94 protein-coding genes, 2 tRNA genes, 3 rRNA genes, 5 pseudogenes and 2 other annotated features (1 of these 106 running past the window's edge) are annotated in these 115,343 nt (G+C 41.2%); of the genes and pseudogenes, 44 read left to right on the plus strand and 60 right to left on the minus strand.

Annotated features, from left to right (window positions below):
• Positions 1–3: 3 nt before the first annotated feature.
• From rrf to NQU59_RS00025, 5 genes are all read right to left on the minus strand, one after another.
• A 5S ribosomal RNA gene (rrf, locus tag NQU59_RS00005) occupies positions 4–118 on the minus strand.
• 175 nt (positions 119–293) lie between these two features.
• Positions 294–3,181 (minus strand): 23S ribosomal RNA (locus tag NQU59_RS00010).
• Between the two features lie 408 nt (positions 3,182–3,589).
• A tRNA-Ala gene (locus NQU59_RS00015) sits at positions 3,590–3,665 on the minus strand.
• A gap of 55 nt (positions 3,666–3,720) precedes the next feature.
• Positions 3,721–3,797 (minus strand) — tRNA-Ile (locus NQU59_RS00020).
• Between the two features lie 59 nt (positions 3,798–3,856).
• Positions 3,857–5,395 (minus strand): 16S ribosomal RNA (locus NQU59_RS00025).
• Together the 16S, 23S and 5S rRNA genes with 2 tRNA genes alongside form the textbook arrangement of a ribosomal RNA operon.
• 562 nt (positions 5,396–5,957) lie before the next feature.
• Between NQU59_RS00025 and NQU59_RS00030 the strand changes: the two genes are divergently transcribed.
• The 6 genes from NQU59_RS00030 to NQU59_RS00055 all read left to right on the plus strand — a co-directional run bounded on the left by NQU59_RS00030 (position 5,958) and on the right by NQU59_RS00055 (position 10,767).
• Entirely contained in the window at positions 5,958–6,845 is an 888-nt protein-coding gene (locus tag NQU59_RS00030) for an MlaA family lipoprotein (RefSeq protein ID WP_257064425.1), read from the plus strand.
• A gap of 133 nt (positions 6,846–6,978) precedes the next feature.
• A complete protein-coding gene (gigA, locus tag NQU59_RS00035) occupies positions 6,979–7,947 on the plus strand; it encodes an RsbU family protein phosphatase GigA (protein WP_005239578.1) in 969 nt (322 codons plus the stop codon).
• A gap of 102 nt (positions 7,948–8,049) precedes the next feature.
• Positions 8,050–8,571 (plus strand): anti-anti-sigma factor GigB, encoded by a 522-nt coding sequence (gigB, locus tag NQU59_RS00040; RefSeq protein ID WP_005239579.1) that lies wholly within the window; start codon positions 8,050–8,052, stop codon positions 8,569–8,571.
• Positions 8,572–8,599: 28 nt separating this feature from the next.
• Complete coding sequence (locus NQU59_RS00045; RefSeq protein WP_257064428.1) at positions 8,600–9,424, plus strand: carbon-nitrogen hydrolase family protein; 825 nt, start codon at positions 8,600–8,602, stop codon at positions 9,422–9,424.
• A gap of 210 nt (positions 9,425–9,634) precedes the next feature.
• A complete protein-coding gene (locus tag NQU59_RS00050) occupies positions 9,635–9,997 on the plus strand; it encodes a DUF4951 domain-containing protein (protein WP_005239581.1) in 363 nt (120 codons plus the stop codon).
• A 335-nt stretch (positions 9,998–10,332) separates the two neighbouring features.
• Positions 10,333–10,767, plus strand: a complete 435-nt coding sequence (locus NQU59_RS00055; RefSeq protein ID WP_005239582.1) for an organic hydroperoxide resistance protein — start codon at positions 10,333–10,335, stop codon at positions 10,765–10,767.
• 67 nt (positions 10,768–10,834) lie between these two features.
• Here NQU59_RS00055 and gspE read toward each other — a convergent pair whose 3' ends face one another.
• A complete protein-coding gene (gene gspE / locus NQU59_RS00060) occupies positions 10,835–12,325 on the minus strand; it encodes a type II secretion system ATPase GspE (RefSeq protein ID WP_043971210.1) in 1,491 nt (496 codons plus the stop codon).
• A 93-nt stretch (positions 12,326–12,418) separates the two neighbouring features.
• Between gspE and NQU59_RS00065 the strand changes: the two genes are divergently transcribed.
• Both NQU59_RS00065 and NQU59_RS00070 read left to right on the plus strand, forming a co-directional pair.
• Positions 12,419–13,240, plus strand: coding sequence for a hypothetical protein (locus NQU59_RS00065; protein ID WP_005239584.1), 822 nt, complete (start codon positions 12,419–12,421; stop codon positions 13,238–13,240).
• 9 nt (positions 13,241–13,249) lie between these two features.
• Positions 13,250–14,167 carry a mechanosensitive ion channel family protein gene (locus tag NQU59_RS00070; protein WP_005239586.1) on the plus strand — a complete coding sequence of 306 codons (918 nt, stop codon included), beginning with the start codon at positions 13,250–13,252 and terminating at the stop codon, positions 14,165–14,167.
• On the opposite strand, the gene NQU59_RS00075 is transcribed toward NQU59_RS00070, so the two are convergent.
• Positions 14,168–17,035, minus strand: coding sequence for a DUF2339 domain-containing protein (locus NQU59_RS00075; protein WP_257064430.1), 2,868 nt, complete (start codon positions 17,033–17,035; stop codon positions 14,168–14,170). It lies immediately after the preceding gene.
• 188 nt (positions 17,036–17,223) lie between these two features.
• Here NQU59_RS00075 and polA point away from each other — a divergent pair, with 188 nt between their 5' ends.
• From polA to NQU59_RS00095, 4 genes and pseudogenes are all read left to right on the plus strand, one after another.
• Entirely contained in the window at positions 17,224–19,989 is a 2,766-nt protein-coding gene (gene polA, locus NQU59_RS00080) for a DNA polymerase I (protein ID WP_257064431.1), read from the plus strand.
• A gap of 217 nt (positions 19,990–20,206) precedes the next feature.
• A pseudogene (locus NQU59_RS00085) lies at positions 20,207–21,390 on the plus strand (IS256-like element ISAba26 family transposase).
• Positions 21,391–21,402: 12 nt separating this feature from the next.
• Positions 21,403–22,622, plus strand: a protein-coding gene (locus NQU59_RS00090) for an IS3 family transposase (protein ID WP_107114716.1) whose coding sequence is annotated in 2 segments (ribosomal slippage) — positions 21,403–21,679 and positions 21,679–22,622 — 1,221 coding nt in all. Because the reading frame shifts where the segments join, the coding sequence is not laid out codon by codon here.
• Positions 21,678–21,794: a sequence feature (AL1L pseudoknot), on the plus strand. (Overlaps the previous gene by 117 nt.)
• A gap of 166 nt (positions 22,623–22,788) precedes the next feature.
• Positions 22,789–23,880 (plus strand): acyltransferase family protein, encoded by a 1,092-nt coding sequence (locus tag NQU59_RS00095; protein ID WP_257066066.1) that lies wholly within the window; start codon positions 22,789–22,791, stop codon positions 23,878–23,880.
• 41 nt (positions 23,881–23,921) lie between these two features.
• On the opposite strand, the gene NQU59_RS00100 is transcribed toward NQU59_RS00095, so the two are convergent.
• The 5 genes from NQU59_RS00100 to ppx are packed head-to-tail and all read right to left on the minus strand — an operon-like array spanning position 23,922 to position 29,057.
• Entirely contained in the window at positions 23,922–24,491 is a 570-nt protein-coding gene (locus tag NQU59_RS00100) for a YggT family protein (protein WP_257064433.1), read from the minus strand.
• Positions 24,492–24,507: 16 nt separating this feature from the next.
• A complete protein-coding gene (gene proC / locus NQU59_RS00105; RefSeq protein WP_005239592.1) occupies positions 24,508–25,347 on the minus strand; it encodes a pyrroline-5-carboxylate reductase in 840 nt (279 codons plus the stop codon).
• A 3-nt stretch (positions 25,348–25,350) separates the two neighbouring features.
• On the minus strand, positions 25,351–26,742 hold the full coding sequence (tilS, locus tag NQU59_RS00110) for a tRNA lysidine(34) synthetase TilS (RefSeq protein ID WP_257064434.1): 1,392 nt from the start codon (positions 26,740–26,742) through the stop codon (positions 25,351–25,353).
• On the minus strand, positions 26,679–27,503 hold the full coding sequence (locus tag NQU59_RS00115) for an acetyl-CoA carboxylase carboxyltransferase subunit alpha (protein ID WP_005239596.1): 825 nt from the start codon (positions 27,501–27,503) through the stop codon (positions 26,679–26,681). Before NQU59_RS00115 ends, tilS begins: the two co-directional genes overlap by 64 nt.
• A gap of 33 nt (positions 27,504–27,536) precedes the next feature.
• A complete protein-coding gene (gene ppx, locus NQU59_RS00120) occupies positions 27,537–29,057 on the minus strand; it encodes an exopolyphosphatase (protein WP_005239597.1) in 1,521 nt (506 codons plus the stop codon).
• Positions 29,058–29,330: 273 nt separating this feature from the next.
• On the opposite strand from ppx, the gene trxA reads away from it, so the two are divergent.
• The 3 genes from trxA to NQU59_RS00135 all read left to right on the plus strand — a co-directional run bounded on the left by trxA (position 29,331) and on the right by NQU59_RS00135 (position 31,900).
• On the plus strand, positions 29,331–29,657 hold the full coding sequence (gene trxA, locus NQU59_RS00125) for a thioredoxin (RefSeq protein WP_005239599.1): 327 nt from the start codon (positions 29,331–29,333) through the stop codon (positions 29,655–29,657).
• Positions 29,658–29,985: 328 nt separating this feature from the next.
• Positions 29,986–31,254: a transcription termination factor Rho gene (gene rho, locus NQU59_RS00130; RefSeq protein ID WP_004881796.1), complete on the plus strand. Its 1,269-nt coding sequence runs from the start codon at positions 29,986–29,988 to the stop codon at positions 31,252–31,254.
• Between the two features lie 388 nt (positions 31,255–31,642).
• The gene (locus NQU59_RS00135; RefSeq protein WP_005239601.1) at positions 31,643–31,900 is read left to right on the plus strand and encodes a hypothetical protein; all 258 of its coding nucleotides are present in this window, start codon (positions 31,643–31,645) and stop codon (positions 31,898–31,900) included.
• 98 nt (positions 31,901–31,998) lie between these two features.
• Here the strand turns inward: NQU59_RS00135 and NQU59_RS00140 are convergent, their stop codons facing one another.
• Genes NQU59_RS00140 through pheS form a run of 3 tightly spaced genes read right to left on the minus strand, consistent with a single transcriptional unit; the run spans position 31,999 to position 35,687 of the window.
• Positions 31,999–32,295 (minus strand): integration host factor subunit alpha, encoded by a 297-nt coding sequence (locus NQU59_RS00140; RefSeq protein WP_000126166.1) that lies wholly within the window; start codon positions 32,293–32,295, stop codon positions 31,999–32,001.
• Positions 32,292–34,673, minus strand: a complete 2,382-nt coding sequence (gene pheT / locus NQU59_RS00145) for a phenylalanine--tRNA ligase subunit beta (protein ID WP_005239604.1) — start codon at positions 34,671–34,673, stop codon at positions 32,292–32,294. Before pheT ends, NQU59_RS00140 begins: the two co-directional genes overlap by 4 nt.
• A gap of 33 nt (positions 34,674–34,706) precedes the next feature.
• A complete protein-coding gene (gene pheS, locus NQU59_RS00150) occupies positions 34,707–35,687 on the minus strand; it encodes a phenylalanine--tRNA ligase subunit alpha (RefSeq protein ID WP_005239606.1) in 981 nt (326 codons plus the stop codon).
• 232 nt (positions 35,688–35,919) lie between these two features.
• Between pheS and NQU59_RS00155 the strand changes: the two genes are divergently transcribed.
• Positions 35,920–36,921 (plus strand): hypothetical protein, encoded by a 1,002-nt coding sequence (locus NQU59_RS00155; RefSeq protein ID WP_257064440.1) that lies wholly within the window; start codon positions 35,920–35,922, stop codon positions 36,919–36,921.
• A 57-nt stretch (positions 36,922–36,978) separates the two neighbouring features.
• Here the strand turns inward: NQU59_RS00155 and NQU59_RS00160 are convergent, their stop codons facing one another.
• The 5 genes from NQU59_RS00160 to rpmI all read right to left on the minus strand — a co-directional run bounded on the left by NQU59_RS00160 (position 36,979) and on the right by rpmI (position 38,899).
• Entirely contained in the window at positions 36,979–37,176 is a 198-nt protein-coding gene (locus NQU59_RS00160) for a hypothetical protein (RefSeq protein ID WP_005239609.1), read from the minus strand.
• Between the two features lie 105 nt (positions 37,177–37,281).
• On the minus strand, positions 37,282–37,659 hold the full coding sequence (locus tag NQU59_RS00165; protein WP_257064441.1) for a hypothetical protein: 378 nt from the start codon (positions 37,657–37,659) through the stop codon (positions 37,282–37,284).
• A gap of 24 nt (positions 37,660–37,683) precedes the next feature.
• Positions 37,684–38,241 (minus strand): NADAR family protein, encoded by a 558-nt coding sequence (locus tag NQU59_RS00170; RefSeq protein WP_257064442.1) that lies wholly within the window; start codon positions 38,239–38,241, stop codon positions 37,684–37,686.
• Positions 38,242–38,333: 92 nt separating this feature from the next.
• Positions 38,334–38,693, minus strand: coding sequence for a 50S ribosomal protein L20 (gene rplT / locus NQU59_RS00175; RefSeq protein ID WP_000124858.1), 360 nt, complete (start codon positions 38,691–38,693; stop codon positions 38,334–38,336).
• Positions 38,694–38,704: 11 nt separating this feature from the next.
• A complete protein-coding gene (rpmI, locus tag NQU59_RS00180; RefSeq protein WP_004637967.1) occupies positions 38,705–38,899 on the minus strand; it encodes a 50S ribosomal protein L35 in 195 nt (64 codons plus the stop codon).
• Positions 38,900–39,135: 236 nt separating this feature from the next.
• Between rpmI and NQU59_RS00185 the strand changes: the two are divergent.
• Together NQU59_RS00185 and NQU59_RS00190 are read left to right on the plus strand one after the other, a co-directional pair.
• Positions 39,136–40,314, plus strand: a pseudogene (locus NQU59_RS00185) (MFS transporter); the annotation flags it as partial.
• A 50-nt stretch (positions 40,315–40,364) separates the two neighbouring features.
• Positions 40,365–41,584, plus strand: a protein-coding gene (locus NQU59_RS00190) for an IS3 family transposase (protein WP_107114716.1) whose coding sequence is annotated in 2 segments (ribosomal slippage) — positions 40,365–40,641 and positions 40,641–41,584 — 1,221 coding nt in all. Because the reading frame shifts where the segments join, the coding sequence is not laid out codon by codon here.
• Positions 40,640–40,756: a sequence feature (AL1L pseudoknot), on the plus strand. Its footprint overlaps the gene before it by 117 nt.
• 150 nt (positions 41,585–41,734) lie before the next feature.
• Here NQU59_RS00190 and NQU59_RS00195 read toward each other — a convergent pair.
• From NQU59_RS00195 to thrS, 7 genes are all read right to left on the minus strand, one after another.
• On the minus strand, positions 41,735–42,160 hold the full coding sequence (locus NQU59_RS00195; protein WP_257064445.1) for a YqaA family protein: 426 nt from the start codon (positions 42,158–42,160) through the stop codon (positions 41,735–41,737).
• A gap of 63 nt (positions 42,161–42,223) precedes the next feature.
• Entirely contained in the window at positions 42,224–43,075 is an 852-nt protein-coding gene (locus tag NQU59_RS00200) for an arylamine N-acetyltransferase family protein (protein ID WP_257064448.1), read from the minus strand.
• A gap of 120 nt (positions 43,076–43,195) precedes the next feature.
• Positions 43,196–43,621, minus strand: coding sequence for a hypothetical protein (locus NQU59_RS00205; RefSeq protein ID WP_257064457.1), 426 nt, complete (start codon positions 43,619–43,621; stop codon positions 43,196–43,198).
• A 19-nt stretch (positions 43,622–43,640) separates the two neighbouring features.
• Positions 43,641–44,261, minus strand: a complete 621-nt coding sequence (locus NQU59_RS00210; protein ID WP_257064459.1) for a glutathione S-transferase N-terminal domain-containing protein — start codon at positions 44,259–44,261, stop codon at positions 43,641–43,643.
• A 127-nt stretch (positions 44,262–44,388) separates the two neighbouring features.
• Positions 44,389–44,709, minus strand: a complete 321-nt coding sequence (locus NQU59_RS00215) for a DUF7709 family protein (protein ID WP_257064461.1) — start codon at positions 44,707–44,709, stop codon at positions 44,389–44,391.
• Between the two features lie 157 nt (positions 44,710–44,866).
• Positions 44,867–45,418 carry a translation initiation factor IF-3 gene (gene infC, locus NQU59_RS00220; protein ID WP_079281829.1) on the minus strand — a complete coding sequence of 184 codons (552 nt, stop codon included), beginning with the start codon at positions 45,416–45,418 and terminating at the stop codon, positions 44,867–44,869.
• 5 nt (positions 45,419–45,423) lie between these two features.
• The gene (gene thrS, locus NQU59_RS00225) at positions 45,424–47,346 is read right to left on the minus strand and encodes a threonine--tRNA ligase (protein WP_005239645.1); all 1,923 of its coding nucleotides are present in this window, start codon (positions 47,344–47,346) and stop codon (positions 45,424–45,426) included.
• A 262-nt stretch (positions 47,347–47,608) separates the two neighbouring features.
• Here thrS and NQU59_RS00230 point away from each other — a divergent pair, with 262 nt between their 5' ends.
• A complete protein-coding gene (locus NQU59_RS00230; RefSeq protein WP_257064470.1) occupies positions 47,609–49,258 on the plus strand; it encodes an acyl-CoA synthetase in 1,650 nt (549 codons plus the stop codon).
• 47 nt (positions 49,259–49,305) lie between these two features.
• Here NQU59_RS00230 and yjgA read toward each other — a convergent pair whose 3' ends face one another.
• From yjgA to mazG, 9 genes are all read right to left on the minus strand, one after another.
• Positions 49,306–49,839, minus strand: coding sequence for a ribosome biogenesis factor YjgA (gene yjgA, locus NQU59_RS00235; protein WP_005239647.1), 534 nt, complete (start codon positions 49,837–49,839; stop codon positions 49,306–49,308).
• Between the two features lie 2 nt (positions 49,840–49,841).
• On the minus strand, positions 49,842–50,111 hold the full coding sequence (locus tag NQU59_RS00240; protein WP_004655677.1) for an HPr family phosphocarrier protein: 270 nt from the start codon (positions 50,109–50,111) through the stop codon (positions 49,842–49,844).
• Positions 50,108–50,959 carry an RNase adapter RapZ gene (rapZ, locus tag NQU59_RS00245; RefSeq protein WP_005239648.1) on the minus strand — a complete coding sequence of 284 codons (852 nt, stop codon included), beginning with the start codon at positions 50,957–50,959 and terminating at the stop codon, positions 50,108–50,110. Before rapZ ends, NQU59_RS00240 begins: the two co-directional genes overlap by 4 nt.
• 19 nt (positions 50,960–50,978) lie before the next feature.
• Complete coding sequence (gene panC / locus NQU59_RS00250) at positions 50,979–51,824, minus strand: pantoate--beta-alanine ligase (protein WP_005239649.1); 846 nt, start codon at positions 51,822–51,824, stop codon at positions 50,979–50,981.
• A gap of 3 nt (positions 51,825–51,827) precedes the next feature.
• A complete protein-coding gene (gene panB, locus NQU59_RS00255; RefSeq protein ID WP_004655682.1) occupies positions 51,828–52,637 on the minus strand; it encodes a 3-methyl-2-oxobutanoate hydroxymethyltransferase in 810 nt (269 codons plus the stop codon).
• Positions 52,638–52,676: 39 nt separating this feature from the next.
• Entirely contained in the window at positions 52,677–53,165 is a 489-nt protein-coding gene (gene folK, locus NQU59_RS00260; protein WP_043971180.1) for a 2-amino-4-hydroxy-6-hydroxymethyldihydropteridine diphosphokinase, read from the minus strand.
• The gene (gene pcnB, locus NQU59_RS00265; protein WP_005239651.1) at positions 53,162–54,616 is read right to left on the minus strand and encodes a polynucleotide adenylyltransferase PcnB; all 1,455 of its coding nucleotides are present in this window, start codon (positions 54,614–54,616) and stop codon (positions 53,162–53,164) included. Before pcnB ends, folK begins: the two co-directional genes overlap by 4 nt.
• Positions 54,617–54,756: 140 nt before the next feature.
• On the minus strand, positions 54,757–55,182 hold the full coding sequence (locus NQU59_RS00270; protein ID WP_005239652.1) for a ComEA family DNA-binding protein: 426 nt from the start codon (positions 55,180–55,182) through the stop codon (positions 54,757–54,759).
• Complete coding sequence (gene mazG / locus NQU59_RS00275; RefSeq protein ID WP_005239653.1) at positions 55,151–55,957, minus strand: nucleoside triphosphate pyrophosphohydrolase; 807 nt, start codon at positions 55,955–55,957, stop codon at positions 55,151–55,153. Before mazG ends, NQU59_RS00270 begins: the two co-directional genes overlap by 32 nt.
• A 102-nt stretch (positions 55,958–56,059) precedes the next feature.
• On the opposite strand from mazG, the gene NQU59_RS00280 reads away from it, so the two are divergent.
• Positions 56,060–56,833, plus strand: a complete 774-nt coding sequence (locus NQU59_RS00280) for an SDR family oxidoreductase (protein ID WP_257064474.1) — start codon at positions 56,060–56,062, stop codon at positions 56,831–56,833.
• A 45-nt stretch (positions 56,834–56,878) separates the two neighbouring features.
• On the opposite strand, the gene NQU59_RS00285 is transcribed toward NQU59_RS00280, so the two are convergent.
• The 4 genes from NQU59_RS00285 to cysM all read right to left on the minus strand — a co-directional run bounded on the left by NQU59_RS00285 (position 56,879) and on the right by cysM (position 62,470).
• Positions 56,879–59,185 carry a RelA/SpoT family protein gene (locus tag NQU59_RS00285; RefSeq protein ID WP_005239655.1) on the minus strand — a complete coding sequence of 769 codons (2,307 nt, stop codon included), beginning with the start codon at positions 59,183–59,185 and terminating at the stop codon, positions 56,879–56,881.
• A 31-nt stretch (positions 59,186–59,216) separates the two neighbouring features.
• Entirely contained in the window at positions 59,217–60,626 is a 1,410-nt protein-coding gene (gene rlmD, locus NQU59_RS00290) for a 23S rRNA (uracil(1939)-C(5))-methyltransferase RlmD (protein ID WP_005239656.1), read from the minus strand.
• Positions 60,627–60,635: 9 nt separating this feature from the next.
• A complete protein-coding gene (locus tag NQU59_RS00295) occupies positions 60,636–61,457 on the minus strand; it encodes a 3'-5' exonuclease (RefSeq protein ID WP_257064477.1) in 822 nt (273 codons plus the stop codon).
• An 89-nt stretch (positions 61,458–61,546) separates the two neighbouring features.
• Entirely contained in the window at positions 61,547–62,470 is a 924-nt protein-coding gene (cysM, locus tag NQU59_RS00300) for a cysteine synthase CysM (RefSeq protein WP_257064478.1), read from the minus strand.
• A 149-nt stretch (positions 62,471–62,619) separates the two neighbouring features.
• On the opposite strand from cysM, the gene NQU59_RS00305 reads away from it, so the two are divergent.
• The 7 genes from NQU59_RS00305 (at position 62,620) to NQU59_RS00335 (ending at position 70,259) form a co-directional block, all read left to right on the plus strand.
• A complete protein-coding gene (locus tag NQU59_RS00305; RefSeq protein ID WP_257064480.1) occupies positions 62,620–65,430 on the plus strand; it encodes a GacS-like sensor histidine kinase in 2,811 nt (936 codons plus the stop codon).
• 75 nt (positions 65,431–65,505) lie between these two features.
• Positions 65,506–66,294, plus strand: coding sequence for a crotonase/enoyl-CoA hydratase family protein (locus NQU59_RS00310; RefSeq protein WP_257064481.1), 789 nt, complete (start codon positions 65,506–65,508; stop codon positions 66,292–66,294).
• 21 nt (positions 66,295–66,315) lie between these two features.
• Positions 66,316–67,182, plus strand: a complete 867-nt coding sequence (locus NQU59_RS00315) for an NAD(P)-dependent oxidoreductase (protein WP_005239666.1) — start codon at positions 66,316–66,318, stop codon at positions 67,180–67,182.
• Positions 67,183–67,212: 30 nt separating this feature from the next.
• Positions 67,213–68,007, plus strand: a complete 795-nt coding sequence (locus tag NQU59_RS00320; RefSeq protein ID WP_005239669.1) for a hydroxypyruvate isomerase family protein — start codon at positions 67,213–67,215, stop codon at positions 68,005–68,007.
• An 81-nt stretch (positions 68,008–68,088) separates the two neighbouring features.
• The gene (rsfS, locus tag NQU59_RS00325) at positions 68,089–68,487 is read left to right on the plus strand and encodes a ribosome silencing factor (RefSeq protein ID WP_004655709.1); all 399 of its coding nucleotides are present in this window, start codon (positions 68,089–68,091) and stop codon (positions 68,485–68,487) included.
• Between the two features lie 174 nt (positions 68,488–68,661).
• Positions 68,662–69,282, plus strand: coding sequence for an NUDIX hydrolase (locus tag NQU59_RS00330; protein ID WP_151837827.1), 621 nt, complete (start codon positions 68,662–68,664; stop codon positions 69,280–69,282).
• Between the two features lie 152 nt (positions 69,283–69,434).
• On the plus strand, positions 69,435–70,259 hold the full coding sequence (locus tag NQU59_RS00335) for an SDR family NAD(P)-dependent oxidoreductase (RefSeq protein WP_257064486.1): 825 nt from the start codon (positions 69,435–69,437) through the stop codon (positions 70,257–70,259).
• Between the two features lie 93 nt (positions 70,260–70,352).
• Here the strand turns inward: NQU59_RS00335 and NQU59_RS00340 are convergent, their stop codons facing one another.
• From NQU59_RS00340 to NQU59_RS00355, 4 genes are all read right to left on the minus strand, one after another.
• Positions 70,353–70,871 (minus strand): hypothetical protein, encoded by a 519-nt coding sequence (locus NQU59_RS00340; protein ID WP_257064487.1) that lies wholly within the window; start codon positions 70,869–70,871, stop codon positions 70,353–70,355.
• Positions 70,872–71,144: 273 nt separating this feature from the next.
• Positions 71,145–72,599, minus strand: a complete 1,455-nt coding sequence (locus tag NQU59_RS00345) for an NAD(P)(+) transhydrogenase (Re/Si-specific) subunit beta (RefSeq protein ID WP_005239674.1) — start codon at positions 72,597–72,599, stop codon at positions 71,145–71,147.
• A gap of 3 nt (positions 72,600–72,602) precedes the next feature.
• A complete protein-coding gene (locus NQU59_RS00350) occupies positions 72,603–72,926 on the minus strand; it encodes a proton-translocating transhydrogenase family protein (protein ID WP_004655717.1) in 324 nt (107 codons plus the stop codon).
• 11 nt (positions 72,927–72,937) lie between these two features.
• Positions 72,938–74,065 carry a Re/Si-specific NAD(P)(+) transhydrogenase subunit alpha gene (locus NQU59_RS00355; protein WP_005239676.1) on the minus strand — a complete coding sequence of 376 codons (1,128 nt, stop codon included), beginning with the start codon at positions 74,063–74,065 and terminating at the stop codon, positions 72,938–72,940.
• A gap of 868 nt (positions 74,066–74,933) precedes the next feature.
• Between NQU59_RS00355 and NQU59_RS00360 the strand changes: the two genes are divergently transcribed.
• The 7 genes from NQU59_RS00360 (at position 74,934) to NQU59_RS00390 (ending at position 84,118) form a co-directional block, all read left to right on the plus strand.
• Positions 74,934–75,353, plus strand: coding sequence for a RidA family protein (locus tag NQU59_RS00360; protein WP_005239678.1), 420 nt, complete (start codon positions 74,934–74,936; stop codon positions 75,351–75,353).
• Positions 75,354–75,372: 19 nt separating this feature from the next.
• Positions 75,373–76,566, plus strand: a complete 1,194-nt coding sequence (locus NQU59_RS00365) for an MFS transporter (protein WP_257064488.1) — start codon at positions 75,373–75,375, stop codon at positions 76,564–76,566.
• Positions 76,567–77,661: 1,095 nt separating this feature from the next.
• The gene (locus NQU59_RS00370; RefSeq protein WP_257064490.1) at positions 77,662–79,488 is read left to right on the plus strand and encodes a BREX-1 system adenine-specific DNA-methyltransferase PglX; all 1,827 of its coding nucleotides are present in this window, start codon (positions 77,662–77,664) and stop codon (positions 79,486–79,488) included.
• Between the two features lie 35 nt (positions 79,489–79,523).
• Positions 79,524–80,408 (plus strand): type IIL restriction-modification enzyme MmeI, encoded by an 885-nt coding sequence (locus NQU59_RS00375; RefSeq protein WP_257064491.1) that lies wholly within the window; start codon positions 79,524–79,526, stop codon positions 80,406–80,408.
• A 2-nt stretch (positions 80,409–80,410) separates the two neighbouring features.
• On the plus strand, positions 80,411–82,555 hold the full coding sequence (locus tag NQU59_RS00380) for a DEAD/DEAH box helicase (RefSeq protein ID WP_257064492.1): 2,145 nt from the start codon (positions 80,411–80,413) through the stop codon (positions 82,553–82,555).
• 16 nt (positions 82,556–82,571) lie between these two features.
• Complete coding sequence (locus NQU59_RS00385; protein ID WP_257064493.1) at positions 82,572–82,844, plus strand: hypothetical protein; 273 nt, start codon at positions 82,572–82,574, stop codon at positions 82,842–82,844.
• Between the two features lie 14 nt (positions 82,845–82,858).
• The gene (locus NQU59_RS00390; protein ID WP_257064494.1) at positions 82,859–84,118 is read left to right on the plus strand and encodes a GIY-YIG nuclease family protein; all 1,260 of its coding nucleotides are present in this window, start codon (positions 82,859–82,861) and stop codon (positions 84,116–84,118) included.
• Here NQU59_RS00390 and NQU59_RS00395 read toward each other — a convergent pair.
• Together NQU59_RS00395 and NQU59_RS00400 are read right to left on the minus strand one after the other, a co-directional pair.
• The gene (locus tag NQU59_RS00395; protein WP_257064495.1) at positions 84,065–84,463 is read right to left on the minus strand and encodes a hypothetical protein; all 399 of its coding nucleotides are present in this window, start codon (positions 84,461–84,463) and stop codon (positions 84,065–84,067) included. The genes NQU59_RS00390 and NQU59_RS00395 overlap by 54 nt on opposite strands.
• 518 nt (positions 84,464–84,981) lie before the next feature.
• Positions 84,982–85,229 (minus strand): annotated as a pseudogene (locus NQU59_RS00400) (recombination directionality factor); the annotation flags it as partial.
• 261 nt (positions 85,230–85,490) lie between these two features.
• Here NQU59_RS00400 and NQU59_RS00405 point away from each other — a divergent pair.
• The 4 genes and pseudogenes from NQU59_RS00405 to NQU59_RS00420 form a co-directional block, all read left to right on the plus strand.
• Positions 85,491–86,147, plus strand: coding sequence for a dynamin family protein (locus NQU59_RS00405; RefSeq protein ID WP_257064496.1), 657 nt, complete (start codon positions 85,491–85,493; stop codon positions 86,145–86,147).
• Complete coding sequence (locus NQU59_RS00410) at positions 86,137–87,579, plus strand: hypothetical protein (protein WP_257064503.1); 1,443 nt, start codon at positions 86,137–86,139, stop codon at positions 87,577–87,579. The genes NQU59_RS00405 and NQU59_RS00410 overlap by 11 nt, the downstream gene beginning before the upstream one ends.
• A gap of 372 nt (positions 87,580–87,951) precedes the next feature.
• Positions 87,952–89,158, plus strand: a pseudogene (locus tag NQU59_RS00415) (IS256-like element ISAba26 family transposase).
• A gap of 33 nt (positions 89,159–89,191) precedes the next feature.
• Positions 89,192–89,488 (plus strand): annotated as a pseudogene (locus NQU59_RS00420) (hypothetical protein); the annotation flags it as partial.
• A gap of 441 nt (positions 89,489–89,929) precedes the next feature.
• Here the strand turns inward: NQU59_RS00420 and NQU59_RS00425 are convergent.
• From NQU59_RS00425 to NQU59_RS00440, 4 genes are all read right to left on the minus strand, one after another.
• Positions 89,930–92,434 (minus strand): DUF262 domain-containing protein, encoded by a 2,505-nt coding sequence (locus NQU59_RS00425; RefSeq protein WP_257064505.1) that lies wholly within the window; start codon positions 92,432–92,434, stop codon positions 89,930–89,932.
• Positions 92,431–94,314 (minus strand): DUF262 domain-containing HNH endonuclease family protein, encoded by a 1,884-nt coding sequence (locus tag NQU59_RS00430; protein WP_257064506.1) that lies wholly within the window; start codon positions 94,312–94,314, stop codon positions 92,431–92,433. The genes NQU59_RS00425 and NQU59_RS00430 overlap by 4 nt, the downstream gene beginning before the upstream one ends.
• A gap of 289 nt (positions 94,315–94,603) precedes the next feature.
• Positions 94,604–95,527: an inovirus Gp2 family protein gene (locus NQU59_RS00435; RefSeq protein WP_257064508.1), complete on the minus strand. Its 924-nt coding sequence runs from the start codon at positions 95,525–95,527 to the stop codon at positions 94,604–94,606.
• 1,414 nt (positions 95,528–96,941) lie between these two features.
• The gene (locus NQU59_RS00440; RefSeq protein WP_005051550.1) at positions 96,942–97,868 is read right to left on the minus strand and encodes a hypothetical protein; all 927 of its coding nucleotides are present in this window, start codon (positions 97,866–97,868) and stop codon (positions 96,942–96,944) included.
• Positions 97,869–98,020: 152 nt separating this feature from the next.
• Here NQU59_RS00440 and NQU59_RS00445 point away from each other — a divergent pair, with 152 nt between their 5' ends.
• Positions 98,021–98,293, plus strand: a complete 273-nt coding sequence (locus tag NQU59_RS00445) for a pyocin activator PrtN family protein (protein ID WP_005051547.1) — start codon at positions 98,021–98,023, stop codon at positions 98,291–98,293.
• Here the strand turns inward: NQU59_RS00445 and NQU59_RS00450 are convergent.
• Positions 98,277–99,425, minus strand: coding sequence for a site-specific integrase (locus tag NQU59_RS00450; RefSeq protein WP_257064511.1), 1,149 nt, complete (start codon positions 99,423–99,425; stop codon positions 98,277–98,279). The genes NQU59_RS00445 and NQU59_RS00450 overlap by 17 nt on opposite strands.
• Positions 99,426–99,558: 133 nt before the next feature.
• Here NQU59_RS00450 and dusA point away from each other — a divergent pair, with 133 nt between their 5' ends.
• A complete protein-coding gene (gene dusA, locus NQU59_RS00455; RefSeq protein WP_257064512.1) occupies positions 99,559–100,575 on the plus strand; it encodes a tRNA dihydrouridine(20/20a) synthase DusA in 1,017 nt (338 codons plus the stop codon).
• Between the two features lie 9 nt (positions 100,576–100,584).
• Here the strand turns inward: dusA and NQU59_RS00460 are convergent, their stop codons facing one another.
• Complete coding sequence (locus tag NQU59_RS00460) at positions 100,585–101,016, minus strand: GNAT family N-acetyltransferase (RefSeq protein ID WP_043973247.1); 432 nt, start codon at positions 101,014–101,016, stop codon at positions 100,585–100,587.
• Between the two features lie 335 nt (positions 101,017–101,351).
• On the opposite strand from NQU59_RS00460, the gene NQU59_RS00465 reads away from it, so the two are divergent.
• Positions 101,352–101,831, plus strand: a complete 480-nt coding sequence (locus NQU59_RS00465; protein ID WP_005239689.1) for a CHAP domain-containing protein — start codon at positions 101,352–101,354, stop codon at positions 101,829–101,831.
• Between the two features lie 160 nt (positions 101,832–101,991).
• Here the strand turns inward: NQU59_RS00465 and NQU59_RS00470 are convergent, their stop codons facing one another.
• The 8 genes from NQU59_RS00470 to NQU59_RS00505 form a co-directional block, all read right to left on the minus strand.
• Positions 101,992–103,101: a DUF695 domain-containing protein gene (locus tag NQU59_RS00470; RefSeq protein WP_005239694.1), complete on the minus strand. Its 1,110-nt coding sequence runs from the start codon at positions 103,099–103,101 to the stop codon at positions 101,992–101,994.
• Between the two features lie 99 nt (positions 103,102–103,200).
• Positions 103,201–103,962 (minus strand): tRNA threonylcarbamoyladenosine dehydratase, encoded by a 762-nt coding sequence (locus NQU59_RS00475; protein WP_005239697.1) that lies wholly within the window; start codon positions 103,960–103,962, stop codon positions 103,201–103,203.
• A gap of 46 nt (positions 103,963–104,008) precedes the next feature.
• On the minus strand, positions 104,009–105,214 hold the full coding sequence (locus tag NQU59_RS00480; protein ID WP_257064516.1) for an MFS transporter: 1,206 nt from the start codon (positions 105,212–105,214) through the stop codon (positions 104,009–104,011).
• Between the two features lie 113 nt (positions 105,215–105,327).
• On the minus strand, positions 105,328–108,072 hold the full coding sequence (acnA, locus tag NQU59_RS00485; protein WP_257064517.1) for an aconitate hydratase AcnA: 2,745 nt from the start codon (positions 108,070–108,072) through the stop codon (positions 105,328–105,330).
• A 126-nt stretch (positions 108,073–108,198) separates the two neighbouring features.
• Positions 108,199–109,014, minus strand: coding sequence for a TatD family hydrolase (locus NQU59_RS00490; RefSeq protein ID WP_043973238.1), 816 nt, complete (start codon positions 109,012–109,014; stop codon positions 108,199–108,201).
• Positions 109,014–109,928, minus strand: a complete 915-nt coding sequence (locus tag NQU59_RS00495; protein ID WP_257064518.1) for an RsiV family protein — start codon at positions 109,926–109,928, stop codon at positions 109,014–109,016. Before NQU59_RS00495 ends, NQU59_RS00490 begins: the two co-directional genes overlap by 1 nt.
• A gap of 108 nt (positions 109,929–110,036) precedes the next feature.
• Positions 110,037–110,861, minus strand: a complete 825-nt coding sequence (locus NQU59_RS00500) for a hypothetical protein (protein ID WP_257064519.1) — start codon at positions 110,859–110,861, stop codon at positions 110,037–110,039.
• Positions 110,862–110,985: 124 nt separating this feature from the next.
• Positions 110,986–112,575, minus strand: coding sequence for a peptide chain release factor 3 (locus NQU59_RS00505; protein WP_004655793.1), 1,590 nt, complete (start codon positions 112,573–112,575; stop codon positions 110,986–110,988).
• A gap of 448 nt (positions 112,576–113,023) precedes the next feature.
• Here NQU59_RS00505 and NQU59_RS00510 point away from each other — a divergent pair, with 448 nt between their 5' ends.
• The 3 genes from NQU59_RS00510 to NQU59_RS00520 all read left to right on the plus strand — a co-directional run.
• Positions 113,024–114,037: a DUF1852 domain-containing protein gene (locus NQU59_RS00510; protein WP_257064520.1), complete on the plus strand. Its 1,014-nt coding sequence runs from the start codon at positions 113,024–113,026 to the stop codon at positions 114,035–114,037.
• A 27-nt stretch (positions 114,038–114,064) separates the two neighbouring features.
• Positions 114,065–115,087, plus strand: a complete 1,023-nt coding sequence (locus NQU59_RS00515) for a methionine synthase (protein ID WP_257064521.1) — start codon at positions 114,065–114,067, stop codon at positions 115,085–115,087.
• 91 nt (positions 115,088–115,178) lie between these two features.
• On the plus strand, positions 115,179–115,343 hold the start of the coding sequence (locus NQU59_RS00520) for a flavin reductase (protein WP_257064522.1). Its footprint extends 327 nt past the window's final position; the window shows 165 of its 492 coding nt (coding positions 1–165); the start codon lies at positions 115,179–115,181; its stop codon lies off the right edge, out of view.

Genomic DNA, 115,343 nt, shown 5'->3' on the forward strand with positions numbered 1-115,343 from the left:
AAAAGCTGGCGATGACTTACTCTCACATGGCAAGTGCCACACTACCATCAGCGCTAAGAGGTTTCACTTCTGAGTTCGGGAAGGGATCAGGTGGTTCACTCTTGCTATTGTCGCCAGCAAACTGTTGTGGTGCTTTCGGGTCTTAATCACGATGTATTCATCGTATGCCTTACTTACGGTCCAAAGAGTTATTAACGGATTAGTTTAATCGAGTCGGTATTGTAACTAGTTTTCACACTAAATCAAGTTATGTATTGAATTTATCTTGAATACAACAACTGTTTGGGTGTTGTATAGTCAAGCCTCACGAGCAATTAGTATTGGTCAGCTTCACACGTCACCGTGCTTCCACACCCAACCTATCAACGTCCTAGTCTCGAACGGCTCTTTAGAGGAATAAATTCCTAGGGAAATCTTATCTTGAGGTAGGCTTCCCGCTTAGATGCTTTCAGCGGTTATCCCTTCCGAACATAGCTACCCGGCGATGCGACTGGCGTCACAACCGGTACACCAGAGGTTCGTCCACTCTGGTCCTCTCGTACTAGGAGCAGATCCTCTCAAATTTCCAGCGCCCACGGTAGATAGGGACCGAACTGTCTCACGACGTTCTAAACCCAGCTCGCGTACCTCTTTAAATGGCGAACAGCCATACCCTTGGGACCTGCTTCAGCCCCAGGATGAGATGAGCCGACATCGAGGTGCCAAACACCGCCGTCGATATGAACTCTTGGGCGGTATCAGCCTGTTATCCCCAGAGTACCTTTTATCCGTTGAGCGATGGCCCTTCCATACAGAACCACCGGATCACTAAGACCTACTTTCGTACCTGCTCGACTTGTGGGTCTCGCAGTTAAGCGCGCTTTTGCCTTTATACTCTACGCGTGATTTCCGACCACGCTGAGCGCACCTTCGTACTCCTCCGTTACTCTTTAGGAGGAGACCGCCCCAGTCAAACTACCCACCAGACATGGTCCTCGCCCCGGATTACGGGGCAGAGTTAGAACCTCAACATTACCAGGGTGGTATTTCAAGGACGGCTCCATTAGAACTAGCGTTCTAACTTCAAAGCCTCCCACCTATCCTACACAAGTAAGGTCAAAGTTCAATGTCAAGCTGCAGTAAAGGTTCACGGGGTCTTTCCGTCTAGCCGCGGGTACACTGCATCTTCACAGCGATTTCGATTTCACTGAGCCTCTGCTGGAGACAGCGCCGCCATCATTATGCCATTCGTGCAGGTCGGAACTTACCCGACAAGGAATTTCGCTACCTTAGGACCGTTATAGTTACGGCCGCCGTTTACTGGGGCTTCGATCAAGAGCTTCGCTTACGCTAACCCCATCAATTAACCTTCCAGCACCGGGCAGGCATCACACCCTATACGTCCACTTTCGTGTTTGCAGAGTGCTATGTTTTTAATAAACAGTTGCAGCGGCCTGGTTTCTGTGGCTGCCAATAGCTCAGGGAGCAAGTCCCATCACCGTCAGCAGCGTACCTTCTCCCGAAGTTACGGTACCATTTTGCCTAGTTCCTTCAGCAGAGTTCTCTCAAGCGCTTTGGTCTACTCGACCTGACCACCTGTGTCGGTTTCGGGTACGATTCCTGTGTAACTGAAGCTTAGAGACTTTTCCTGGAAGCATGGTATCAGCCACTTCACTGTACAAGTACAGCTTGCTATCAGCTCTCAGCATAGAGCACCCCGGATTTGCCTAAGATGCATGCCTACTGCCTTCCACCTGGACAACCAACGCCAGGCTGACTTAACCTTCTCCGTCCTCTCATCGCATTACACAGAAGTATTGGAATATTAACCAATTTCCCATTGACTACGCCTCTCGGCCTCGCCTTAGGGTCGACTCACCCAGCCCCGATTAACGTTGGACTGGAACCCTTGGTCTTTCAGCGAACGGGTTTTTCACCCGTTTTGTCGTTACTCACGTCAGCATTCGCACTTCTGATACCTCCAGCATACTTCTCAATACACCTTCATCGGCTTACAGAACGCTCCCTACCACTTGACTTAAAGTCAAATCCGCAGCTTCGGCACATAGTTTTAGCCCCGTTACATCTTCCGCGCAGGCCGACTCGACTAGTGAGCTATTACGCTTTCTTTAAAGGGTGGCTGCTTCTAAGCCAACCTCCTAGCTGTCTATGCCTTCCCACATCGTTTCCCACTTAACTATGATTTTGGGGCCTTAGCTGGCGGTCTGGATTGTTTTCCTCTTGACTACGGACGTTAGCACCCGCAGTCTGTCTCCCGGATAGTACTCATTGGTATTCGGAGTTTGCATCGGTTTGGTAAGTCGGGATGACCCCCTAGCCGAAACAGTGCTCTACCCCCAATGGTATTCGTCCGAGGCGCTACCTAAATAGCTTTCGGGAGAACCAGCTATCACCAGGCTTGATTAGCCTTTCACCCTATCCACAAGTCATCCCCTGGCTTTTCAACGACAGTGGGTTCGGTCCTCCAGTTAGTGTTACCCAACCTTCAACCTGCTCATGGATAGATCGCCTGGTTTCGGGTCTATACCCAGCAACTAAACGCCCTATTAAGACTCGATTTCTCTACGGCTCCCCTATGCGGTTAACCTTGCTACTGAATATAAGTCGCTGACCCATTATACAAAAGGTACGCAGTCACCGAACTAGTCGGCTCCCACTGCTTGTATGCATGCGGTTTCAGGATCTATTTCACTCCCCTCACAGGGGTTCTTTTCGCCTTTCCCTCACGGTACTGGTTCACTATCGGTCAGTCAGGAGTATTTAGCCTTGGAGGATGGTCCCCCCATATTCAGACAAGGTTTCACGTGCCTCGCCCTACTCGTCATCATTGTGTGTGCCCTTTCGTGTACGGGAATATCACCCTCTACGTTCGCACTTCCCAGAGCGTTCCACTAGAACACACACAACTTAATGGGCTGCTCCCCGTTCGCTCGCCGCTACTAAGGGAATCTCAATTGATTTCTTTTCCTAAGGGTACTGAGATGTTTCACTTCCCCTCGTTCGCTTCATAAGCCTATGTATTCAGCTTATGATACCCGCCTTGTAGCGGGTGGGTTCCCCCATTCAGAAATCTCCGGATCAAAGGATATTTGCCGCCTCCCCGGAGCTTTTCGCAGGCTATCACGTCTTTCATCGCCTCTGACTGCCAAGGCATCCACCACATGCACTTAATTACTTGACTATACAACCCCAAACAGTCGTTACACCTACAAGTGGGTGTAGCAACAGAATCAATGTAAACATTAATTCATACAGCTTGTTGTTTCGTGAACTTAATCACCGTACAGCTTCAATCTAAATTCATATACCAAAACGCTTGATTCAGTGTTTTTGCTAGTTCTCAGATTAACTCTTCATCTAACTGAAATACTTACGTATTACCGTTAGTGTCAAATTAATCGAGTTTGAACAATTTATTTCAGACTCAATTCTACTAATCTGTTAATGATTAACTACCACCTCGTCGGTGCGTAGTAAACTGTGATAAATCACAGAGATTAATAAACCAGTCAACTTGGACTGTATTCACTAAACTCTATAATCTTCTTAGCTTTGAATTAATTTCGTTCTTACAAACTCTTTTAATTCATGGTGGAGACTAGGAGAGTCGAACTCCTGACCTCCTGCGTGCAAAGCAGGCGCTCTACCAACTAAGCTAAGTCCCCAGCTTATCACTTAATGAACGACATATCTTTTAATCTAAGCTTCAGCAATCAGATTTGGTGGGTCTGACAAGACTTGAACTTGTGACCCCACGCTTATCAAGCGTGTGCTCTAACCAACTGAGCTACAGACCCTCAGATACATCTTCGAAGAACAACTTGTTGTGGATTCTTACCAGTCACCAATCTTTCGTTAAGGAGGTGATCCAGCCGCAGGTTCCCCTACGGCTACCTTGTTACGACTTCACCCCAGTCATCGGCCACACCGTGGTAAGCGTCCTCCTTGCGGTTAGACTACCTACTTCTGGTGCAACAAACTCCCATGGTGTGACGGGCGGTGTGTACAAGGCCCGGGAACGTATTCACCGCGGCATTCTGATCCGCGATTACTAGCGATTCCGACTTCATGGAGTCGAGTTGCAGACTCCAATCCGGACTACGATCGGCTTTTTGAGATTAGCATCCTATCGCTAGGTAGCAACCCTTTGTACCGACCATTGTAGCACGTGTGTAGCCCTGGCCGTAAGGGCCATGATGACTTGACGTCGTCCCCGCCTTCCTCCAGTTTGTCACTGGCAGTATCCTTAAAGTTCCCGACATTACTCGCTGGCAAATAAGGAAAAGGGTTGCGCTCGTTGCGGGACTTAACCCAACATCTCACGACACGAGCTGACGACAGCCATGCAGCACCTGTATCTAGATTCCCGAAGGCACCAATCCATCTCTGGAAAGTTTCTAGTATGTCAAGGCCAGGTAAGGTTCTTCGCGTTGCATCGAATTAAACCACATGCTCCACCGCTTGTGCGGGCCCCCGTCAATTCATTTGAGTTTTAGTCTTGCGACCGTACTCCCCAGGCGGTCTACTTATCGCGTTAGCTGCGCCACTAAAGCCTCAAAGGCCCCAACGGCTAGTAGACATCGTTTACGGCATGGACTACCAGGGTATCTAATCCTGTTTGCTCCCCATGCTTTCGTACCTCAGCGTCAGTATTAGGCCAGATGGCTGCCTTCGCCATCGGTATTCCTCCAGATCTCTACGCATTTCACCGCTACACCTGGAATTCTACCATCCTCTCCCATACTCTAGCTTCCCAGTATCGAATGCAATTCCCAAGTTAAGCTCGGGGATTTCACATCCGACTTAAAAAGCCGCCTACGCACGCTTTACGCCCAGTAAATCCGATTAACGCTCGCACCCTCTGTATTACCGCGGCTGCTGGCATAGAGTTAGCCGGTGCTTATTCTGCGAGTAACGTCCACTATCCTAGAGTATTAATCTAAGTAGCCTCCTCCTCGCTTAAAGTGCTTTACAACCATAAGGCCTTCTTCACACACGCGGCATGGCTGGATCAGGCTTCCGCCCATTGTCCAATATTCCCCACTGCTGCCTCCCGTAGGAGTCTGGGCCGTGTCTCAGTCCCAGTGTGGCGGATCATCCTCTCAGACCCGCTACAGATCGTCGCCTTGGTAGGCGCTTTACCCCACCAACTAGCTAATCCGACTTAGGCTCATCATTTAGCGCAAGGTCCGAAGATCCCCTGCTTTCTCCCGTAGGACGTATGCGGTATTAGCATTCCTTTCGGAATGTTGTCCCCCACTAAATGGCAGATTCCTAAGCATTACTCACCCGTCCGCCGCTAGGTTAGGTAGCAAGCTACCCTTCCCCGCTCGACTTGCATGTGTTAAGCCTGCCGCCAGCGTTCAATCTGAGCCATGATCAAACTCTTCAGTTTAAAATCATTAGTAGCTTATGGCTACAAATCTTGGCTCATCAATTTTCTGACTAAAAATTCGCTCAAATAAACTTCGAGAAATTTCTACTCTTCAATCAATGAAATATTTTCGATTGATCAACTAGTAAAAATCCACACAAGTTGTTCTTCTATTCTCTTAATGATCTTCTCGATGATTCGTCATCATCAAGCTAGGTCGGCTATATTACTCTCAATTTCTTAAAAGTCAACAGGTAATTTAGATATTTAGCAAACTTATCAATCAACTCAAGAATCTAACCTTTTCAGCCAAATCCTTGTTTCTCAATAAGTTTTTATCTGCATCACCGCCGATGGATGTGCATTCTACAGCATTCCTAACCCAATACAACCCCTAAATAAACTTTTTATTCAAGTGAACATTTTTAAACCAAAATCACAATTTTTCTTATATTTTTCGATCGAATTTGTTTTAATAATAAGAGAACAACTAAACTATATATCTCATCTCTATGTTTTGCGTTTAATAGCGCAATCATTTAATGGCTGTATCATTTCGCTCTAACAGCGATTAAGGACTTATATGCATTACTCTAATTTTATCTTGCTTGGGTTGTTAACTGCTGGGGCTTGTTCATCAGTATTTGCTCAAGACACATCAACTGATTCAGCCACTCAACCGGCCCCAGCTGGCACTCAGGTTAATGCTGAGCAAAAAGTTACAACCATACAAGCTATAAAAGACTTAAAGCATCTTACCAAGAATGATTTAAAGGTGAATGCAAATGCCGCACAACCTGATTCAGTGAAAGACCCACTACAACCATTGAACCGCCAGATTTATGCTTTTAATGATATGTTAGATCGAAATATCTTAAAGCCTGTTGCGATTCAATATGTCGCTAAAGTACCAGAACCAGTTCGCAGCCCATATCGTCAGTTCCGTAAAAACCTAGGTGAGCCTTGGAATGCAGTTAACCAGCTCATTCAAGGTCGCCCAACGCGTGCAGCAAAGACACTCGGTCGTTTTACCTTGAATACCTTAACAACTTTAGGCTTTGCCGACCCTGCCCGTCGTTTGGGTTTAAATACTGAAGAAGAAAGTTTTGGTGTAACACTTGGTTATTATGGCGTTCCATCTGGTCCTTATGTGATGTTACCGTTCTTTGGTCCAAGTACCTTCCGTGATGGTTTTGGTTTAGCTGCAGATAGTTTTGGCCGCCCTCAAAAATATTTATTAAATGATCAACAAGGAATTTATTGGTCAACCAATCTATTACAGGCAGTTGATGCACGTTCACAGATTTTAGATATTGAAGAAAGCCTAAAAGGCGATAAATATTCGATGATCCGAGATTTTTACTTACAACGTAAATCATTCCAGATTGCAGAGAAACGTGGTGATTCAAATGACGTCTCTTTTGTTGGTGATGTAGATGATGCTGACGACGGCGCTTCTAAAGCAAAATGATTTATTTAAAATAATGTTTTACAAACTTATGTATTGTCAGAAAATTTAAACTCTGGCAATACTATGTTCTAGATTTTATTCATTTCTACGAATGAATTAAAAAACGATCATACAAAGGATTGACTACTCATCTATGTATTTCATTCAACCTTCCCGCTCTATACCTTGTTTAAATCAAGCTTTAACTGAGTTGCCGAGTCTACAGGTTATTCAAATCGATGATTTGGATTTGTATGATCAAACCATCATTGCAATAGCAGATGTACAAGATTTTTTAAAATATCAATGGAAATTTCCTACCGTTGTCCTTGCATTTGAACATGAAGGCGCTGCTTTGGCCCAAGCATGGGAATTAGGTGCGTTGGCAGGTTGGATTTGGGATAGTTTACCTAAAAACCCAGTTCATTCTTTATTTAAAATAGATGCGCAATACAAACGCAATCAAGACAGTCGAGATTTACCCTCTGCGGCAGAATTACAAAAGCGCCTGTTACCCAATCCAATTGAATTACCCAATTATCAATTTGAATCCTTTTTTCAGCCTTCTGCTTATTTATCTGGTGATTGGTATGATTATTGGCGCCTAAATGATGAAGAGGTTTTATTCTATCTTGCCGATGTTTCCGGGCATGGTGTTACCAGTAGTTTATTAACCTCCTGGATGGCCGCTTTTCATGGCCGTTCAAAGACCCCAGGTCAGTTGATTCAAAAACTCAATGCCATGTTAGTACAGGAAAATATTGAAAAACATATTACCATGGTTGCAGGTATATTAAACCTTGCAACACATGAGGTGCGCTGGTCCAGTGCTGGACATTATCCACCTCCAATTATTTTTGAACCGAATAAACCACCACAAATTTTAACCACCAGTAGCTTTCCTTTGGGTCTAACCGAAGAACTTGAAGTTGAAGAACATCATTGTAAATTAAGCCGTCATGCAAGGTTCATTTTATGCTCAGATGGCGCTTTAGAGCCCTTTGATGGTGGTCTTAATGATCAGTTCAACCAATTGGTCGAACATCTACAAAAAGACTCCTTCAAAGCGCCTGATCACGTTGCAGATGACATCGCAATTTTGAGCCTCCGCCGAATGAATTAACATTAAAATCAATTATTTAATTTAATAACCTCGCGCAACCACTTGTGTCTGCAATATCACTATGGGATAATTTTATATCCTTTCTCTGAAAATGGCATTTATATGTCAACAGGTCATGTTGAATATGCAAGTTTGAACGGAACGCATATTTTCAAGCTTATTGGCGAAGTGCGTGCTCACTCTTGTATAAGTCTAGACAAACTACTCAACAGGATTGAACAACAACAGAATGTTGTTGGTGCAATCGTTGATTTAACTGAAACCACATTTATTGATAGTACTGTGTTAGGCATACTAGCAAAATTGGGTTTAAAGCTTAAGCAAGCTCATCACATACAAGCAGTTATGCTGTCGACAAATCCAGACATTACCACCTTAGCCAACAGCATGGGGCTAGGGCAGGTGTTTGTGATTTTAAATTACTGCGGCGATCCAAATGTATGCACGCTAGAGCTTACAGATGAACATGTCACACATAGTGCTATGCTCAATACCGTACTCGATGCGCATAAAACGCTGATGCGTTTGAATGAAAACAATCAGAATATGTTTGAACCACTGGTGAAGCAATTGCAAAAAGAACAAGATTGTTTAAACCACGACGTACAAAAACAAAACGCTTGATCATTAAACCTAGTATTGTGGCTTCTATATGACCTTACTTTCCGTTGCACAAATGAATTCTCAAAATGACATTGAAGCAAATTTCAATGTCATTGAATCATTGCTTCAGCAGAGTAAGGCTCAAGGAGCAGAGCTGATTGTTTTTCCAGAAAATTTTGTTTGCTTTGCAGCGGGCAAGCAACGCGAAACTGCTGCGCAATTCGAAGTCATTCAAGCACGTTTAGAACAATTGGCACATCGTTATCAAATCTGGATTATTGCAGGCACACTCCCATGCCCTTTTCGTCCAGATGGTTCAATCATTTCTGATGGCCGGGTCCGTACAGTAAGTCTGTGTATTAGCCCTGAAAGGACTGAGGCACGTTATGACAAAATCCATTTATTTGATGTACAAGTGAGTGATGCAGTTGGGGGGTATCAAGAATCTAAATTTTTCGAACCTGGCAATCAGGTGGTAGTTGCCAAAACCCCTTTTGGCAATGTTGGTCTGATGGTTTGTTATGACTTACGTTTCCCTGAACTTGCTTTAACTTTACGCCAACAAGGTGCCAATATCTTAACCGCCCCTGCTGCATTTACCTACACCACAGGTCAACTGCATTGGCAATTGCTGCTACAGGCACGCGCCATGGATAGTCAGTGTCATGTTTTAGGCGCTGCACAACAAGGCTGGCATGGTGAACAACGCCAAACCTGGGGCCATGCAGCTATTACGGATAGTCGTGGTCAACTGCTACAAAGCATTGACAGCGAAGGCCATGGTTTAATTAGCAGCAGTTTTAACCTTGCGGAACAAAATCAGCTTCGTCAAGCAATGCCGCTCATGCAACATCGTACAATCATTCATTATTGATCTTGTTCTTGCTATTCTCTTTCTCTAAACAATAAATTGTATAAAATTAGTACAGACAGCAACAATCTGACTGAGATGATCAAATTTTATAAATGTCTGATCTATAGAATCATGATTTAATACAAATTATTGATCATCGTAGAACAGATTCAAGTGATTTGAAGTGCGAATGATGTAACATCGTCAATTAATTCTTATTAAGCTTTATTCATGTTTAGATTGATTTTAATTTTATTTTTTTTGGGGACAACCGCACAACTTCATGCTTCATCGCTTGATCTCGATGGGGATGAGTCCATGCAATCTTCTCGCATTTTATCTACGCCGCAAAATTTATCATTGAATGCTTTTGGGCAATGGGTCATTGGTTGGGGGACAGGTGCTGAAGGTGCAAGGCAACGATTAAGCAATATTCGACGTGAGGATGTTGTGGTAATTAAGCAAAAAGGTGCCACCTTGGATATGATCAAAGCTTGGCAACAGCACTTTGAACTTGAGGCACAAAATAATCTGAGCAGTCCAACAGCACTTTATCGGGCTCGACTGATGAAAAAGATCGCTGAACTTTGGTAGAGACAGTTTTAAAAATTACTCTTTTTTTATAAGCATAAGCATGATCACTTGTGCTTTTTTTGTTTTAGCAGCTTGATCTCTCTATTAAAAAAACAATTCATCATGTTTCAGCTAGACAAGCCCCGCTCTTTCAACAGATCAAGACTTAACTTTCCTTACTAGAATAGATGACTGACATGCATTTCCGTGAAAGCAGGAATTGCTACAAAAGCGAAGATCAAAACCTACAAACATTCGCACTTTAAAGGTCAGAACATACAACGTTTACTTACTTGTTTTTAAATTTAGATCCAGTACGATCTAATTGCACTCAATAATATTCAGGAATAATAATCATGTCTTTAGAACAAGTGGTTTATCGTGCGAAAGCAAAAGCAACGGGTGGTCGTGATGGACGAGCAACTTCTTCTGACGGTGTTTTAGATGTTCAGTTAGGCGTACCAAAAGAAATGGGCGGCGCTGGTGGTGCCGTAACCAACCCTGAGCAACTGTTTGCTGCTGGCTATTCAGCCTGTTTCTTAGGTGCAATGAAGTTTGTTGCCAATCGCGATAAATTCAAAATTAGCAAAGATGCTTATGTCGAAGGTGAAGTCGGGATTGGCCCGATCCCAAATGGTTTTGGGATCGAAGTGACTTTAAATGTTTATCTACTTGGTATGGAACAGGCTGAAGCAGAGCAATTGGTTGCGGCTGCACATATTGTCTGCCCGTATTCAAATGCAACCCGTGGCAATATTGATGTGAATTTTAATATCGTGACTGCTGAATAAGCATTTCACATACAACAAAGAAAAACAGCATGAATAGATCATGCTGTTTTTCTATTTAGCGCTTTGATTATTCTTCCGCAGCCTCATTGGTGACACGAAGTACCTCTTCTAAAGTCGTCTTCCCCGCCAAAACTTTTAATAAACCATCATCACGAATGGAAGCAGCATAACGACGTGCATGATTTTCCAGTTCAAATTCAGCTGCATTACCATGAATGAGACGACGCATCGACTCATCTACAGGCACAATTTCATAAATTGCGGTTCGACCACTAAAGCCAACGTGTGAACATTTTTCGCAACCATGTGGTTCTGGTAGCTGCATATATGCATCCACTTTAAGGTGCTGGAACACTTGTCGCTCAAAATCATCAGCCTTACGCCAAGTCACGCAATGCGGACATAAAGTCCGTACCAAACGTTGCGCGATTACCCCAATCAATGAACTCGCCAACAAGAAGGGTTCAATTCCCATATCCTTCAGACGCGTCACTGCACCAATCGCGGTGTTGGTATGCAGTGTTGACAAGACCAAGTGACCCGTTAAAGAAGCTTGCACCGCAATTTCAGCAGTTTCCAGATCACGAATCTCACCGACCATCACCACATCAGGATCTTGACGTAACATCGCCTTGAGCGCACGCGCAAAGGTCATATCGACTTTGGTATTGACCTGAGTTTGGCCAATCCCTTCCAATTGATATTCGATCGGATCTTCAGCGGTCAAAATATTACGGGTATTGTCATTCAAATCAGATAGTGCCGCATATAGTGTGGTGGTTTTACCCGAACCCGTTGGGCCTGTGACCAAGATAATGCCATGCGGACGATGCACCAATTGCGTTAAACGTTCATAGTCATTCTGCATCAAGCCCAAATGCGTCATGTTCAGACGCCCTGCTTGCTTATCGAGCAAACGCATCACCACCCGCTCACCATGTGAAGACGGTAACGTCGAAACACGCACATCCACTTCACGCCCTGCAAGACGCAATGAGATACGACCATCTTGCGGAATCCGCTTCTCGGCAATATCCAGTTTGGCCATGACTTTGATACGTGATACTAGCAACGGCGCTAATTCACGGCGTGGCTGTACAATTTCACGCAATTGCCCATCAACACGTAAACGTACCGAGAGTTTTTTCTCAAAAGCCTCAATATGGATATCCGAGGCACTAACCCGAATCGCTTCTGACAGTAATGCATTGATTAGACGCACGATCGGCGCATCATCTTCCTGATCCATCAAGTCTTCGGCTTCAGGCACTTGATCGGCCAGACTCAAAAGATCGGGATGATCTTCCAAGCCTGCAGCAACCTGCTGCGACTCCCCTGTATCCCCTGCATAGCTAGAACTGAGTAAGGCGTGAAACTCTTGATCAGTACAAAGTTGATCATGAGCTGATTTCCCCAAAATTCGGCGAGCTTCCTGCAAAGCAATACGCGCGGTGTCCTTGCGTCGTACAATAAAAACTTGATCGCCTTCATAACGTAACAAAACGCCATGTCGTTTAGCGAAACTATAAGGAATTTGTATTTGTTTAAGTATTTGCATCACACAAATAATGATAAAAGAAAGCAGTGAGTGTACTCTAAGCAGATTACAGCGTGAAGTCTGTTTAGCATACTCACACAGGAATTTTGCATCTTGTCTCAAAATAATCAATATGAAGCGCCGCATTCCAATAGTTTGAAATGGTGGGGCGAACAACAATTTGAAATCCAGCAAACCAAAGCTTGGCAATTCGGGTCATTACTGTTTCGTCTGACACGCGGTATTAAAGAGTGGCGTTTGGAATATCATCGTCCACAGTCTCAGCACGACTATGAACAGCAATGGAAAATTCTGAACGATACTGAGTTTGCCATGCCGCCCCCAGCAAAAATTGAACGCTATATGTTTCATAAAACCAATAGCAGCTTCCACCTGATGCCCCGTTTGGCCGATCGCTCAGTGGTGATTCGACCTGTTGATCCAATTTATATTCCTGCGGGTCAACGCGGAACCTTATATATCAGCACCCCTTTATGGATTGCAGGTTTGGTGGATGGGCTCTCTGAGCCTTTATTTGATATTCCAGTGATTCAACCCAAAGACACCTGGTTTGGTAAAGATCCGCAGAATGGCGAGATTTGCTATGCGACTTCAGTCGACGGGCGTATTGATTTGAATCTACTCAAACCCCGTGCGTTCCGCGCAGTGACTCCGATTGAGTTCCACAATACCAGTCATCATCAACTGCGCTTTGACCGTATGAATGTACCCGTCCCTGCGCTGCCTTTATTTTATAGTGAAAGTACGGGGCGGTTATGGACCTCACAAATCAAAGTCTATTATGAGGGTACCGACCACCCTGCACGTATCAGAATCGAAAACAAAACCCCAAGTCCTGCGGGTGAAGTGGTTTATGTGCACCCACCTCGTGCCCCAGGCAGTACCTTATTCAATATGTTTGATTCATTCTTTTAAGGGGTTGCCATGCCGAATTCAAATATTCCCAAAGATGTTGCTGGCAGCCTGACCAATGTTTTCACCAACATCAACTTTGAGCGACTCAGTGAAATCGTGGTCGCGATTATTTTATGTTTCATTGGTTTTTTAATTGCTCGTTTGGTTTCGAATGCCTTTATTCGCACTGTAGGCAGCCGATTTAATGCGCATCAACGCCTGCTCTGGCGTCGAGGTATTTTTTACTTCATCTTCTTGCTGTTCATTATGACTAGCTTAAGAGAGGCAGGCTTTAAACTCAGTGTCTTTTTAGGTGCGGCAGGGATATTAACCGTTGCCTTGGGTTTTGCTTCACAAACCTCTGCCAGCAACTTGATCAGTGGTCTTTTCTTGATTGGTGAAGGTTCATTTGAAGTCGGCGATACGATTCAAATTACTTTAATTCGGGGTCAAACCATTGAAGGTGAAGTGATTTCAATTGACTTACTTTCAGTGAAATTACTCACACTCGACAATGTTTATATTCGTTTGCCGAATGAACAGCTGATCCGAACACCGGTGATGAACCTATCCAAATATCCAATACGGCGTATTCCAATCACCTTGGCAATTAATTTCCATGAAGACATTATTAAAGTGCGACATGTGCTGTTAGACGTTGCCGCCAAATACCCGCTGGTGATGGATGACCCCAAAGCCACGGTTACCGTGACTGCTTTCAGGGAGTCTTCAATCGAACTATTATTTGCAGTATGGTGTCGTCAGGAAAACTCACTCAAAGTCCGCGATGAAATGCAGGAACGTATCCGTAATGGCTTTCTACAAAATCAGATCGAAATTCCTGTACCGAAAATGGGTCTGATTGATCGACCACTTCCCTTAGAAAATGATGAAGTCGATCAATATGCCAATCAAAAAGAACTCAAAAAAGAACAGAAAGAGCAGTAATCAGCGCTCTTTCTGAGTCTGTTCTATTGCAGGCGGCAAAGGTGCCAGATAGGCAATCACCAACATCACGACTCCTGCACCAATAAATGAAATTACACGAGTCAATGTGCCGCTTTGTGATAGATCCAATAACAACAGTTTCACCACCACAATCGCTAATAATGCAGCACCAACAAACCAAATTTGCCGGATGTGGCGACGGCTGGAAAAGGTCATCAGAATAAAGGCCAAAATCACCCATAACAACGTCAGACTGAGTTGCACATCACCATTCGACCAAATTGCTGCGCTCCAGAATGGTGTGCCCAAATAATGATGCATGGCACGCACCACCACGCTACTCAACACCAACAAGCCAATTAAAATCGTACTGACTTTAAAGCCCCACTCGATCGAACGCTCTGCACTAAAGTCATGATGATAAATAACCCAGATCAGACCTGCAAACACCAATAAAGACAAAAGATCAGTGACGTTTAGAAGCGGTAGGAAATAGTACTGTTGCACCGAATCTGGATCTAAACTCATTAACACTAACCAAAAGAGGGTTAGACACCATACAGGGAACTGATGCAATAGCGAGGTTCTATTGGATAGCAACAACCAGACACTATAGCTCACAGGTATTAACCCAAGTGCTGCAATCGGCATGATTGGAAAAATAGCGAGGCCAATCAAAGCTAAACCCAGCCAGACTAAAGTGGCCCAAATCTTGGCATCTCCTTTCGGCTTGTTCAAATTCAAGCTGATTAGGAGTAATGATAATAAGGTTGCAGCGATGGCAAAGCTCAGCTGACTTAAACCACTTGGCCAATGCCCAACCGAATAGATCTGTACAGCAAAACTTTCCACATAAAGCAGCAACAATAACACCGCCGCCAAAATCAGTTGTAGATTGCCCCATTGCAAACGTGATTTAAGATACACAGCCACACTAAATAACAGCAACAACGTGGCTGCAATCGCAAGATAAGGGCTCAGTCCATCCTGTTGCCATTGCATCCACTCAACGCCAGCAATTGCTCCCGAATACAGCCCAAGTGCCAGAAATACACCACTTAACATCCGTGCGCTGAAATACTTCTCCACTGCTTGGTAATGCAGTAGGTAAAACGCCGATATAAATTGAGCCAATGCAAAAATTGCAGTACTTAGGATCGGGAAATGATCATTTGACCAGACTTGGAACAGCAATGCCATCGAACTTAACAGCACCAGCGCCACGCCCACATAACGGCTTAATCGGTAACGCTCGGTCACGCCCCAGACAATCAGTGCGGTTCCCTGAATCACCCAACCTGTTGATGTCCAATGTGCCCCTTTGGCCAATGGAAAAATCAACGCAACGAAGACCACGGCAAGGATGAAAAAGCTTTTGGCTAAAATTGAAAGTTGGGGATACTGACGTTTAATCCAAACATTGAGACTGATATAAACAAGCGCGAGTGCAACCGCTCCCCAAGTGAGTGCTGCTGTCGAGTTCTGCATTAGATAGGCATGTAATGAAAAGCCCAATACAGGGACACTAAAAATTAGCCCAACATCTAAAATCGGTTGTAAACGCTGCGTTTTCAGACCGATTTGCTGATCTGACGCTAAACGCTGATTTTGCGCCCGCACCATTAATTGGCTGTAACGAATACTAAGCCAGATAAACAGCGCCATATGTAGCCACAGAATCATATCCAAGGTATTAAACTGCGATGTTTCTGCGTAAATTCCAATTGTTGATCCACCAATAAACATGGTGGCAAAGAAGGCAATTTGATGCAGGATTTTCCATGGCTGAATAAAGTTCAATGCAGCCACAGCCAAGTTAATGACCAAGTAGTAGCCAAATAAGAAAATCACATCAGGATGATTTTGTGGAATTAGCAATGGCGCAAGATAAGCCATAGTTAAAGCCAACATCGCTAAATATAGGGCTTGTTGCTTTAAACTCAGACAGACCGTCACCAATAATAAAATCACAAATAAAATACTGGCCGTGCTTAAACTGGCAATGACCGCAAAATGGTGTGAGAAAATCAGTGTCAGGAATACAACCGCCAGACCGACGCCTTGTAGCGCAACTGCAAATAATTGATTTTTCTTTTGCAGCCAATAACCTGCAAGGGTGGTGATGACACCTGCGCTGGCAATAAAACCCAGTTTAACACCGAGGCTGAGTTGCCAATGTTCACTGGCAAAACGTAATAATAACACCACACCAACCATGAGTATGGCGACAGCGACACGGAGAATTGGATTGCCATGCATCATCCAATCCAGTGCGGGTTGCCACCAAGCTGGCTGTTTAGGTTTAGACCTTGGAGAAATTGAATTTTGTTGTGTCGCTGTCTGGACTGATTCAGGACTGGCTTGCATCCAAGCAGTTTGTGGTTGCTCTACAATTGCAGTAGCAGAAGCTGCCGATTGAGTGAGATCAATTCCCTGATCATCAGAAAAAGGCTGCGACTGAATTGAAGTCTCTTGTTTTATCGATTGTGTTGCGACCTGCTCTAAATGCAGCAATCGGGTTTGAAAAGCACTGATGGTTTGAATCAAGCAGAACAACAGTACCAATAACGCCCCACCCGCAAGCCACATCCACGTATTGGCATAGGCAAACAGTGCAAGTAATGCGGTCGCATAAATTACAATTTTTTGTACGCCGATGCCCGTCAGTTGTGTGACATGGTTCGTTGCGGCTTGCTCAAGCTGAGTTAAACGCTGATGTATTTCTGACAGAATGTGCACAATAACAACGGTCAAGCCAATGCCAGCAGCAACAATCGTGCCTTGCCACTTCAATGCAATTGTAGCCACAAGCAACACGGCCAAGCCAATTAAAACGACGATGAGTCCCTGTTTATCTTTTTTATACATAGACTTATATCAATTATGACAGCTTCATTGCGGCTATCTTACTTGATCACCAGATCAGCAGGTATTGTTACATACAAAATACTGCAAATTTTAAACGACACAAGCAGCCGCTCTCTGTCCAGTTCAGATAAGACAGCCACCACTTTTTCACGTAAAATACTAAGTAATTTATAATTAGGATTTGCGCAATGCCACCTTTTGTCTTGGTTGACGGGTCTTATTTTTTATTTCGTGCTTTTCACGCCTTACCTCCATTAACCACGTCGACTGGCTTACATACCAATGCCATTCGTGGCGCAATCTCAGCCATTCAGAAACTGATGCGTCGTACCCAACCGACACATATGGCTGTGATTTTTGATACACCAGAGCCAACCTTTCGTCACAAACTATCACCCATCTATAAGGGTGATCGCCCAAGTATGCCTGAGGAATTGTCACAACAGATTCCCTATTTACATGCGCTCATCAAAGCCCAAGGTATTCCACTTTACAGCCTTCCTGGAGCTGAAGCGGATGATATCATCGGAACCTTAACTAAACGCGCTTTGGCTGAAGGCCATCATGTCTTGATCTCAACAGGTGACAAGGACATGGCACAGTTGGTCAATCAACATGTCAAACTGGAAGACAGTTTTAAAGAACGTGTTTTAGATGAAGCCGGTGTGTTTGAAAAATTTGGTGTACATCCAAATCAAATCATTGATTATCTTACGCTTATGGGCGATGCATCTGACGGTATTATGGGTGTACCTGGTGTCGGTGCAAAAACCGCAGCGAAACTGTTAAATGAATACGGCACACTCAGCAATATCATTGCCAACGCTGATCAGCTTAAAGGCAAAATTAGCCAAAATATCAAAGACAATGTAGACAATATAAAAATTGATCACCAACTGGCCAGTATTGTCTGTGATCTCGATCTTGCTTTGGATTGGCATGACCTGAAACTGTCTAATCCAAATGTGGAGCAGCTTCGTGATCTATACACTGAATTAGAATTCCGTAATCAGTTACAGTCTTTGGATCATCCAAACAATCCAAACAGTTCAGCCTATCAGCAAACGGCACAAAGCATTGCCAAGGCTGAACAAAAAGCAGAACCCGTGGTTGCCGAAGACCACGCCAATCTGTCTAGTCAAGATGATCAACTCGGTGAAGCCACTTATCATACGGTACTGAATCAACACGATTGGGATGTCTTATTACAGCGTATGCAGCAGGCCGATCACTTTGCAATTGATACGGAAACCACCAATCTGGATTATCGTTTTGCCGAACTGGTCGGTTTCTCTGTGGCGTTTGATGCCAAGGATGCCTATTACGTTCCAGTTGCACATGATTATGAAGGTGCACCTGAGCAGCTCAATCGCGAGCAGGTTCTTGCTCAGATCAAACCGATTCTTGAAAATGAAAACGTGAAGAAAATTGGTCATCATCTCAAATATGATGCACATATCTTTGCCAATCATGGCATTACCATTCAAGGTTGGTATTTCGATACCATGCTGGCTTCATACGTATTGAATGCCGCAGCAACCCGACATGGTATGGATGATGTCGCTCGACTTTATCTCAGCCATTTGACCACAACTTTTGAACAGATCGCAGGTAAAGGTGCCAAACAAAAAACCTTTAACCAAATTGAGCTTGAAGTTGCGGCACATTATGCTGCCGAAGATGCGCATGTCACTTATCGTTTATACGAAGTGTTAGCAGCAAAACTAAAAAGCCATCCTGAATTGGTCAATATCCTACATAACATCGAAATGCCGGTTGCGCGTGTCCTCACTGGCATGGAAGAAGATGGCATTAAGCTCGATCATCAATTCCTCGATCAACTCAGTGTTGAATTCTCTAAAACCATACAAAGCCTTGAGGCACAAGCAGCTGAATTGGCAGGCGAAGCCTTTAATGTTGCCTCGCCAAAACAAGTCGGTGAAGTTCTATTTGAAAAGCTTGGACTCAAAGGCGGTAAGAAAACTGCGACAGGTCAATACAGCACCAGTGAAAGTATTCTGGAAAAAATCGAGCATCCTTTAGCCGAAGTGATTTTGGAACACCGTGGTCTGGCAAAACTCAAAAACACCTATACCGATCGTTTGATTGAACAATCACACGATTCAACCCATCGCGTGCATACCAGTTATCACCAAGCCTTAACTGCAACAGGCCGTTTGTCTTCAACCGATCCAAACTTGCAAAATATTCCCATCCGTACCCCAATTGGCCGTCAAATTCGTAAAGCCTTTATTGCACCTGAAGGTCGCGTCTTATTGGCAGCCGATTATTCACAAATCGAATTGCGTTTGATGGCACATTTCTCACAAGATGATGCGCTCGTTCATGCCTTTCAACAAGGTCAGGACGTGCACCGTCGTACCGCATCTGAAGTGCTTGGTATTGCCATTGAAGATGTGACCAATGACCAACGTCGTCAAGCCAAGGCGGTGAACTTTGGTCTGCTCTATGGCATGTCTGAATTCGGTCTCACCCGGCAGCTCGGTTTTAGCCGTGAAGAATCGCGTAGCTATATCGCCCGTTACTTCCAGCGTTATCCAGGTGTTTTGGATTATATGGAGCGCACACGACAAATTGCGCGTGAACAAGGTTTTGTTGAAACCATTTTAGGTCGTCGTCTATACACGCCAGACATTATGGCCAGCAATAAAATGATTAAACAGGCAGCTGAACGTGCAGCCATTAATGCACCGTTACAAGGCAGCGCAGCGGATATTATTAAACTGGCGATGATCGCAGTCGATAAAATGCTACCTAAAGATCAAGCCAAGCTGTTACTACAGGTACACGATGAATTGGTATTCGAGGCTGATGCTGCAATTGCAGATGAACTTTCAAAACAAATTGCTGATGTGATGCAATCGGTATTGGAAATTTCAGTGCCATTTGTGGTGGAAGTTGGACAAGGTCCAAACTGGGACGCTGCTCACTAAGCGCTGACAACCACTCAATAAAAGTTTCTTGCAGACAGGGGATCAACTCCCCTGCGCTACAAGAACACCAATAATAAAGAATAACTGATAAAAATTAATCCGCAAAGGAGATAGGAATGCAACATGTCCTTTAATCAAGTTCGGGACTGTTCTAAATTTTGTGTAAGTACTTAATTTTCATTTATCCTTCAGAGGATAATTACAAAAGGTACTTCACATGGATGAAGCAACAATCAAAAGTATGGCTGCCGAATTGGCTAAAGGTCTAAAAACACCAGAAGACTTAAACCAAATGACAGCAGTCTTTAAAAAATTCATGATTGAAACTGCACTCAATACTGAACTTTCAGACCATCTCGGTTATGAAAAGCATCAGTCCAGGAAAGGCTCAAATAGCCGTAATGGGTTTAGTTCTAAAACCATTACAACTCAAGATGGACAACTGGCTTTAGATATTCCCCGTGATCGAGAAGGTTCATTTGAGCCACAAATTATCAAAAAGCACCAAACACGCATCACCAGTATGGATGACCAAATCCTCTCACTGTATGCAAAAGGAATGACTAATAGGAAATTGTAGCCTTCTTCAAAGAAATGTACGATGCCGATGTCTCAGCATCTCTCATCAGCAAAGTTACCGATGCTGTGATTGAGCAAGTGACTGAGTGGCAAAATAGAGCCTTAGATAGCCTTTATCCTGTTGTCTATCTTGACTGTATTGTTGTCAAAGTCCGTCAGCACTCCAATGTGATTAACAAGTCCGTATACCTTGCTTTAGGCATCAATATGGATGGACAAAAAGAATTACTGGGTATGTGGATTGCTCAGACAGAAGGTGCCAAATTCTGGCTGTCAGTCATGACAGAGCTAAAAAATCGAGGAGTACAGGATATTCTTGTTGCCTGTGTAGATGGATTAAAAGGCTTTCCTGACGCGATAGCCTCCGTTTACCCTCATACTGATATTCAACTGTGTATCGTGCATGTTGTACGCAATAGCCTGAGATTTGTAAGCTGGAAAGACTACAAGGCTGTTACCTCGGGTCTGAAAGCGATTTATCAGGCAAGTACAGAGGAAAATGCTTTAAAGTCCCTAGACATCTTCTGTGATCAATGGAATCACCAGTATCCCAAAATTGGAGAATCCTGGCGGGCCAATTGGGAAAATATCCGAACGATCTTTAGCTATCCAGCCGAAATACGTCATGCAATTTATACAACAAATGCGATTGAGTCGTTGAATAGCGTAATACGCCATTCAACGAAGAAGAGGAAAATCTTTTCATCTGATGACTCAGTAAAGAAGGTCATTTACTTAGCAACATCAAATGCTGCGAAGAAATGGACGATGCCAATTCAAAATTTGAACCGTACCGGGTTTGTCGGAGACTCAATATTCTGAGAGACTATTCCGATGAAAAAACCAAACTATACCCCCGAAATTAGAGAAAGAGCGGTTCAATTACTAATTGAATCTGAAAAAGATTATCCATCGAATTGGGCAGCAGTTTCCGCAATTGCTCCTAAAATTGGCTGTACTCCTGAAACACTTCGTGTTTGGTATCAAAAATACTTAGATCAACAAAATCCCGCCAAAGTACAACAGGTATCTGACCAAGAAAAAATGAAGCAAATGGAACGTGAAATTAAAGAATTAAAACGTGCCAATGAAATTCTACGTAAAGCAGCCGCTTTTTTCGCCCAGGCGGAGCTCGACCGCCCACACAAATAATGGTGGATTTTATCCATAACAATAAGGCGTTATATGGTGTTGAAGCGATTTGTAGAATTTTACCGATTGCAGCTTCGACCTATTATCGGGCTTTAGATTTCGTTGATAACCCAGAACATCGAGCGAAACGTGCTCTGCATGATTTACATCATGCAGAGCAAATCAAACGTATTTGGAAAGAAAGTTCAGGTCGATATGGTGTACGTAAAGTTTGGCAAAAATTGAAACGTGAGGGTTATGTTATTGCACGTTGTACAGTTGCTCGATTGATGCAAAAGCTAGGTATACAAGGTGTTTGGCGTGGTAAGAATAAACAAACCACCCGTAGCCGAGATGATCAAAAACGAGCAGATGATTTAGTGAAACGGAATTTTAGTGCTGATCGACCTGACCAATTATGGGTCAGTGACTTTACGTATATTCAAACACATTCAGGCTGGGTCTATACCGCCTTTATTATTGATGTGTTCTCACGAGCAATTGTTGGATGGAAAGTATCTACACGGATGAATACAGATATGGTGCTCGATGCATTGGAGCAAGCATTGCACGATCGAGGCATGCCAAAGAATGTGATTCATCATTCCGATAGAGGTGTTCAATATCTTTCTATTCGCTATACCAATCGTTTAGATGCTGCAAATTTACGAGCATCAGTCGGTACGACAGGTGATTCATACGATAATGCTCTGGCTGAAACGGTGAATGGCTTATACAAAACAGAGGTGATTGAATATTTAAAAGCAGATTGGCAAGGTTTAGCAGATGTACAACTTGCGACACTAAACTGGGTAGATTGGTTCAATAAAAAGCGTGTACACAGTGCACTGGGTTATGTATCGCCTTTTGAGTTTGAAGCAATGTACTATGATAAGATTAACCCGTTAGGTCAGGTGGCCTAACTTAAATAAAAAAGTCTCCGACAAACCCGGTACGGTTCAATTGGCGTTTAGCAATGAATTGGTTTACGATTCAGTTCGATGATCGATTAAAAGATCATTTATAAAAAATGGAACTTACACAAAATAATTTACAGGCTCTCAAGTTCAATTTAACCGTTATCACTCCATTGATTCACTGCGTTTTATTTCAATCTGCTTGGTGTTACTGCATCACTTTAATATCCCCTATAAGCTGTTCGACACCTCAATCGGCTTTCAGGTTTTTGGCGAAAGTATTACCACGCTTTTAGCCCGAAACGGCAACTATGGGGTCACCATGTTCTTTGTGATCTCAGGTTATTTAATCACCTCACATACCATCAAGCGCTGGGGTGCACTCCATCAGGTCAATACTCGGGACTTTTATATTTCACGATTTGCTCGCATCATGCCGACCTTGATTTTGCTAATCTGTCTGGTGAATTTGCTAGGAGCATTGGAACTTAAACCCTTTATAACCCAAGCTCCAAATGGCATTGTAGTGGCCCAGTCAACGGTCAACTTGGCAGCACTGACCTTTTGGATGAACATCCTGATCATTGAAAATGGTTGGGTCAACTATGCACTTGGGGTGCTCTGGTCGTTATCGGTTGAAGAAGTGTTTTATCTGCTTTTTCCGCTGACAGCACTGCTATTTAGGAAAAACCCCTGCTTTCTATTTGTCTGTGTTGCCGTGATTCTCTTTGCACCGTATTTTAGATATTTACATTACGGTGAGGAAAGTGGTGCCTACCTCTATCATTACTTCTCCAGTTTTGATGGGATTGCCTTTGGTTGCATTGCAGCATTAATCGCACCTCAAATGAAGTTGCAAGCCCAAACTTGGCGATGGCTAAAAATCATTGCCATTACTGCAATGCTATTCATTTACTTTTCAGCACCGATTAAACAAAACTGTGTTTGGGACATTAGTCTATTTGCACTTGCAACCGCCATTCTGATTCTGGCAAATATCGCCAATGAACAGATCACAACTCCGAAGCCGCGTTTTAAGTGGTTACAGGAGATCGGCAAGAATAGTTATGAAATTTATTTATTCCATCTGATTATTTTAGGTACTTTTAAACTTTTTTATACGCCTGCCCTGACTGAAGGCAATATCAAACTACTATTATTATTCATCTATTTTTTACTTGCGATTGGACTCGGTGGCTTGATTGCACACTACTTTTCCAACCCACTCAATCGAGCGATCCGACAACGCTGGATCAAGAAATAAAAAATGGGCAAGATGCCCATTTTTTATTGAAGCCATACCGCTTAAAGACCGGTTAACAGAACTTTAGCCGCTTCATTCATCAAGATCTCAGCCACGTAAAGTGCCAAGAATGCCAGAATTGGAGATAAGTCAATCATCCCCATATTCGGTAAGATACGACGGAATGGTGCAAGCAATGGCTCAGCTAGCTCCTGAATCACTTCGATATAAGGCGAGCGATACTGGGTAAACATCACCACCCAACTGAGAATGATGGTTGCAAAAATCAAGTAACGACAGAAACGGATCAAGTCCTGAATCATGGTCACAAAAGTCGTGATCACCAAATACACAGCGCTATGCGGCATCTGTCCAGACAAATACATCAGACCAAACATTTTCAGTAAATACAGCACCACCAATAAGGCAACTGCTGCTAAATTCACGCGCCCTTTGCCGACTGTTGGGAAAATACGGCTAAAAACATCTACAATTCTGGTCGCTTTCGCTGTAGAAAGCACCACAGGATTGTAGGGACTGACTGCCGCCAATTGCATTAAAAAACGGAAAAAGACCAATAAAATCGCAACATTGATCAAAACACCAAAAATTAGCGCAGAACTTGCACCCATAATTGTCTTATCCTACTTAAACCGATTTAGACTTGTCACTCAACTCTTGCGCAAGCTCTTGGCTACGCTTCTGAGCTGCTGCAAGCGCTGCTTGAATATTTTGTGAAATCTGCGCACGATCAAACACTTCTAAAGCTGCTTGGGTTGTGCCGTTTGGAGATGTCACATTTTTACGTAATTCTGCAGGAGAGTTTGAGCTGGTAATCGCCATTTGCGCTGCACCTAATGCCGTTTGCAATGTTAAAGCAGTCGCGACTTTCTCATCTAGGCCCAAGTTCTTACCTGCACGAATCATACTTTCCATCAAATAGAAGAAATACGCAGGACCTGAACCCGATACGGCGGTAACCGCATCAATTTGTGCTTCACTGTCCACCCATATGGTTAAACCTGTCGCCGCTAAAATTTGACTGGTTAACTCACGATCTTGCGTACCCACAGCTTCAGATGCATAAATACCGTGTGCACCTGTTTGTACCAATGCGGGGGTGTTTGGCATAACACGAACAACGCGTTGACTACCGCCAATTAAATCTGAAATGGTTTGAATTTCAGCACCCGCAATAATTGAAATGACTAGTTTATCTGACAACAGGCCTGTTAATGGTTGTAATACCGTTGCCAAGACTTGTGGTTTAACAGCCAACACCACCACATCCGCATTTTTAATCGCTTCCACATTGTCTATGGTGGTCTGAATTCCCTTTTCTTCTAGGATGTGGCGAATTTGCTCTACAGGGTCAGAAACGGTAATCCGTGTAGTCGGTAATCCACGAGAAAGTAATCCACCAATTAAGGCTTGCGCCATGTTACCGCCGCCAATAAAACAAATATTTTTATTCAATGCTGTCGCCATGTCCTACTCGTCATATGAAATAGACTGATGAAAAAAGTCATTACAGTCAGAAATTAAACTTGGTTGCCAACCACCCTGTTCTAAATACTCAGATTGCGCCAACCAAAAACCCTTTGGGCTAAAAACCCCAAGCATAACATTATCTACGACTAATATTTGAATTGTATGACGTAACCAAGGCAAAATCTGTGCCTCTTGAATGGCTTTTTTCAACGGCCAGCTTCCAACCCGTCCATAGAGATGAATCTTTTCACCGCCTTGTCGCTGTATCAAGCTGAGCTCACGTCCTAACAGTTGGGTTGAAAGTCCGATTTTATGAAGGCAAATCGTAAATCGTCCAGCTGCGACATCGATCGTTTTTCCGATCTCATAATGCTGCATTAAAACATCTGGAAATGAAGAAGTTTTTTCTGCATCACGCTCAGCCTGTGTTAAGCGATATATTTTTTTCTGATAACGTACAAAATAATGCTGATTGATATGCAAGCATGCCTGCGCATCAGGTTTTGCCAGAATCACTTCTTGCTGTAAACGTTGCACCATATCGAAGCTTGGACGATATTGATCATTTCCTTTCACCCAAGCAGACAATAGCTGTCGTTGTCGCGCCGTTGAAAGTTGACTTAGTTTATTCAGATCAAGTTCACGATCTGTTGCACAATCTTGCCAATCTGCTTGCAATACCTGATCCAGTATTTCAGCCGCATCCTGCAATAACTCACTAGTACGCGTGATAGCCGCCTGCATTTTTGGGAAACGTTGTTGCAAAACCGGCCAGAGCACTTCCCGGCACCATGCCCGGTCATAATGCGTATCGTAATTGCTTGGATCAGTCACATAATCAAAATCGAGTTGCGCTGACCATTGCACAATTTGTTCACGACTGAGTTGAAGAAACGGACGCCAAATGCTCAGATCTGAACGTACATCAAACTGCTGCATCGCCGCCAAACCGTACATGCCTGCGCCAGAAAACAAACGCAATAACAATGTTTCAGCCTGATCTTGTTGATGATGTGCCAAGACTAAAATCTCATTGGACTTTAAATGCTGTTGATAAGCTTGATAACGTGCATTGCGTGCTTGTTGTTCTAAATTACCCGCTTCAACAGAAACTTTTTCAACAATAAAAGGAATATTCAGTGCTTCAGCATGGCGTTGTACAAGCGCCCCCCACTCAGCACTCATGCTTTGCAGCTGATGATCAATATAAATGACACGGCTTTGGGTCGGGAAAAGTTCAGATATCAAATACAGCAACAGCATGGAATCCATGCCGCCGCTACACCCAATCAGGAATTGAGTCTGTTCAGAAAAATGCTGAGTTTGTGCTAAGACGCGATGCCTAAATTGCTGCTGCCAAACTTCATTAAACGTTGATAACGTGCGTCGCATCGTTCTTGGGCATCCATCGGTTGCAATTCATCTAAGGCTTGTTTAAGCACATCTTTTAAATCATGCATGACTTTTTCAGGCTGCAAATGTGCGCCTTCACCTTCATCCACAACATATTCAACAATACCCAACGCTTTCAGCTTGTCCGCGGTTAAGGCCAGCGCCTCACTCGCCTGTGCTGCTTTATCTGCTGTTTTCCATAAAATAGATGCACAGCCTTCGGGTGAAATTACCGAGTAAATACTATGTGACAGCATAATCACACGATCAGCCACACCAATACCCAACGCACCACCAGAACCACCTTCACCAAGAACCGTGGCAATCACTGGCACTTTTAAACTTGAAAGTTGTGCCAAACTGGTAGCAATCGCTTCTGCCTGACCGCGTTCTTCTGCACCCACACCTGGATATGCACCCATCGTATCCACAAAAGTAAATACAGGTAAATTAAAACGCTCAGCCATATCAAGCAAACGTTGTGATTTACGATAGCCTTCCGGATTACACATCCCAAAGTTATGTTGTAACTTCTCACGGGTACTGCGGCCACGATGCTGACCCACCACCATCACGGGCTGTCCGTCAAAACGTGCCAATCCACCAATCATGGCGCCATCATCACCATATAGGCGGTCACCGTGAAGTGCATCAAATTCAGTAAAGATTTCACTGACATAATCTAGAAATTGCGGACGTTCAGGATGTCGTGCAATTTGAACCGTAGCCCAAGCCTTGGACTGAGTCGCTTTATTTTTCATAAGTCGTAGATAATCCCTAACGAGGATGTATTGTTAATCAACAAATTTGTCTGACTGGATATTTAACTCAATGTCCCAATGTTTAAATTGCACTTGCTCATCATGCAAGTCTGCAACCAATAAAGGCCATTGTTTCGCATCGCCAGAAACACTGAGTTGCCATTGTTGATCATTTACAACACTCAATTCAATGGCAGGAAGCATCTGATCACTACGACTATGGTTCAGCAAAACAGCCAAACGAAGCAATAAACAAAGATAAAGTAAATGGCTACCGCCCACCTTTAAAACATCATTTTTTGCATCCGCACGTAGCTTACGACGATGATGAGAAACCAAGTGTGAAAGGTGATTTTGATCAATTTGTGAAAAACCAGGAATATCGGAATGTTGTAATAAATAAGCACCATGACGATGATAGCCACCGTGACTGATCGCTAATCCAATTTCATGTAAATAAGCAGCACGACGCAGTAAGTCACTGTCTTCAGTCGTTAATTTTAAAGAATCTGCTACCCCATCAAATAATTCCTGTGCCGTATTGACTACGCGTTCTGCTTGTTTTGGATCGGCGTTATAGCGCCCCATCAACGCTTGCACACTACGATCACGAATATCTTCATGCTTGAAACGGCCTAGTAGGTCATACATCACGCCTTCACGTAATGCACCATCCGAATATGCCAATTTATCAATATCGAGAACTTCGAAAATGGCAAACAAAATTGCAAGTCCAGCTGGCAAAACTGCTCGACGGTCTTCTCGCAGACCTTCAAAATCAATTTCAGTAATATGTTTAAATTTAAGCAATCGATCTTTTAATTTATATAAACCATCACGGGTCAGATTTTCCTGCTCATCACTTAAGCCAAGATTTACCGCAATCTGACGGCAGGCCTTAATCGTTCCACTTGAACCGACGACGGTATCCCAGCCTACAGATTTATAGGTATTGGCAATGGCAGACATTTCTTTACGCGCAGCAACTACAGCCTTATCAAAGGCCTTCAGTGAAATTTCACCATCCGGGAAATAGGTTTTACTATAAGCAACACAGCCCATCTGCAATGATTCGGTATGTAAGGGTTCAAACTCTTCACCAATAATAAACTCGGTTGAACCCCCGCCTATATCCACTACCAAGCGACGCCCACCATTCGCCATGGTATGAGAAACACCAAGATAGATCAGACGTGCCTCTTCCCGTCCCGCAATAATTTCTATTGGTTTAGGTAAAATTTCAGCCGCTTTCTGAATAAATTCGTGGCCATTTTTTGCTTGTCTTAACGCATTGGTTGCCACGATACGTAAACGATTCGGTTGTACCGAACTCAAACGCCCAACGAAACGTGCTAAACATGCCAGTCCACGTTGTTGCGCAGCTTCTGTTAAATTCTTATTTTCATCCAGCCCGGCAGCCAACTGTACTTTTTCTGACATTGAAGCAACTTTCTTAACTTCACCGTGATCAACACGAGCAATTGCCAGATGGAAACTGTTCGATCCCATATCAATCGCAGCAAGTAATTCTTCATCAATCAGAAAATCAGACATTATTCATATAAACCCATGCTCAATTCACGCATTAGAGTAATTCACATGCTTACAATTTTAAAGTCATTTTCATCAATAAAAGCCACGTATTTTTGCTTTTCGTGCATAAATGATTGTAGAAGTCGATGATCAACATCGTGAGCATCCATTAGACTTTTCATTTTCAAACTTGAATAATCGGAACAAACCCTTACATTGAGTAAAGTAGCAATGTAATATTCATCGTGATGATGATCAAATTCGCACTTTATTCCTTAAATTTGGAGCAACCTCATGTCTGCGACTATTGTTAATACAACTGATGCAAACTTCCAAGCAGATGTTTTAGATGCTGAAACTCCTGTACTTGTTGATTTCTGGGCTGGCTGGTGTGCACCATGTAAAGCCATTGCACCAGTACTTGAAGACTTGTCAAATGAATATGCAGGTAAAGTAAAAATCGTTAAAGTTGACGTGACTGCATGTGAAGATACTGCTGTAAAATATAACATCCGTAACATTCCGGCATTATTGATGTTTAAAAATGGTGAAGTTGTTGCTCAACAAGTTGGCGCAGCACCACGTTCAAAGCTTGCAGCTTTCATTGACCAAAACATCTAATCCAATTGTTACATGGTCAATAGACGAAATACGCTATTTTTAAATGGCGTATTTTTTCGTAAAAATTGACAATTTGCTTGATTTCCTCTATATTTCTGGATCAAGAAGCTTTGAATGGAATCTACTTCATTGCGCTTCTTACAAGACACAAAACATAAGATCGCCGCTCGGCAATAACAATTGTTTTCACATATCTCTCTGAAACAATGAACCAGACTACTGAATCGTGGTTGTGTAAATACAATTACCTCAGCATGTATGTATGCGGTCGATTTTTTATTCTTTCCCTAACGTAGTCCTCCACTTATTCCATTCTGTCTGACCACTTATGAACTTAACTGAACTCAAGAAAAAACCCATTGGCGAACTCATTAAAATTGCGGAGTTTATGGGCCTTGAAGGCATGGCACGTAACCGTAAACAAGATATTATTTTTGCCATTCTAAAACGCCATGCCATGAATGGCGAAGAAATCTTTGGTGATGGTGTTCTCGAAATTCTTTCTGATGGTTTTGGCTTTTTACGCTCTGCGGCTGGTTCATATTTAGCGGGACCAGATGACATTTATGTCAGCCCATCACAGATTCGCCGTTTTAACCTACGTACGGGTGATACCATTACGGGTACCATTCGTCCACCAAAAGAAGGTGAGCGTTATTTTGCTTTATTAAAAGTAAACCAGATTAACTACGATACACCTGAAAACTCACGTAATAAGATTTTATTTGAAAACCTTACACCGCTATTTCCAACTGAACAATTGGTCATGGAACTCGGTAATGGTACAACTGAAGACTTGACTTCCCGTGTGGTCGATCTGATTGCACCAATTGGTAAAGGTCAACGCTCGATTATTGTTGCGCCACCTAAAGCGGGTAAAACAATGTTATTGCAAACTATTGCGCAATCCATTGTTCGTAATAATCCTGAAGTATTCTTAATTGTGCTTTTAATTGACGAACGCCCTGAAGAAGTCACGGAAATGGAACGTACTGTCCGTGGTGAAGTCGTCGCATCAACATTTGATGAAGCGCCTGCCCGCCACGTTCAAGTTGCCGAGATGGTGATTGAGAAAGCGAAACGTTTAGTTGAACACAAAAAAGATGTTGTGATCTTACTTGATTCGATTACTCGCCTTGCCCGTGCTTACAACACCGTGATTCCTTCATCAGGTAAGGTGTTGACTGGTGGTGTCGATGCACATGCCCTTGAGCGCCCAAAACGTTTCTTTGGTGCTGCACGTAATATCGAAGAAGGCGGTTCATTAACGATCATCTCGACTGCACTGATTGAAACGGGCAGTAAGATGGATGATGTCATCTACGAGGAGTTTAAAGGTACAGGTAACCAAGAGATTACCCTTGACCGTCGTATTGCTGAGAAACGCGTATTCCCTGCAATGAACATCAAGAAATCAGGTACTCGTCGCGAAGAGCGCTTAATGGGTGAAGAAAATCTACGTAAAGTTTGGATTTTACGTAAATTACTCCATCCTATGGATGAACTTGCTGCGATGGAATTCTTATTGGATCGAATGAAAGAAACCAAAACCAATGATGATTTCTTTGATCAGATGAAACGTAAAGCATCGACTTAAATTTCAGCCTAAAAAAGCTACCTTAATGGTAGCTTTTTTTATTTGGTTGACACGCTTACAGAATTTTTACATGAATAATGGAAATTCCGTTATTTCACTATCTAATTGATTTAAATAAAAATAATTTTAGAGCCCTACCCAAAACACATAATTTACCGATTTATATTTTACTATCCATAGTTATTTTCTATCAAAAATAGCCAAATTCTGCCCATTTTTGTCGTTTTGTTGGACAGAACAGTAGTAATTCATGAATGGCTTTGATACGATAGCGACAGACCAGTTAGACTGCTCCCTGCGTTGTTACCTAAAGCGTTTAGGAATAATAAAAGCACAAACAGACTAACTCAGGTTTTTTTTAATCTCACAAATTTATGAGAGTGATGCCATGTTATTCAAAAAATTCGCTGTTGTTGCTGCTATTGCTACTACTTTAGCTTTCGTTGGTTGCTCTAAGAAAGAAGAAGCTCCAGCTACTGACGCTACTGCTGCTGCATCTGAAGCTGTACAAGCTGCATCTGAAGCTGTAGAAGCTGTTGACGCTGCTGCTTCTGACGTTGCTGCTGCTGCTTCTGACGTTGCTGAAGCTGCTGCTTCTGACGTTGCTGCTGAAGCTGCTCCTGCTGAAGCTTCTGCTGCTCAATAATCTAATTTTAGATTATAAAAAGAGAACCTAACGGTTCTCTTTTTATGTCTAATTTTTGGCCAAAAATAAAACTAAAAATACAAGTATAAAAAAGCAGATCAATCGATCTGCTCATTTCCAACACGCTGTCTAAATTTCTGACCCGCTCGGAAGGTGACCACGCGACGAGCAGAAATTGGAATTTCCTCACCCGTCTTTGGATTACGCCCTGGACGTTCACGTTTATCACGTAATTCGAAATTACCGAAGCCAGAAAGTTTGACTTGTTCGCCAGCAATTAATGCCTGACTGATTTCGTCAAAGAATAGCTCGACCATTTGTTTTGCTTCGCGGCGATTTAAGCTAGTAAGCTCACTTAAATGGTCCGCCATATCTGCTTTTGTTAATGCTGTCATGAGGCCCTCAATGTCGCTTGGTAAGTGTCTTCCAACACTTGAATAATGTTATCCATACCAGATTTAATTTCAGCATCTTCAAGCGTACGAGTTGGATGTTGCCAGAGCACTGCAAAAGCTAAAGAGCGTTTGCCTTGTTCAACCCCTTGCCCCGTATACACATCGAACAACCATGTTGAGTCGAGTAACTCACCACCAGTCTGCTCAATTAACCGCTGAATATCTCTTACCTCAATATTATCAGAGATTAAAAGCGCAATATCACGTCTAACCGATGGAAAACGTGATAATTCTGTAAAATTAGATACATAAGATTGCAAAACTGCCTGCTGATCCAGCTCAGCCACCCAAGTTATACCCAAATCCAGCTCACTTTCCAGTGAAGGATGTAAGCGACCAAGATAACCAATCGACTGTCCATTCACTAAAATTTCAGCAGACTGACCCGGATGTAACCAAGCACGTTCCGTACGAACAAACTCAGCACCGATACGTCCTGCAGCCAAAATCTCCTCAACCTCACCTTTGAAATCAAAGAAATCCATTGCCTGCGGCTTCGCATGCCAAGACTCTGGTGTACGTGAGCCAACAGCGATCAATGCCAAGGTTGGAATCTGTTTCAGGTCATGGATGCTTTGTGCATTTTGATAATCAAAACGCAGACCAAGCTCAAAGAAACGTACACGCTGTTGCTGGCGGTTTAAATTGTACTGCACACATGGGATCAGGCTTGATAACAAGGTACTGCGCATTGCGGCCAAATCACTTGAAATTGGATTAGCCAGCATTAATGGATGTACATTTGGATTCAATTGCTTTTCAAGCTTGGCATCAGCAAAACTAAAGCTAATGGCTTCTTGGTAACCTAGTGTCACCGCAGTTTGACGCAATTGTGCAATTTCAAAACGGTCTTGATACTTTTCCAGTTTCACATCAATTTTTGGCAAACTGATTTGAATATTGTCATAGCCGTGAATACGCGCCACTTCTTCAATCAGATCTTGATAGATTGCCATATCATAGCGATGTGATGGCGGAACGACGCTCCATTCACCTTGTGCTTTACTTTCAACCACACAGCCCAAACGTGTTAACGCATCAGCAATAAAATCGCCCGCCACTTGATAACCCAACAACTGGTCTACTTGTGCTTGTTTTAGTGCAATCGCTTCACGCTTTGGCAATAAAGCAACTTGCTCAGCAACTGTAATTGGACCAAACTCACCACCTGCAAAGGCTTGAATCAACTCAGAAGCACGATGCATTGCGCTCATTGGCAACTCAAAGTCCACACCACGCTCATAGCGCTGAGATGAGTCAGTATGCAAACCGAAACGACGTGCACGACCTGCAATGGCTAAAGGTGCAAAGAATGCGCTTTCAAGGAAGATATCTTGAGTTTCATCGGTTACTGATGAATCCAGCCCACCCATGATCCCTGCAATGGCCAATAACTTCTGATCATCTGCAATGACCATCATGTCATCTTGCAATTCAACTTCTTGATCATTAAGCAAGGTCAATTTTTCTTGTGGCTGTGCTTGGCGCACTTGAATTGAACCGTCGATTTTGGCCAAGTCAAAGGCATGCATCGGTTGACCAAGTTCAAGCAATACATAGTTGGTAATATCGACCAAAATACTATGCGTGCGAATGCCTGAACGTGACAATGCTTGTTCCATCCATTCAGGTGTCGGCGCTTTCACATTCACATTCTTAACGATACGACCTAAATAACGAGGCGTACCCTCTGTGCTGATGTTCACCGCTTTCTCATCCGCGATGGTCTCTGGAATGGCTTGAATCTTCGGTTCATTCAGTTCAAGCTGGTTAATGACTGCGATTTCACGGGCAATACCACGAATACTAAAACAATCACCACGGTTTGGCGTAATACTGATGTCAATCACATTGTCATCAAGTTTTAAGTATTCACGAATATTCATTCCTACCGGTGCATCAGCAGGTAACTCGAGCAATCCATCAATTTTGTCTTCTAAATCAATTTCCGAAGCACCGCAAAGCATGCCTTGTGATTCAACACCACGTAACTTGCCTTTTTTAATTTTAAAATCACCTGGCAGTACTGCACCAATCGTCGCAACAGGGGCTTTCATGCCCACGCGAACATTTGGCGCACCACATACGATCTGTAAGGGTTCACCTGAACCGATATTAATCGTAGTCACACGTAAACGATCTGCATCTGGGTGTTGTTCAACTGTGAGCACTTCACCGACAACTACACCCGTAAATGGTTTTGCAACAGGCGCTAATTCATCGACTTCCAAACCCAACATGGTCAATTGATCAGACAATGTATCGCTATCAATGGCTGGGTTCACCCAGTTGCGCAACCAATTTTCACTAATTTTCATGTGTATAAACCTTCTTTAATCCTGAAAAACTGTTTAGGCAAACTGGCGTAAGAAACGCACATCATTTTGGTAGAACATACGCAAATCATTGATGCCATAACGCAACATTGCAAAACGCTCTACCCCTAGACCAAAGGCAAAGCCTTTGTATTTATCAGGATCAATTCCTGCAGCACGCAGTACATTTGGATGTACCATGCCACAGCCTAAAACCTCTAACCAACGACCACGTTCATCCATGATATCCACCTCAGCGCTTGGCTCAGTGAATGGGAAGTAAGATGGACGGAAACGTACTTTTAAATCTTTTTCAAAGAATTCATTGAGCAAGTTAATCAACAAACCCTTTAACTCAGCAAAACTGGTATTTTCAGCAACATACAACCCTTCGATCTGATGGAACATTGGCGAATGGGTTTGATCCGAGTCACAACGATAAACACGCCCCGGACACACGATACGGATCGGCGGCTGGCTAGTTTCCATGGTTCGGATTTGCACACCCGAAGTATGGGTACGTAGCAGATGAGTTGCGTCAAAGTAAAAGGTGTCGTGCATGGCACGTGCTGGGTGATGCCCAGGAATATTTAGGGCTTCAAAGTTGTGATAGTCATCTTCAACTTCTGGACCGTGTGCTACTTGGAAACCTGCTTTGGTAAAGAATTGGCAAATACGCTCTTGTACCTGAGTAACAGGATGAATACTTCCCATGCGCTGACCGCGACCTGGTAAAGTAATATCAATGGTTTCACTTGCCAGTTTTTTTGCAAGTTCAGCTTGTTGTAATGTCTGTTGACGCTCAGTCAAAGCTGTATTGATTGCTTCACGCACAGCATGAATCGCAGCACCTTGTACTTTTCGCTCTTCAGGATCCATTTTTCCAAGTGCTTTCGACTGCTCTGCAAGCTGGCTTTTCTTCCCTGTAAATTGCACACGGACTTGATCGAGTGCAGCAAGGTCTTGAGCCGCTGCAATGGCAGCAAGCGCTTCAGTGGTCAGGGCTTCCAGTGACATAGTAACTCTCAAAGCAACAAAATATAGAAATATAATAAAACGCTATAGTTTATCAGCTTTTTACCTATTTTATGAAGATAAACCACTGTTTAAATAACATCCTTTTTCAATCAGCAATCTGAAGATAAAATCGCCAGATCCCCCAATTAATCCTTTAAATTTTCGTAAAAAAATGCTCAATAATTGAATAAAATGTATAAGATAACGATATCGTCAATGAGAAAGAATAACGATGGCGCTTGATCAAATCTGGAAACAACAGCTTGCACTAGTGACTTATGGCAATGAGTTTCTCGCAGGTGAACTCAATTTTAGTCGCTGGATTGAACATCCAATTTTCAATCAAAATCGACTGATCTTTAGGGATTTACTCTCCCAGCACCTGTTGGCACAACATTTTCAGATTTGGCTTGAAGGGTTAAAAAAACAGGGGGTTAAAAAACTCAGCCTACATTTATCCAGCGTACTCAATGATGAGCAGAATCCCAATGCCAATGTCGAGCTACTCCCCTTTGCACATTTTATCGTAAGCCATCAAGGCAATAAAAAAACCGCGTGGATTTGTGGACAAGAACTGGCTGAATGGGATAACAGTGATCAAGTCTTTGATGCTCCCTCATCACAACAAATCACACTCCGCCAAGAAGTATTGTGGCGCTATGAGTTGAATGATAAATTCGCTAAAAAAATTGATACCGACTTACAGAAGGTCAATTGGAATCAGGTTGCTATTTTTTTGGAGAAAGAACTGTTTGACAGCAAATACGCAGAACATTTCTCAGAACCGGAACAACAAGACCTTCCTTTCTATGGCTATGAATTTGATTCGATCAGTACACCAAACCAGCAACTTGCCTTAATTCCAACCGATTATCCAGCAGATTGTGCACATCGCCTGTTAAATCGAACCCAAGCTTTGGCTGATTATTTGCAACAACAAAGACAACATCCTTATCATGCGACAGGTGAATTGATGAGTCCTGAAGAACAAATCAATTTACGTAATTTTTCACAGAAGACCGATGATTTATTTGCCAAGCTGATTGTGAAAATAGCAAATCATTACCAGACGGCTCAATTGACAGCGGAAGAACCTGAAATCATTGATCGAACCATGGAAATACAGCATCAATCAGATAAAGCCCAGCATCATAAAGTGGGTGCATCAGGTGTGATTAAACTGATTATCTTGACTGTGATTATCTGTCTGCTTGCTTATTATTTTGGTCTGTAATCACCCTGTAAAAGAAAAAACCTAGATCATATTATCTAGGTTTTTTCTTTTATCGAATTAGAATGTCGGTCGAATTGTTATAATGACTTTATGCCCACCATCATGCTGATTGACAATGTGATGCACATTTGCAATTTCACCCTCAACTTCAGCATCTGGCCCATAAAAAATTCGGATGGTTTCACCCTTTCTTGGCACGATACTCAGTTCAGTTTCAAATGCGCCTTGCTGTAACCCTTCTACGCTCACTAACATGTTTTTATCCTGATGTTGTTTTCTCTACTGTAAAAAGATTCCAGTGCAAAAGTCTAATCGAACCTGTTTGGGTTATGTAATCTTCAAGTCAATCAAGAGATTGATTTAATCCTCATAATCCAAGTCATCTTGATTCACATTGATAAAATCAGGTTCAGGCGTTTGCTCAAATTGTACGGCGAGAATATCTTTTTGTTGAAGTAAACTGGCTTTAGCCACACGATGCATTCCATCCATGACTCTCCCTTGCGCACACAAGATAATTGGATAACTCAGATCAGCGTCTTGAATCAATTGAAAGTGCTCAATGATTTGCTGGGTTGTTGGAGATTGATCTGGAAACCAATAGGCTTCGTTTAACTCTTGAATATCAGCCAATAAAACCTTCTTAGGCATCAAGTTTTGGGTTAACTTCAGCAAATGATGAACATCCCAGATATAAGTATCCTTACCCACTGCTCTAAAGTGATATTGTCTGCGCATAATTACTCCTAGATCAGCTAAATACTACAAAGTTGAAAGCTGGACACGAACCTGCATGAGTGCAAAACCAAGTAAGTTTAACCCCTGCCATTGGCTCGGATCTTGGATCTGCTGGTGATCTTGTGCCAGACCAATTCCCCAAACCTTATCAACAGGCGATGCTTCAACCAAAATACGATCATGTGTGGCAAGTAAGAAATCGCTTAATTCTGGATATTGTGAGAATTTGGCCAAATTTGCCTGTACCACGATTTCAAAACGTTTTTGCTGCCACAGCTGTTCATCATAGTGTTGTACTTTACGACCGAGCTGTTTTGCTTCATTTGGATGTGTGACCGTCAAAATCCGATCAAATATCTCATCATCATTAAAGAGTTTGGCTTTTTGCGCCATCATATAATGTTCAGCCGTGAGATATTCAACGCCATCCTGTTTAAATGGCGATGGAAACCACTGGCTAAAACAACTTTTATCCACATGATTGTTTTGCTTTGGGGTATGTCCCCAGAAATATAAATATTTAAATTGACGCCCTTGTTGGACGTGTTGAATTAAATCATTTAAAAATTGTTCGTCTTGCATCATCTATCTCTGATTATTATCTATTATTGAAAATCCAATACCCTAAAAATAAAAAAGACCGCTAAAAAGCGGCCTTCTTTGAATCTCTAAGCTTATGCAGCTAATGCGCCTTTAGCTTTTTCAGCTAAAGCAGCAAATGCAACTGCATCATGCATAGCGATGTCAGCTAATACGCGACGGTCGATGATCACTTGAGCTTTTTTCAAGCCATCGATCATACGGCTGTATGACAAACCGTTTTGACGAGCACCAGCATTGATACGCGCAATCCATAAAGCACGGAATTGACGTTTCTTTTGACGGCGGTCACGGTAAGCGTATTGACCAGCTTTGATTACCGCTTGGAACGCTACGCGATAAACGCGTGAACGAGCACCATAGTAACCTTTAGCGCGAGCAAGAATTTTTTTGTGACGGCGATGAGCCACTACACCACGTTTTACACGAGCCATTTATAATCTCCTTAGATGTATGGGCACATAGCACGAACTGATGCAACGTCACTTACGTGAACCATTACACAACCGCGCAATTGACGGATACGCTTAGCAGATTTTTTGGTCAAAATGTGGCGCTTGAATGCTTGTTTGCGCTTGAAACCGTTTGCAGTCGCTTTAAAGCGTTTAGCTGCACCACGGCGAGTTTTTAACTTAGCCATAGTAACCTCTTTTGGGCACCTGTTCGGCACGTTTGCACTATTGCAAATCAACCTGCAGGTAAGGAAGGCAGTATCATATAGTATCTCTACCCAAAACAAAAGCAAAATGCTCATTTTTTGACAGAAATAGCGCTGTTTTCAGCAAACGTTATTTCCCATAATTAATTCTCAAACGATGAGAAACATGCACAAAATCAGCGCATATAATAAATACAAATCCTAAAGTCTCTATCCATATGAATATACAGAATGATGCTTTCGCCGCCTTACGCTATCGGGATTTTTCGATCGTCACCCTCAATCAATTTTGCTTAACGCTGGCGATCTTGATTCAGGAAATTATCGTGGCGTATTCACTCTATCAAATCACACGTGACCCACTTACACTGGGTTTCATTGGTCTGGCCGAAGCGATTCCCTTCATCACCCTGTCCTTATGGGGGGGATATTTTGCGGATAAACTGAATAAGCAAAGTATTATGAAAGTCTGTTTATTCTTTTCCATTCCTTTGCCTTTGGTGCTTTGGGGCTTATTCCATTTATATGGTTTAGAAAAAATTGGCATTAGCACGCTGTCTTGGGGTATCTATGCCGTCATCTTTGCCTTAGGCACCATTCGGGGATTTTACAATCCATCTGCGACCTCACTGAAACCTTTTTTGATTCCACGTGAACTGTATGCCAATGGTGCCACTTGGACCACGATTGGCTGGCAAAGTGGTGTCATTATTGGGCCAATGTTAGGTGGTTTTATGCTGGCCGTTCTTGGCCGAGAAAACAGTCTCTTTGCCGTATCGATCTTATTGGCGGTCTGTTTTATTTTGATTAATTGCTTACAGAACCGTACTTTCCCCAAAATGGAAACTGAGAATGTCCTGCAAAGCCTGACCGATGGTTTCCGCTTTATCTGGAAAACCAAGATTGTTCTGTGGGCTATTTCACTGGATCTCGTTTCCGTTCTATTTGGTGGCGTGATTGCCCTTTTGCCGATTTTTGCTGAAGAAATTTTAAAGGTGGGTCCTGAAGGTCTTGGCTATTTACGTGCTGCGCCATCAATTGGTGCACTGATCACCATGATCGTGCTGACCAAGTTCCCGCCAATGCATCATGCATGGCGCAATATGCTATTGGCCGTCGCGGGCTTTGGTCTTTTTACCATTCTGTTCGCCTTCTCGAACAATATATGGCTATCACTATTTGCCCTAGCCATGACAGGGGCTTGTGACAGTGTTTCCGTCGTAGTTCGTCAAACTGTATTGCAAATTTTCCCACCCGAAAATATGCGAGGCCGTGTCGCAGCAGTAAACGGCATGTTTGTATCTTCAAGCAATGAACTCGGTGCTTTTGAATCAGGTCTCGCAGCTAAATATCTTGGCACCATCACCGCAACCATTCTTGGCGGTTGTATCACACTGTGAACCGTACCGGGTTTGTCGGAGACTCAATATTCTGAGAGACTATTCCGATGAAAAAACCAAACTATACCCCCGAAATTAGAGAAAGAGCGGTTCAATTACTAATTGAATCTGAAAAAGATTATCCATCGAATTGGGCAGCAGTTTCCGCAATTGCTCCTAAAATTGGCTGTACTCCTGAAACACTTCGTGTTTGGTATCAAAAATACTTAGATCAACAAAATCCCGCCAAAGTACAACAGGTATCTGACCAAGAAAAAATGAAGCAAATGGAACGTGAAATTAAAGAATTAAAACGTGCCAATGAAATTCTACGTAAAGCAGCCGCTTTTTTCGCCCAGGCGGAGCTCGACCGCCCACACAAATAATGGTGGATTTTATCCATAACAATAAGGCGTTATATGGTGTTGAAGCGATTTGTAGAATTTTACCGATTGCAGCTTCGACCTATTATCGGGCTTTAGATTTCGTTGATAACCCAGAACATCGAGCGAAACGTGCTCTGCATGATTTACATCATGCAGAGCAAATCAAACGTATTTGGAAAGAAAGTTCAGGTCGATATGGTGTACGTAAAGTTTGGCAAAAATTGAAACGTGAGGGTTATGTTATTGCACGTTGTACAGTTGCTCGATTGATGCAAAAGCTAGGTATACAAGGTGTTTGGCGTGGTAAGAATAAACAAACCACCCGTAGCCGAGATGATCAAAAACGAGCAGATGATTTAGTGAAACGGAATTTTAGTGCTGATCGACCTGACCAATTATGGGTCAGTGACTTTACGTATATTCAAACACATTCAGGCTGGGTCTATACCGCCTTTATTATTGATGTGTTCTCACGAGCAATTGTTGGATGGAAAGTATCTACACGGATGAATACAGATATGGTGCTCGATGCATTGGAGCAAGCATTGCACGATCGAGGCATGCCAAAGAATGTGATTCATCATTCCGATAGAGGTGTTCAATATCTTTCTATTCGCTATACCAATCGTTTAGATGCTGCAAATTTACGAGCATCAGTCGGTACGACAGGTGATTCATACGATAATGCTCTGGCTGAAACGGTGAATGGCTTATACAAAACAGAGGTGATTGAATATTTAAAAGCAGATTGGCAAGGTTTAGCAGATGTACAACTTGCGACACTAAACTGGGTAGATTGGTTCAATAAAAAGCGTGTACACAGTGCACTGGGTTATGTATCGCCTTTTGAGTTTGAAGCAATGTACTATGATAAGATTAACCCGTTAGGTCAGGTGGCCTAACTTAAATAAAAAAGTCTCCGACAAACCCGGTACGGTTCACTGGCGGTGGTGAGTTACTGCTGGTTTAAAACCAGTGACTTATTCAAAGTTGACATCACCAAAGGCAATAATCAATAAACTGAAAGGGAAAGCATCACATCTTTCCCTTTTTTAAAAGATTCCTAAATAGAGTACGTATAAGGTGAGATATCGCCCACCTTTGGCAATGGTGACAATTAACAAGAATCGCCAAAAGTTTTCTTTCATCAACCCAGCAATCAAGGTAATGGGATCACCAATCACGGGCGTCCAACTCAGTAGCAATGAATAAAAGCCATATTTATGATAAATCTGTTGTGCTTGTAGCAACCGTTGCTCTGAAACAGGAAACCATTTCTTATCTTTAAAATGTTCAATTTTCAGTCCAAGCCACCAATTCACACAGGAACCTAAGACATTACCAATGGTCGCAACTAAAATTAGATAAAAAGGATTTGAAAGTCCTTGTACCAACAACGCCATTAATACCGCTTCAGACTGTAACGGTAATAAGGTCGCAGCGCCAAAGGCTGAGAGAAATAATAAAAAATAGGACATCAATTTAAAGGGATCACTCAATATCAATCAAAGCATAGCAGCCTACCGCACTATAATCTGTAATTATTGAGTCTGTGCCAGTTTTTCCCAACTAGCATGTAGTTGCTCATCGCTGATATTTATTTGAAAAGAGGTCTTAATGGTGCATTCAAATTCATCAAAATTAGTTAACTCTTTTTTATTTGAGCCACCTTTGCCATGCGTTCTTAAGACCTGATCTTTTAACGTGATCCGCATTTCGCTATTAGCAGTAGATAACATTAAATGCTGGGTAAACAAGGATTCAGGCGAGGTCGAAATATACCAATTGGCAACCAAGGCATCCGCATCTGCAATTTGCTGTGTCGGATTAATTGCATAGACATTCACCCACTGATCCTGAAGGCAGACTTGCAGCATATATTTCATCTCGGTTAATACCGAATGATCCAAACCACTCTGCTCGACATCTACCCATCTAAAGGGTTCTAATGGTGTTTGCTGTGTTTCACCAATTTGATCAAGAGACAAGGTCGTAGTTGGCGTCATCCCGCCAAATCCTGGATCATATAAGAACAATTGCTGATTGATACGAACCACTGTGACCAAATGCGTACGCACAGGTGTAATGATCGGCGTACTCTGATAATAGACCCGCCCCAGCAGGTTATAGGCTTCATAGCCCAGTTCAGTCAGTGCGATTCTGGTCAAGCTACTCTGTTCAAGGCAATAGCCGTCTCGTCCATCAAGCAATAATTTCTGAGCAAGTTGATTGGGTTCTAAGGAGACCTCCTCTCCAAGAAAAGAGGAAAAATTGCCAAAAGGAATGGTTTGCACATGCAGATTTAGTAATGTCTTAAGATGATCCAAGGTCGGTAAAAATTCGCCTTCAAAACCAAGCTTGTCTAAATAAAGGGCGGATATTTGAGTTTGCATGATACGTTATCTTTTTTGAACTTAAAGCATCGTAGCTTGAACATGCGCAGACCAGATGAAAAATTACACAATTATAAAACAACCATGTTAAGAGAAATAAAAGTATAGTTTTACCAGAAATTAGTTTTTGCTTTTGGCTGTTCTTGATCGAACAGAAAAATGTACGACTGAAAAAATGAATGGAAAAAGAAATCCGATCCAAAAGGTCAGATCAGACCTGACCATTTTTTGGTACCAGGTCAGCTGTATTTCACCCGCAGAGACTGCTGCCCAGTCAATAGACACGGTAAGATCAAGATAAATGTATAACACTAGATATACATTTAAAAATCCAACAAACACCGCTGTACTGAAATATGAGTTTCCTGTTTCAAGCTGCAACCAAGCAAAAAGTGTAGAAAATAAGAGCCCTAAAACAGTAATAAAAGCAAATACCAAAACCGCTAAATGACTCTCTGAATAGAGCTTTTGCAACTGAGCACAAAGGATTGCTGTGAGCAACAACAATCCCATCGCAATCACCCAATGTTTGAAATAGAACGCCATTCAGCCTTTTGATTCAGGTTCATCCCACTTTGATCGATAAGGCTTTTTGTATCGCAGGACGAGCTGTAAGACGTTCAATGTAGTCTTTCACATAAGGATAGTCCTCAAGTTGAATACCTTGCCACTCGTAACGTAATGCCCAAGGCAAGATTGCCATATCGGCAATGGAGTATTCACCTGCCACAAACTTTTGACCAATTAACTGCTTATTTAAAACAGTATAAAGGCGTTTGGTTTCATTGATATAACGCTCAATGGCATAAGGAAGCCGTTTAGGTGCAAACTTGTTAAAGTGGTGATTTTGCCCCAGCATTGGACCAAACCCACCCATTTGCCACATCAACCATTGTTCCACCTCAACTCGTTCTTGTTCATCAGTCGGATAGAACAGGCCGGTTTTTCGACCTAAATATTGTAAGATCGCACCAGACTCAAACACTGAAATCGGCTCGCCTCGTGGGCCATTTTGATCAACAATGGCTGGAATTTTATTATTGGGAGAAATTCTTAGAAAATCAGGTTGAAACTGATCGTTTTCTAAAATATTAATTGGGAAAATCTGATAGTCGAGTCCCATTTCCTCTAAGGCAATTGTTATTTTATGCCCATTGGGTGTCCCCCAATAATATAAGTCAATCATTTATATTGTCCTGTTCATCATTATCTTGACTGTTTTTTGCGTTATAGCACACTTTCGACTTACTGATCAGCAAATAAGCACGAAAAGAAACAATAAAGCCGTGTTTTCAAAGACAATGTTTGGAAATTTAAATTTGGCTTTGCAAAAACTCCTTGGCCTTTTCACCGACAAATTTACGACCTGCATTGCTGCCATTGATCCATTCATCAACAGAAAATAAATCAAACATACCGACTTTGAATAAGGTGGGTACAGCCAAGGTTAACTCTTCTTCCACAGTGCCGCGAACGCCTGCATTATAGAGATTAATATTATGCAGCATAGTGGCAACTGTCCCTGTTTGAACACGACTGCCATCTTTAAGTTTAACCTGAGGCAGAACCTCGCCATCTTGTACTACTTTTTGATTAATTTCAGAAAGTTGTTCAGTACCGGTGATTATAGACATGTATTTTTCCTATTTTGAAATAGTGTAATTATCCGGCAATGCAAGCCTTGTCTGTTTTCATTATACCAAATGATGCTTAACATTTTTTTAATAAAACAACCCATGATTTTAGACATAAAAAAGCACCGCCTATTGCGGTGCTTTTTCTAAGAAAAAATTACTTTTTCTTTTTCGGACCAAGCAACATGCCCATCTGACGGCCTTCCATCTTCGGCGCTTGTTCAACAACACCAAACTCAGCAACGTCAGCTTCAATTTTTTGTAATTGAGCTAAACCAAGCTGTTGGTGTGCCATCTCACGACCACGGAAACGCAAAGTGATTTTCACCTTATTTCCTTCTTCAAGGAAACGTAAAATTGCACGCAATTTTACTTGGTAATCACCTACGTCCGTCGCTGGACGTAACTTGATTTCTTTCACTTGCACTTGATGCTGTTTTTTCTTCGCATCTTTTTGCTTCTGTTTCAAGTCAAATAAGTGCTTGTTGTAGTCCATGATTTTACAAACAGGAGGTTCTGCATTTGCCACAATCTCAACAAGGTCAAGATTAGCTTCTTCTGCAGCACGCAATGCTTCATTTAATGAAACAACACCTTTTTGTTCCCCATCTGCAGCGACGAGGCGTACTTCTTTAGCACGGATCTCATCGTTAATTGCAGGACGGTTACTTTTAGCACCTTGTTGTTGGTTACGGTCAGGCTGTTTAATCTTTATTACTCCACGATGTACCGGCCACGTTCGGCAACGGCAGATTTCACTAAGTCAATAAATGCATCTACTGACATAGTACCTAAATTTTTTCCTGAGCGAGTACGCACATTAACTGTACCTTCTTCAACTTCCCGATCACCAAGAACCAGAAGGTAAGGAATACGCTCTAGGGTACGCTCACGAATCTTAAATCCGATCTTTTCATTTCTCAAGTCAGAAATAGCACGAAGACCATTTTCTTTGAGTTTTGCGACCACTTGTTCACTTGCTTCCGCTTGTGAATCGGTAATATTCATCACACAAGCTTGGATTGGTGCAAGCCAAGGTGGCATGAACCCCGCATAGTGTTCAATTAGTATACCAATAAAACGCTCGAAACTGCCAAGAATTGCACGATGCAACATGACTGGCTGATCACGATCATTGTCTTCAGTGACATAAGATGCATCTAAACGGATTGGTAAGTTGAAGTCACACTGGATTGTACCGCACTGCCAGATACGGCCTAAACAGTCTTTCAATGAGAATTCAATTTTCGGGCCATAGAATGCGCCTTCGCCTGGTTGTAAGTCCCAAGCCAAGCCTGCATCATCCAAAGCATCCGCCAAAGATTTTTCAGCCAAGTCCCAAAGTGCATCATCCCCCACACGTTTTTCTGGACGTGTAGACAATTTCATCTGTACTTCTTCAAAGCCGAAGTCTTTATAAACATCTAAAGTCAGTTTAATAAAGTCAGCCACTTCTTTACCAATCTGTTCTTTGGTACAGAAAATGTGCGCATCATCTTGAGTAAAGCCACGAACACGCATAATGCCATGTAAAGAACCTGATGGCTCATTACGGTGACAAGAACCAAACTCCGCCAAGCGAATTGGTAAATCACGGTAAGATTTCAAACCTTGGTTAAACACTTGCACGTGACATGGGCAGTTCATTGGCTTCACTGCATAGTTACGGCTTTCTGAATGGGTCGTGAACATGTTTTCAGCATAGTTCGCCGCATGTCCAGACTTTTCCCACAAGGTGAAGTCTACAATTTGTGGTGTCTTGATTTCTTGGTAACCATTGTCTTGCTGAACTTTACGCATGTATTGTTCAAGCACTTGGTAAATGGTCCAGCCGTTCGGATGCCAGAACACCATACCCGGTGCTTCTTCTTGCATATGGAACAGGTCTAAAGCTTTACCAATTTTACGGTGGTCACGCTTTTCAGCTTCTTCAATACGTTTGATATAAGCAGCTAACTGCTTTTTGTCCGCCCATGCAGTCCCATAAATACGCTGTAGCTGTTCATTCTTCGCATCACCACGCCAGTAAGCACCAGAGATTTTAGTGAGTTTGAATGATTTTAAGAATTTAGTGTTGGGTACGTGCGGACCACGGCACATATCCAAATAATCTTGATGGTAGTACAAGCCCATTTGTGTTTCATTCGGCATGTCTGCAATCAAGCGTAATTTGTATTCTTCGCCACGTGCTGTGAATTCTGCAATCACTTCATCACGTGGAGTCATCTTTTTGATGACGTCATAATCTTGGTCGATGAGCTTTTTCATGCGCTCTTCAACTGCAGCCATATCATCCAAAGTAAATGGACGTGGCATCCAGATGTCGTAGTAGAAACCTTCTTCGATCACCGGACCGATCACCATTTTCGCTTCTGGGAACAATTGCTTAACCGCATGTCCAACCAAGTGCGCACAAGAGTGACGAATGATTTCTAAACCTTCTTCATCTTTAGGGGTAATAATCTGAACTGTTGCATCTTCTGTGATTAAATCACAAGCATCCACCAAGCGGTCATTGATACGGCCAGCAACTGTATTTTTTGCAAGACCCGGACCAATGCTTTGAGCAAGTTCCATCACGGAAATCGGATGATCAAACTGTTTCTGATCACCATTTGGTAAAGTAATGATTGGCATAATAAAATCCTTAAGGAGTGATGCCCTATACGAAGGAGCATATCACCGCGAGATTATGTATTGAGGCGTAGCCTCAAAAGATAAAAAACGGCGGATAAAAAAGTATCCAAGATTTTACACGGGTTTAGCTGTGGATGAAACCTCTGAACCAGAAAAACCCAAGATCAGTCCAGATTCATCTCCGACTAAAGCCTAAATGCTTTAGACTCGATGACAGAATAGTTTAGTTATAAATGAAAAGAACAGAAAGGAAACAATACACATGGTCAGTGCATATGATGAATTACCGAAGACCCCCGCCAATTTTGTGGCCTTGTCTCCGCTACGTTATTTAGAGCGCGCAGCTTACATTTATCCACAGCAAGCGGCGATTATTCATGCTGATCGTCACATTACTTGGCAACAGACGTATCAGCGTTGTCGGCAATTTGCACACCAATTAATACGTTTGGGCATCCAAAAGAACGACACCGTTTCTGTGCTCTTACCCAACATCCCCGCCATGATTGAAGCACATTTTGCTGTACCCATGGCAGGTGCCGTATTGAATACCTTAAACACCCGCCTCGATGCCAAATCCATTGCCTTTATGCTTGAACATGCAGAAGCCAAAGTCCTGCTGGTTGATCCCGAGTTTCGCCAAGTTGCAGCAGAAGCACTCACGCTGGTCCCTCAGGACATCATCGTGATTGATGTCTTTGATGCTGAGTTTGACGGGGAACAGATTGCGCTTGGACAGTATGAATATGAGTCATGGCTCGCTCAAGGCGACCCTGAATTTGAATGGCTATTACCACAAGATGAATGGGATGCGATTAGTCTCAACTATACGTCTGGTACCACAGGCAATCCTAAAGGTGTGGTTTATCACCATCGTGGCGCCTATCTGAATGCGGCCAGTAATATCTTGGCTTGTGGCATGAAACCTCGTGCTACATACCTTTGGACCTTACCACTATTTCATTGCAATGGTTGGTGCTTTGTCTGGTCAATTGCCGCCAGTGGTGGCACCAATATATGTTTGCGTCGCGTCGATCCAACCTTGATTTTTAAATATATTGCAGCACATAAAGTCGATTATTTCTGTGGTGCGCCGATAGTATTGTCCATGCTGATCAACACGCCAAACGAACAGAGAACTGCTTTTGAGCATCACGTCGAAGTCATGGTGGCTGGTGCTGCACCACCTGTAGCGATCATTGAGGGCATGCGCAATATTGGTATTAACGTCAATCATGTTTATGGCTTGACTGAGACTTATGGCCCTTCTGCCTTATGTGCTTCCCAAGCAGGTTGGAGTGATTTATCCATTCAGGAACAGGCGCAACTCCACTCTCGTCAAGGGGTACCTTATCCGCTACAGGATAGTATGCGGGTACTTGATCCAGAAACCATGCAGCCCGTTCCCAATGATGGACAAACCATGGGCGAAATCATGTTCCGCGGCAATATCGTCATGAAAGGCTATTTAAAGAATCCGCAAGCCACAGCAGAGGCCTTTAAAGGAGGATGGTTTCATACAGGTGATTTAGCCGTGAGCCATGCGGATGGTTATGCCAAAATTACAGATCGTTCCAAAGATATTATTATTTCAGGTGGAGAAAATATTTCATCGCTCGAAGTCGAAGATGTGCTTTACCGCCACCCAGCAGTCCTTACAGCAGCAGTCGTTGCTAAACCTGACGAACGCTGGCAGGAAGTGCCGTGTGCTTTCATTGAATTGAAGCAAGGAGCTTCTGTTTCTGTCGAAGAAATCATTGCGCATTGCCAGCAAGAACTGGCTCGCTTCAAAGTTCCCAAAGATGTGGTAATTACTGAGATTCCCAAGACTGCGACAGGAAAATTGCAGAAATTTATTTTAAGGGAATGGGCAAAGGAACGGGCGGCAGCGAGTTTGGAGACTAAGTACTGATATAAAAAAAGAAGTTTCCTCGGAAACTTCTTTTTTTAACGTTCTAATTACTGTTCAGATAACAATGCCACCTGTTGTACATAGTTTACAAATTTGCGTTTTGACGCCTCTAACTCTTCTTCACTGACTTGCTGTTTGATATCACGATGGATACGCAAAACATGCTGACGCAAGGTATGTCGTTCAGAGGCATTAAATACTTTACTAAATTCATTAATGATTGGATCACCTTGATCAATCATACGATCAACCCAACGCATCAATTGCATTTGTTTTTTCGCGCCTTGCTGCGGTGTGAGATAAGACAAAATTGTGGTTTCATCTTCATTGCGCAATAACTTACCAACACGTTGGAACTGGCGACGACGTGCTTCAAATGAACTAATCTTTTGCACTTCAAGCAATGCATCAATTAAACGTTCATCGACAGGAAGTTTTTGAATCTGCTTTGGGTTCAATTGAGCCAATTGCTCTCCCAAAGCGGCCATGCGTTGTACGGCTTTCTTTTGCTCGGTTCGACTTGCACGCCCGTCTAATGACTCAAAATCTTCATCGGTATAACGTTGGGGACCACGTGCCACTATTACTCTGCCTCATAAAATTTTGCTGCGAACAGCGTTTGAATTTCTTCCAGTGCCTTGTCTTCATCGGCACCTTCGATCACCAGTCTTAATGTAGTGCCCTTACCCGCACCCAACATCAACAATGACATAATATTTTTTGCATCAACCAACTTATCGCCCTTACCAATTTGAATCGAAGCACGAAACTTGGTCGTCACTTCAATCAGTTTACCAGATGCGCGCGCGTGTAAGCCAAGTTTGTTAATTACATCAATTGTTGTGTCTATCATGACCAGTGCTTCATTTCTCTATGTAAGATTTGGACAGCCCATTTTGCCTCAAGGGCTTGTTTGAGTCTATCCACGATATAAACTGAACGATGCTGACCACCGGTACATCCCACTGAAATGGTCATGTAATGGCGATGCCCTTCTGCAAAAGCAGGTAACCATTTCTCTAGAAAAGCATAAATATCTTCAAACATCTCATTGGTTTGTTGACTGCCTTCCAAAAAGCGGCGCACAGGTTCATCTAAACCTGAAAAACGGCGTAATTCTAAATCCCAATGTGGATTAGGTAAATGTCGTACGTCAAAAACATAATCTGCATCCAGTGGAATGCCATGCTTATAACCAAAGGACTGCAAAATGACGATCAAATTATCGGATTGTCCAAGCTTGGACAATAAAATATGTTTTAAATCATGAACACTTTTATCGGTGGTATCAATATGTACTGTGGAGCGGAATTGTATCGGAATTAAAAGCTGTTTCTCTTCCTGAATACATTGCAGCAGACTATTAAAGCGGTTTGCCAGAGGATGAGGTCGACGAGATGCGCTAAAACGTGCAATCAAATCCTGATCCTGTGTGGTCAGATAAATAATATCGACTATACCATGTCGTTGTAATTGCTGAAAAACATGATCAAACTCTTGCATATCGGCACGGGTACTTCGAATATCGACCCCAAGAGCCAGTTGCTCCAGATTATTTTCATGATCAAGTTTGGCTACAATTTCAGGCAATAACGCCAAAGGTAAATTATCTATACAATAATAGCCCAAGTCTTCAAGCACTTGTAGAGCCGAAGATTTCCCTGAACCAGATTGACCTGTGACGATAAGAATACGCTTCATGGCGTTTTGCCCTTCATTTTTATGTTTTAAAGTCGATTTGTAAGTTATCAATCAACCGGGTTGAACCAAGCTTGGCTGCAATAAATAACACCAAATTCTGGTCAAACTGTTGAATTGGTTGCAAGTTAGTTTGGCGAGCTTCTACATAATCCACAACAAAACCTGCTTGTGTCAATTGAGTAGAGATATTTTCTAACACCTGTGACAACGCCTGCCCTTCATGCAATTGCTGCTCAGCGCCTTTAAGCAATTGGTAAATCGTTGGTGCCACAGCGCGTTGCTGTTCGGTCAGATAACCATTTCGCGAGCTTAAAGCAAGTCCATCTTCAGCACGGACTATCGGCACACCAATCACTTCCAGTGGCATATTCAAATCTTGTACCAACTGGCGAATCACCGCCAATTGCTGATAGTCTTTTTGCCCAAAGAAGGCAAAATCTGGCTGTACGATATTGAATAACTTGGTCACCACAACCGCAACGCCATCAAAATGACCTGGGCGCGATTTTCCACACAGATCATCCGTGATTTGACCGACACTGATATTGGTCAAACGTGGTTGTGTACCATACATTTGCTCAACCGTTGGGGCAAAAATAATATCGCAGCCGACATCCGCCAATAGACGACTATCTTGCTCTAAAGTACGTGGATAACTCTCAAAATCTTCACCAGCACCAAACTGAATTGGATTGACGAAAATACTCACCACCACGACATCGCACAGTTTTTTTGCTTCACGCACCAAAGTCAAATGACCTTCGTGCAAGTTTCCCATAGTTGGTACGAAACCAATCAATTTTTTTGAACTGCGCGCAGGTGCCAATGATGCGGTTAAGCCTTGTATTGTTGTTTCAGTTTTCATGAATTAAAGCTCAACTTGGAACGTATGTTCCTTGGCTGGGAACGACTGGTCTTGAACTGCAGCATGATACGATTTAAATGCATCCACAATCGCGGTTTCACCCGCTTGCTCTTTCATAAAGTTGCGAACAAAACGTGCCACACGACCAAAAGTCAAACCAAGCATGTCCTGTACCACGAGCACTTGACCATCGGTTTCATTGCCCGCACCAATTCCGATCACTGGCGTATTCGGGAATAATTCAGCAATTTCTTTGCCCAATTGAGCTGGAACACATTCAAGCAATAATACCGCAGCACCTGCATCAACTACTGCTTGGCAATCTGCAATCAACTGATCTGCTGCTTCACGTGTTCTTGCTTGTAGCTTATAACCACCAAACACATGTACAGATTGAGGAGTTAATCCCAAGTGAACGCAGACCGGAATACCATTACGGGTTAACACAGTCACCAATTCGCTGAGCCAAGCTCCACCTTCGATTTTGACCATTTGTGCACCGACTTGCATCACGGTCTTAGCATTTTTCAAGCCATCCTCAAGTGTGGCATAGCTCATAAATGGCAAATCAGTCATAATCAAGGCATGCGCATTTCCACGGCGTACAGCAGCGGTATGATATGCCATATCTTCAACAGTGACAGGAAGCGTAGAGTCTCTGCCTTGAATTGCCATTCCTAGAGAATCACCGATTAAAATCGTATCAATTTCAGCCAATTCCATAGCTTTCGCCATACTTGCATCGTAACAAGTCAGGCATGAGAACTTGCGTCCTTCGGCTTTAAACTTTCTTAAGTCACTTAGACTAATCATGATGATGTCCTCTACAGGCGTTTCCAGAACGAAACAGTCTTAAGCGGTTGCCCAAGACTGATCTGCTATTACAGTCAAGTCAGCTTGCTGCACCAGTTCTAAATCTTTTAATGAATGACCATTCAGTTGTAAATGAGCATCTAAATCCAATAAGGGAAGAATCACAAAATCACGTTGTAACAGACCCGTATGTGGGACAGTTAAACGTTCATTTTGAATCTGTTCCTGACCATAAATTAGTAGATCCAGATCAAGGGTACGCTCTCCCCAACGTCGTAAACGAATACGTCCTGCCTCTTGCTCAAATTGTTGTAATTGATCTAATAAGGCAAGTGGTTCAAGTGTTGTATCCAGTTGAACAACGGCGTTTAAAAAGTTGGGCTGATCCTGTGGTCCCATCGGCGGACTTTGATAGAGCCGCGATATCTGTACAGCCCCCAAAGTGGCGAGCTTCGCAACCGCTTCTCTCAGAATTTGTTGCGAATCGCCTAAGTTACTGCCCAGACCAATATAGCTGCGAATACTCATTGGGTCGGCCCGAAAACCACTTGACTGAGATCACGTTGAACGCGCTTACGCTTGAGAATTGGGTGATCGGCATTGACTTGCCCAGAACCCGCTGTCGCTTTTTCAATAAAACGACTGGATGACTCATCCGCTCTGACACGCTCTTTCTTGGCACGGCGACTTCTTGGCTCAGGCACATTGACCAAAGGCTCAATTTCAGTCGACTTCGGCTCATCCACCTCAACTGCTTTACGACGTGTCTTACTACGTTGACGGTTGTATTGACGAATCACAGCTTCTTTTTGGTCTGTGGTCATTTCTTGGTAGGCTTCCCACCAAATGCCCATACCTTCCGTACTGCTATCACCTGATTTCTCACGTAACAACAAGAAGTCAAAGCCTGCACGGAATCGCGCATGTCCTGCCAAGGCTTCAATCTGCTGAGGTTTAGGATTGAGCAAGCGAGTTTGCATTTCCCATACTTCACGAATAAAAGTTTCGGCAAAACGAGGAATAATGGTACGCGTCGCTTGACGTTTCAGCACATCCAAACCGGCTTGCGCACGTGCTTCCGCAGGCACAACCCCTTTGTTTAAATAGAAGTCACAACGCTCCAAGAAAGGTTTCCATAACAACACAGCATAGAAAAATGCAGGATTGATGGTTTTACCAATTTGGATCCGTTGATCGGTATTGCGCGCCGCACGCTCAATAAAAGCGGTCAAATTCGGTGGAATTTCAGCAAACAATTGTTTCCAGACACCAAACTCAATCAACATGGGTAATACACGGGTCAGGTGTCCCATGGTGAATAGCTTTTGCGACTCATCATATAAACGATGAGGTGAGACATCACGCAATAATTGCGTCATCTCGGCATCAAACACATCAAGAATCGATTGATCAATCTGAAAGTTGAGCTTTGCAGCAAAGCGTAAAGCACGCAACATCCGCACAGGATCTTCTTCAAAACGCTGAGCAGGTTCCCCAAGGAAACGTAAAGTACGGCTATTGATATCATCCACTGCATGGCAGAAATCAAGCACAACCGCTTTACGTGGTTGATAATACAAAGTATTGATCGAAAAATCTCGACGAGCAAAGTCTTGCTCGATCGTTCCCCAGTTATTATCACGAAGAATCATTCCAGATGCACTGGTGACTGCTTTTTTCGGTGGGGCACGGAAGGTCGCAACTTCAATCAGCTCGCGACCAGAATATACATGTGCTAACTCAAAACGCCGTCCGATAATTCGGCAACGTCGACCAAAAACCTCTTTTACTTGGGCTGGTGTAGCATTGGTAACCGCATCAAAATCCTTTGGATTAAGACCTAACATCATGTCTCGAACACCCCCACCCACAATATATGCCTCATAGCCGGCTTTAGTCAGACTATCGATGACATCTAAAATTGAGGAAGGAAGTTGAGCTGTGGACAAACCACATTTTGACGCACGCAAAGTTTGCAAAAGACACTGTCTCCTACGTCAGGACGTAAATAACAATTTGTCGCTAATCATAGCTCTAACACACACAAAGGGCAATTTATTCTGTTGGAAGTTTCAACAGTTCAGTCTGCCTAATCAATCACCTTTTTACCATTTCAAACTTATAGCATCAGCTTTGACTTATTTTTCTCAAGTAATTTTGGCCCAATGCCTTTGATATTCATCAACTCATCCACGGTTTTAAAGCCGCCATTTTTTTGACGATACTCTACAATGGCTTGGGCTTTTTTCTCGCCCACACCATTTAACATTTGTAGTTGCTGTAAGTTGGCTTGATTTAAGCTAATTTTATCACCCTGAATGTTGCCCGATGATGAAATCTGCTTCGGAAGCTGCTGAGTTGGACGAGATAAATAGTAATTATTATCGGCTTGTCTTGCCAATTGCTGATCACGTGCCTGCTGCTGTGCCTTCCACTGTTGATAAGATTGGTCAAACTGCTGTGCCTTGAGATGTGATATACACCCCAGGCACAAGATCATCAATAAAAAAAACTTATGTTTGCTGCGTGATTGCGGCAATCTCATGACTGCTCTCCTGAGCTTTTAATTGTCGTTTTGCCTGCTCCCAAAGCTCATCCATCTCGGCCAAGCTCATGTCTTGCAAGTCTTTCTGTTGTCGCTGTGCCTGCTGCTCAATAAAAGCAAAACGGCTTCTAAATTTATGGATGGTTGCCAGCAGCGCGGTCTCACTTGACACGCCCAGCTTCCGCCCCACATTGATTAAAGAAAATAAACAATCACCAAACTCTTCGTGGATATCCTCGGCGCACTGGCTTTTCATCGCCTGCTGCAATTCTCCCAGTTCCTCATCCAACTTTGCATAAGCATCTGCAACCGTTTCAAAATCAAAACCGAGCTGAGCTGCTTTTTTTTGAATTTCATGTGCCTGTACCAATGCCGGTGCATGCTTAACTTCATCTAATCGGGATACTACTTTACCCTGTTTTTCTTGTTGTTTGATTTGTTTCCACAATTCACCGACCTGCTCGGAATCCAAATTTTGATATTTTTCAGCCTGAAAGACATGCGGATGACGACGAATTAATTTTTCACTAATCGCTTCCACCACATCCTGAAAGTTGAATAATCCTTTTTCATCAAACATTTGGGATTGAAAAACTACTTGCAACAGTAAGTCGCCAAGTTCATTGCGGATTTCATCCACTTCGCCCGAGCGAATTGCAGCCTCAACCTCATATGCCTCTTCAATGGCATATCGTGTCAAACTTTCTGGTGTTTGTTGTTGATCCCATGGACACTTCTGTCTTAACTCTTGCATAATTGCCAATAACTTTTCCATGATGATCTCCAAACTAGATATAGCCAAATGGTTGCAGCTTAAACAAGCTTATGTCTAATATAGACGCACGCAAAAAATATCAATATAAAGCAAGGGAACGCAATGCAATATAGTGTTTTTATTAGTGGCGCCGCACAAGGAATTGGCGCTGAAATTGCCCGTCTTTTTCATCAAAAAGGCTTTAAAGTAGGCATCTATGACATCAATGAAGCGCAGGCACAGGCTTTAGCTACAGAACTTGGAGCACATGCCAAAGCAGGTTATCTCGATGTCAGTCATTACGACCAATGGCAAACTGCCTTGCAAGAGTTTAAACGCTGGGCGGGTGAACTGAATGTTTTAGTCAATAATGCAGGCATTCTGTATTCAGGCGCATTTGAAAATACCCCCATCCAATCACATCACCGTACCTTTGATATTAATGTGAAAGGCGTTGCTAACGGCTGCCATGCTGCCCTGATACATCTGCAACAAGCCAGCTTTGCTCGCATTATTAACCTTTCTTCAGCCTCTGCGATTTATGGCCAAGCCGACTTGGCCTCTTATTCTGCTAGCAAATTTGCTGTGCGCGGTTTAACTGAAGCCTTAGATGTAGAATGGCAAAAATACAATATTCGTGTCTTGGATGTGATGCCGCTCTTTGTGCAAACCAATATGGTCAAAGATATGGATGCTGGCAGCATTCAACATATTGGTGTGGATCTCACCCCTGCCGATGTGGCAAAACAGGTACTGCATTTGGTGCAACACAAAGACCATGCCTTGCTTCCAACCCATACCCCTGTCGGGATCAAAACCAAACTGATGTATCAGTTATCCAGCATGAGCCCACAGTTCCTAAACCGACTCACCAATCTCTTTTTAGCGAAGCGCTAAAAATAAAAAAGCTGCATCGAAATACAGCTTTTTTATTTTTATGATCTAGCTTCCTTGAACCAACCGTCTGGCACTGATAATCCCAGGTTGCTGCTCTAAACGAGCCAACAAACGTGACAACTGTGCCAAACCTTTGACTTCAATCAATAACTTCATGTTGGCAATACCATCTGCCTCAGAAATGGTATTGACCTGACGAATATTGATTTGGTCTGAGAAAATCACCTGTGTCAGATCTTTGAGTAAACCACGACGATCATAGGCTTCCACCACGATCTGCACACTCTGGCCACGTGTCGGTTGCATTTCCCAATCGGCTTCAACCGCACGTTCAGGCTCTTGTGTGGTCATGCGCAAGTAATCCGGACACGCGACCTTATGAATGCTGACCCCACGATTCAAGGTGATATATCCGCCAATCGATTCACCATGGACAGGCTGACAACATTGCGCAATATGCAACTCCACATTGTCCAACCCATCAATCAAGATCCCATGCGCCGATAAGGTATGGCTGGCACGTGGATTCAAGGCTGGCTTTAACACCAGCTCTGGTTCATCCTGATCCAGATGCATTTGACGATTCACTTGATTCATCAAGGCATGCAGACTGATATCACCACTGACCAAAGCCACTAAAATATCATCACCTGATTTCAGGTTAAAATGCGATGAATAGTCTTTTAAATCAATACTTTTTGGGTGAATCGCTAACCGTGCCAGCTCTTTATTGAGTAACTCCCGTCCAACTTCAACGTTCTTGCTGCGATCCTGCTGTCTAAACCAATGCCGCAACTTGTCACGCGCACGCGCGGTCTTGATATAACCCAGCGAATTCACCAACCAGTCACGGTTCGGCTCACGATCTTTCTTGGTTAAAATTTCAACCTGCTCACCCGTTTTCAGGGTATAGGTTAATGGCACATAACGCTGGTTGACACGTGCTGCATAACACTTGTTCCCCACTTCGGTATGTACATGGTAAGCAAAGTCTAAAACAGTTGAACCACGCGGTAATTCTTTAATATCCCCGTCACGGCTAAACACATAGATCTTTTCAAAATTCTCAAAATCCTGAATCTGATCAATGCCATTCGACTCTTCATCTTCAGCATGGGGTGTGGTTTCCGTCCGCTCTTGATAATGCTCAAGCACCGCACGGAGAGAATGTAAACGATCATTGAAGGAATGATCGGTATTCTTGGCACCTTCTTTATAGTTAAAGTGCGAACACACCCCCAACTCTGCTTCGTTATGCATCTCAAAGGTACGAATTTGTACTTCCAGAGATTTATTCTCAGCAATCACTGCGGTATGCAATGAGCGATAACCATTGGCTTTCGGATTAGTAACATAGTCATCAAACTGGTTCGGAATGTGACGCCATAACTGATGTACGATGCCTAAGGCGTGATAACAATCTGGAACACTCTTGACCAAGACACGCACAGCACGAATATCATACAGCTGATCGAAGCTGAGGTTTTTGCTTTTCATTTTTCGATAAATCGAATAAATGTGCTTCACCCGCCCCGTGATTTCAGCCTGAATATCATAACTGGCCAATTCCGTTTTCAATTTATCAATTACAAACTGAATATATTGCTCACGCTCTAAACGCTTTTCATTGAGTAGAGAGGCAATTTCTTTATAACGTTCAGGCGCCAAATAGCGGAAGGCAAGATCTTCCAGCTCCCACTTCAGTTGGGCAATCCCCAAACGATGGGCCAGTGGGGAGTAAATCGTAAGAATTTCACGTGCGACACGTTCCTGACGCTCTTTGCTTGCGGTCGCCAACTCACGTAAAGCGTAGGTTCGTTCTGCCAGTTTAATTAATACAACCCGCACGTCTTCCGTCACTGAAATCAGCATTTTATAAATGCCGTTTAAATGTTCCCGCTGGTTATTATTAAAATGATCTTCTAAGCGTTTATTTTTTTCAATCAACTCAGACAGCTTACCCATTGCAAGTGTGCCTTGAACCAGGCTCAAGACTTGCTCGCCAAACTGTTGCTGGATATCTTCTAGAGTAATCAGTCCCTCACGCACGCTACGATATAACACTGCCGCTGAAAGCGTGTCTTCGTCAACATGCAGATGCGCCAGAATATCCGCCATACCAATCCCGGTACTAAAGGTATTGATACGATGATTGTCCGTCGCTTGTAATTCTTTTGCTAAGGTTAGCTCCGCAACTTGTTGAAGTTGTTTTAGCTCTGCCCCATCCAAAATATCACGCACTCGGTCTAGCCAAGACACTAGACTACTTTGCGCTTCAGCGGCATGTTCTCCAGTCGCTTCCTCAGACAACTCTTGGAGTCGTCCAGGTAACTGCTCACGTACTGTGACCATACCATTCTCCTCTGGATATGTAACTCATTTTTTAATCGTTTATCTCTTCGATTTTTTCAAGCCGTTCAACTTTTTCAAACAGGGCAATCGATTCCACATGTTCAGTATGCGTGAACATATCCATTACCGCAGCTTTCTTTAATTGATAGCCATATTGTGCCAGTACACCTGCATCCCTTGCCAGTGTTGATGGGTTACATGAAACATAAACGATTCTTTTCGCTCCAAAATTAGGTACATATTGCATGACTTCAAACGCACCTGATCGTGGAGGATCGATTAATAATGCATCAAATCCCTGTTTCGCCCAAGAATGATGCGAAAAGTCTTTTGTTAAATCTTGTGAAAAGAATATTGCCTGAGACAAATGATTTGCTTGCGCATTTTCAGTTGCCCTTTTGACCATCTCGTCACTCGCCTCAACGCCGACCACTTGACCTGTCTCACCCACACAACGTGCAATCGGGAGAGAAAAATTACCTAACCCACAGAAGAGGTCCAGTACTCTTTCCCCTTTCTGTAACTGAAGCAATTCACATGCCAAGTGAATCATCTGTGCATTTACCCCACTGTTCACTTGAGTAAAATCTAAGGGTGAAAACGCGAATTTGACGGCAAAATCATCCAAACTGTAATGCAAACGCATTGCGGCTTGTGAATCATCCACACGATGTAAGCTATCTCCCCCTTTAGGCTGCAAATACAACTGCCATCCTTTGAGTAACGAAAATTGACGTAATTGGTTGACATCCGACACATTTAATTCATCCAAATGACGAATTAATAAGGCCACCTCACTGTCTCCCATTGCCAACTCTATATGACCAATATGGGCTTTGCCTGTAAGACTTTCGAGTAGTTTTTTTAGTTCTGGTAAACTTTCCGATAAGGTTTGATCAAGCACTTTACACTGCTGAATCGGGGTTAAATGATTACTGTGATGCTCACGAAACCCCATCACCAAACGGTTTTGCTTGGCAATATAACGCACCCCGATGCGGGCACGACGACGATAATCAGCTTTGACTGAACGAATGGGATCGAGCCATTGTTCAGGCTGCAATCCAGCAAAATGTTCTAGATGGGATTTTAATACATTCTGTTTTAACAAAATTTGCTCATCAGGATGAATGTGCTGCAAGCTACAGCCGCCACACACGCCGAAATGCGGACAAATGGGATCCACTCGGCCCCCGGCTGCATCACTCTCCAGCTTGATCATATCCGCTTCTTCTAAGCGTGAAGTCTGATTGGTAATCTTGGCCTGCACCGTTTCGCCGACAAGGGCATAACGGATAAAAACTTTCTTGCCGTGCTTTTCTTTAGGATGATCTGGATGCGTTCCATAATGCGCAATGCCACGCCCCTCATGAGAAAAAGCCTCGACTTGAAAGGTATAGCTTGGATATTGTGCTGGACGTTGTTTCGCTTTATGTTTCAAAAGATGAACCTAATTGTTTGGCGCAAAAGTATCTGCGGTGAATACAGTATATTGCGATGTTTGCTGCCATACCTGTAAAAAATCTGTTTGTTGCGTTTGCGTTTGTAAATAAGCAATGGTGGATTGAACTAAATGCTGATGATCCTGCTGATTTAATTGGCCTTTAAGCAACAGCCAACGAAGATAAACCAACCAGGTATTCAGTACATCACCTTCACAGTAACTGCACAATTCTAACCATTGTTTGTTCCGTACATATTCTGGCACATGATAGCCCGTCTCACCACGTTTTCCGGGAAAACCGAGCAAACAGGCAATATCATCCAATTTCTGGAAGTTACGACCATTAAACATCGCCATCACATCCATCAAGTCAACATGACGATGATGGTAACGGTTCTGATAGTTGTTAAAACGCTTTTGCTGATCAATTTCGCCTTGATCAAACAGACTCGGTGCAGAAAGCCCATGATACATGGTACGAAACAGAATCACAGGCAAATCAAATTGCGAGCCATTCCAACTGACTAAGGTGGGCTGCTTCTTGTCAAAAATTGATAAGAATTTTGCCAGCATTTCAGCTTCGCTATTTTGTTCCTGACTAAATGAAAACAGACGGTAGCCTTTTTCATCAATCCATAAACCGGAAATACAGACGATTTCATGCAAAGGTAACCGCTGAAAGTCCATCCCCGACTCTTGGCGACGAATTTTAGTGAGCGCCTGCTCCACATCAGCTTCAGGCAAGTCAAGATGATATAGATGTGCGCCTGCCTTTAAATCGGTCAGGGTCTCAATATCAAAAACTAAAATCGGAAAACGTAAATTCATCTTAAAATCTCTTCAAATCCCTCCCAACCTTCCTTTTATAAAGGGAGGAGTTCCCCCTTCTTTTTTAAAGAGGGGGTTAGGGGGAGATTCTAATCTTGTACTGAGAATAATCCCGTTGATAAATAACGATCACCACGGTCACAGATAATGCAGACAATCACCGCATCTGGTTTTTCTTCTGCGATTTTAATTGATGCCCACACTGCGCCACCAGAAGATGTTCCTGCACTGATGCCCTCAGTACGCGCCAGCTTACGCATGGTCTTTTCCGCTTCAATCTGAGGAATATCAATGATGCGGTCGACACGGCTACGGTCAAAAATGGTCGGCAAATATTCTTCTGGCCAGCGACGAATCCCTGCAATGCTGGAACCATCCGAAGGCTGTAAGCCCACAATTTGAATATCAGGATTTTGTTGCTTGAGATATTTGGAAACGCCCATGATGGTTCCAGTGGTCCCCATTGAGCTGACAAAGTGAGTAATTTTCCCACCTGTTTGCTTCCAGATTTCTGGACCTGTGGTCAGGTAATGTGCCTCGACATTGTCAGGGTTACCGAACTGGTTCAACACAAAGCCTTTACCTTCTGCCTGCATTTGCAGTGCAAGATCACGTGCTCCTTCCATGCCTTGCTGCTGCGTAACTTCAATCAACTCAGCCCCATAAGCCAACATCGCATCTTTACGCTCTTGGCTCATATTGTTCGGCATGATCAACTTCATTTTATAGCCGCGCATGGCTGCAACCATGGCCAACGCGATCCCGGTATTACCACTGGTCGCTTCGATTAAGGTATCCCCTGGTTGAATCTGGCCCCGTTTTTCCGCCTGAATAATCATGTTATAGGCTGGACGATCTTTCACCGATCCTGCGGGGTTATTACCTTCTAATTTTGCTAATACCGTGGCTTGGGTATGACACGCTAAACGCTGCAAACGCACCAAAGGGGTTTTACCGACATAATCATCCAGTAAAAATTCATCTGCTAAAAAATCAGTTTGCGTATTCGTCATGATCGACACCGATATTAAGGTGGCGACTATTGTATGAAAAAAACGGCAATACTGCACCATTTCACTCTGCTTTTTATTGCCAAGCAGATGTCCTTGATTTTCACAAAGCGTGCTAAGATGTTGCGCAGAATGATAAATCTGACCGCACTATGTCAAATTTCAATAAGACCATATCGAAACGTTTACGCCTCAATCATGCTTATGGGCAGTTGATTGCACTGATTCTTGTGCCAATTGCAATTTTGACCAGTGTAGGGATTCTTTGGGTTTTAGCAGAAACAACCAATTCAGCCAAACAACAACAACGCTCAGATGCTGCTGCGATTTTGGCGCGTTATCACCAAACCGCAAATGATTTATTACGCTTGGTACAAGAACAACCAGATCAATATGATCGCGCTCAAAACATTATGCAAAAAATGTTTGATGAGAAGAACTTACAGCGTGCAGTCTTGATTGACAACAAAGGCCAAACCTATCTCAGTGTCGGGTATCAAAACAACCGGTTTTGGCCCAGTTTTCCAGAAAATCGTAATTTTTTCGGCCCAATTCCGCATAATCACAACAGTATTTATGGTTCAAAATTAGACAGCAGCAATTCAGATTCAGTCTGGTTGATGATTGAACTCGATAACCAACCACTCGAATTAGCACGCTACAAAATTCTGTTATCTCTGGTCGTGACCGGACTGATGACCTTACTGATTTTATTGTTCTGTTTAAACGTTTTCTCACGTCGCTGGCTCGCACCGCTCTATGAAATCCGCATGCAGATGCAACGTCTCAATGCCGACACCCTAGATCAGCATATTGTGGTGAACAGTACCGGTGAACTGCGTTTACTGCAGCGTGATATTGCCAATGTGGTGAAACGTCTGCATTTCAGTTTTTTAGAATTAAAAGAACATACCGAACAAACCGAAGAAGATTTACGCCGAACACTGGATACCTTAGAAGTTCAGAACATTACCTATCGCCAGGCGCGTGACCAAGCAATTTCATCAAACCAGTCTAAATCGGTGTTCTTGGCCAACATCAGTCATGAACTCAGAACACCGCTAAACAGTATTGATGGCTTTATTCACTTATTACTACGCCAACAAAACCTCAGCAATGAGCAGAACCTTTACCTGCAAACCATTCGCAAATCTTCTGCTCACTTATTGGCGCTGATTAATGATGTACTGGATTTCTCAAAAATTGATGCAGGTAAACTCGAACTCGAAACGGCTCCTTTTGACCTTGAAGAAGCTATTTTTGATGTGATGGATATGCTCTCGCCTTTGGCTGCACAAAAGCATATCAATATGGCGTTTTACTATGCAGAGAACATTCCCAAGCATGTGGTCGGTGATGCGCTACGCTTTAAGCAAATCCTGACCAACCTGATTTCCAATGCGATCAAGTTCACCCCTGATGGTGAAATCATCGTGCGGGTACGTATGGAAGATGATGAGATCGGGCAATGTTTACTGCATTTTAGTGTTCAAGACAGCGGCATTGGTCTGAGTGGCACTGATCGTAAAAAGCTGTTTGAATCCTTCTCTCAGGGCGATGCATCGGTGACACGCCAATTTGGCGGTACAGGACTTGGCCTCGCCATTTCCAAACAGTTGGTGCATTTGATGCATGGTCAGATTGGCTTTGAAGATAATCAAGAACGCGCGCCAACTGAAAAAGGCTCAACCTTCTGGTTCACCGCTTCATTTAAAGTTGAAGAACAGGATGAGTTTGTTGAACATCCTCGTTTCGACCATTTACAAGTGGTGTCTTATCTTGCCCATCCTGCAACGGCTAGCGTACTACGTTCATATTTAGAGAACTACCATGTCTCTCACATTGAAACACAATCGATTCTGGACTTATTCAGCCGTTTGAATCATCTCAATCAACAAGAAAATACTTGGCTGATTGTCGATCATAGTGGTGATACAGAGGCCTTACTCAAAGAAATTCGTCAACGCTATCATGGCAATTTAGCAGTTTATGGCTATCAGATGAGTCTGGAGCCAAACATGCTGAATGAGTATCGTGCACGGCCATTGTATCAACCGCTGAGTCGTCGTGAATTGGTACAGTTACTGGGTAATCAACCCATTTTTGAACAAGAATCCGAAGACTTTAACGGTCAAGGCTTGCATGTCTTGGCTGTGGATGACCATTTGCCGAACTTGATTGTGCTTGAAGCCCTGCTCGGTGAGCTCAATGTCACCACCACCAAAGCTTTGAGTGGACAAAAGGCCATCGATATCATTCAGGAACGCATCGAACAAAAATCACCGCCATTTGATCTCGTGTTCATGGACATTCAAATGCCAGTCATGTCCGGGATTGATACCACACGTGCGATTCGCTCTCTCGAGTCAACCTTGGACAACGGTATGCAATTGCCGATCATTGCACTCACCGCCCATGCGCTGGCCGATGAAAAGCAAAAGCTACTCAAAGTCGGTATGAATGATTATGTGACCAAGCCGATTCAGATGGAGCAGATTATTCAAATCCTGACCCATTGGACCAAAAACAATTTCAGTACTCAGCCTGCGACGACTGAGCCGAAGCGCCCAACCGAATCCATTGATCCACAAATCTTAAACTGGCAGCAAAGCGTGCAGCTTGCAGCCAATAAAGAAGATTTGGCGCAAGATTTATTGAATATGCTGGTGGATAGCTTTGATACCGAGCTGGCAGAAATGCAACAATTGATTGAAATGGAAGATTTTCCACAACTGGAACACGTCCTGCATCGCCTCTATGGCGCAACCCGTTATGTCGGCACACCCAACTTGCAGCAAGTCTCTGGTGAATTTGAACAATTTGTCTCGACGCTACGTAAAGAACGGCGCAAGGCTGATGATGTGTTTATTCGTGAGACCAATCATCGTTTCAATGAGCTCAGCACAGCCATTGAACAGGTTCGACAGGCGGCTAATTTAATCTTGCATAGCTACGATAATTAACGTGACTGCCCTGTCATGTTTCGACACAGGGACTCATGTTATGCTGCCGAATCAAACACAATAAGAGTAAGGCAGATGGCACTTTTACGCGTTGAAAAGAACAATGGAATCGCAACCGTTTCCTTAAACCGTCCAGATAAACGTAATGCAATGAGCTTTGCCTTACTCAAAGAACTGGTGGCAACTGCAAAAAAAATTGAAAAAGATCGTTCTATCCGTTGTGTCATCCTGACTGGTGAAGCACAAGTCTTTAGTGCAGGCATCGACCTTTCTGATTTAAACAATCCTAAAAATACTGCTTTTGCGGCGTGGGAACTGATTAAACCCGGACAAAGTCTATTCCAGAAGGCTTTCCTGATTTGGCAAAATTTACCAATCCCTGTGATTGCAGCAATCGAAGGCTATTGCTTTGGTGCTGGGATGCAACTGGCGCTTGCTGCGGACATTCGCATTGCAACACCAACTAGCCAAATGTCGATTATGGAAAGTCGTTGGGGTCTGGTGCCTGATATGGGGCTGACCCGTTCACTCAAAGGGCTGATTGGGGTTGACCTTGCCAAAGAACTGACACTCACTGCACGTATCTTTGATGCCGAATATGCCAAAGAAATTGGCTTGGTCACCCACTTGGATGCTGATCCACTTCGCAAAGCTAACAGCATTGCTGAAGAAATTTTACAACGTTCACCAGATGCCATCATGGCAGCCAAACGTGTCTTGGATGCGATGGAACACCAACCAGAAAAAGCATTGCGTTTAGAAAAACTTTGGCAACTCAAGCTACTCTTGGGTAAAAACAGTAGCTTGGCTCGTAAAAAGGACAAAAACCCAGAGATTCAATTCCTGCCGCGCCAATACAAATAATCCTAACGGGAGCACATTCACATGCATGCGAATCAAAAAACACCAATCGCTTTTTTGGGTATGGGGTTAATGGGCACACGTATGGCAAGCCGACTATTGCATGCAGGTTATTCTGTTGCAGTCTGGAATCGCAGTCCACATGCATGTGAACCGCTCCTTCAACAAGGTGCATCATTATTAGCGATCGATCAGATTGCCCTTTATCCCGTTATTTTGACCTGTTTGGCCGACGATCAGGCGATGCAAAGTGTTTTTGCCCAGATTCAACCGTATTTACAAGCACAGCAAGTTATTGTTGATTTCTCTAGTTTATCGGTGCCTGCAACACAACAACTGGCTCAATCTGCTCAACAGCAGCAGGTCACTTGGATTGACTCCCCTGTATCCGGCGGCACTATTGGTGCAGAGCAAGGCACATTGGTTATTTTTGCTGGCGGTGATGCAGAAACCATCGAGCAGCTCACCCCGATTTACAATGTACTGTCGCAGCGTGTGACTCGGATGGGCACATCGGGTACTGGGCAAGCCACCAAAATTTGTAATCAACTGATTGTTGCTGCCAACAGCACCCTGATCGCAGAAGCAGTCGCCCTTGCCGATCAAGCAGGCGTCGACACCGCATTACTCGCACCCGCACTTGCAGGTGGTTTTGCCGACTCAAAGCCCTTTCAAATCCTTGCACCACGTATGGCAACTCAAACTTTTGAGCCTGTACAGTGGAAAGTGCAAACCTTATCAAAAGACTTAAACAATGCCTTACTTTTGGCACAAAGTTTTAACTTAAAGATACCTGTTGCACAAAAAGCTCTATTACAGTTACAAGCCCACCAAGAAAATGGCTTTGCTGATAAGGATTTAGCGACTATTATCAAAATTACAGAACAATAAATAGGATCTATTGATTCAGGGAGTCCTAACATGAGCCATCTTGCAGTCAATTTATCAATGATCTTCACTGAAGTTCCCTTAATCGAGCGTTTCGCCTTAGCACAAGCCCACGGTTTTCAGCATGTAGAAATTCAGTTCCCCTATGAACTCGACGTGATTGATATTCGAACCCAACTTGAACAATATAATCTTTCACTCTGCCTGATCAATGTCCCTGCTGGCGACTTAATGCAAGGGGGTAATGGTTTGGCTGGTGTACCTGGACGAGAAATTGAATTTCACCAAGCACTGGAACAAGCGATTCGCTATGCCACTGCACTGGATGTGCCCCGTGTCAACATTCTGGCAGGTAAACAGCCGTTGGATGCGGATCTGTTGCCTTGCTTGAATACTCTGGCAAGCAACCTAAAGCTCGCCTGCCATCTGTTGACGGAACAAGGTATTGAACCTGTGTTTGAAATGATCAATGGCACTGATATGCCACGCTTCTTGGTTCAAAATATTGCCCAAGCCCAAGAAATGCTGGAAGCCATCAACCACCCAGCCCTGAAAATGCAATATGACTGTTACCATATGGCGATGATGGGTGAAGATGTTTTAGCAGGACTACAGGAAAATATCGAGCAGATTGGACATATTCAATTTGCTGACTGTCCAGACCGCCATGAACCCGATACTGGCAATATTCCCTATAAACAAATCTTTGACTGGTTACAACAAAGTGACTACCGAGGTCTGATTGCTGCGGAATACAGACCAAAAACGCATTCAGATCAATCTTTTGCATGGAAAAAGAAGTATTTTTCTAATGATGTGAATACATAAACTGTTACTGCTAAAATTTGAACTTTTTAGAGAAAAACGGTATATTTGATGATGAGCAATTGTCAGGAAAATATACCCTCTATGAATTTAGAACCATCGCCCAGCGCTTCTAATTCTCACGATCTAAAAATCAAAACAGCGAACAAAGATGTACAAGCATGCCTAAACGTTGTACATGAAGCTCTCACTGATGTAAAAGCCAAAGATATTCTTGAACTTGACGTAAGTACGATCAGCAATGTTGCCGATGCAATTGTGATTGCAAGCGGTACATCAACGCGTCATGTTAAAGCCCTTGCAGATAATGTTGCTGATGAAGCACGTAAAGCAGGTTTCCGCCCAATCGGTGTCGAAGGTGAACGCGATGCTGAGTGGATCTTAATCGACCTCGGTTTTGTTGTGGTACATGTCATGCTACCAACCGCGCGTAAGTTCTATGATTTAGAAAGCTTATGGCGTGCGCCAGAGTCTGTAGCGTAAAGCTCCTCAAAAAAGCGACCGAATAGGTCGCTTTTTTTATACCGTATTCAAGTCAAAAGAGATTCTATACACAGATACGCTATAAGCCGATTTAGCTCTAGATTTCCGACCATTCCTTGTAAAATAGAATAGCAATGCTAGTATTAAACCCTCTCCTCTATCACCTAGAATAAAATGAAAGATTCAGCGGCATGGATTGAAACACTCAATAAAATTACAGGATTGGCTCAATCAGGTTTGTACTACAGCAAAGATGTGTACGATAAAGAACGCTATCAACAGCTACTTGATCACGTCCGTACCCTGATGGAATTAGAAGAAATTGATACCACTCTCTTTATTCCCAATGTATTGCAAGATATTGGCTATGCAACACCTAAAATTGATGTTCGCGCTGTTGTATTTAAAGACAATAAACTGCTATTAGCTAAAGAAACACAGGATGGCTTATGGTCGATCCCTGGAGGTTGGGCAGATGTTGGCTATTCCGCCGCTGAAAATGCAGAAAAAGAAGTGCTTGAAGAAACTGGATTAGAAGTCAGAGCGACCAAGCTGCTCGCACTCACCGATCGTAGAAAGCATCCTCACCCTGCTATGTTCCTGCATGTCTATAAAGCCTTCTTTTGGTGTGAACTGATTGGTGGTGAACTCAAGCCAAGCATCGAAACTTCTGAAGTTGCTTTCTTTGATAAGGATGAATTACCCCCGATTTCAACGGCGCGTGTTACAGAAGCACAAATCCATCAGTTTTTTGAATTACAACATAAACTCCCCGAGAATACTTACTTCGATTAGCCTCTTACTTAACAGATAGATCTCCCTTCCGCACTGCACTCCAAATGCCAATCATCTCCCACCTTTAAATTTGACATGACAAATTGTCAAAACTACAGCACTATACAGATTGTTGAAATCCACCAAGAAATAGCATAACTGGAGTACAGGACGTGAAAAAAATACTGATTACAGGCGCCAATACAGGCATTGGTTTTGCCACAGCAGAACAGTTAGTTAAACAAGGGCAACATGTCATTCTGGCCTGCCGCAATCCCCAGAAAGCCCAAGCAGCACAAAACAAATTACGGGCACTCGATCAAGGGCAAGTTGACCTCATCTCCCTCGACCTCAACAGCCTTGAATTGACTCGAAAAGCCGCTGATGAAATCGCAGATCGTTATGGCAATCTGGATGTATTGATCAACAATGCAGGCCTATTTGCCAAAACCAAACAGCTGACTGCTGATGGCTTCGAGCAACAGTTTGGTGTCAATTATCTCGGTCATTTTCTATTGACCCAAAAACTGCTTCCCGTTTTAAAGCAATCTCCTCAAGCACGTATTGTGCATTTGGCCTCAATTGCACATTGGGCAGGCTCAATCAAACCCAACAAATTCCGCGCAGAGGGTTTTTATAATCCGCTATTTTATTATGGACAATCTAAGCTCGCGAATTTACTGTTCAGCAATGCTTTGGCGGAGCAACTGGCAGATAGTTCAATTACCAATAATGCTCTACACCCAGGTGGCGTCGCTTCGGATATTTATCGCGAGCTACCTAAACCTGTTTATGCGGCGATGAAATTAGGTCTAGTTCCGACCTCAGTTCCTGCAAATCTCATTACCCAAATGGCGATTGGCGATGAATGGGAAAAACGCAATGGTGAATATGTCAGTGCACATATGCCTGACTGGAAATCTTCACATGCCAAAAATCAGCCATTGGCACGAGACCTCTATCAACAATCCCTAGCACTGGTCGAAAAGTTTCTTTAAAAAATCAGCCAAATCAAAAAGCCACCCGAAGGTGGCTTTTACAATCCTGATTAGGTCAGATTAGTGACCACCACCATTGATTGATTTAGAGTTTTAATCATTAATTCTATATTTTTCAATTACATACTGTTCTAACTCACGAGTTACACTATCTGTAGTTCTATAAATATCTTCATGCTCCATAAAATGCAAATTCCAATATCCCAACTCTTTATCGTCTTTGTCGTACTCTTTATGGGATTCAGGAGGGGGTAGATCAAAATTAGCAATTCGATAAAAATACAAGTTTCCATTTCTGTCGAAATGATTGGTTCTACCGCCCTTTAGATCATATTCATCTACATCTCTAGCCATCAATACAAATTGATTATTGATTAAAATATAATGATCCACGGTGAAACCAACGCTATTCTTTACTTCTCGACCCGAATACTGCTCAGTATAAGCCACTAAGTTATATTTTTCTCCAGCGTAGAGAGAGGTGGTGATAACTCGATTTAAACGATTAATTATGCTTATTTCTTCATAGATAAAATTATTATCTTTATCTAAGCAGGTAATTTTGGAAGACACCCAAATAGATCGTGCCATACCAACATCTAAATCATTCAATATAATCTTTTTATTGGATAATCTTCGTGTGCTTCTTGAACTGTGACTTCAATCATGATGCAAAGATATGCATGAGTGCATTATTATCAGTATTTTTAGTCTATAAGATATTTTTATTTTTTCAAGCAATAAAAATCTTACCCCTATTAACTTAAATCAATTCAGAGTAATCGCATCACTTTATTCTTAGATAAATTCAACATTACGACAACATAATATCTTTATAAAAAAGCCACCCAAGGGTGGCTTTTACAATCCAGATTAGAGGTCAGATTAGTGACCACCACCATTGATTGCTTTGGTCATATCTTCCACAACTTTCTTGGCATCACCAAAGATCATCATGGTTTTTTCATTGTAGAACAAGTCATTGTCTAGGCCAGCATAACCTGTTGCCATAGAACGCTTGATCACCATAATGGTACGCGCTTTATGTGCCTCAAGGATCGGCATACCGTAGATCGGTGAGCTTGGATCATCTTTCGCCGCAGGGTTCACAACGTCATTCGCACCGATCACCAACACTACGTCTGTTGCAGGAAAATCGGAGTTGATCTCATCCATTTCCAAGATGTCTTCATAAGCAACATCTGCTTCTGCCAACAATACGTTCATGTGACCCGGCATACGACCAGCAACTGGGTGAATCGCAAAGCGAACTTTTACGCCCTGCTCTTTCAAGATTTCACACAACTCTTTCACCGCATTCTGTGCACGGCCTTGCGCCATACCATAACCTGGTACAATCACAACGCTGTCTGCATTTGACATCAAGAAACCTGCGTCATCTGCTGAACCAGAACGATGATTACGTTGAACTTGCTCACCTTTATCTGCCGATGCAACTGCTGCACCACCCATTGCACCACCAAACAATACGTTGATGATTGAACGGTTCATCGCCTTACACATGATATAAGACAGAATCGCACCAGATGAACCTACAAGCGAACCTGCAACGATCAACATATTGTTTTCAAGTGTGAAACCAATACCTGCCGCAGCCCAACCAGAGAAAGAGTTCAAAAGCGATACCACAACTGGCATATCACCACCACCGACTGGTGCAATCCACACCCAGCCAAATGCAAGTGCAAGTGCTGTCATTGCCCAGAACGCAGTCATGTTACCTGTAGTGAAGAATGTGAACCCACATGCAAGCATCGCAATAAAGATGATCGCTTGAACAGGTTTAACCCATGCACCCGAAATTGTTTTTGCCCATTTCTTTGCCGCCAATTTACCGTAAGCAAAGACAGATGCTGTAAAGGTAATCGCACCCACAAAACAACCGACAAATAATTCAAATAAATGCACGCCACTCATATGTGCATGTTGAACACCCGCAGCCGTTAAAGCAGCTTCATTTTGCTCAAATAATGCAGTGAGTTGGTTGTTGTGTAGAATCGCCGCAATTGCAATCAATACCGCAGCCAAACCCACCAGAGAGTGCATCAACGCAACCGTCTCAGGCATTTGTGTCATTGGCACTGTTTTCGCACGTGCGATACCCACAACCGCACCCAATACCATTGCACCACCGATCATCCAAACAACAGGATGTTCAGCAACAAAGAAAGTGGTGACGACAGCAATCGCCATAGCGATCATACCGTAGCGGTTACCCGCAATCGCAGTCTTAGGACCAGACAAGCCACGTAAAGTTAAGATAAAGAGGACAGCACCAATGAGGTAGAACCAATCCGCATAGTCTCGAATGAATTCCATTGCTTAGCCCTCTTTTTTCTTTTGCTTCGGCTTGAACATTTCAAGCATACGAGCAGTTACAGCAAAGCCACCGAAGATGTTGATACTTGCCAAAAATACAGCAATCGCACCAAGGATACTCACCACGTTTACACTTTGGAATGCAACGTTAGCATCTACACCAATCGCAGGCATACCCACTGTTTGGATCATCGCGCCAACCACAATAATGGAAGACAACGCATTGGTTACCGCCATTAATGGTGTATGTAACGCAGGCGTTACTCCCCACACCACGTAATAACCAACAAAGATGGCAAGGACGAAAATTGTAATCGTTTCAACCATGAGAACTCTCCTTAACCGCGCTTGAGCAGTACTTGACCGCCATGAGTCACGAGTAACGCTTTTTGGATTTCATCTTCCTGATTGATCACAAAGGCTTTGTCTTTGTCGAATAATGTCTCAAGGAAGTTAAAAACGTTACGTGCATACAGTGCAGATGCTTCAGTCGCAACTGTGCCTGGAATATTTGGAATACCCAAAATCTTCACACCATTTTCAGTTGTGACTGTTTCGCCTTCTTTAGAACCTTCAACGTTACCACCCGTCTCAACTGCCATATCTAAAATGACAGAACCCGGTTTCATTTTGGCAACGGTTTCAGCTTTAATTAAACGCGGAGCATTACGACCTGGAATCAATGCAGTGGTGATTACGATGTCAGCATTTGATACAGCTTTATCTACAATCGCAGCTTGATCTTTGATGTATTGCTCACCCGGCTGCCAACCATAACCGCTTTTCGCAGCTTCAGCAGCACGTTGTTTTTCTTCATCGGACATTGGCACGTCTAGCCATTTGCCGCCTAGAGATTCAACCTGCTCTTTTGCTGTTGGGCGCAAATCTGTTGCTTCTACAACCGCACCCAAACGTTTCGCAGTCGCAATCGCTTGAAGACCTGCAACACCAACCCCCATAATCACGACACGTGCAGGTTTTACAGTACCCGCAGCCGTCATTAACATTGGGAACATACGTTGATATTCAGCCGCAGCTAACAATACAGACTTATAGCCCGCCAAGTTTGCTTGAGAAGAAAGTACGTCCATGTTTTGTGCGCGGGATAGCGTACGTGGCAGTAATTCCAACGCAAAAGCAGACACTTGCTGAGTTGCAAACTGGTCTAGTTCTGGATTGCGATAAGGGTCAAACATTGCAATGACAGTCGTATTCGCCGCAAGCTTCTGAATTTCGTCACCTTTAGGGGCGCGAACCTTCAAAATAATTTGGCTACCTGTATATGCATCGTCCGTAATGGTTGCGCCAACTTGTTCATAAGCACTGTCAATGTACGCCGCTTTAATACCAGCACCACGTTCAATAACAATACTATGACCTGCGTTAATCAACTTCTTCACTGTCTCTGGTGTTGCCGCTACGCGACTTTCACCTGCAACAGTTTCGGTTGGGATTCCGATCTGCATGAGCGTTCCTCAAGCTAGTTTTTCTTAAGTAAACATCGCCAAGAGCAATGTTTCCCCCAGGAGTATTCTTTGTAGAAATTTGGATTCTAATGGAAGTTTTTTAAATTTCCACCCAATATTTATTTAATAAATACCTATATTTTGAACTGATGATTCACATTTATATTCAGAGCAGGTATGATCCGCAGGTTTGCCTTTTGATCAGGCAAACCTTACTTTTCATTTTCAGTCCGTATAAAAATGCAATTCTTTTTGCAATCGATCTGTTCATTTTTATGCTTTCTGTCTTCCTGTTTCAGAAGATCAAAGCGATATCTATTGCATAATCCGAATTGTCATTCCCCATCGCAGAAACAGCACCACCTAATCCATTTTAATTAGCTTAGATCGTTTCTTTTTGGCTCTGCTGATGTATGGCTTGAATCGGCATCATAATCATGCAGTTGCTGCAAGGGATTGGCTACTCTGCAATTTCTCATGGTCTGTTTGGCTAGTTTTTAGCAATCTGCCGATGATGATCATTTAAATCGCGGCAATAGAACCATATTTCGCTTTATCAATAAATCTGAATGAGTTGAAGTAAATTGCTCAGAAAAATTTAAAAGAATGAAAAAAACTTGTATTACCATTTTTTCAAGTGATATTTGTATGGTTTTGTCTAGCAAAAGCTGCTTTATTGCACAGTAATGGTGCAAATATTAAGCAACAGATGATATAACTCATTCAGTTCAAAGATAAAAACTATCAAAATATTTCAAAATCGATTTTTTATCACAGCAAATGCACTTTTTTGATTCAACCCCTTGACCTAAAGTTAACTTGAGCTTTGATACTGAGTCATCTCCATCTTCAATGTGATGTTTTAACGATGAAACAGATCAAGACAGTAACATTTAAAATGATCAACCCAAGTGAGCTTTATGATCCACGCAACAATGGCTATAGCCATCTTGTGATTGTGCCGCCCAACATGCGCAGCATTCATATTGCAGGTCAGGGGGGTGAAAATAAAAATGGTGAGCTTTCTGAAGATTTTGACCAACAGGTACAACAAGTCTTCTATAATATTCAGCACGCTTTAGCATCCGCACAGGCACAACTGTCAGATATTGCTGTTTTACGTATTTTGGTGGTTGAGCATAATGCTGAAAAACATCAGCTCCTGATTCAAGTCATACAAGACCTGTGGAAGAACCATGCTTTTCCTGCATGTACCCTCATTCCAGTCTCACGCTTGGCATTGACAGGCATGCAAATTGAAATTGAAGCCACAGCCTATACCGCATAAACCTTGGATAGAGAAAATTATGTCTGCCCCTCAAGATATTAGTCAAAATAAAACCTTACTTTGGTTTATGGCTGCAGCATGTGGTTTATGTGCGGGTGCCAACTATTATAGTCAGCCTTTGATTCACTCAATTCAGCAGTATTTTGCAGTGACCGAAGGTCAAGCAGCTCTTACGGTAACCTTTGCTCAAGTGTCTTATGCGCTTGGCCTGTTGTTTATTGTGCCAATGGGTGATGTAGTCAATAAGACCAAATTCATTCCTTTACTCATGGTATTTTGCGCTGTTGGCTTATTCATCAGTGCCTTTTCTGTCAACTTACCAATGCTTTGGCTCGGTACCATTATGGCAGGACTGTTCTCTGTCGCAGCACAGGTATTAATCCCACTTGCAACCATGACAGTGAAACCTGAAAAAACAGGTGAAGTCATTGGCTTTTTAATGAGTGGTTTACTGGTCGGTATTTTACTCTCCACCAGTTTGGCAGGTTTGTTTTCTAATCTGTTTCATTGGAAGGTCATTTATGTAGTGAGTGGCGTGCTGATGCTGATCTTGGCCTATGCCTTGAAAAGCCGTTTACCTTATGCCATGCGAATGAAAATGAATTACGGACAAGTCTTTGTCTCCATGGCACAACTGCTCAAACAAGAGAAACGTTTGGTGTTACGTGCACTTGCAGGCGGATTTGCTTTTGCCGCAGTCAGTATTTTGTATTCTACTATCGCGCTACTACTGACCTCTGCCCATCATCTTCAAGATCTATTGATCGGGATGGTGCCTCTGGTCGGGATCTTTGGGGCGCTCTCGACCCAATATATTGGTAAATATGCCGATCAAGGCTTAACCAGCCAACTGACGTGGATAGGTTGTGGCTTGTTTATCTTAAGCTGGATCTGCTTCTATTTTGGGCAAACCTTTTTAATCAGTTATATCCTCGGCTTTGCCTTGATTCAGTTAGCTTTAGCCTTGGTGCATACCAGTAATCAGAGTGTAATTTTCCGTTTACGCCCAGATGCGAAATCACGGATCAATGCCATTTATATGACCGCCTATTTTACTGGGGGGGCCTGTGGTTCAGCCTTGGGTATTTTTGCCTGGAATCATGGTGGCTGGAGCATGACCTGTTTTGCTGGAATCAGTCTGGTGGTTGCTTGTATGCTGTTTAGCTTGCTGGATTATCTTTCGACGAAGAAAAAAAACATGGTCACTTTCTAGATCTTCATTCTACTAGTAAAAATTGAAGTGTTAGGGATCAGCATTGGTGAATTGGACACAAAACTCGTATAATGCTGCCCTTTCTTTGCTTGTCCACATCCGAGATCTGTTTATGCAATCACTTGAATCATTACAGCCACGTATTTCCGTCGCGCCGATGATGGATTGGACAAAAAATTTTAAAATACAATTAAAAATCAAACACCTAAAACAAACAAAAATAACCTAGGTGTAAAATTAGTGTAAGATTTAACTAAATTAAACATCAGTACAAATATTCTTCTAATTACAATTATTGGAGTGGAATATGATGGTAAAACTCCTAAGACTCACGACTTCCTTAGCTAATCACTCTTTAAACACTGGAGGTTTCTCTTCGATATATACAGTTATAAATAAGCACTTAAACTGAAAAATTAGATATTCAAAATTAGGGCAATTGTGGCAGATTTGTAGTCATATTTATCTATTGTTGATATATCTCAAGTTACCCACATGACAATTAAAATTATATAATTCATCTAACAATTCAGTGCTTGTATTTTACACACAGTGGTATTCTTATTAAATATAACAACTCTTTTTAATAATCTAGGTAATTTTTATCAAAATTCAAACTTCACATCTCTGCTTATCTTGTAATTCTTTATTTCCACTCCCTATAACAACATCCTAATGAAAAATTTCGTAGTAAAGGCATCAAAGTCGATAATTGCTTACATATCTATTAATGAAGATAAGTGCTCAAAGAGAATCAAATTATCTCATAGCAATCTAATGATTTTATTAAAAATCAAACTAGCTCTGTTAGAGAGAATCCTTTATAAAAATTGAGACAGGTTACCAAATTTTTTAAAGGCGCCCTTAACTATTAAAATATGAACAATAGGTGAGCTCAACAACTAGTTATGTGATTTTTCTTGACCTTAATGGTTTTTTATAAAACTAAATTTTCAAATTTAACCGAACAATAAAGTAAATTAAACGTGTTAAAACAATTACTAAGAATGATTTCAAATAAAAAAACAGTACTTGGGTCAATATCGGCTATTAGAGTAATATAGAACTTAATTTATCTTGTTTTTTTAACAACCTATGAATGCAGTTGAAATTGAAGTAGTCGTCTCTGAACTTGCAGAAAAGCCATTTGATCCTCAAGAATTTGCTTTTGACTTTTTAAGAGCTTTTGGCAATAAAGAAACAACAATAAAAAAACTACGTGCTGGTCAAAGTAACTCGTCAGATATTCAGAATGGCGTTTTGCTAAGAAATTATATTCACATAGCTATATGTGATCAGGACTCAGTCTCTCAGACTTTAAATTTATTGAGAGAAAGTAAAGCTACAGGAAAAGCAAAAGCCAAGTTTATTCTCGCTACTGATGGACTTTACTTACAAGCTGAAGATCTCATTTCCGGTGAAACCATTAGTTGTGAATTTTCTAAATTTGCAGAACATTTTGGATTTTTCCTACCACTTGCTGGCATATCAACTATTCGGGAAATTAAAGATAACCCAATTGATGTTCGTGCAACTGGCCGTCTAAATAAACTCTACATCGAATTACTAAAAGAGAATCCAGATTGGGCTACTGAGGAACGTCGCCAAGACATGAACCATTTCATGGCTCGTTTAATATTTTGTTTCTTTGCAGAAGATACTGAAATTTTCCAGCCAAGTGGAATTTTCACAAAGACTATTGAAAAAATGTCTGAGCGTGATTCAAGCAATACACATGAAGTCATCAGCACCTTATTCTCTACAATGAATGTAGAGGATTCAAAACGTACAAATATAAAATTACCAATTTGGGCAAAGCCATTTCCATACGTAAACGGTGGCCTATTTTCAGGTGGTACAGAAGTACCAAAATTCTCAAAGATTGCCCGTACCTACCTATTGCATGCAGGTGAGCTGAATTGGCAAAAAATCAACCCTGATATTTTTGGCTCAATGATTCAAGCTGTTACTAATGATGATGAGCGTGGTTCATTAGGCATGCACTATACTAGTGTGCCAAATATATTAAAGGTACTAAATCCCTTATTCTTAGATGATCTAAATGAACAATTAGAAGCATTTAGAAAAAATCCTTTAAAACTTCTAAATTTACGTAAACGCATTGCACGTATTCGTGTTTTTGATCCTGCATGTGGATCTGGAAATTTCCTTGTTATTGCGTATAAAGAGCTTCGTAAAATTGAGGCTCAAATTAACGAACTTCGCAACGAAAATGGACGTGCAACAGACATTCCATTGACGAATTTTCGTGGTATTGAGATCAATAGTTTCCCTGCTGAAATTGCACGTTTAGCATTGGTGATTGCAGAATACCAGTCTAATGTTCAATACTGTGGTCAGATTGAAGCATTACAAACAGTGTTGCCTCTATCTAAAGAGAACTGGATCATTTGTGGAAATTCTATTCGTTTAGATTGGTTAAGTGTTTGTCCACCGACAGGTAGTATTGTTAAATTAGTTGCTGACGATTTATTTGAGTCACCACTAAATCAAACGGAAATTAATTTTGAAAATGAAGGCGGTGAAATTTTTATTTGTGGCAATCCTCCTTTCGCAGGTCAGAAAAAAAAGAATGATACACAAAGAGAAGACATGAAATTTTATATGTCAAAATACATGGTTAATTTTGGTGAGCTTGATTATGTAACAGCTTTTTACTTAAAGGCTGCTGAATATTGTAAAAACACACAAGCTTCAGCAGCCTTAGTCTCAACCAATTCAGTAGTACAAGGTAGACATGTACCAAGTTTTTGGCCTATTGTTTTTAACTTAGGATGTGAAATCAGTTTCGCTTATACCTCATTCCCATGGTCAAATAATGCCGCAAATAATGCTTCGGTATATTGTGTTATTATTGGATTACGCCCAATTAATAATAATAAAAATATTTATTTACTTTAAGTGAAAAGATTGAAGTTAATAAGATTAATGGGTACTTGGTTGATTTTCAAAATATAGTTGTCGAAAAGAGAAAAAAACCACTATCAACAGATTTACAAGTAATGCGTTCAGGCAATATGCCTTTAGATGGTGGAAACTTATTCCTTTCACGTGAGGAAGTTGAATATTTAAAAGCAAATTTCTCTGAGGCAATGAAGTTCGTTAAAAAAGTTGTTGGTGCTAAAGAAATCAACCAAGGACTAATACGTTATTGCTTATGGATTAACGATAATGATCTAAGCGAAGCCCTTAAAATTGATTTAATAAAGGACAAAATCGAGCTTTGTAAAGAGTTTCGAAAGACGTCAAGTGCACCAAAACTTGCCGAAACTCCACACGCTTTCCGAGATAGACATACTCAGAAGTATTCAGCAATAATTTTACCAAATCTATCTTCTGAAAAACGACAGCGCCGGATACCCATATTGGCTAAAGACAACGTGATTCCAACTAATTTAGCTTTAGCTATTTATGATGGAGAAATTTTTCAAGTAGCTATTTTAGCAAGTCGATTGCACCATCTATGGGTTGAAGCAGTATGTGGTAAATTAAAACAAGATTATAGGTATTCAAATGATCTTGGGTGGCATACATTTCCACTACCTAAATTAACGTCAAATCAAAAGGTTGAATTAACCACTTTGTCAGAGGACTTACTCCTTGCGATTGAGACTGAATACCCTTCTACACTGAATGATATCTATAACAATGATATGACGTTAGAAAATCTGCCCGCACATATTTTTAGTGTACATAGTCAAATTGATGAATATTTGGAGCGAATTTATATTGGCCGTCGATTTAAGAATGATACAGAACGTCTTGAGAAACTATTTTCAATGTATACCGAAATGACTTCAAAACAAGTAGGAAAGAAATAAGCATGACAACTTCAGAAAATCCAACAAATAAACGGACTGTTCCTGCTGTTTCTATCAAAACTGCTTGCACAGGAGCATCAAACAAAGCGAATGAACTAGGCATGCGACCTATGCAAGAACGTGCCTTTGAAAAACGTGGAGAACAATATCTTTTAATTAAATCTCCGCCAGCGTCAGGTAAATCACGTGCATTGATGTTCATTGCCCTTGACAAGTTAGCCAATCAAGGTATTCAACAGGCTTTAATTGTTGTTCCTGAACGCTCTATTGGCAGTAGCTTCGCAGATGAAGAACTGACTAAGTACGGTTTCTGGGCAGATTGGAAAGTGCAACCACACTGGAACTTGTGCAATGCTCCAAATGCTGACGATGAAAAAGTTGCTAAATCAAAGGTTAAGGCTGTCGGTGAATTCCTAGCGAGTGATGACAAAGCATTAGTTTGTACACATGCAACATTTCGTTTTGCAGTAGAAGAACTTGGGGTTGAAATTTTTGACAATCGACTAATTGCAATTGATGAATTCCACCATGTAAGCAGCAACCCTGATAATAAATTGGGTAATCAATTAAGCCAGTTTATTGAGCGTGATAAAGCTCATATTGTAGCAATGACAGGTTCATATTTCCGTGGAGATTCAGAGGCAGTACTCACCCCAACTGATGAAAATAAATTTGAGACTGTTACCTATACTTACTATGAGCAATTAAATGGTTATAGTTATTTAAAGGCACTGGATATTGGTTATTTCTTCTATACAGGAAAATATACCGATGCAGTCATGAAAGTATTAGACTCTAGCCTAAAAACAATTATCCATATCCCAAACGTCAACTCCAAAGAAAGTACCAAAATTGGTAAACATCTTGAAGTTGAACATATCATGGATGAGCTAGGCACGTGGAAAGGCGTAGATGATGAGACAGGATTTCATTTAGTCGAAATCACAACCGAATTTGGGAACAAACGTACTTTAAAAGTTGCAGATCTTGTAGATGATAGTGATGCAGCTAAGCGTTCAAAAGTATTAACAGCACTCAAAGATCCAAAGCAACGTTTTAATCGTGACCATGTTGATATCATTATTGCATTAGGTATGGCCAAAGAAGGATTTGACTGGATCTGGTGTGAACATGCTCTCACTATTGGTTACCGCAGTAGTTTAACGGAGATTGTGCAAATTATTGGTCGTGCTACACGTGATGCCGAAGGTAAATATCGTGCCAAATTTACCAATTTAATTGCGGAACCAGATGCCTCAGAAAAACTGGTAGTTGAGGCTGTCAATGACATGCTAAAAGCAATTGCAGCGAGCCTATTGATGGAACAAGTACTTGCCCCTCGCTTTGAGTTTACACCTAAAAATCAAGGTGCTTTAGATGGCTTTGATTATGGTGAAGACGGTTACCAGAAAGGTAAAAATAATATAGGTATTAATGATAAAACTGGACAAGTCCATGTTGAAATCAATGGCCTTAAAAAACCTGAATCAGAAGAAGCTAATCGAATCTGTAAGGAGGATTTGAATGAGATCATCACAGCCTTTGTGCAGAATAAATCAGCAATCGAACGAGGCTTATTCGATCAAGAAAATATTGTTCCGGAAGAGCTAACACAATTAGCATTGGGTAAAATTGTTCAGGAAAAATACCCAGATCTAGAAGTTGAAGACCAGGAAGCAGTTCGTCAACATGCAATTGCCGCTTTCAACTTAATTCAACAAGCAAAGAAAGAACTTGAACAAGCACAGGAAACGCTTGGAGGTGCTACCCTTCAACCTATAGATCCTAATAACAAACCTGAATCAAATTTAGCCTTTATTCAAGGCGTAAAGAGGTTTATAAACGTCAGAGATCTTGATATTGACTTAATCGATCATATCAATCCATTTGAATCAGCTTATGCTGTACTTTCAAAAGCAATGGATGAGGCTACACTGCGTCAAGTCCAAGCTCACATTTCTGCTAAACGTATCAATCTAAGTCATGAAGAGGCAAAAGACTTGGCAATTCGTGCAGTTCAATTTAAAAAAGAACGTGGGCGTTTACCAGATATAAATTCTCATGATGCTTGGGAAAAAAGGATGGCCGAAGGCGTTGCAGCTTTTGCAAGATTCAAAGCTCAAGAAAAAGCAAAATCTGGTATTTGAGAACGGACAATAAGCAATGAAACCTCTTTCAGATGAACAAATTTTAGATGAACTAGAAATCGAACTTGAGTTAAAATCTGTGAAAGTTCTAAGTCCATTAGAAGAACGCCTAATTTCTGGTTTTGAGGAAATTAATGTCTTCTATGAAACTCATCAACGAATTCCATCTCTTAATGATGATGCTGATGTCTTTGAAAAATTATGTGCCTCTCGTCTTGGAAAAATTAAACAGAACTCTGCAATGAGTTCTGTTGTAGTCCATCTCGATAAATTCGAACTATTAGGTTAAACAAGGTAAATTTTATGGCTGATATTTCTGATGATGATTTGCTATCAGAATTAGGTATAGATTTAGCACCAGTAAAACAGATTACCTATACAGCCAAAGAAGAACGATTGATCTCTGGCTTCGAGGAAATTGTTAAATTTTACGAAAAAAATCAAAGAGTTCCTTCAAACTCAATTGATACTGATATTTTCGAACGACTTTATGCTGTCAGACTTGACCAGCTTAGGAAATTGCCTGAAGCCATATCTCTTCTAGATGACTTTGATCAACATAATCTATTAAATAGTACTATTTCCGAACTATCTGATATGTCTGAATTAGAGGATAATAACTTACTTTCTGAATTAGGAATTGAAGTTGAAAGTGAAGATAATATTCTGATACTACAACATGTTAGATCACAAAAAGATCGAGAAGCAAATGAATTAACAGCAACTAGAAAAGCATGTGCAGACTTTGATGTATTCAAAGGGATATTTAATCAAATCTCCAAAGAGCTAGAAGGTGGACTACGGATTACAAAGCCATTTGGTAAAGATGCAAGTATCGAATTACATGATTGGTTTATTGTAGATGGGCAAATTGTCTACATTGCAGAAATAGGTGAATATTTTAAGGCACCTAATGGCGAAAATGATGCACGGTTAAGAGCAATCTATTCAAATGGAACCGAAAGTAATTTGTTGATGCGGTCATTAAAAAAAGCTTTGAATACAGACAAAGCTGGTCGACGTATTTTAATAGCAAATAACTCAGGACCTCTATTCAGTTCAGGTAATTTGCCAGAACAAGACAATACTGATCTTGAAATTAAAAGCGGATCTATATATGTATTACGAAGCCTGTCTGATAATGAGTTTATTAAACAGAATCAACATGTATTACATAAAATTGGGGTAACCACTGGTAAAGTGGCTAAACGTATTAAAGAGGCCCGAAAAGACCCAACATATTTACTTGCTGACGTAGAACTTGTTGCTACTTACTCTCTTCCTGAAAACATTGTACCTCAGAAATTAGAAAAGCTTATTCATAAAGTATTACAATTAGCTCAACTTGATATGGTTATTGAAGATAGATTTGGAAACCCTGTCAAACCTCGTGAGTGGTTTCTTATACCATTAGGAGCAATTGATGAACTAATTCTAAAAATTAAAGAGGGAGATATAAATAATTTGACCTATCTCCCTCCCAAGGAGTATTTTCTAAATTTTAATATATTAATCAATAACCTTATTGATAGCTTCTATAGCCCCTTTAAATATTTCTTTTGAAAAGGTTAACTTCATGTGAGCATAAGTAATAGTTAAAGGATTCTGCTCATTTGTAGTTGATCTAAGTTCACTATGAGGTACATCATATTGCCAACTTTCATTTAACGTACCAGATAGGTCATTTAATCGTATACCCATATGAATTTCTTTCTCTTTCATCATGATATGAGAATTTGCAGGACTTTCAACCTCCAGATAAATATCACTATTGTTACTTTGTAATAGTACGCCCTTACTTTTATCTCCACCTATGCGAATAACAATATTACTTAAATTAGATCTAAAAGATTCATGAATATTAGGAAGATCCATATTTCCTAACTTACGACCATTAGGATTATGCATATTTAGTATCCACTCTTGTGCTTCAACATCAACAAAATTTCTTATCAAAAGTTTAGTAAGCAACTTAAATTCAGATAGTTTTATATAAATATCTATTCTTTTCTTTGTTTGTATATTTTTTTATTTTTAATAAAAGAGTTGAGTAACATACAACATTATCATTTTCCAGACAAAAAGTCATAATAGGAAGATGAGATTCATCTTGTGAGTGAGTATAAAAATATACGGTTGTGTTGAATCTAGAGCCAAATTAATTTTAGTAATTAATATTTGCACAAATCTCTCCTTATTAAATAATATAATAATAATCAATAAAAGTAACAATAATCTACTGCTAAATTTATTTCTTTATAAATATCCTATATGAAATAAGGTCATCAGAGCAGGTGCTATTAAAGTTGCAATTTGTCCTCCCTTTCATCTAATGAGAACATTACTTATCTTTTCTCCTTCGAGATCAGTAAATGGCTGGTCGAGTTGACTTAAAAAATTGGCCTCTTCTCCTTCTCTAACCCTGTACGTAGATTCAGTCTAAGATCATTAAAGAGTATTCGTACTAGTATGGTTCTGAGCTTTTGATTCAGCACCTTAGCACGCGATTGTTCATCAATGGGATGTTTCCCCCATCCATTTTTTGCCTTGAATTTGGCTGGTAATGGTAAATTGATCACGCCGTTCAGGTAGACGTTTTTCCATTCTTTTCAACGACTTTACCAATGCCGATACAGCCCAATAAGGGTGATGGCTTTTGATATCTCAGTCTTATCCAATATTCTGGTAAATCTGGAAGCGCCGTATCCCGACTTGAAGCCTAAGTAGCAGAGAATTTTTACTCTCTGCGCTTCAACAAGTATTTAAAATAAAATTAACCCAAAAACAAATACTTATTAATTTAAGACAAATATGTCTAAAAAATATTGACTCCACATTAGTAATATGTTTTTATTGTTTTAGACAAATATGTCTCAACCCATGTAGCTATTTAGTATTTTTTAGCTATCTAGCGTTTTTAAAGAAGGTGATTCATATGAACAACGAAGATCATTACACTGAGGATTTAAATCAAAAACTAAAAAACTTCTTTATAAGAAATCGAGAAAATGCTGGTTTATCGCAATACGATGTTTCTGTGAGATCTGACGTTTTTGGTATAGGACAAGTTTTAGATCAAAGAACTGTGTCTAGAATTGAAAACTCTCCGCTCAATGCAGATGCTTTGAAGATAGCAGCTTACTTAACAGCAATTGGTCTTGAGCCAACTAAATATTACGAGTATCTAATGGAACTTACGAAGTCTAACGACACTAACCTATCTTTGAACTTAAAAAAATCAAACTTACACAAAAAAGTCAAAAAGTTGACTTATAAAATCAATGACATTAAGCAAAGCATTGAGAAGTTTGATCATGCTTATTTAAAAGAAACCAACTTAGTTGATAATTTGACAGCTCTAGAGCTATTTGTAAAAAGTTTTGATAAAAAACCTATTATTGGTTGCTTTGGGGCCTTCGATTCGGGTAAATCAACACTAATTAATACAATTATTCATAATCCAATCTTACCTACTCGTTATCAGCCAGCAACTTGTATTGTCAACTTGCTTATGCATACATCAGATCGTCCTGAAAGCATTAAGGCAGATGTATTAGTATTTAAAAAGGTTTTTACCTTACATGATTCATGATAATGAATTAATGGAAAAATATTTAGTAGAAGAAGGAGGCTATGTATTACTCGATAAATTAGGACTACATAATTATGAGGATGAACTGAATAAAGAGAGCTTTATGGCCGTTGTATTCACTGATTCTGAAATCCTTAAGCATGTTTGGTTATTGGATACACCAGGAGATCTGAATAATGACGACGGGGATGATATCGAAAAAGCCCTTAGTTCTGTAGAGCTCGTAGATGGTGTTATTTTTGTATCAACTCATACTGGTTTCCTTAAAGATACCGACCTAGGGTATTCATCTAATATTATTCGTAATAAACCACCATTTAACCCTGAAAAACCTTTTGAGCATTTATTATTTATACAGTCACATTGCCATTCTGAGCTTAAGCCAGAAGACGTGAAGTATGTTGGTAAAACTGCTTTCAAACGTGTTAAACGACAATTGGAAAATCTAATTTTTAATGATTGGATAGAAGATGGTTTTCTGAAAAATTTGCCTGAAAGTGATCAACTTAGTCAACGTGTACAGCCATTTTGGCGAGAAAATAATGAATATCGTTTAGATACTTTACAACAAGTCAGTCAGATGGCGAATTTTCTTTCTACCCAACAGGAAGAATCTACAGATCAAGAGTTTAAGAAAGTTAACGCTAAACTTAAAAGTTTAATTAAATCAAATGAAAAGGAATTACGTAACAAAAAAAAAGTTTCAATCGAACGTCAACAAGAAGCAGAAACCGCAAAAAAGCAGTTTGAAGCTAAACGTAAAGATTTATTGAAAGAAGTTGACACCTTGATTGAGCAAAGTATTAACTTCAGAAATAAAGATCTCAAAACTGTAGAAGCCTACCATGACAATTTAGTATCAGTAGATTGGTTAGAAAAACTTATCGTGGATACTTATACCGATAAGAAAGAAGCACAATCTGAAATTGGTAGTTACATTGGACAATTAATCAGTGCAAAAATAGAGAATACACTTAAAAAAAGTGGAAAAACTTATAATAATGCAACTAATGATTTAATTGAAAAATGGCAAGCCGTTGTTCCACGTATTGCAGATACGGAAGTGGAGGATATCGAGGGTATCAATGTAGATTTTAATTTGTTTGATGCTAAAGCCGCTTTTATTGGTGGCTTAAGTGGCTTAGGGAGCTTAGGAGCTATGGCTTTATATGTATCTACTATTGCAAGTAATCTAGGGGCATACATCATTGTCGGTAAGGTCGCAGGAGTGTTAGCTTCACTTGGTTTAGTAGGTAATGTTACTGTGGTAACGTCTTTTGTCGCTGCAATTGGAGGACCTATTACTATCGGATTAGCAATAGCAACTGGGATTGGATTAGCAATTTATGGTTTCTTTGGTGGATCATGGCAAAAATCACTAGCTAAAAAACTAGCAGCAGCGATAAAAAGAGAATTTATTATCAAAAATTAATTCCAATGTCATTGATTATTGGGATAAAACAGCAAAAGCAACTAAAGCCGGCTTTGCTGGAATAGATCAAGATATTAACTCTTATAGTGATAAATTACTATTAGAGTCAAAGAATCACTATGATCATGAAGAGCTCGACAAATGCATCCAACAGCTAAATTCTGTAATTAAACTTGTCGATTAGTAATGCTTAATATAATTTGATTAAGTTCATTTCCAAAGAATGACGAAATAATTAAAAGCGGTGTTGATTTTTCGGTCAACACCTATTTTTGTTTACAAATTTTGTTCTTATTTGGGACTGTTCTAAATTTTGTGTAAGTACTTAATTTTCATTTATCCTTCAGAGGATAATTACAAAAGGTACTTCACATGGATGAAGCAACAATCAAAAGTATGGCTGCCGAATTGGCTAAAGGTCTAAAAACACCAGAAGACTTAAACCAAATGACAGCAGTCTTTAAAAAATTCATGATTGAAACTGCACTCAATACTGAACTTTCAGACCATCTCGGTTATGAAAAGCATCAGTCCAGGAAAGGCTCAAATAGCCGTAATGGGTTTAGTTCTAAAACCATTACAACTCAAGATGGACAACTGGCTTTAGATATTCCCCGTGATCGAGAAGGTTCATTTGAGCCACAAATTATCAAAAGCACCAAACACGCATCACCAGTATGGATGACCAAATCCTCTCACTGTATGCAAAAGGAATGACTAATAGGGAAATTGTAGCCTTCTTCAAAGAAATGTACGATGCCGATGTCTCAGCATCTCTCATCAGCAAAGTTACCGATGCTGTGATTGAGCAAGTGACTGAGTGGCAAAATAGAGCCTTAGATAGCCTTTATCCTGTTGTCTATCTTGACTGTATTGTTGTCAAAGTCCGTCAGCACTCCAATGTGATTAACAAGTCCGTATACCTTGCTTTAGGCATCAATATGGATGGACAAAAAGAATTACTGGGTATGTGGATTGCTCAGACAGAAGGTGCCAAATTCTGGCTGTCAGTCATGACAGAGCTAAAAATCGAGGAGTACAGGATATTCTTGTTGCCTGTGTAGATGGATTAAAAGGCTTTCCTGACGCGATAGCCTCCGTTTACCCTCATACTGATATTCAACTGTGTATCGTGCATGTTGTACGCAATAGCCTGAGATTTGTAAGCTGGAAAGACTACAAGGCTGTTACCTCGGGTCTGAAAGCGATTTATCAGGCAAGTACAGAGGAAAATGCTTTAAAGTCCCTAGACATCTTCTGTGATCAATGGAATCACCAGTATCCCAAAATTGGAGAATCCTGGCGGGCCAATTGGGAAAATATCCGAACGATCTTTAGCTATCCAGCCGAAATACGTCATGCAATTTATACAACAAATGCGATTGAGTCGTTGAATAGCGTAATACGCCATTCAACGAAGAAGAGGAAAATCTTTTCATCTGATGACTCAGTAAAGAAGGTCATTTACTTAGCAACATCAAATGCTGCGAAGAAATGGACGATGCCAATTCAAAATTGGCGTTTAGCAATGAATTGGTTTACGATTCAGTTCGATGATCGATTAAAAGATCATTTATAAAAAATGGAACTTACACAAAATAATTTACAGGCTCAGTTCCGCCCTATTGGTTCTCCTCCAAATTTTATCGTAGTCACACAAACCATTTATGACACCACTCGTTTAAAAGTAGTATCTGAAGTGAACGATGTCATTGATAAGGTTGAAATGGATAATCCGAACTGTAAGGTCGTTGGTGTAGAACCATATACAACTAAATTTCCGAGTGTTTCCTATTACGGGGCTGTATTTAAGCTTGTTTTAAAAGGCTGTACTGCAGAAGAAATCAAAGAGGTTTATCTGTATACCACGCATGGCAAGCTCACTTATCAAGCCATCGTCGAAGAATGATTACTTGATAACAAACATAAATCATTAAAACCCTATCCTCTGTTTAAGCTCATCCCATTATTGAATCAGCGCAAAATATTCAAGGTCCTAAATGGGTAAGAACAGAGGAGCATTTCTAGGAGTCAAGTATGTCTAGCACTAAACTCATGCTCCCTTTTATGTTTTCGATCAATATGCTTACTGCCTGTAGTCGCGCTGTTAGGTTGGGCGCATCTGCGCAGTTAATATCACATTGGCTAATGATACATATGCTGATCCACTATTTGAACGTACAACTTCTTGACCTCACATAAAGCAGTGGAACTGTGATGAGCGACTTAGACACAGTTTCAATATTACGGTTGCCTTTGCGATATTGCTAATCACCAAGGCAGCCATAATCCAACTCTTTACGAAAAAACTTCACCACTCAACCTTGTGTGACGTTCACGCTAGCCAACATTACTCACTATCTAGCTCTCGTAAATCTGCGCAGAGATTGGTCAAAACTTCAAAAGCTTCGATGGAGGTTTCACAGCTATTTCGATACGTCAAACCCCACTCCTCCTCATAAAGTTCAAATCGATGCTTATCTAGAATACCAATCAATTCTTCCGTACACGCCTTAAAGTTAGGAGTGTTAAAATCCAATAAATACTTATTGTCATACGCAACAGTTACCACATATTCTTTTTCCTTATAAGTCCAAGATTCAAGACATGCACATGAGTAATGTGAAGTACTTTTAACGTCATAGTATTCAAATGATTTAAATGGTGAAAACTGTTCATCACTCTGCTTATACTTTAAATAAAAAACTCTAGAATTCAGTTCACTATGGTAGTGATTTCGATATAACTCCCCAAGTAAAAGGATAGTATTTCCATCTTCATAAATAAACCCTTGCCGACAATACTCAAATAACGCCTTATATTTAATAAAGTGTGTTTTCCAAACAGCCAATTCAGGATTCTTCAAAGCTTCACTGCATATAGACTGTAATGAGTCAACAATATCATTAGCATCAAAATTTGGATCATCAAAAACAGCTTTTACATAACTTTGCCTTTTTTCCCACTGGTCATTAGCTGTCATTGATATTCGTAGCAACCGCTTCCAGCTATGATCACGATCAACGTTATTTCTAGTACCTCGTGTACTCAGCAAATTTTTCCACCTAGAATCACTGCCACTGGTAAAATACACGCCTTTGCTTAAAACAGCCCTCTCCCAAAGATAGTCATAATCGGCAGAACTCACAGCAATTAAATTAAATAGTTTGCACCCTTTTTCGGTATAGTTTTGGAATTCTGAAAAATACACTGCATCTTCTGCGAATGTCCAATCACAGTTTTTATTCTTCCGATAAAAATCCAATATGCCTGAGAAGTTAAGCGCAAAACCAATTTGACCTTTAAAAAAAGAATGCTTTTCCATAGCCCAAATCAGTCTTTTCCATTCATCTGACTTCGCCATCAAGTGAGCTTTGATTCGCTCTTCAAGAACTTGTGCAGGCTGAAATCCTGCAACATCATTATTTTTTTTAAGAATTTCTAATATAGATTCATCGTGCTGACTCAATGCATGAATTGAAATAAGTGCTCTCAGATAGATATCAGCGCTATTAATGATCGTATTTTCGGTGAGGTTGTAGATGACACGTGACCAATCCACCAACCCTGCTAAATCTTTACCACTAGCCAAATAACTGTAAAAAGCAAAAAAACGCAATTTCTCTGGATAGCTAGTATTATCAGCTATGACTTTCTTAAAAGTATCTTCTTCATCGTAATAATCAGAATCATCTAGATAAATTTTTATTCTTTCACCCGCTAGATCCTTATTGTAGAGAAGATCCATCATATTTATCAGATAATCCACTAATTCGGCACTAAAACAATTTAAATCCTCATACTTAAAAAAAGACAAAGCCTTAAGCTTACCGCCCGAACCTAACAACCCACCCAACCGTTTTGTTTGAGTCTCTGAATTTTGTTTTTCAATAAGACAATAATTTGCAATGATCAAACGTATAAAGTTCATCAACTTATCATCAAATGAAATTTCGCTTAACGCTTCATTATGATATCCCCAAAACATATCCGCCCAATCTGTATCTATCTTGTGCACAAAATACTGATAGGCATCTACAGGCTGATGGACTTTCCCCCCAAAACTCAATGTATAAACTGACACATCACTTTGAAATGACTTAATATATTGCTCAAATTTTGCCTTAAAATTTTCAAAATCTGTGAGAGGTTTTCCGCGTGCATTCATCTTGATATATAAATCATCAGATAAATTAAACTCTTTTAGATCCAAAAATAAAAAGGTAATGATAGGTTTTTCTTCATCAATCAATCGTTCAAATAAATCAGGACGACCAGCAAACTTGGCATGTATGGAATCCAGCATATTAAGCATCGACTGAATGGTAGGATCATTTAACCATGACAAATGAAACCATCCACGATTCTGAATCGTCTTTGACAACGATTTTTCACTTTCTATATCAAGCAAGCACTGCATATCAAAATAATTACCAATCAGTGCATCACAGAACTCACTTGAACTAGCACGTGTTTCATATCTGAAGAGTGACTTGCCATTTTTATAAAGAGCTTTTCTCAAAAACTCAGCTTGATCAGCAATGTGTGCCAAATACCAATGCAATAAAAATAATGTTGTTAAGCGTTGCTGTCCATCTAAAGGTACAAATCGAAATGAATCACCTACTTGAATCAGACTACCGTAGACAAAGTCCAAATCTCTATTGGGATTACCTTGAACCAAGTACTGCTTTAAAGCGTCTAAAAAGGATGCTCTAACAGCATATTTAGATGCTCTACCTTGTGCATAATCACGCTGAATAATTGGAATTTCTACAGTATATTTTTTTTCACTAAATAGTTTGAAAAAGCTTAAGCGCTCACCGGAGTTTGGCAATATATTTATATTATTCATGCTTTTCTCTCCTGATCGGTATCTGACAAATATTCTTTTAATAACTGTTTGAGTGCTTCCAAATAATCCTCTGCATCAGACTTCTGCCAATACCTGACTTCTCCTAGTTTCTTACTATAAAACTTAAGAAAAACATTTTTAGTGCAAATAGGTATAAAAATACCATTTTTGTCATTATGGATGATTCGTTTCCGCTTAATCGGAAACATTGCATTTTTATAACTTCGGTTCGTTGTTGCATCTAACAATGCCAAGTTGCCTATTCCATTTGTCCAATCCTCTCCTCGCTCCCCTTGAGGCTCTTTAAATTTTTCCGCTACTTTGTTATACAACTCGTCAAAAAACACACTATCTATATTTTCAGATGCAAGGACTTGGCAGAGGTCAGCAATGATGCTGCGCTCATCTTCTGGATACTCCTCCAAGCAAACATTTTGATGATTTCTCGTATTAGTAAAATATTCCAGAATATCCTCCGACCAATCTAATCTAGACTTTCCTTCTATTTTTTTATCTGTTTGAGAGCGTATGTGTTCAATATCCCAATTTTCCGTTTTATAACGATCAAAAGGAAAACGTATATCAGTGTCTTTTGTTGAGAGTAGAGTCTCAATATTTGAAAGCAGTAATACCTTGCGTATAATCGCATCCCCATACGTAAGTTCTTCTAGGCCCTTCACGACTTTTCCTTTTGCTTCCTTTTTTTCTTCTTTGATCTCTTTTTTTATTTCTTCTTTCAAGTATTTTTTGAATTCTATTTTCGTTAGGTTGTTTTGTTCAGACTGAGTTTTAAATTTACTGACTCGCGGTTCACTTTTATTAGACTCACGTCTTGATGGTTCGCAGGCAATCAAGAAACCAATTAAGTGATATAACTCGCGATCTCGATACCACTCATCAAACGTGAGAAAATAATCCTTCACTGATTTCCATAGTCTATCAATTACCAACACGCGATCTTCGTCATTACTGGCTTTAAATACCTCATTAAATTGATGGAATGTAAAAAAATCTTCTGCCCCTAAAGGTTTTTTTTGCATGAGGTCAAATATATATTCTATCCGTGTATCGTACTTTGCCCCAATGTCCTCGTTATAAATAAAAGACCAAAATGAAGACTCTTGCAAACATTGCTCGATCTGATCCCATTCTGTGGCAATTTGAATTTGCTTTAAGCTGGCTTTTTCCTGCTCAAAATTACTACTTTGTAAAAACAAGGCTTTTACCAGTTCCGAATTGGTTAGTGGGATTTTTCCAATATTGATCCGAGAAAATACATCAATTGCATAATCATTGTCTTTGCATTCATCACTTAAGTCATACCAAATAACCTGTACTGAATGTTGTTCATTTGGCTTTGCCAATAACGTGGCTAAAAATTTATTATGATCAGTATAATCTAGCTCTTTAAACCAGTGCTGCACTGCTTCATGTGCCTCTGCGATATGATGGAAGTCTTTATTTTTCCTTCCTTCGTATTCATCAATATTTTCCAGAAAATCTTTACTACTCTTCCGTGTCTCATACTCAAGTGAAAAGATCGATTTTTTATAAGCCTCTTTTAACTCACGACGCAAATGTTTTTTTTCTAAATAGTGCAAAATAATATAGAGGGTTGTCAGGCGTTGCTGACCATCCACAACCTCCCACTGATCATCATCTTTTTTTAATACGACGATAGGCTGTAAACAGTAGAATGATGGTTTGCCACCATTTTTTTGACTAAACTCCCAAATATCATCTAAGAGTTCTTTGACTTGAAGTTTAGTCCAACGATATCCACGTTGATACGCTGGTATATAAAATTTCTCACCTAACAGCTCATGAATTGTTTTTAAGACCAATTTGTTGGTATTACTTTCCATTTTTTCAGCACCCATACATTCCCCAATTTTATATACCATGTCATCAATTACTGCATCATGCTTTATTTTATCAATGTTTTATCCTATTCACACTGCAAGAATCATTTAAAATAATTTGAGATTATCGATTAAGAATTACCAATTTCAGATTTCATGCTGCACTACTGCAAATAGCTAAGCTAATGATTTAAGTTTAAGCTTTTTAATCATTTATTTAAAATCTCTTACCCTCCATAAGATGCGTAATACTGTAATACATTACACATCTTATGTTTCCACCTAATATCTCTTTAAGCGCCATAACTTAGCTTTTAAAAGCCCTCCTACGCTTATTAATCTTATACTGCCCTCTGCCAAAGCTACGCATATCCTTAATTCTTGCGCGAAGATCTTGGTTATCTTTTTCTGGATTCACTAAATACATTGCAGCCTCAATCGCATTCTGTATTTGTTCAGGTCTACTCCTATAAATCATACCAATACCCAACTTGCCCTTCCGTAGAAGTTGCTCCTTGTACTCAGGGGAGTTAGAGATAAAGTAATAACCTTGGTTAGCCGTAATCTCACTCCAACATTGCCCAACCTGTATAGCCATACCAAAATCTTTTTGGTGTTTATGGCCATCGTAGATAAGTAAGACATGACAGTGATAACCCTTAGTTGCTCCTTGTTCTAAAGCCCATGCATAACCTTGTAGACCTTTAAAACAAGTATCTTGGTTTTGCACTCGATTTATAAAAGTGCGTAGATAGACATTAAATTGCTCAATATCTACAGTATGCTGATGTTTTAGCTCAACACTCAAATCTATACGAATAAATAATAGTTTGGAGTAATGTTGAGTTAGTTGTTGTAGATACTCGCGAAGACTACGCTGATTACGTTTTTCTTGAGCCTTTAATTGGATGATCTCAAGTGCAATATTTAACTTCCCGTAATGTAGTAACTCTAATAAACGAGACATTTGCATAGGAGTAAGATGCCTTACAACAGAGATATCTTCACCATTCAACATTTCATCAATAGCTTTCGTCAAAGAATGAAAGGTTTCAACACTTTGAGCATATCGTAAGTGGGATTTATAGATTGCCTTAAATCGAGGAATAAGCTGCATTAAACCATCTTTAAAATCTTGCTCACTGTATCTCTCATATGACACAGAGATAATAAAGCTTTCTATATCAACCAATATTTTAGATTCATTAAGAGTAGGATTAGATACATCCATATGTGTTTCCTAGTTTATATTGAAGACATATAACTAGGAAGTTATTCAAGCTTTACAGAATGTACTTATGTTATGTAATAAGTTGAGTAGATACAAGTAATTATGAATGAATATAGATTGAGTAATACTACTTAAGATATTAAAGATATATTCATTATATTAATAACCCACTTATCCTTATAAATACAAACACCTATTTACTAATATTTAAATTACTAAATCGCCCTTAATACCATTGAAACTTAAGATAGCTATGAAAGCTAAACTTGCGTTAGTTTTTTAATCAGTGATAACAAGTATTACCATTACCCCATGCTTCAACTCTTCAACTCTTCAACTCTTCAACTCTTCAACTCTTCAACTCTTCAACTCTTCAACTCTTCAACTCTTCAACTCTTCAAAATATCAAATAAGCCATTGATATTAATTAAATTAATAAACATATAATTACATATATTTCGCCAATTATTCTTCAATATAGAAAATATTCTGCACTAGTATTTCATATATTTATCCAATATAATTCTACCAGTCGTTCTACATGTAGATATAAATAATGAGCAGATTACAAGGCAAAGATGCCCAAAACATAGTCAAAGACAAACGTGGTTTTACAGATCGTGAGATAAATTGGTTTTGGTACCATAATCAACATTTCAGACATAACCCATATGTTCAATACAGTTCAATGCTAGAAAAAGACAAATCGTTCATGCATATTTTGATCTTGAAAAAGATGGTGAGTATTTTTAAAAAGTTCATTAATAAATAAAGATAAATTTCTAGTTAATGAAAGTTACTTTAGTTGGATCGACAAACACGATGACAGATTATTAATATTCATCATAAACACAATAATAAAAATAAATTTAACAACACCCCTATTGTCAAAACAATAAACAACTATGAATATTTTTTAAATTTAATTGATAATTTAAATATAAATAAAGATCTAAAAATATCACAACTAATTGAAGCAAGATCAACTTGGTCAAGTCATAAAAGCAAATCAAAAGATACAGAATGGATTAAATATAACGACAGCAAACAAATTGAATGGGCCTGGGAGTATATTAAAAAGGAGGTTATCAACCTTTCTTTCCAACACCTCCAATTAGTGAGCACCAAAAATACTTGTATACACTTTCCACCATCGATTTAATTGGACATATAAACAATACTGAAGCTAAAGAATTATTCTTAATTAAAATGAAAAAAACATGGTCACAAAAGAAATATAGAGATGAAGGAAAAATCAAAAAACCTTATCATATTCCTTTAACCAAAGTTCGACATGAGGAGTTAAAAAAATGTCTGAATTATTTGAAAAATCTATACCTGATGTTTTAGATTTCATAATTGATAAAACATATAATGAATGCATGAGGGATAATGAAGATAAGTTAAAAGAATATTAATGATTCAACTTATTAATTTCTTTCATCTCGAAATTTAAAAGTATCTCAGTTAATAAGTCAGGTCTTTTTCTTAATAAATTTTTTATCACTTCAGGCTGATAGGCTGTATTAAATGGAAGTTTCTTCTTCAGCAAAATTGACGGGTCATCCATCAGCAAGGCGTTTTGAAGCTCTCGGCATGTAACTCTTAGTTGTCTAATTTTATTGATATAGGTCTGCTTTCGAGTTGCAGTTATTATTAAGCCTGAACCTAGTTTATAACTTGGTGGATTTACTTTAAATTGTTTGAACTCTTGTTGAAGCTCTTCTAGAGTTCTCATTTTTTCTTCTAATTGGGTTGTTATCCACTCCTTATCAAATTGCTTAAGTACAGAGTCTAATTCAGGCAAGATACTCTCTACAGCAGCATTCAAATTATTCCACTTTCCTTGGGTTTGAGCTTTATTCAGCATAAAATCAAAAATCACTTGATGCTTTTTATATAAATTCTTTTGATACCGTTTATTTGCTCCACGCGCTCCTCTTATTCGAATATTAATTTTATTACTAAAGAGAACATCTACATCCATCTCAGCATACAGATTAATTATTTCTTTGTACGCTTTTTTTATTTCTTTATCTGAGAGCTCATCAAATTGTTCTATCAGCTCGAAGATGAGACTTAAAACCTCTAAAAAGTCATGGCTTGAATAAGTTTTATTATATCTTTTAACAATAATAGACTGCTCCATGAGCTCAACAATTTGTTGTAACTCCTCCTCCTTAAAACTCCTCTGAATCTCTTGCAAATAAGCTAGATTTAAATCATCCCTATCGGGTGCTTCGACATCGTGCTCATATCCAGCTTTCGTACAGTAGTTAAGAAATCCTTGGCACACTTCAAACAAAAAAGTATATAACTCATCTATATCAACATAGGCCATACTACCACCAAATGTATATTTTGTTATTTATCAAAATCTAATCATATCACTATAGTTAAGTTATTAATTACTTAACTTAAATTATATAACTCTTAAATTAAAATTATTACGATAAAAATATCAATAATTAGCAAATGTAGGAAAACTTATTTATGGGAGCTTTAAAGCTTAGTACATCAGATTACTTATTTATTAGATATCGATCTATGACGATTGAACTAATGACAATTGTCTCAGACTACTACCCACATCTGAGTAAGGCAGAAGCCTTGAGAAAAGCAAACAACTGTGAGTTTCCTTTCTCAGTGTTTAAAATAGATAAAAGCAAGCGTGCGCCTTTTCTGGTGCACGTCAAAGATCTTGCGGATGTTTTAGATAAACAATATTCAGACGCCTCAAAAGACTTTGCTACGTTTCATCAATGAGGCGTAGCACCTCTTCCAACTGCATAACGTTTCTTCTAGCCTTTACGGAAACATAACGCTGCAAACTGCTCCAAGAATCATGCAAGCTTACTTTTTGAATTTCAGGAATTGTAAAGCTTTGTTCTGCAAGTCTAGTACACCCTTCATGTCTTAAATCATGAAAACGCAAATCCTCAATTCCTAACATCTTACAAGCCTCACGAAACTCTTTGCCTAAACTTTTAGGATTCAAAGGTAAAAGTAGATTTTCATTGTGGCCTAACTTAAGCATTCTGCTACGAACCGCATGATCCATTAAACGGTCAACCATCATTTTGCAGGGTTCTAAGATATCGAATGTCTTGTGGTTTCCTTTCGAGCCATTAGGATTTTTCAAATCATGAACTTTCCAAGATGAATGATACTGATCATAATCATCTAAACTTAAACGGGTTAATTCTGCTTCACGTCTACAAGAAAAGATGGCAAACCAGATAACTAGATGCATCGGGTACTTCGTCCCATACCTATTCATTTTCCAACGCTCAACAAAATACTTAGTTAAAGCTATTAATTCCGCATTGGTTGGCAATCTATCCCTCTTCTTACTAGAAGAGATTTGGCGAGTTTTTCTCAGTTGCGCGGTAGCTTTATCAAAACTATTTAAATCAATATCTATATCCCACATCACGGCGGCATGAGCCAAGACACCACGAATATGAAGAAGTTCGTGTTGCTGAGTACTTGTTGCAATTGGATCTAAATCTAAGTGAGGTATCCCAGCTTTTCTTAATGCAACATGATCGGCCAAATGTACTGATTTTATTTTTGTGATAATATTGCGTGCTATCGGAAATTTCTTAATTAAGTTTAGAGAATAGCGTTTCGTCCTTCCGTACTCGCTCCCAACTTCTTCCAAATATTTATCAATGGCATCAGCCAAGGTTAGGTCTATTAGTTTCTCTTTGCCTAACAAAATATCTGGATTTTCTTGAATCTCAACTTCTCTTTTCTTAAGCCAGTTTTCCGCCACTTTCTTTGAATGGAAAGTTTTGCTTTCAGAAAAGGCAGGATATCCCTTTCGATTAATTCGGATAGCTGCACGGTAACTCACACTGCCATCTGCACCTTTTCTAGCTGTAACTGAACCCATAATTTACACCACAAACTATTTTTTGCATTATGGTGTAAAATTTGGTGTAAATGCAAACAGCAAAACTCATATTCACAGGTGTTACCATGCGTTTACGCAGATTCAAATACTAGATATAAAGGTATGATTTTAAATGAGTATTAACAAAAACCTTGAAACAACTGGTAATCCAAGAATCAGTGTAGCACCAATGATGGATTGGACTACCAAAGACTATCGTTTCTTTGCCCGCCTGTTTAATCCCAATGTGGTGCTATATACCGAAATGGTAACCACGGGTGCGATTATTTATGGTGGTGCCAATCGCCATCTCGACTTCAATCAACAAGAACAGCCAATTGTGCTGCAACTCGGTGGTTCTAATCCACAAGAGTTAGCCACCTGTACCAAAATGGCTGAAGACTGGGGCTATAACGAAGTCAATCTCAATGTAGGCTGTCCAAGCGATCGCGTACAAAACAATAAGATTGGTGCTTGCCTTATGGCGGAACCTGATCTGGTGGCTGAATGTATTCACAGCATGCAAAAAGCGGTATCAATTCCCGTCACAGTGAAACATCGTATCGGGATTGATGACATGCATTCTTATGAAGAGATGCTGCATTTTGTTGATACGGTTGCGACAACAGGCTGCACTCATTTTATTGTACATGCACGTATTGCTATCTTGCAGGGCCTATCTCCAAAAGAGAACCGTGAAGTTCCACCTTTACGCTATGAAGATGTCTATCGCCTCAAACAAGAACGTCCGCATCTCACTATTGAAATTAATGGTGGCATCAAAACTTTTGAAGAAACACAGCAACATTTGCAGCATGTCGATGGCGTAATGATTGGTCGTGAAGCGTATCACAATCCTTACCTGCTTGCAGAAATGGGGCAACTCTGGAATTTGCAAGCACCTGATCGTTTTGAAATCATGCAACAAATGATGCCTTATATTCAGCAGCGTGTGGCTGAAGGTGCACCGTTGTCGATTATTACCCGTCATATTTTGGGCTTATTCCAAAATCTGCCAGGCGCACGTAAATGGCGACAAGCCCTCAGTGGTGGCAATGCTAAAACCATCACCGATATTGAACATGCCATTCAGAATATTCAGGCAGCCATGCAACGTACTGAAGACTATCTTAAAGAGCATCAACGCTAAGCTGAGGCGCTAGGCATAACTTTTATGCATGGGTACAAAGCGTAACCCACTCTGTTCGATTACTGCTGAGCTTGCTGTAAAGCCGAACTTCTCATAAATCACTTGAGCATAACAACTGGAATTCACTGTTATGCTTGAGTGTGATGTCGCAATTTTATTTTCCAGAAACTGCCAAAGTTGACGACCAATTCCCTGACGCTGCACCCTTTGATCTACAAAAAAATGTAGGATATGTGCAGGCTGCCGATATGCAATAACGCCCATCAGCTGGGTGTTTTGCTCAAAAACGAAGTATTCAATATTCGGCATTTCCATTAATTTATGAATCATGCTTTGACTAAATTTATCTGCCCCCTCTGCATTTAAAGCAAAATCTGTGATATATGGCCGAATTAATTGTACGATCTGATCCAGATCAGATGATGTTGCCAGACGGATCATTTTAAGCTCTTCTTCTCATATTATTCAAATAAACAATAGCTTATAACAATATCAACCTCAAACCTAATCAGATAGACTGCATTAAAGCGACTACTTTTTAGTCAAAAATGAAATATAATCTTACAAATCATTTTATTTAAACTAACTAGCAAACAAATTACTGATAATGAAAAAGATTCTTAACTAGTATTTTAAGCTAAGTGAACGATCCAGCAGCCCAATTGTTATATTATTACGTTACATTTGAGTTTTTTTAAGATTTATCGCTTACTATGAGCGCCGTAACAAATTCTGGCACACGTTCAGTTGTTTTGAAAATGCGGTAGAGATTCACAATGATTTATGATGTACCTTCAGTCGATCACAGTATGATTCACCCACCTATGCAACAGGTGGTTATTCCTTATCGAGAAATGCCGAAGCCTGCATCAGTGCCAGCAATTGATGTGAATAAATTCTCTCAGAAACTGGCGAAACGAGCTTCTTATCGCAGCTCATCACAATGCGCTAAGTTCGTTAGAATTGCCTTACAATCGGCTGGTGCCAATATTGATCAGCATCCTGTTGCGGCATCAGACTGGGGTCGTACCCTACAGCAGATTGGCTATCAAGAAATTACACCTGAATTTAATAACCCTCAACCCGGTGACATTTATATTATCCATCGCACTAAAAAACATCGCTATGGACATATTGCAGGATTTACAGGTTCACAATGGGTTTCCGATTTTAAACAAACCAGTTATGACGTCTATAAAGACCCAAATGTGACTTATACCTATTACCGCTTAGCGCCTCAATATCCGCAGGCTTAACCTATGGTGAGTCATTATGAACTCACCAAACTTATATATCCAAGTAGCTCAATCACTATGGACATAGTTCCTCTAGTCAATACTATTTGCATGAATTTGAGTAATAGCAGTTAGATAGCAATGATCTATTTACCTCAGCATTCTATTGATGACACTTTTTTTATCTCCCAAATTTATTCAGACAACGCCAATATTTATCTTTGAAAAAACTAACATCAATTTCAAAATTATCTCTATTATTTTGAATAATTTGGTCAATTATCTTGGATGGTTTTCTAAAATCTTTACAAGCAAAGTATATCGTTCTTAAATTATTGCCGGTTTCTCGACCTATATTTAAATATCCTTCTACATCTTTTAACTCAGCCACTAATGTCTGCTCAATACTTTCAAGCAACTCATATTCATTTGATGGTGGCATACCGTTAAAATTTTCACCATCATAAGGTATTTCAATAATCATCAACCAAGGATGTGATGCTTTTTTATCCCACGCTAATAATGTACTATTCAATGTCGCAATAAGTGGCAAACCCTCATGGGTCTCCCCTTCTAAACTTATATATTCATCCTCATCCGTATTCGAGCGAATCACTTTATCAAAACGAGAAATTTCACTGTTCTTTAGGGTTAAAATTTTCTTTAAATTTGCAATCGGCATTAATTCTTTTTCAGCATCTTGTCTGGATTGTACTGAAACTTGATCGAGTTTGGTTACCGAATCATATTCCCCTAAGTAATTGTCTAAGAAAATATAAACTCCTTGTAAAAATTCACTTTTTTGCGCCTCATTATATTCATCATGAACCACAAAGAGATCTATTTCATCTGGATATTCTTCATGGTCTTGTAAATAAAACGATAGCGTTTTTTGACTAAACTCATGACCATGCATACCAATACTGGTTTGCTGAATATCACTTGCGGGTTTAAGGGCTGTAAATTTCCAGTCAGGAATTTTAGGGGCTGCTGCCACCAACTCCTCTACAAATACAATATTTGCCACAACACCATCTGGCGTTAAAATCAATTCAGCTGTTTGTGGGCCAAGCATCCCGGTAAGGGAAAAAATTCCATCATGAACTTTAGCCAATTCAGGCAATAATTTATCAAAGAAATCCGCCTGAATCGTATCTTGATTTAACTCATCCACAATACGATGGAAATCCTGTTGATGCTGCTCAAACCATTGCCAAAATTCAGCATAGCGATTTCTATTGATTTGTATTTGTTGTTCTTTCTTTCCAAATAACTTTTTCAAAAAACTCATTTTGTTTGTTCTCTGTTATTACGTTTATTTCAGTTTAATTTAACTGAATTTTTATGATTTTTAAACGTATCTAAACTTTTACTTAAAAATACCAAGCGCTTATTTGATCCGATCTAACTTTTTCAACACTTCAGCCACCGCCACCATGGCAAAGCTTGAAGTCACCACGACTGCCGAGCCATAGCCACCGCAACGCAATCCAGCGCTCGGACACACCTCTGCACTGGAAAATGGATTGTCGATCGAATAAACACACGTAATACCAAACTTCTCTTTGGGCTTTTTGCAAATCCCTTTAGAACGCAGCTGTGTTCTTAACTTTGCCAACATCGGGTCTTGTTCAGTCTTGGATAAATCTGCGACGCGAATCTTTAACGGATCCAGTTTGCCCCCTGCTCCCCCTGATACAATCAACGGAATCTTGTTAAAGCGGCAATGTAGCATCAAGGCAAGTTTGGCTTTGACATCATCGATACAATCTAAAACAATGCTTGGAACTGGATTTAAAATCTGTTTGACATTCTCTGGCGTCAGATAGTCATCAATCACATTTACTTTCATTCTTGGATTGATCTGACGGCAACGCTCCGCCATCACTTCAATTTTTTCTTGCCCTAGCGTCGAGCTCATGGCGGGGAGTTGACGATTGATATTGGAAGCAGCGACCACATCCATATCAACTAAAGTCAACTCACCAATGCCTGTGCGTGCCAGTGCTTCAACCGCCCAACTGCCTACACCGCCAATACCAATAACCATGACATGACTACGTTCATAATGCGAAAAGGCATTGTCTCCATAAATTTTGGCAACACCAGCAAAACGGCGCTCATATTCATCATTTACAGGAACATCAGTCATAACAGTTGCGATCTATCTTTTCAGTCAAACTGCTATTTTAGCGTGTTTAAAGCCGTTTAGGTGAGCTTGATGAAACTTTGCTTGGTGATTGGCCTTGGCGATTTAAAATCAGTAGCAGCATAAAAACCATGAAGCTCATAGATAAAGCTAAAAGGTTGGCATTCATCCAACCAAGACTACTCAAAATCGGCGCAGGTAAAAACGCGCCTAGAGTTGCAAACAAGGCAATTCCAGTTTCATTGATGCCTTGGATACGATGTTTTTGTTGTTCATTTAAACCGGCCAATAAAGTAGATGCGCCAGAATAAGCAAAGTTCCAGCCCACACCAAGCACAATCAGTGCCGCATTAATATAAAACCCAGCCTGTCCCAGCACTGGAATCAAGGACGACAGCATCAGCAGTACAAAACCAATATAAATGGTGTTATGTACTCCCCAGTGTTGAATCAGTTTAGACACAAAGAAGGATGGAATAAACATGGCCAAGACATGTAGCTGAATCGAGATCGAAGCATAGTGAAATGAATGATGCTCCTTTAAATGCAATGAAGACATAATCATCATCACATTCATAATATAGTAGGCAAAAGCACCGCTGATGACGGCTGCAATAATCAACGTGCCCGGCAATTTGGCACGCTGAGCGGGTTCAATCACAACGTCTTGCGGTGTCTGTTGGCGTTGAAACTTTTGATTCCATAAATACAAAGTTGGAGACAGCAACAGCGCCAAGACACTAAAAATTAAATAGATCACAGTAAAATCAGGTAATCCTTGCACCTGTTGAAATTGGATTGCCAGCATCGGTGCAATAATGGCGGCAATCACGCCACCCGAAATCACCATGGCTGTGGCCTTGGGAATCAGCTCGGCAGCCAGACGATCGGAAGCAGCAAAGCGATAAAAATTTGCAGTCGAGATAAATAAACCCAGTGAGAAATGGCTTAGACATAATAAATAAAACTGTTGCTGCTGTAGGGCCAGATAACCGAGAACACCCGCCAAGAACAGACAGACACAACCAAATTGGAAGACCACATGTCGACCTAACTTTTTCATCAAAAACGAAAAGATAATGGTAGTCAGTAACATCGCCAAAAACTGCAAGCCATAAGGAACTGTCGCTAGAGCCTGAGTCGGTGCAAGTTTCAAACCGACAATCGCCGCCACCGTCACTGACAAAACTGCTGCAATTAAATTAAAAGCCTGTGCAGCCAAAAGATAATAAACATTGCGGGGTAATTGATTCAAAGCCTTTATCCAATTTAATCAAGCCTGATTACCTTAACGCTGAATGCTTGAAACTGAAACAAAAAAAGATGAAAGACCAGCTTTCATCTTTGATTGAGACGATGTTCTAAGGATTATGCAGCAATCAAATTGCGTAGCACATAATGCAAAATGCCACCTGCTTTAAAATATTCCACCTCATTCAAGGTATCAATACGACATAACACTTTAAACTGGTCTTGACTGCCATCTTCTCGTAGCACCTCAACATCCAGCGTCTGATGTGGCTGAATATCATCAGATAGCCCATAAATCGAAAGCACTTCACGCCCAGTCAGATTTAAGGATTGACGGGTTTGACCCTCCACAAACTGTAAGGGCAATACTCCCATACCAACCAGATTCGAACGATGAATCCGTTCAAAACTTTCGGCAATGACGGCTTTGATACCCAATAAATTGGTGCCTTTTGCCGCCCAGTCCCGTGACGAACCCGTACCATACTCCTTACCCGCAATAATCACTAATGGCGTTTGCTGTTGCTGATAAAGCATGGATGCATCGTAAATCGCTAGCTTTTCACCTGTTGGGATGAAGATGGTATTGCCCCCCTCTTCACCATCCAGCATTTCATTCTTGATGCGGATATTGGCAAACGTCCCGCGCATCATCACTTCATGATTACCGCGTCGAGAACCATAAGAGTTGAAGTCTTTGGGTTCAACCCCTTGCTGCTGTAGATAACGCCCAGCAGGACTGTCTTTCTTGATGTTTCCTGCTGGAGAGATATGATCGGTGGTGACCGAATCTCCCAATACCGCCAAGATTCGTGCTTGTTCAATATTGTTAATTGCTTTAGGGGGTTGATTAATTTCTTCAAAAAATGGTGGGTGACGAATATAGGTCGAGTTGTCTTGCCATGCATAGGTCTGGCTTTGCGGAATCTGGATCGCTTGCCAAGCTGCATCTCCATCAAACACCGCTGCATATTCCTTATGGAACATGTCGGTATTGACCTTCTGCAAGACTTGATCAATTTCAAGCTGGCTTGGCCAAATGTCTTTCAAATAGATATCTTGCCCAGTTTGATCTTGTCCGATCGGCTGGGTGGTTAAATCGGTCCGAATATTCCCTGCCAGACCATAGGCCACCACAAGCGGTGGTGAAGCCAGCCAGTTGGTTTTCACTAAAGGATGAACACGCCCTTCAAAGTTACGGTTGCCTGAAAGCACCGAAGCCACATTCAGATCATGACACTGAATCGCTTCCTCAATCGGTTCAGGTAAAGGTCCAGAGTTACCAATACAGGTGGTACAACCATAACCGACCAAGTTATAACCCAACTCATCCAAGTACGGCGTTAAACCTGCTGCTGCCAGATAATCAGTCACCACTTTGGAACCTGGTGCCAGTGAGCTTTTCACCCAAGGTTTACGTTGCAAGCCTTTTTCAATGGCTTTTTTGGCCAGCAGCCCCGCCGCCAACATCACACTTGGATTCGAGGTATTGGTACATGAGGTAATCGCGGAAATCACCACATCGCCGTCATTCAGGGGATATGATTTTCCGTCGATGGTACAAGCAGGTTGTTCATGGGCTAAATTGGCTTTTTGTGCACCGCCCCCACCTTCATTTTCCAAGCGCTCCTTCGCTTCTTTGGCGGGTTTAAGATTCAGTTCCATCAACGCATTAAAGGTTTTCGGAACATCGCCCAACAAAACCCGATCTTGTGGACGCTTTGGTCCTGCCAGACTGGCTTGTACCGTACTCATATCCAAGCTGAGCGTATCAGTAAAAATTGGCTCATCACCGGTATGACGCCATAAGCCTTGCTCTTTACTATAAGCTTCGACCAAATCGATACGGTCTTGTTTGCGTCCCGTCAATGCCAAATAACCCAGCGTCACCTCATCAATCGGGAAGAACCCACAGGTCGCGCCATATTCTGGGGCCATATTGGCAATGGTGGCACGATCGGCCAAAGGTAAATCGGCCAGGCCATCACCATAGAACTCAACAAATTTTCCAACCACACCTTTTTGACGCAGCATCTGGGTAATGGTTAAAACCAAATCCGTGGCGGTAATGCCTTCCTTTAATTTGCCTGTCAGTTTGAAACCAATCACTTCTGGAATCAGCATCGATACAGGTTGTCCTAGCATCGCTGCCTCCGCCTCAATCCCGCCGACACCCCAACCAAGCACGCCCAGTCCATTGATCATGGTGGTATGTGAATCTGTCCCCACCAAGGTATCTGGAAAGGCAAAAACCTGACCTTCATCACCACCTAACCAGACGGCTTGCGCTAAATATTCTAAATTGACTTGGTGGCAAATCCCTGTACCCGGTGGCACTACACTAAAGTTGTTAAAAGCAGATTGTCCCCAACGAAGGAATTGATAGCGTTCACCATTCCGCTGCATTTCGATTTCAACGTTTTCTGCAAAAGCATCGTCATCGGCAAAATGATCGACCATCACCGAGTGGTCAATCACCAAATCCACTGGAGATAAAGGGTTAATCAGGTTGGGATCACCACCTGCCTGTGCCATCGCAGCACGCATCGCAGCCAGATCCACCACCGCAGGAACACCCGTGAAATCCTGCATCAGTACCCGTGCCGGTCGATATTGAATTTCTTGATCTGAACGTTTACTTTTCTGCCAATCGACCAGTGCTTGAATATGTTCTACTTTTACACTTTTTTGGTCTTCAAAACGGAGTAAATTTTCTAGCAAAACCTTTAAAGACTTCGGTAATCGTTCAATATTACCGAGTGTTTGAGCCGCTCGCGCCAAGCTAAAGATTTGATAAGAGGTCGAACCGACGCTGAGTGTTTGTAATGCATTGAAACTATTGATTTTGCTATATCTGGCCATAAGGTTGCCCTCCCAGTATTGGCTGATGTGATTATTATGAAATTGTTCTTTTAATGTACCCCTGTTTAGAAAAGCATGTGTTCCCTTTTAGTATCTTATTTTTAACAAGATTATTTGCTTATTCTCTTAAAATTTAAGTTGTAGCGCTGCCAATGAATTGTGCCAGAGTTGTGCGGCAAGCTGAAGCTTAGGCTGGTCAAGGGTCTGGGCCAAACGCTCCAGAACATAAGGTAAATTAACTGGGGTATTGCGGGTACGATGCTCGGTCGAAGTTTGGCAACACAGCGGTGTCATATCTGGACAATCGGTTTCGATCACCAAGTTTTCACTGCCTATCGCTTGTACCACTTGATGCAGTTTTTTGGCATTCGGATTGGTAATTTGTCCTGTTACCCCAATTTTAAAACCCAGTTTCACTAAGGCTTTGGCTTCTTCCACGCCACCACTAAAGGCATGAGCGATGCCCCCTAATTTGAATTTTTGTGCTTTTAAAATCGCAATGCTTTCTGCATGTGCTTTACGGATATGTAACAGCACTGGTTTTTGATATTGTGTTGCCAATGCCAATTGTTCAATAAAATAATGCTGCTGCTTTGCAAATAGTTCGGGCTGTTTATGCTGTTTTAAAAAGGTATCCAGCCCAATTTCACCCACTGCCACACAATCATGCTGCTGTAACACCTGCTCAAGTCGCTGTAAATGTTCGGTTTGGTGTTGCTCAATATAGAAAGGATGTAAACCCGGGGCCAGATAAGATCGCGGCACATTTTCCCAAGCGAGTAATTGTTGATGAGTCTGAATCAATTCATCAAATCGTGATTCCAGAAAACCGATTAACACCAACGCTTCGACCCCCACCCGTTTTGCTTGCTCAGCCAGATGTTGCCGATCATGATCGAAATCGGCAACATCAAAATGGGTATGGGTATCAAACAGTTGCATTAGCTTTGACTTGGCGTACTTGCAGCGGGTGTAGAGGCTGCTGGCGGATCAATTTTTGGTAAATATTCAGGTTTTAACACGCCTTGTAACTCACTGAATGGAATCACCAAACGAGGCAAACCAACCACATACGGGCCAATCTCATATTCACCATATTGTAAAATCAGGCCTTGTTCCCCCAATAGGAAATTATCGGTGACTTGAAATGGCCATGCCTGTTCATATTCCTTCGGATCTGTTGCCAGTTTGGAATCAACAATCCAGGTTTTAAAGGCTTCATGTGCCAGTTTGTCTAAAGTGGCTTTTTGCTTAGGTAACAATAAATCATGTAATTGCACCTGCTTCTGAGTGGTCAGATCAAAGTTGTAATAGCGTTGTGAGGTCGCGCCATGTGCTCCCCCCAAGTAACTGCTGCTATTCAACACAACCGTCGCCAAAGTTCCTTTCGGTCGTAAAATCTTGGGCTTGATCATCAAGCTAATCTGATGACTACTACTGAGCGCCTTTAACTCTTCATCTATTTTCACAAAGGCATTGGCATAAGCTTGTGCCTGAGCATCTAGACTTGATTTGTCCTCGGCAGTTTTAGGTGTAGAAGCGGCAGACGTGTCCGCATCCACCACATCTAAAATCTTGCTCAGTTGCTCAAGAATTTGCTGATCCAGTAATTGATCAATAAAAGGGAAATTACTTTGTAATCGCTCAACGGTAAAATCTGGACAACTATTACCTTTGCACTCAGGTAAATTCACCTGTAACTTCACCGTTTCACCGCGTAAAACTGGCTCGGCGGGTTGATGTACTGCAGGAGGATCTGTCGGTTTATCCTGTGATTCTTTCGGCTCTGATTTCGGCTGGCAAGCGGCAAGCAAAATTGCACAAGCAAGAACGCTATATTTAAAAATTGTTTTCATTTAAAACCTATCAGCATTGTTATTACACAGGATTTTTAAATGCTATCGAACTTATCGTAAAACCGCTACCAGCACATGCAATTTCTATACGAAACTCGAGCAAGTAAATCAAAACATTTTTTGATAGATTTCAGGTTGCAGCATCTGTTTGCTTTGTTCAGTCGTGAGGTAGATATCCAGTTGAGGTGCATCTTTACTAATCTCATTGGCCCGGTAGTGTAATCCTATCCCTTCACCATCAAAGAACCAATCCGCCTGTCCCCAATACAGTTTTTTCGCGACTTGTTTTTTGACTTCTGCCGATTGTTTCTCGACCCATGTTTGATAGTGGGTTTGAATAATCTGGTTTAAAGCATTTTGCTGATTTTTCTGAATCACATCCAGAATACTGACACTTTTTTGTAATTTACGATCGGCTACAAAGAAATAAAAACGATCTTTCACCGCGATATCTTCCTGTTGCGTATCTACTCCGACTTGCAGCAACACATATTGATTACGCTGTGAAGCAATACGCGTGCTGAGATGCAGCTCATAAGCTTTATTCTTGGAATATTTATCCTGCCATTCATCCGACTTCTTTACATAGGCATTCACGGCTTGCTGTAAGGTTAAATTCTTGTTCTGCTCGATTTGTTGTTGAATCACATTGGCCTGATTTTTGGCAATCCACGCATTGAGCCAGTCATCTTGAGTTTTGATGGTTTGAATATCGACATCAATACAGTTCTTCTTTTCACAGAATGGCAAGGCATAATCGGCCTTGGCTTCTTTCATATTTAAGTAAGGTAGGACTTCAGCTTTTTCGACTGGTGCCGCAGTCTGTTTGCTTTCGGCGGTATCGGCCTTATTTTTATCTGGATGATCACATGCGGTTAAAGCCATTATGCCAATCATCATAATGACAGCTAAAAGTGGTTTTAAAGTGTTCATTGTATCATCCTTTATTTTAATCCCTCCCAACCTCCCTTTATAAAAGGGAGGAGCATCACGAATCTAAATAGTTATAGAACTCGTGAAAAAGTCCCTCTTACATAAAGAGAGACTTAGGGAGATTCTAGTGTTCTCGTGTGTTACGGAACTGAATGTCTGGCCAGCGTTCTTGCATTAACTGCAAGTTTACACGACTTGGTGCCAGATAAGTCAGATGACCACCGCCATCCACTGAAAGCTGGTCATGTGCTTTTTTCTTAAATTCATTCAGAATTTTGTCATCATCACAATGCACCCAGCGCACGGTATGTACACTGACTGGTTCATAAAGACAATCGACCTTATATTCTTCTTTTAAGCGGTAAGCCACCACATCAAACTGTAACACACCGACCGCGCCGACAATCAGGTCATTACTGATTTGTGGCATAAACACTTGGGTTGCACCTTCTTCAGACAACTCTTTCAAACCTTTTTGCAATTGCTTGGATTTCAAAGGATCTTTTAAGCGGACACGGCGGAACATTTCAGGGGCAAAGTGTGGAATCCCTGTGAAATGCAGATCTTCACCACTGGTAAAGGTATCTCCAATCTGAATGGTTCCGTGGTTATGCAAACCAATGATATCGCCTGGCCAAGCTTCTTCCAGATGCTCACGCTCACCTGCAAGGAAGGTTAATGCATCACTGATACGCACATCTTTACCAATACGCACATGATTCATTTTCAAGCCTTTTTCATATTTACCTGAGCAAATACGCATAAAGGCAATACGGTCACGATGCTTTGGATCCATATTGGCTTGAATCTTGAAAACAAAGCCTGTAAAGCCTTCTTCATTGGCTTCAACAATACGTTCTTGTGTTGGATGTGCTTTCGGCTCTGGCGCCCAGTTGATAAAGGTATCCAGAACATGATCCACCGCAAAGTTACCTAACGCTGTACCAAACAATACTGGGGTTTGTTTACCTTGCAAGAAGAGCTCACGGTCGAGTGGCTCATTGGCCATTTGTACCAATTCAAGTGATTCTTCAAATGAAGACCACGCCAACTCACCGACTTTTTCACGAATATCAGCATGGTCATAGCCATCACGTACTTCGATATCGGTAATGGTTGAACCAAAACCTGCTTTATAAACATAAAGTTTATTTTCAAGCAGGTTATACACACCGGCAAAGTCACGTCCCATTCCCAACGGCCATGTAATCGGTACACAACGGATGTTCAAGACATTTTCAATTTCGTCGAGTAACTCTAAAGGCTCACGGATTTCACGGTCCATTTTGTTGACGAATGAAATGATCGGCGTGTCGCGCATACGACACACTTCCATCAATTTAATGGTTCGTTCTTCGACACCTTTTGCCCCATCGATCACCATCAAGGCGGAGTCAACGGCAGTCAGGGTACGATAGGTATCTTCCGAGAAGTCTTCATGTCCCGGAGTATCGAGTAAGTTAATGGTGTGCTTTTTATAAGGGAACTGCATCACCGACGTGGTAATCGAGATGCCACGTTCTTTTTCCATTTCCATCCAGTCTGATGTTGCTGAACGGTCAGACTTACGGCTTTTAACCATCCCCGCAACCTGAATCGCCTTCCCCCATAACAACAGTTTTTCTGTCATGGTGGTCTTACCCGCATCGGGGTGGGAAATAATCGCAAAGGTGCGACGCTGGGCAACCTGTGCCGCTAACTCATCTTTAAACATGCTAAAAATCTACAATTTGTGCACCCACCTGTATCTGCAAACGATGGCAAGAACAGAGGGCATGCGAAAGAATTTAAAATTGGCGCAATTGTAGCAGATTTACAGAACATATTGATCGATTGTTGATATGTCTTAAGTTATCCACAAAAGAAAACTTTTTTGCACAACAAGACCTGCTAACGAAATCAAAGCGCGTGAAAAAATGATTCGATTTGATCCAACTTGGCTAGGCAGTGGCGAGATTTTCTCGGTCTATTTATAGCGACATTCCCTTGAGACAAGCTTTTGAGCCGCCTTCTTGATAGCTCACAATAATGCACAAGCTCAAACATGAATTTCATTCACTTTGGACTTAGATTAAATCATTTTTATTCAGCTAATGATTACGGTATAAATCACTCTATACAGAAATTCCGATTTATCTCAGAAATTAGGGTGGCAGATTAAAATGAGTAAAGCATTTAATTTTACGATCAAGAGTATTCGTTTTGACGAGAACTATCAGCCTTCAAACAATACCCGTATCACAACCAACTTTGCCAATTTGGCTCGTGGTCAAAGCCGCCAAGAAAATCTGCGTAATACCCTAAAAATGATCGACAATCGTTTCAATAGCTTAGCGCATTGGGATAATCCAGCCGCTGACCGCTATGCGGTCGAACTTGAGATTATTTCTGTAGAGATGAATATTGATGCTGGCAGCACGAGCAATGCATTGCCTTTAATTGAAATTTTAAAAACCAGTATTGTTGATCACAAAACCAATCAACGTATTGAAGGCATTGTGGGCAACAACTTCTCTTCTTATGTGCGTGACTATGATTTCAGTGTGTTATTGCTTGATCATAATAAAAATCAGTCGGGATTCAGCACACCAGAGAATTTTGGCGACTTGCATGGCAATCTATTCAAGAGTTTTGTCAATTCAGAGACCTATCAGCAACACTTTAAAAAACAGCCCGTAATCTGTCTCAGTGTTTCGAGCAGTAAGGTCTATCAGCGTACTGCCAATCAACATCCAGTCTTGGGTGTGGAATATGAGCAAGATGAATATTCATTAACGGATGAGTATTTCCAGAAAATGGGCTTAAAGGTGCGTTATTTCATGCCGCCAAACAGTGTTGCGCCGTTGGCTTTCTATTTCTCTGGTGATTTGCTTCGCGATTACACCAATCTGGAATTGATCAGCACCATCAGCACCATGGAAAGCTTCCAGAAAATCTATCGCCCTGAAATTTATAATGCCAATTCAGCGGCCGGAAAATCGTATCAACCGAGTTTGAAGCATCAAGACTACTCACTGACTCGCATTGTCTATGACCGAGAAGAACGTAGTCGTTTGGCGATTGAGCAAGGGAAGTTTGTTGAAGAACAATTCATTAAGCCTTACCAAGCCATTCTGGAACAGTGGTCTGACCGCTACTCTGAAAAAAGCGACTCGCAAACAAATTACGTACACTAATTTATTGAAAATATAAGGTTATTAATGATGAAAAGATTATTACCAACATCGACTGCGGGCAGCTTACCAAAACCGTCTTGGCTGGCAGAACCTGAAAAGCTTTGGTCACCATGGAAATTGCAAGAGCAAGGCTTGATTGAAGGCAAACAGGATGCATTACGTTTGTCTTTGCATGAGCAGCAAGTGGCAGGCATTGATATTGTCAGCGATGGCGAGCAAACTCGTCAGCATTTTGTGACGACATTTATTGAACACCTTACCGGTGTTGATTTTGAGAAGCGCGAAACTGTACGCATCCGTAATCGTTATGATGCCAGTGTACCAACTGTTGTGGGTGCAGTATCACGTCAAAAGCCTGTGTTTGTTGAAGATGCCAAGTTTTTACGTCAGCAAACCAATCAACCGATTAAATGGGCGTTGCCAGGCCCGATGACCATGATTGATACGCTGTATGATGCGCATTATAAAAGTCGTGAAAAACTGGCATGGGAATTTGCCAAAATCCTGAATGAAGAAGCCAAAGAATTAGAAGCAGCGGGTGTGGATATCATTCAGTTCGATGAGCCTGCCTTTAATGTGTTCTTTGATGAAGTGAATGACTGGGGTGTTGCAACCTTGGAACGTGCACTGGAAGGACTGAAATGTGAAACTGCGGTGCATATTTGTTATGGTTACGGCATCAAAGCCAATACCGACTGGAAAAAGACCCTCGGTTCAGAATGGCGTCAATATGAAGAAGCTTTTCCAAAGCTACAGCAGTCAAAAATTGATATCATCTCACTCGAATGCCACAACTCACGTGTGCCAATGGATTTGATTGAGCTGATTCGTGGCAAGAAAGTGATGGTGGGTGCAATTGACGTAGCAAGCAATACCGTTGAAACGCCAGAAGAAGTGGCAAATACACTACGTAAGGCACTTCAATTTGTGGATGCGGATAAGCTCTATCCATCAACCAACTGTGGTATGGCGCCTTTAGCGCGTGATATTGCGCGTGGCAAACTGAATGCATTAAGTGCAGGTGCAGACATTGTTCGTCGAGAACTCTAAGCCCTGTACGCACTGATCGTGTATGGAGTAAAGGGTGACACTTGCTCGCCCTTCTTCTCCCAATATTCAGGTTTAATTGAGGAATAAAGTGATGGTTGAAGCAACAGACTTTAGAGATGCAATGTCTTTATTAACCAGTGCAGTCAGTGTGATTACCACGACAGGCATGTCTGGTCGTTATGGCTTTACTGCATCTGCTGTATGTAGCGTCACTGATACCCCTCCGACCTTATTGGTCTGCATGAATAAAGCATCA

Origin of the sequence: Acinetobacter colistiniresistens (genome assembly GCF_024582815.1) — a bacterium.
Taxonomy (GTDB): domain Bacteria; phylum Pseudomonadota; class Gammaproteobacteria; order Pseudomonadales; family Moraxellaceae; genus Acinetobacter.

Bases quoted from the DNA above. Each gene is read 5' to 3' on its own strand.
- NQU59_RS00295 (WP_257064477.1), bottom strand. From the start codon at position 61,457: ATGAATTTACGTTTTCCGATTTTAGTTTTTGATATTGAGACCCTGACC.
- NQU59_RS00450 (WP_257064511.1), bottom strand. From the start codon at position 99,425: ATGGGTTCAGTTACAGCTAGAAAAGGTGCAGATGGCAGTGTGAGTTAC.
- rpmI (WP_004637967.1), bottom strand. From the start codon at position 38,899: ATGGCTAAGTTAAAAACTCGCCGTGGTGCAGCTAAACGCTTTAAAGCG.
- NQU59_RS00305 (WP_257064480.1), top strand. From the start codon at position 62,620: ATGTCAAATTTCAATAAGACCATATCGAAACGTTTACGCCTCAATCAT.
- gspE (WP_043971210.1), bottom strand. From the start codon at position 12,325: ATGCAAATACTTAAACAAATACAAATTCCTTATAGTTTCGCTAAACGA.
- NQU59_RS00170 (WP_257064442.1), bottom strand. From the start codon at position 38,241: ATGCAAGACGAACAATTTTTAAATGATTTAATTCAACACGTCCAACAA.
- NQU59_RS00200 (WP_257064448.1), bottom strand. From the start codon at position 43,075: ATGCAAACTCAAATATCCGCCCTTTATTTAGACAAGCTTGGTTTTGAA.
- NQU59_RS00330 (WP_151837827.1), top strand. From the start codon at position 68,662: ATGAAAGATTCAGCGGCATGGATTGAAACACTCAATAAAATTACAGGA.
- mazG (WP_005239653.1), bottom strand. From the start codon at position 55,957: ATGGAAAAGTTATTGGCAATTATGCAAGAGTTAAGACAGAAGTGTCCA.
- NQU59_RS00155 (WP_257064440.1), top strand. From the start codon at position 35,920: ATGGCGCTTGATCAAATCTGGAAACAACAGCTTGCACTAGTGACTTAT.
- NQU59_RS00380 (WP_257064492.1), top strand. From the start codon at position 80,411: ATGACAACTTCAGAAAATCCAACAAATAAACGGACTGTTCCTGCTGTT.
- NQU59_RS00160 (WP_005239609.1), bottom strand. From the start codon at position 37,176: ATGTTAGTGAGCGTAGAAGGGTTACAGCAAGGCGCATTTGAAACTGAA.
- polA (WP_257064431.1), top strand. From the start codon at position 17,224: ATGCCACCTTTTGTCTTGGTTGACGGGTCTTATTTTTTATTTCGTGCT.
- cysM (WP_257064478.1), bottom strand. From the start codon at position 62,470: ATGACGAATACGCAAACTGATTTTTTAGCAGATGAATTTTTACTGGAT.
- NQU59_RS00050 (WP_005239581.1), top strand. From the start codon at position 9,635: ATGTTTAGATTGATTTTAATTTTATTTTTTTTGGGGACAACCGCACAA.
- NQU59_RS00115 (WP_005239596.1), bottom strand. From the start codon at position 27,503: ATGAAAAATAAAGCGACTCAGTCCAAGGCTTGGGCTACGGTTCAAATT.
- NQU59_RS00285 (WP_005239655.1), bottom strand. From the start codon at position 59,185: ATGGTCACAGTACGTGAGCAGTTACCTGGACGACTCCAAGAGTTGTCT.
- NQU59_RS00280 (WP_257064474.1), top strand. From the start codon at position 56,060: ATGCAATATAGTGTTTTTATTAGTGGCGCCGCACAAGGAATTGGCGCT.
- trxA (WP_005239599.1), top strand. From the start codon at position 29,331: ATGTCTGCGACTATTGTTAATACAACTGATGCAAACTTCCAAGCAGAT.
- pheT (WP_005239604.1), bottom strand. From the start codon at position 34,673: ATGAAAATTAGTGAAAATTGGTTGCGCAACTGGGTGAACCCAGCCATT.
- NQU59_RS00410 (WP_257064503.1), top strand. From the start codon at position 86,137: ATGATTCATGATAATGAATTAATGGAAAAATATTTAGTAGAAGAAGGA.
- NQU59_RS00440 (WP_005051550.1), bottom strand. From the start codon at position 97,868: ATGGCCTATGTTGATATAGATGAGTTATATACTTTTTTGTTTGAAGTG.
- folK (WP_043971180.1), bottom strand. From the start codon at position 53,165: ATGAGTATTCGCAGCTATATTGGTCTGGGCAGTAACTTAGGCGATTCG.
- NQU59_RS00370 (WP_257064490.1), top strand. From the start codon at position 77,662: ATGAATGCAGTTGAAATTGAAGTAGTCGTCTCTGAACTTGCAGAAAAG.
- NQU59_RS00030 (WP_257064425.1), top strand. From the start codon at position 5,958: ATGCATTACTCTAATTTTATCTTGCTTGGGTTGTTAACTGCTGGGGCT.
- NQU59_RS00210 (WP_257064459.1), bottom strand. From the start codon at position 44,261: ATGATTGACTTATATTATTGGGGGACACCCAATGGGCATAAAATAACA.
- NQU59_RS00385 (WP_257064493.1), top strand. From the start codon at position 82,572: ATGAAACCTCTTTCAGATGAACAAATTTTAGATGAACTAGAAATCGAA.
- proC (WP_005239592.1), bottom strand. From the start codon at position 25,347: ATGGCGACAGCATTGAATAAAAATATTTGTTTTATTGGCGGCGGTAAC.
- NQU59_RS00435 (WP_257064508.1), bottom strand. From the start codon at position 95,527: ATGGATGTATCTAATCCTACTCTTAATGAATCTAAAATATTGGTTGAT.
- NQU59_RS00355 (WP_005239676.1), bottom strand. From the start codon at position 74,065: ATGCAGATCGGAATCCCAACCGAAACTGTTGCAGGTGAAAGTCGCGTA.
- NQU59_RS00445 (WP_005051547.1), top strand. From the start codon at position 98,021: ATGGGAGCTTTAAAGCTTAGTACATCAGATTACTTATTTATTAGATAT.
- gigB (WP_005239579.1), top strand. From the start codon at position 8,050: ATGTCAACAGGTCATGTTGAATATGCAAGTTTGAACGGAACGCATATT.
- NQU59_RS00240 (WP_004655677.1), bottom strand. From the start codon at position 50,111: ATGATAGACACAACAATTGATGTAATTAACAAACTTGGCTTACACGCG.
- gigA (WP_005239578.1), top strand. From the start codon at position 6,979: ATGTATTTCATTCAACCTTCCCGCTCTATACCTTGTTTAAATCAAGCT.
- panB (WP_004655682.1), bottom strand. From the start codon at position 52,637: ATGATTAGTCTAAGTGACTTAAGAAAGTTTAAAGCCGAAGGACGCAAG.
- NQU59_RS00070 (WP_005239586.1), top strand. From the start codon at position 13,250: ATGCCGAATTCAAATATTCCCAAAGATGTTGCTGGCAGCCTGACCAAT.
- rsfS (WP_004655709.1), top strand. From the start codon at position 68,089: ATGAATTTAGAACCATCGCCCAGCGCTTCTAATTCTCACGATCTAAAA.
- panC (WP_005239649.1), bottom strand. From the start codon at position 51,824: ATGAAAACTGAAACAACAATACAAGGCTTAACCGCATCATTGGCACCT.
- tilS (WP_257064434.1), bottom strand. From the start codon at position 26,742: ATGCGACGCACGTTATCAACGTTTAATGAAGTTTGGCAGCAGCAATTT.
- NQU59_RS00510 (WP_257064520.1), top strand. From the start codon at position 113,024: ATGAGTAAAGCATTTAATTTTACGATCAAGAGTATTCGTTTTGACGAG.
- NQU59_RS00045 (WP_257064428.1), top strand. From the start codon at position 8,600: ATGACCTTACTTTCCGTTGCACAAATGAATTCTCAAAATGACATTGAA.
- NQU59_RS00430 (WP_257064506.1), bottom strand. From the start codon at position 94,314: ATGGGTGCTGAAAAAATGGAAAGTAATACCAACAAATTGGTCTTAAAA.
- rapZ (WP_005239648.1), bottom strand. From the start codon at position 50,959: ATGAAGCGTATTCTTATCGTCACAGGTCAATCTGGTTCAGGGAAATCT.
- rho (WP_004881796.1), top strand. From the start codon at position 29,986: ATGAACTTAACTGAACTCAAGAAAAAACCCATTGGCGAACTCATTAAA.
- NQU59_RS00310 (WP_257064481.1), top strand. From the start codon at position 65,506: ATGGCACTTTTACGCGTTGAAAAGAACAATGGAATCGCAACCGTTTCC.
- thrS (WP_005239645.1), bottom strand. From the start codon at position 47,346: ATGCCAATCATTACTTTACCAAATGGTGATCAGAAACAGTTTGATCAT.
- NQU59_RS00360 (WP_005239678.1), top strand. From the start codon at position 74,934: ATGAAACAGATCAAGACAGTAACATTTAAAATGATCAACCCAAGTGAG.
- NQU59_RS00365 (WP_257064488.1), top strand. From the start codon at position 75,373: ATGTCTGCCCCTCAAGATATTAGTCAAAATAAAACCTTACTTTGGTTT.
- NQU59_RS00515 (WP_257064521.1), top strand. From the start codon at position 114,065: ATGAAAAGATTATTACCAACATCGACTGCGGGCAGCTTACCAAAACCG.
- rplT (WP_000124858.1), bottom strand. From the start codon at position 38,693: ATGGCTCGTGTAAAACGTGGTGTAGTGGCTCATCGCCGTCACAAAAAA.
- NQU59_RS00505 (WP_004655793.1), bottom strand. From the start codon at position 112,575: ATGTTTAAAGATGAGTTAGCGGCACAGGTTGCCCAGCGTCGCACCTTT.
- NQU59_RS00395 (WP_257064495.1), bottom strand. From the start codon at position 84,463: ATGCATAATCCTAATGGTCGTAAGTTAGGAAATATGGATCTTCCTAAT.
- NQU59_RS00350 (WP_004655717.1), bottom strand. From the start codon at position 72,926: ATGGTTGAAACGATTACAATTTTCGTCCTTGCCATCTTTGTTGGTTAT.
- acnA (WP_257064517.1), bottom strand. From the start codon at position 108,072: ATGGCCAGATATAGCAAAATCAATAGTTTCAATGCATTACAAACACTC.
- NQU59_RS00140 (WP_000126166.1), bottom strand. From the start codon at position 32,295: ATGACAGCATTAACAAAAGCAGATATGGCGGACCATTTAAGTGAGCTT.
- NQU59_RS00425 (WP_257064505.1), bottom strand. From the start codon at position 92,434: ATGAATAATATAAATATATTGCCAAACTCCGGTGAGCGCTTAAGCTTT.
- NQU59_RS00100 (WP_257064433.1), bottom strand. From the start codon at position 24,491: ATGGGTGCAAGTTCTGCGCTAATTTTTGGTGTTTTGATCAATGTTGCG.
- NQU59_RS00195 (WP_257064445.1), bottom strand. From the start codon at position 42,160: ATGTCCTATTTTTTATTATTTCTCTCAGCCTTTGGCGCTGCGACCTTA.
- NQU59_RS00465 (WP_005239689.1), top strand. From the start codon at position 101,352: ATGATTTATGATGTACCTTCAGTCGATCACAGTATGATTCACCCACCT.
- NQU59_RS00135 (WP_005239601.1), top strand. From the start codon at position 31,643: ATGTTATTCAAAAAATTCGCTGTTGTTGCTGCTATTGCTACTACTTTA.
- NQU59_RS00495 (WP_257064518.1), bottom strand. From the start codon at position 109,928: ATGAAAACAATTTTTAAATATAGCGTTCTTGCTTGTGCAATTTTGCTT.
- ppx (WP_005239597.1), bottom strand. From the start codon at position 29,057: ATGTCTGATTTTCTGATTGATGAAGAATTACTTGCTGCGATTGATATG.
- NQU59_RS00390 (WP_257064494.1), top strand. From the start codon at position 82,859: ATGGCTGATATTTCTGATGATGATTTGCTATCAGAATTAGGTATAGAT.
- NQU59_RS00230 (WP_257064470.1), top strand. From the start codon at position 47,609: ATGGTCAGTGCATATGATGAATTACCGAAGACCCCCGCCAATTTTGTG.
- NQU59_RS00500 (WP_257064519.1), bottom strand. From the start codon at position 110,861: ATGAACACTTTAAAACCACTTTTAGCTGTCATTATGATGATTGGCATA.
- NQU59_RS00075 (WP_257064430.1), bottom strand. From the start codon at position 17,035: ATGTATAAAAAAGATAAACAGGGACTCATCGTCGTTTTAATTGGCTTG.
- pheS (WP_005239606.1), bottom strand. From the start codon at position 35,687: ATGTCACTGGAAGCCCTGACCACTGAAGCGCTTGCTGCCATTGCAGCG.
- NQU59_RS00205 (WP_257064457.1), bottom strand. From the start codon at position 43,621: ATGGCGTTCTATTTCAAACATTGGGTGATTGCGATGGGATTGTTGTTG.
- NQU59_RS00490 (WP_043973238.1), bottom strand. From the start codon at position 109,014: ATGCAACTGTTTGATACCCATACCCATTTTGATGTTGCCGATTTCGAT.
- NQU59_RS00460 (WP_043973247.1), bottom strand. From the start codon at position 101,016: ATGATCCGTCTGGCAACATCATCTGATCTGGATCAGATCGTACAATTA.
- NQU59_RS00345 (WP_005239674.1), bottom strand. From the start codon at position 72,599: ATGGAATTCATTCGAGACTATGCGGATTGGTTCTACCTCATTGGTGCT.
- NQU59_RS00215 (WP_257064461.1), bottom strand. From the start codon at position 44,709: ATGTCTATAATCACCGGTACTGAACAACTTTCTGAAATTAATCAAAAA.
- NQU59_RS00475 (WP_005239697.1), bottom strand. From the start codon at position 103,962: ATGACTGATGTTCCTGTAAATGATGAATATGAGCGCCGTTTTGCTGGT.
- NQU59_RS00315 (WP_005239666.1), top strand. From the start codon at position 66,316: ATGCATGCGAATCAAAAAACACCAATCGCTTTTTTGGGTATGGGGTTA.
- NQU59_RS00470 (WP_005239694.1), bottom strand. From the start codon at position 103,101: ATGAGTTTTTTGAAAAAGTTATTTGGAAAGAAAGAACAACAAATACAA.
- NQU59_RS00055 (WP_005239582.1), top strand. From the start codon at position 10,333: ATGTCTTTAGAACAAGTGGTTTATCGTGCGAAAGCAAAAGCAACGGGT.
- NQU59_RS00320 (WP_005239669.1), top strand. From the start codon at position 67,213: ATGAGCCATCTTGCAGTCAATTTATCAATGATCTTCACTGAAGTTCCC.
- NQU59_RS00405 (WP_257064496.1), top strand. From the start codon at position 85,491: ATGAACAACGAAGATCATTACACTGAGGATTTAAATCAAAAACTAAAA.
- NQU59_RS00165 (WP_257064441.1), bottom strand. From the start codon at position 37,659: ATGCGCAGACAATATCACTTTAGAGCAGTGGGTAAGGATACTTATATC.
- NQU59_RS00270 (WP_005239652.1), bottom strand. From the start codon at position 55,182: ATGAGATTGCCGCAATCACGCAGCAAACATAAGTTTTTTTTATTGATG.
- dusA (WP_257064512.1), top strand. From the start codon at position 99,559: ATGAGTATTAACAAAAACCTTGAAACAACTGGTAATCCAAGAATCAGT.